The 115,343-nt window shown below is 39.8% G+C and carries 102 protein-coding genes, 4 pseudogenes and 1 riboswitch (2 of these 107 cut by a window edge); of the genes and pseudogenes, 49 read left to right on the forward strand and 57 right to left on the reverse strand.

Features of this window, described 5'->3' with window-relative positions:
- A protein-coding gene (locus tag VOI46_RS17180) for an ISNCY family transposase (protein ID WP_324738101.1) crosses the window boundary here: on the forward strand, window positions 1-1,366 show its 3' portion. It extends 143 nt beyond the left edge of the window; 1,366 of the gene's 1,509 nt are visible here — the last part of the coding sequence; its start codon lies beyond the left edge, outside the window; its stop codon occupies window positions 1,364-1,366.
- 209 nt (window positions 1,367-1,575) lie between these two features.
- Here the strand turns inward: VOI46_RS17180 and VOI46_RS17185 are convergent, their stop codons facing one another.
- The 8 genes from VOI46_RS17185 to VOI46_RS17220 form a co-directional block, all read right to left on the reverse strand.
- Entirely contained in the window at window positions 1,576-2,307 is a 732-nt protein-coding gene (locus VOI46_RS17185) for a glutaredoxin (protein ID WP_024032682.1), read from the reverse strand.
- Between the two features lie 33 nt (window positions 2,308-2,340).
- Window positions 2,341-2,850, reverse strand: a complete 510-nt coding sequence (locus VOI46_RS17190; RefSeq protein ID WP_024032683.1) for a DUF305 domain-containing protein — start codon at window positions 2,848-2,850, stop codon at window positions 2,341-2,343.
- Window positions 2,851-2,990: 140 nt separating this feature from the next.
- Window positions 2,991-3,509 (reverse strand): DUF411 domain-containing protein, encoded by a 519-nt coding sequence (locus VOI46_RS17195; protein WP_024032684.1) that lies wholly within the window; start codon window positions 3,507-3,509, stop codon window positions 2,991-2,993.
- Between the two features lie 10 nt (window positions 3,510-3,519).
- Entirely contained in the window at window positions 3,520-4,008 is a 489-nt protein-coding gene (locus VOI46_RS17200; RefSeq protein ID WP_008109928.1) for a nuclear transport factor 2 family protein, read from the reverse strand.
- A 22-nt stretch (window positions 4,009-4,030) separates the two neighbouring features.
- Window positions 4,031-4,939 carry a CopD family protein gene (locus tag VOI46_RS17205; RefSeq protein WP_024032685.1) on the reverse strand — a complete coding sequence of 303 codons (909 nt, stop codon included), beginning with the start codon at window positions 4,937-4,939 and terminating at the stop codon, window positions 4,031-4,033.
- 11 nt (window positions 4,940-4,950) lie between these two features.
- Entirely contained in the window at window positions 4,951-5,358 is a 408-nt protein-coding gene (locus VOI46_RS17210; RefSeq protein ID WP_324738303.1) for a copper resistance CopC family protein, read from the reverse strand.
- A gap of 22 nt (window positions 5,359-5,380) precedes the next feature.
- Entirely contained in the window at window positions 5,381-6,244 is an 864-nt protein-coding gene (locus VOI46_RS17215) for a copper resistance protein B (protein WP_055011431.1), read from the reverse strand.
- The gene (locus VOI46_RS17220; protein ID WP_324738304.1) at window positions 6,241-8,073 is read right to left on the reverse strand and encodes a copper resistance system multicopper oxidase; all 1,833 of its coding nucleotides are present in this window, start codon (window positions 8,071-8,073) and stop codon (window positions 6,241-6,243) included. The genes VOI46_RS17215 and VOI46_RS17220 overlap by 4 nt, the downstream gene beginning before the upstream one ends.
- Window positions 8,074-8,239: 166 nt before the next feature.
- Here VOI46_RS17220 and VOI46_RS17225 point away from each other — a divergent pair, with 166 nt between their 5' ends.
- The 3 genes from VOI46_RS17225 to VOI46_RS17235 all read left to right on the forward strand — a co-directional run bounded on the left by VOI46_RS17225 (window position 8,240) and on the right by VOI46_RS17235 (window position 11,398).
- Window positions 8,240-8,926 (forward strand): heavy metal response regulator transcription factor, encoded by a 687-nt coding sequence (locus VOI46_RS17225; protein WP_024032688.1) that lies wholly within the window; start codon window positions 8,240-8,242, stop codon window positions 8,924-8,926.
- Complete coding sequence (locus tag VOI46_RS17230) at window positions 8,916-10,313, forward strand: heavy metal sensor histidine kinase (protein ID WP_031289686.1); 1,398 nt, start codon at window positions 8,916-8,918, stop codon at window positions 10,311-10,313. The genes VOI46_RS17225 and VOI46_RS17230 overlap by 11 nt, the downstream gene beginning before the upstream one ends.
- 488 nt (window positions 10,314-10,801) lie before the next feature.
- Complete coding sequence (locus tag VOI46_RS17235; protein ID WP_138726294.1) at window positions 10,802-11,398, forward strand: HD-GYP domain-containing protein; 597 nt, start codon at window positions 10,802-10,804, stop codon at window positions 11,396-11,398.
- A gap of 269 nt (window positions 11,399-11,667) precedes the next feature.
- Here the strand turns inward: VOI46_RS17235 and VOI46_RS17240 are convergent, their stop codons facing one another.
- The 4 genes from VOI46_RS17240 to VOI46_RS17255 form a co-directional block, all read right to left on the reverse strand.
- Window positions 11,668-13,110 carry an IS1182 family transposase gene (locus VOI46_RS17240; protein ID WP_004589456.1) on the reverse strand — a complete coding sequence of 481 codons (1,443 nt, stop codon included), beginning with the start codon at window positions 13,108-13,110 and terminating at the stop codon, window positions 11,668-11,670.
- 1,086 nt (window positions 13,111-14,196) lie between these two features.
- Complete coding sequence (locus VOI46_RS17245) at window positions 14,197-15,216, reverse strand: carbohydrate kinase (RefSeq protein ID WP_282338595.1); 1,020 nt, start codon at window positions 15,214-15,216, stop codon at window positions 14,197-14,199.
- A gap of 32 nt (window positions 15,217-15,248) precedes the next feature.
- Window positions 15,249-17,846 (reverse strand): TonB-dependent receptor, encoded by a 2,598-nt coding sequence (locus VOI46_RS17250; protein ID WP_282338596.1) that lies wholly within the window; start codon window positions 17,844-17,846, stop codon window positions 15,249-15,251.
- 237 nt (window positions 17,847-18,083) lie between these two features.
- On the reverse strand, window positions 18,084-19,301 hold the full coding sequence (locus VOI46_RS17255) for an ROK family transcriptional regulator (RefSeq protein ID WP_086004339.1): 1,218 nt from the start codon (window positions 19,299-19,301) through the stop codon (window positions 18,084-18,086).
- A 230-nt stretch (window positions 19,302-19,531) separates the two neighbouring features.
- Between VOI46_RS17255 and fucP the strand changes: the two genes are divergently transcribed.
- On the forward strand, window positions 19,532-20,839 hold the full coding sequence (gene fucP, locus VOI46_RS17260; RefSeq protein WP_039972546.1) for an L-fucose:H+ symporter permease: 1,308 nt from the start codon (window positions 19,532-19,534) through the stop codon (window positions 20,837-20,839).
- A gap of 121 nt (window positions 20,840-20,960) precedes the next feature.
- Here the strand turns inward: fucP and VOI46_RS17265 are convergent, their stop codons facing one another.
- From VOI46_RS17265 to VOI46_RS17275, 3 genes are all read right to left on the reverse strand, one after another.
- Window positions 20,961-21,401, reverse strand: coding sequence for a hypothetical protein (locus VOI46_RS17265; RefSeq protein WP_004589565.1), 441 nt, complete (start codon window positions 21,399-21,401; stop codon window positions 20,961-20,963).
- Between the two features lie 338 nt (window positions 21,402-21,739).
- Window positions 21,740-22,354 carry a response regulator transcription factor gene (locus tag VOI46_RS17270; RefSeq protein WP_004589566.1) on the reverse strand — a complete coding sequence of 205 codons (615 nt, stop codon included), beginning with the start codon at window positions 22,352-22,354 and terminating at the stop codon, window positions 21,740-21,742.
- The gene (locus VOI46_RS17275) at window positions 22,332-23,477 is read right to left on the reverse strand and encodes a histidine kinase (RefSeq protein WP_039972548.1); all 1,146 of its coding nucleotides are present in this window, start codon (window positions 23,475-23,477) and stop codon (window positions 22,332-22,334) included. The genes VOI46_RS17270 and VOI46_RS17275 overlap by 23 nt, the downstream gene beginning before the upstream one ends.
- Window positions 23,478-23,654: 177 nt before the next feature.
- On the opposite strand from VOI46_RS17275, the gene VOI46_RS17280 reads away from it, so the two are divergent.
- From VOI46_RS17280 to VOI46_RS17290, 3 genes are all read left to right on the forward strand, one after another.
- The gene (locus VOI46_RS17280; RefSeq protein ID WP_269745367.1) at window positions 23,655-24,782 is read left to right on the forward strand and encodes an acyltransferase family protein; all 1,128 of its coding nucleotides are present in this window, start codon (window positions 23,655-23,657) and stop codon (window positions 24,780-24,782) included.
- A gap of 85 nt (window positions 24,783-24,867) precedes the next feature.
- Window positions 24,868-25,173, forward strand: coding sequence for a hypothetical protein (locus tag VOI46_RS17285; protein WP_004589569.1), 306 nt, complete (start codon window positions 24,868-24,870; stop codon window positions 25,171-25,173).
- 101 nt (window positions 25,174-25,274) lie between these two features.
- A complete protein-coding gene (locus tag VOI46_RS17290) occupies window positions 25,275-25,601 on the forward strand; it encodes a hypothetical protein (protein WP_004589570.1) in 327 nt (108 codons plus the stop codon).
- A 203-nt stretch (window positions 25,602-25,804) separates the two neighbouring features.
- On the opposite strand, the gene VOI46_RS17295 is transcribed toward VOI46_RS17290, so the two are convergent.
- Window positions 25,805-26,716, reverse strand: coding sequence for a LysR family transcriptional regulator (locus tag VOI46_RS17295; protein WP_004589571.1), 912 nt, complete (start codon window positions 26,714-26,716; stop codon window positions 25,805-25,807).
- A gap of 185 nt (window positions 26,717-26,901) precedes the next feature.
- Here VOI46_RS17295 and VOI46_RS17300 point away from each other — a divergent pair, with 185 nt between their 5' ends.
- From VOI46_RS17300 to VOI46_RS17320, 5 genes are all read left to right on the forward strand, one after another.
- Window positions 26,902-27,894 carry a zinc-dependent alcohol dehydrogenase family protein gene (locus tag VOI46_RS17300; protein WP_004589572.1) on the forward strand — a complete coding sequence of 331 codons (993 nt, stop codon included), beginning with the start codon at window positions 26,902-26,904 and terminating at the stop codon, window positions 27,892-27,894.
- Between the two features lie 51 nt (window positions 27,895-27,945).
- Complete coding sequence (locus VOI46_RS17305; protein ID WP_004589573.1) at window positions 27,946-28,932, forward strand: MBL fold metallo-hydrolase; 987 nt, start codon at window positions 27,946-27,948, stop codon at window positions 28,930-28,932.
- Between the two features lie 770 nt (window positions 28,933-29,702).
- The gene (locus tag VOI46_RS17310) at window positions 29,703-30,197 is read left to right on the forward strand and encodes a hypothetical protein (protein WP_004587100.1); all 495 of its coding nucleotides are present in this window, start codon (window positions 29,703-29,705) and stop codon (window positions 30,195-30,197) included.
- A gap of 35 nt (window positions 30,198-30,232) precedes the next feature.
- Window positions 30,233-30,718 (forward strand): hypothetical protein, encoded by a 486-nt coding sequence (locus VOI46_RS17315; RefSeq protein ID WP_004587099.1) that lies wholly within the window; start codon window positions 30,233-30,235, stop codon window positions 30,716-30,718.
- Window positions 30,719-30,852: 134 nt separating this feature from the next.
- Window positions 30,853-31,305, forward strand: a complete 453-nt coding sequence (locus VOI46_RS17320; protein ID WP_004587098.1) for a hypothetical protein — start codon at window positions 30,853-30,855, stop codon at window positions 31,303-31,305.
- 891 nt (window positions 31,306-32,196) lie between these two features.
- On the opposite strand, the gene VOI46_RS17325 is transcribed toward VOI46_RS17320, so the two are convergent.
- Window positions 32,197-32,757 (reverse strand): TMEM165/GDT1 family protein, encoded by a 561-nt coding sequence (locus tag VOI46_RS17325; RefSeq protein ID WP_004588795.1) that lies wholly within the window; start codon window positions 32,755-32,757, stop codon window positions 32,197-32,199.
- 86 nt (window positions 32,758-32,843) lie between these two features.
- Window positions 32,844-32,945, reverse strand: a riboswitch (yybP-ykoY riboswitch).
- A gap of 489 nt (window positions 32,946-33,434) precedes the next feature.
- Here VOI46_RS17325 and VOI46_RS17330 point away from each other — a divergent pair.
- Window positions 33,435-33,629 (forward strand): (2Fe-2S)-binding protein, encoded by a 195-nt coding sequence (locus tag VOI46_RS17330; RefSeq protein ID WP_004588794.1) that lies wholly within the window; start codon window positions 33,435-33,437, stop codon window positions 33,627-33,629.
- A gap of 71 nt (window positions 33,630-33,700) precedes the next feature.
- Here the strand turns inward: VOI46_RS17330 and bfr (VOI46_RS17335) are convergent, their stop codons facing one another.
- From bfr (VOI46_RS17335) to VOI46_RS17345, 3 genes and pseudogenes are all read right to left on the reverse strand, one after another.
- Window positions 33,701-34,165 carry a bacterioferritin gene (bfr, locus tag VOI46_RS17335; RefSeq protein WP_004588793.1) on the reverse strand — a complete coding sequence of 155 codons (465 nt, stop codon included), beginning with the start codon at window positions 34,163-34,165 and terminating at the stop codon, window positions 33,701-33,703.
- A 12-nt stretch (window positions 34,166-34,177) separates the two neighbouring features.
- The gene (gene bfr / locus VOI46_RS17340) at window positions 34,178-34,651 is read right to left on the reverse strand and encodes a bacterioferritin (RefSeq protein ID WP_004588792.1); all 474 of its coding nucleotides are present in this window, start codon (window positions 34,649-34,651) and stop codon (window positions 34,178-34,180) included.
- Between the two features lie 166 nt (window positions 34,652-34,817).
- Window positions 34,818-35,888, reverse strand: a pseudogene (locus VOI46_RS17345) (PepSY-associated TM helix domain-containing protein).
- Window positions 35,889-36,310: 422 nt separating this feature from the next.
- Here VOI46_RS17345 and VOI46_RS17350 point away from each other — a divergent pair.
- The 6 genes from VOI46_RS17350 (at window position 36,311) to VOI46_RS17375 (ending at window position 45,063) form a co-directional block, all read left to right on the forward strand.
- Window positions 36,311-41,068, forward strand: coding sequence for a PAS domain-containing protein (locus VOI46_RS17350; protein WP_282338003.1), 4,758 nt, complete (start codon window positions 36,311-36,313; stop codon window positions 41,066-41,068).
- Between the two features lie 10 nt (window positions 41,069-41,078).
- A complete protein-coding gene (locus tag VOI46_RS17355) occupies window positions 41,079-41,564 on the forward strand; it encodes a GNAT family N-acetyltransferase (protein ID WP_004588789.1) in 486 nt (161 codons plus the stop codon).
- A gap of 128 nt (window positions 41,565-41,692) precedes the next feature.
- The gene (locus VOI46_RS17360; protein ID WP_004588788.1) at window positions 41,693-43,048 is read left to right on the forward strand and encodes an AlkA N-terminal domain-containing protein; all 1,356 of its coding nucleotides are present in this window, start codon (window positions 41,693-41,695) and stop codon (window positions 43,046-43,048) included.
- Entirely contained in the window at window positions 43,045-43,515 is a 471-nt protein-coding gene (locus tag VOI46_RS17365; protein ID WP_004588787.1) for a methylated-DNA--[protein]-cysteine S-methyltransferase, read from the forward strand. The genes VOI46_RS17360 and VOI46_RS17365 overlap by 4 nt, the downstream gene beginning before the upstream one ends.
- Window positions 43,516-43,582: 67 nt before the next feature.
- The gene (locus VOI46_RS17370; RefSeq protein WP_004588786.1) at window positions 43,583-44,242 is read left to right on the forward strand and encodes a hypothetical protein; all 660 of its coding nucleotides are present in this window, start codon (window positions 43,583-43,585) and stop codon (window positions 44,240-44,242) included.
- Window positions 44,243-44,478: 236 nt separating this feature from the next.
- On the forward strand, window positions 44,479-45,063 hold the full coding sequence (locus VOI46_RS17375) for a thymidine kinase (protein ID WP_004588785.1): 585 nt from the start codon (window positions 44,479-44,481) through the stop codon (window positions 45,061-45,063).
- Here VOI46_RS17375 and ltaE read toward each other — a convergent pair.
- Together ltaE and rlmF are read right to left on the reverse strand one after the other, a co-directional pair.
- The gene (gene ltaE, locus VOI46_RS17380; protein ID WP_004588784.1) at window positions 45,046-46,050 is read right to left on the reverse strand and encodes a low-specificity L-threonine aldolase; all 1,005 of its coding nucleotides are present in this window, start codon (window positions 46,048-46,050) and stop codon (window positions 45,046-45,048) included. The genes VOI46_RS17375 and ltaE overlap by 18 nt on opposite strands.
- Before the next feature lie 49 nt (window positions 46,051-46,099).
- The gene (gene rlmF, locus VOI46_RS17385; protein ID WP_004588783.1) at window positions 46,100-47,032 is read right to left on the reverse strand and encodes a 23S rRNA (adenine(1618)-N(6))-methyltransferase RlmF; all 933 of its coding nucleotides are present in this window, start codon (window positions 47,030-47,032) and stop codon (window positions 46,100-46,102) included.
- A 128-nt stretch (window positions 47,033-47,160) separates the two neighbouring features.
- Here rlmF and VOI46_RS17390 point away from each other — a divergent pair, with 128 nt between their 5' ends.
- Window positions 47,161-48,063 carry an alpha/beta fold hydrolase gene (locus VOI46_RS17390; protein ID WP_039972393.1) on the forward strand — a complete coding sequence of 301 codons (903 nt, stop codon included), beginning with the start codon at window positions 47,161-47,163 and terminating at the stop codon, window positions 48,061-48,063.
- Between the two features lie 10 nt (window positions 48,064-48,073).
- On the opposite strand, the gene VOI46_RS17395 is transcribed toward VOI46_RS17390, so the two are convergent.
- The 3 genes from VOI46_RS17395 to VOI46_RS17405 form a co-directional block, all read right to left on the reverse strand.
- Entirely contained in the window at window positions 48,074-49,501 is a 1,428-nt protein-coding gene (locus tag VOI46_RS17395) for a tetratricopeptide repeat-containing sulfotransferase family protein (protein WP_282338004.1), read from the reverse strand.
- An 86-nt stretch (window positions 49,502-49,587) separates the two neighbouring features.
- Complete coding sequence (locus VOI46_RS17400; RefSeq protein WP_004588780.1) at window positions 49,588-52,167, reverse strand: TonB-dependent receptor; 2,580 nt, start codon at window positions 52,165-52,167, stop codon at window positions 49,588-49,590.
- Between the two features lie 325 nt (window positions 52,168-52,492).
- Window positions 52,493-52,660, reverse strand: coding sequence for an oxidoreductase-like domain-containing protein (locus VOI46_RS17405; protein WP_004588779.1), 168 nt, complete (start codon window positions 52,658-52,660; stop codon window positions 52,493-52,495).
- Between the two features lie 104 nt (window positions 52,661-52,764).
- Between VOI46_RS17405 and VOI46_RS17410 the strand changes: the two genes are divergently transcribed.
- Window positions 52,765-53,187, forward strand: coding sequence for a hypothetical protein (locus VOI46_RS17410; RefSeq protein WP_004588778.1), 423 nt, complete (start codon window positions 52,765-52,767; stop codon window positions 53,185-53,187).
- 82 nt (window positions 53,188-53,269) lie between these two features.
- Window positions 53,270-54,631, forward strand: coding sequence for a leucyl aminopeptidase family protein (locus tag VOI46_RS17415; protein ID WP_004588777.1), 1,362 nt, complete (start codon window positions 53,270-53,272; stop codon window positions 54,629-54,631).
- A 17-nt stretch (window positions 54,632-54,648) separates the two neighbouring features.
- Here VOI46_RS17415 and VOI46_RS17420 read toward each other — a convergent pair whose 3' ends face one another.
- Both VOI46_RS17420 and VOI46_RS17425 read right to left on the reverse strand, forming a co-directional pair.
- A complete protein-coding gene (locus VOI46_RS17420; RefSeq protein WP_004588776.1) occupies window positions 54,649-55,035 on the reverse strand; it encodes a VOC family protein in 387 nt (128 codons plus the stop codon).
- Window positions 55,036-55,132: 97 nt separating this feature from the next.
- Window positions 55,133-56,212, reverse strand: coding sequence for a ketoacyl-ACP synthase III (locus VOI46_RS17425; RefSeq protein ID WP_004588775.1), 1,080 nt, complete (start codon window positions 56,210-56,212; stop codon window positions 55,133-55,135).
- Between the two features lie 367 nt (window positions 56,213-56,579).
- Between VOI46_RS17425 and VOI46_RS17430 the strand changes: the two genes are divergently transcribed.
- From VOI46_RS17430 to VOI46_RS17450, 5 genes are all read left to right on the forward strand, one after another.
- On the forward strand, window positions 56,580-56,984 hold the full coding sequence (locus tag VOI46_RS17430; protein WP_004588774.1) for a nuclear transport factor 2 family protein: 405 nt from the start codon (window positions 56,580-56,582) through the stop codon (window positions 56,982-56,984).
- A gap of 44 nt (window positions 56,985-57,028) precedes the next feature.
- Complete coding sequence (locus VOI46_RS17435) at window positions 57,029-58,270, forward strand: ATP-binding protein (protein WP_282338006.1); 1,242 nt, start codon at window positions 57,029-57,031, stop codon at window positions 58,268-58,270.
- Window positions 58,267-58,794, forward strand: a complete 528-nt coding sequence (locus VOI46_RS17440; protein ID WP_004588772.1) for a response regulator — start codon at window positions 58,267-58,269, stop codon at window positions 58,792-58,794. Before VOI46_RS17435 ends, VOI46_RS17440 begins: the two co-directional genes overlap by 4 nt.
- A gap of 18 nt (window positions 58,795-58,812) precedes the next feature.
- The gene (locus tag VOI46_RS17445; RefSeq protein WP_004588771.1) at window positions 58,813-59,235 is read left to right on the forward strand and encodes a DCC1-like thiol-disulfide oxidoreductase family protein; all 423 of its coding nucleotides are present in this window, start codon (window positions 58,813-58,815) and stop codon (window positions 59,233-59,235) included.
- An 87-nt stretch (window positions 59,236-59,322) separates the two neighbouring features.
- The gene (locus tag VOI46_RS17450; RefSeq protein ID WP_004588770.1) at window positions 59,323-59,601 is read left to right on the forward strand and encodes a peptidylprolyl isomerase; all 279 of its coding nucleotides are present in this window, start codon (window positions 59,323-59,325) and stop codon (window positions 59,599-59,601) included.
- A 61-nt stretch (window positions 59,602-59,662) separates the two neighbouring features.
- On the opposite strand, the gene VOI46_RS17455 is transcribed toward VOI46_RS17450, so the two are convergent.
- Together VOI46_RS17455 and VOI46_RS17460 are read right to left on the reverse strand one after the other, a co-directional pair.
- Window positions 59,663-60,394 carry a MauE/DoxX family redox-associated membrane protein gene (locus tag VOI46_RS17455; RefSeq protein WP_138579141.1) on the reverse strand — a complete coding sequence of 244 codons (732 nt, stop codon included), beginning with the start codon at window positions 60,392-60,394 and terminating at the stop codon, window positions 59,663-59,665.
- A gap of 336 nt (window positions 60,395-60,730) precedes the next feature.
- Window positions 60,731-60,936, reverse strand: a pseudogene (locus VOI46_RS17460) (DsbA family protein); the annotation flags it as partial.
- Between the two features lie 197 nt (window positions 60,937-61,133).
- Between VOI46_RS17460 and VOI46_RS17465 the strand changes: the two are divergent.
- The 3 genes from VOI46_RS17465 to VOI46_RS17475 all read left to right on the forward strand — a co-directional run bounded on the left by VOI46_RS17465 (window position 61,134) and on the right by VOI46_RS17475 (window position 62,892).
- Window positions 61,134-61,373, forward strand: coding sequence for a hypothetical protein (locus VOI46_RS17465; protein WP_039972390.1), 240 nt, complete (start codon window positions 61,134-61,136; stop codon window positions 61,371-61,373).
- 57 nt (window positions 61,374-61,430) lie between these two features.
- Window positions 61,431-61,961, forward strand: a complete 531-nt coding sequence (locus tag VOI46_RS17470) for a hypothetical protein (protein ID WP_004588768.1) — start codon at window positions 61,431-61,433, stop codon at window positions 61,959-61,961.
- Between the two features lie 448 nt (window positions 61,962-62,409).
- Window positions 62,410-62,892 (forward strand): hypothetical protein, encoded by a 483-nt coding sequence (locus VOI46_RS17475; protein WP_138724996.1) that lies wholly within the window; start codon window positions 62,410-62,412, stop codon window positions 62,890-62,892.
- Window positions 62,893-63,081: 189 nt separating this feature from the next.
- Here VOI46_RS17475 and VOI46_RS17480 read toward each other — a convergent pair whose 3' ends face one another.
- From VOI46_RS17480 to VOI46_RS17505, 6 genes and pseudogenes are all read right to left on the reverse strand, one after another.
- Entirely contained in the window at window positions 63,082-63,741 is a 660-nt protein-coding gene (locus VOI46_RS17480) for a DsbA family oxidoreductase (protein WP_324738308.1), read from the reverse strand.
- Window positions 63,742-63,851: 110 nt separating this feature from the next.
- Window positions 63,852-65,070: pseudogene (locus VOI46_RS17485) on the reverse strand (Xaa-Pro peptidase family protein).
- Window positions 65,071-65,178: 108 nt separating this feature from the next.
- On the reverse strand, window positions 65,179-66,315 hold the full coding sequence (locus tag VOI46_RS17490) for an ISAs1 family transposase (protein WP_024602346.1): 1,137 nt from the start codon (window positions 66,313-66,315) through the stop codon (window positions 65,179-65,181).
- 148 nt (window positions 66,316-66,463) lie between these two features.
- Complete coding sequence (locus VOI46_RS17495) at window positions 66,464-67,075, reverse strand: flavin reductase (RefSeq protein WP_138579135.1); 612 nt, start codon at window positions 67,073-67,075, stop codon at window positions 66,464-66,466.
- 9 nt (window positions 67,076-67,084) lie between these two features.
- Window positions 67,085-67,807, reverse strand: coding sequence for an SDR family NAD(P)-dependent oxidoreductase (locus VOI46_RS17500; protein ID WP_004588762.1), 723 nt, complete (start codon window positions 67,805-67,807; stop codon window positions 67,085-67,087).
- Window positions 67,804-68,202, reverse strand: coding sequence for a DUF393 domain-containing protein (locus VOI46_RS17505; RefSeq protein ID WP_004588761.1), 399 nt, complete (start codon window positions 68,200-68,202; stop codon window positions 67,804-67,806). Before VOI46_RS17505 ends, VOI46_RS17500 begins: the two co-directional genes overlap by 4 nt.
- 120 nt (window positions 68,203-68,322) lie before the next feature.
- On the opposite strand from VOI46_RS17505, the gene ppc reads away from it, so the two are divergent.
- Both ppc and cdd read left to right on the forward strand, forming a co-directional pair.
- The gene (gene ppc, locus VOI46_RS17510) at window positions 68,323-70,968 is read left to right on the forward strand and encodes a phosphoenolpyruvate carboxylase (RefSeq protein WP_004588760.1); all 2,646 of its coding nucleotides are present in this window, start codon (window positions 68,323-68,325) and stop codon (window positions 70,966-70,968) included.
- Between the two features lie 107 nt (window positions 70,969-71,075).
- On the forward strand, window positions 71,076-72,002 hold the full coding sequence (gene cdd / locus VOI46_RS17515) for a cytidine deaminase (RefSeq protein WP_282338008.1): 927 nt from the start codon (window positions 71,076-71,078) through the stop codon (window positions 72,000-72,002).
- A gap of 81 nt (window positions 72,003-72,083) precedes the next feature.
- Here the strand turns inward: cdd and udp are convergent, their stop codons facing one another.
- Window positions 72,084-72,839 carry a uridine phosphorylase gene (udp, locus tag VOI46_RS17520; protein ID WP_004588758.1) on the reverse strand — a complete coding sequence of 252 codons (756 nt, stop codon included), beginning with the start codon at window positions 72,837-72,839 and terminating at the stop codon, window positions 72,084-72,086.
- 435 nt (window positions 72,840-73,274) lie between these two features.
- On the opposite strand from udp, the gene VOI46_RS17525 reads away from it, so the two are divergent.
- From VOI46_RS17525 to VOI46_RS17555, 7 genes are all read left to right on the forward strand, one after another.
- Window positions 73,275-74,384: an arginase family protein gene (locus tag VOI46_RS17525; protein ID WP_282338009.1), complete on the forward strand. Its 1,110-nt coding sequence runs from the start codon at window positions 73,275-73,277 to the stop codon at window positions 74,382-74,384.
- Window positions 74,385-74,504: 120 nt separating this feature from the next.
- Complete coding sequence (locus VOI46_RS17530; RefSeq protein ID WP_004588756.1) at window positions 74,505-75,215, forward strand: transporter substrate-binding domain-containing protein; 711 nt, start codon at window positions 74,505-74,507, stop codon at window positions 75,213-75,215.
- A gap of 115 nt (window positions 75,216-75,330) precedes the next feature.
- Window positions 75,331-76,611, forward strand: a complete 1,281-nt coding sequence (locus VOI46_RS17535; protein WP_282338010.1) for a hemolysin family protein — start codon at window positions 75,331-75,333, stop codon at window positions 76,609-76,611.
- A 258-nt stretch (window positions 76,612-76,869) separates the two neighbouring features.
- Entirely contained in the window at window positions 76,870-78,039 is a 1,170-nt protein-coding gene (locus VOI46_RS17540) for an efflux RND transporter periplasmic adaptor subunit (RefSeq protein WP_282338011.1), read from the forward strand.
- Between the two features lie 12 nt (window positions 78,040-78,051).
- Window positions 78,052-81,186 carry an efflux RND transporter permease subunit gene (locus tag VOI46_RS17545; protein WP_004588753.1) on the forward strand — a complete coding sequence of 1,045 codons (3,135 nt, stop codon included), beginning with the start codon at window positions 78,052-78,054 and terminating at the stop codon, window positions 81,184-81,186.
- Window positions 81,183-82,598, forward strand: coding sequence for an efflux transporter outer membrane subunit (locus VOI46_RS17550; RefSeq protein WP_004588752.1), 1,416 nt, complete (start codon window positions 81,183-81,185; stop codon window positions 82,596-82,598). Before VOI46_RS17545 ends, VOI46_RS17550 begins: the two co-directional genes overlap by 4 nt.
- Window positions 82,599-82,676: 78 nt before the next feature.
- Window positions 82,677-83,315, forward strand: a complete 639-nt coding sequence (locus tag VOI46_RS17555) for a TetR/AcrR family transcriptional regulator (protein WP_282338013.1) — start codon at window positions 82,677-82,679, stop codon at window positions 83,313-83,315.
- A gap of 15 nt (window positions 83,316-83,330) precedes the next feature.
- Here the strand turns inward: VOI46_RS17555 and VOI46_RS17560 are convergent.
- The 9 genes and pseudogenes from VOI46_RS17560 to VOI46_RS17600 all read right to left on the reverse strand — a co-directional run bounded on the left by VOI46_RS17560 (window position 83,331) and on the right by VOI46_RS17600 (window position 90,537).
- Window positions 83,331-84,565, reverse strand: a protein-coding gene (locus VOI46_RS17560; RefSeq protein WP_324738311.1) for an IS3 family transposase whose coding sequence is annotated in 2 segments (ribosomal slippage) — window positions 83,331-84,214 and window positions 84,214-84,565 — 1,236 coding nt in all. Because the reading frame shifts where the segments join, the coding sequence is not laid out codon by codon here.
- An 88-nt stretch (window positions 84,566-84,653) separates the two neighbouring features.
- Window positions 84,654-85,757, reverse strand: a complete 1,104-nt coding sequence (locus tag VOI46_RS17565; RefSeq protein ID WP_282337962.1) for a HupE/UreJ family protein — start codon at window positions 85,755-85,757, stop codon at window positions 84,654-84,656.
- Window positions 85,754-86,398, reverse strand: a complete 645-nt coding sequence (locus VOI46_RS17570; protein ID WP_282337961.1) for a hypothetical protein — start codon at window positions 86,396-86,398, stop codon at window positions 85,754-85,756. Before VOI46_RS17570 ends, VOI46_RS17565 begins: the two co-directional genes overlap by 4 nt.
- Before the next feature lie 24 nt (window positions 86,399-86,422).
- Window positions 86,423-86,473, reverse strand: a pseudogene (locus VOI46_RS17575) (hypothetical protein); the annotation flags it as partial.
- A gap of 96 nt (window positions 86,474-86,569) precedes the next feature.
- Window positions 86,570-86,782 (reverse strand): hypothetical protein, encoded by a 213-nt coding sequence (locus VOI46_RS17580; protein WP_282337960.1) that lies wholly within the window; start codon window positions 86,780-86,782, stop codon window positions 86,570-86,572.
- Window positions 86,783-86,838: 56 nt separating this feature from the next.
- On the reverse strand, window positions 86,839-87,351 hold the full coding sequence (locus VOI46_RS17585) for an Ig-like domain-containing protein (RefSeq protein ID WP_138579117.1): 513 nt from the start codon (window positions 87,349-87,351) through the stop codon (window positions 86,839-86,841).
- A 10-nt stretch (window positions 87,352-87,361) separates the two neighbouring features.
- The gene (locus VOI46_RS17590; RefSeq protein WP_282337959.1) at window positions 87,362-88,954 is read right to left on the reverse strand and encodes a DUF4331 domain-containing protein; all 1,593 of its coding nucleotides are present in this window, start codon (window positions 88,952-88,954) and stop codon (window positions 87,362-87,364) included.
- 378 nt (window positions 88,955-89,332) lie between these two features.
- Window positions 89,333-90,016 (reverse strand): anti-sigma factor, encoded by a 684-nt coding sequence (locus tag VOI46_RS17595; protein ID WP_282337958.1) that lies wholly within the window; start codon window positions 90,014-90,016, stop codon window positions 89,333-89,335.
- A complete protein-coding gene (locus VOI46_RS17600; RefSeq protein WP_282337957.1) occupies window positions 90,013-90,537 on the reverse strand; it encodes a sigma-70 family RNA polymerase sigma factor in 525 nt (174 codons plus the stop codon). Before VOI46_RS17600 ends, VOI46_RS17595 begins: the two co-directional genes overlap by 4 nt.
- A 456-nt stretch (window positions 90,538-90,993) precedes the next feature.
- Here VOI46_RS17600 and VOI46_RS17605 point away from each other — a divergent pair, with 456 nt between their 5' ends.
- Window positions 90,994-92,613, forward strand: a complete 1,620-nt coding sequence (locus tag VOI46_RS17605; RefSeq protein ID WP_282337956.1) for a diacylglycerol kinase family protein — start codon at window positions 90,994-90,996, stop codon at window positions 92,611-92,613.
- Window positions 92,614-92,651: 38 nt separating this feature from the next.
- On the opposite strand, the gene VOI46_RS17610 is transcribed toward VOI46_RS17605, so the two are convergent.
- Together VOI46_RS17610 and VOI46_RS17615 are read right to left on the reverse strand one after the other, a co-directional pair.
- The gene (locus tag VOI46_RS17610; protein WP_282337955.1) at window positions 92,652-92,960 is read right to left on the reverse strand and encodes a VF530 family protein; all 309 of its coding nucleotides are present in this window, start codon (window positions 92,958-92,960) and stop codon (window positions 92,652-92,654) included.
- 54 nt (window positions 92,961-93,014) lie between these two features.
- The gene (locus VOI46_RS17615; protein ID WP_324738316.1) at window positions 93,015-93,317 is read right to left on the reverse strand and encodes a DUF1496 domain-containing protein; all 303 of its coding nucleotides are present in this window, start codon (window positions 93,315-93,317) and stop codon (window positions 93,015-93,017) included.
- Window positions 93,318-93,434: 117 nt separating this feature from the next.
- On the opposite strand from VOI46_RS17615, the gene VOI46_RS17620 reads away from it, so the two are divergent.
- Window positions 93,435-93,668, forward strand: a complete 234-nt coding sequence (locus VOI46_RS17620) for a TIGR02647 family protein (protein ID WP_004588741.1) — start codon at window positions 93,435-93,437, stop codon at window positions 93,666-93,668.
- On the opposite strand, the gene maiA is transcribed toward VOI46_RS17620, so the two are convergent.
- Both maiA and hmgA read right to left on the reverse strand, forming a co-directional pair.
- The gene (gene maiA, locus VOI46_RS17625; protein ID WP_282337953.1) at window positions 93,665-94,294 is read right to left on the reverse strand and encodes a maleylacetoacetate isomerase; all 630 of its coding nucleotides are present in this window, start codon (window positions 94,292-94,294) and stop codon (window positions 93,665-93,667) included. The genes VOI46_RS17620 and maiA overlap by 4 nt on opposite strands.
- 5 nt (window positions 94,295-94,299) lie before the next feature.
- Window positions 94,300-95,598, reverse strand: coding sequence for a homogentisate 1,2-dioxygenase (gene hmgA / locus VOI46_RS17630; RefSeq protein ID WP_282337952.1), 1,299 nt, complete (start codon window positions 95,596-95,598; stop codon window positions 94,300-94,302).
- Window positions 95,599-96,013: 415 nt separating this feature from the next.
- Here hmgA and VOI46_RS17635 point away from each other — a divergent pair, with 415 nt between their 5' ends.
- On the forward strand, window positions 96,014-96,439 hold the full coding sequence (locus VOI46_RS17635; RefSeq protein WP_004588738.1) for a MarR family transcriptional regulator: 426 nt from the start codon (window positions 96,014-96,016) through the stop codon (window positions 96,437-96,439).
- Window positions 96,440-96,652: 213 nt separating this feature from the next.
- Here VOI46_RS17635 and VOI46_RS17640 read toward each other — a convergent pair whose 3' ends face one another.
- Together VOI46_RS17640 and VOI46_RS17645 are read right to left on the reverse strand one after the other, a co-directional pair.
- Window positions 96,653-99,796, reverse strand: a complete 3,144-nt coding sequence (locus VOI46_RS17640; RefSeq protein ID WP_282337951.1) for a TonB-dependent receptor — start codon at window positions 99,794-99,796, stop codon at window positions 96,653-96,655.
- A 330-nt stretch (window positions 99,797-100,126) separates the two neighbouring features.
- Complete coding sequence (locus tag VOI46_RS17645) at window positions 100,127-100,972, reverse strand: S1/P1 nuclease (protein ID WP_273603091.1); 846 nt, start codon at window positions 100,970-100,972, stop codon at window positions 100,127-100,129.
- A gap of 233 nt (window positions 100,973-101,205) precedes the next feature.
- Here VOI46_RS17645 and VOI46_RS17650 point away from each other — a divergent pair, with 233 nt between their 5' ends.
- On the forward strand, window positions 101,206-102,087 hold the full coding sequence (locus tag VOI46_RS17650) for a hypothetical protein (RefSeq protein ID WP_273611157.1): 882 nt from the start codon (window positions 101,206-101,208) through the stop codon (window positions 102,085-102,087).
- Complete coding sequence (locus VOI46_RS17655) at window positions 102,080-103,024, forward strand: hypothetical protein (protein ID WP_282337950.1); 945 nt, start codon at window positions 102,080-102,082, stop codon at window positions 103,022-103,024. The genes VOI46_RS17650 and VOI46_RS17655 overlap by 8 nt, the downstream gene beginning before the upstream one ends.
- 41 nt (window positions 103,025-103,065) lie before the next feature.
- On the opposite strand, the gene ushA is transcribed toward VOI46_RS17655, so the two are convergent.
- Window positions 103,066-104,688 (reverse strand): bifunctional UDP-sugar hydrolase/5'-nucleotidase UshA, encoded by a 1,623-nt coding sequence (gene ushA, locus VOI46_RS17660; RefSeq protein WP_282337949.1) that lies wholly within the window; start codon window positions 104,686-104,688, stop codon window positions 103,066-103,068.
- A 296-nt stretch (window positions 104,689-104,984) separates the two neighbouring features.
- On the opposite strand from ushA, the gene VOI46_RS17665 reads away from it, so the two are divergent.
- Window positions 104,985-105,743 carry a peptidylprolyl isomerase gene (locus VOI46_RS17665; RefSeq protein WP_004588732.1) on the forward strand — a complete coding sequence of 253 codons (759 nt, stop codon included), beginning with the start codon at window positions 104,985-104,987 and terminating at the stop codon, window positions 105,741-105,743.
- A gap of 48 nt (window positions 105,744-105,791) precedes the next feature.
- Here VOI46_RS17665 and VOI46_RS17670 read toward each other — a convergent pair whose 3' ends face one another.
- On the reverse strand, window positions 105,792-106,211 hold the full coding sequence (locus VOI46_RS17670; protein WP_004588731.1) for an MAPEG family protein: 420 nt from the start codon (window positions 106,209-106,211) through the stop codon (window positions 105,792-105,794).
- Window positions 106,212-106,379: 168 nt separating this feature from the next.
- On the opposite strand from VOI46_RS17670, the gene VOI46_RS17675 reads away from it, so the two are divergent.
- Window positions 106,380-109,271, forward strand: a complete 2,892-nt coding sequence (locus VOI46_RS17675; protein WP_282337948.1) for an insulinase family protein — start codon at window positions 106,380-106,382, stop codon at window positions 109,269-109,271.
- Between the two features lie 119 nt (window positions 109,272-109,390).
- Here the strand turns inward: VOI46_RS17675 and VOI46_RS17680 are convergent, their stop codons facing one another.
- Window positions 109,391-110,773, reverse strand: a complete 1,383-nt coding sequence (locus VOI46_RS17680) for a Na+/H+ antiporter NhaC family protein (RefSeq protein WP_154945593.1) — start codon at window positions 110,771-110,773, stop codon at window positions 109,391-109,393.
- 285 nt (window positions 110,774-111,058) lie between these two features.
- Here VOI46_RS17680 and VOI46_RS17685 point away from each other — a divergent pair, with 285 nt between their 5' ends.
- Window positions 111,059-111,559, forward strand: coding sequence for a GNAT family N-acetyltransferase (locus VOI46_RS17685; RefSeq protein ID WP_282337947.1), 501 nt, complete (start codon window positions 111,059-111,061; stop codon window positions 111,557-111,559).
- On the opposite strand, the gene VOI46_RS17690 is transcribed toward VOI46_RS17685, so the two are convergent.
- The 3 genes from VOI46_RS17690 to VOI46_RS17700 are packed head-to-tail and all read right to left on the reverse strand — an operon-like array spanning window position 111,556 to window position 114,982.
- Window positions 111,556-112,164, reverse strand: a complete 609-nt coding sequence (locus VOI46_RS17690; protein WP_004588727.1) for a PqiC family protein — start codon at window positions 112,162-112,164, stop codon at window positions 111,556-111,558. The two genes, VOI46_RS17685 and VOI46_RS17690, sit on opposite strands and share 4 nt — an antisense overlap.
- Window positions 112,164-113,819 carry an intermembrane transport protein PqiB gene (gene pqiB / locus VOI46_RS17695; protein ID WP_282337946.1) on the reverse strand — a complete coding sequence of 552 codons (1,656 nt, stop codon included), beginning with the start codon at window positions 113,817-113,819 and terminating at the stop codon, window positions 112,164-112,166. The genes VOI46_RS17690 and pqiB overlap by 1 nt, the downstream gene beginning before the upstream one ends.
- Complete coding sequence (locus VOI46_RS17700) at window positions 113,816-114,982, reverse strand: paraquat-inducible protein A (protein WP_282337963.1); 1,167 nt, start codon at window positions 114,980-114,982, stop codon at window positions 113,816-113,818. Before VOI46_RS17700 ends, pqiB begins: the two co-directional genes overlap by 4 nt.
- Window positions 114,983-115,149: 167 nt before the next feature.
- Here VOI46_RS17700 and VOI46_RS17705 point away from each other — a divergent pair, with 167 nt between their 5' ends.
- Window positions 115,150-115,343 carry the 5' end (the start) of a transporter substrate-binding domain-containing protein gene (locus VOI46_RS17705; RefSeq protein ID WP_004588724.1) on the forward strand. 532 nt of this gene lie beyond the right edge of the window, so only the first 194 of its 726 coding nucleotides appear in the window; the start codon lies at window positions 115,150-115,152; its stop codon lies off the right edge, out of view.

The raw sequence follows: 115,343 nt of genomic DNA on the forward strand, positions 1-115,343 counted from the left end.
AGTCGGTATTCAATTTGCTATTCATGGTAATCGTGGCAAAGCCCCGCCAAATAAAACACCAGTATCAATTAAAAAAGCCGTGCAAACTCTGATTAAAGAAAAGTATTTCGACTTGAATCTGCTTCACTTAGCTGAGCAGTTAGCAATCAATGAAAACATCGTAGTTAAGCGCGAGACCCTACGAAGTTGGGCGCATGATATCCACCATGTTAAACGCGCTAAACGAAGACGTAGTAATGTTCGCAAACGCAGAGAACGCATGGAAGCTCCGGGGTTAATGATGCAAATGGATGGTAGCCCTCATCGTTGGTTTGGTGATAAAAAGCACTGTTTAGTTATCATGATTGACGATGCTACTAGTGAAGTATACGCCGAGTTCTTTCCTTCAGAAACGACCGTAGGTTGCTTAAAGGTAATGCGAGACTGTATTGAAACCCAAGGTGTGTTTAAAACGCTTTATGTAGACAGAGCTGGTATATTCGGCGGGCCAAAGCGTTGCAACTTCTCACAAATGCAGCGTGCATGTGAAGAATTGGGTATTGAGATTATCTTCGCCAATTCGCCTCAAGGTAAAGGCCGTGTTGAACGTGCCTTTGATACATTTCAAGACCGCCTTGTACCTGAGCTAAGGCTTAACAATATTAAAGATATAGCCAGTGCTAATGCATACCTGAAACATGTATTCATCCCACAATTCTGGCAGTCTAGAATTCAAGTGAAATCAAAGCAAGCGCCTGAATTTACACCATTATCGAAACACACCAACCTTGATGATATCTGCGTCATTAAAGACCATCGTAAGATCCGCAATGACCACACCTTCAGCTACGGTAACAAGTTCTATTTGATTGATTCACCGCTAAAACATTCCATAGCTAATCAGAAAATTGAGATCCGAAACACCAGCAAGAAAGGCTTCACCGCACACTTCGCAGGGCGGCAACTCAAGGTATCTGAAGTAAATGAGCCAAGTAAGCTTGAATCAGAAGACTTAGCAGTACAAAAGAAACTAGAGGTGTTGGCATTAATCGAAAAGCTTGGAAGTATCAGTGCAGCTTCACGACAAAGTGGCGTCTCACGAGACACTATTCACCGACACTTAAGACTGGTTAAGCAAGGCGGTCCTGATGCCTTAAAACGCCAAGAAACTCCCGATATAAGACATAAAAACTGTGTAGATAAAGCCATCGAAGATGCAGTCGTAAAATTCTCCGTTGAGCATCCCCACCTTGGTCAACAGAAAGTGGCCATCAAGCTGACTGAAGCCCTCGGTATTGATATTAGCGCAGGCGGTGTGCGTAGCATGTGGTTAAGAAACAATTTGAATACCACTGCACTGAGAGTTGCAAGGTCGCAAGCGTTGTAAAAATAGGCATAAATCATAGCCAGTTTAACAACTGGCTGATATGCTATTTACGACAAAGTCGCTCGGTAATTAGACCGACACAATCCCTTGGTAATCACACTAGTACAGCTGATATGCTATTTACGACAAAGTCGCTCGGTAATTAGAGCGACATAATCCCTTGGTAATCACACTAGTACATCATCATGTTTTTAAATTAAAGCTGTTGTTTACTTAACAAACATCCAAATACCGGCAGCGATCATAAACAGGTTTTCTGTTAGGGAGATAAACCCTAGTGGTACGTTACTGTCACCGCCTACACACGCACATTTTAACTCTCGTTTATCTATATAGACTGCTTTTATCACTGAAACAGCACCAACCCCACCTATGAACAATGAAATAGGGGCAATAATATAGGCTGGTAATCCGGCTATCATTCCAATGCCAACAAATGCTTCTAAAAATGGGTAAACATAGGCGTACCTGACTACTTTCATAGCGACTAAGTCATAGGTTATAAATGAATTAGTAAAGCTAAATAAGTCTTGAAGCTTTTGTATTGCTAACACTGCCATTGTTAGGGCTACAAACAGTTCAGCGGTTTGCATTGATAATAAGCTATTATTCGCTGCAAAACTAAATGCCACACTAAGCAAAAAACTAACAGAAAAAATCGCAATCACGGGCGTGTAAGTTGTACCTTCTTGCCCAGCTTTTGGCTTATCAAAGTAATCGAGTAAGTCGTCATAGCCACCTATACGTTTATTATCAATAAATGTTTGAGGTGTAGTTTCTACACTGTGTTGTTTTTTAAATTCATCTGTTTGCTCTCGAGAAGTTAATAGCTGATCATCAACTGTATATCCCTCTCGCTCTAGTAGGTCTTTTGATTTTAAACCAAACGGACAAATATGCTCATCTGTGGCCATTCTAAAAAGTTGGGCTGATTTACTCATGTTTAGCTCCCTTTTATGTATTGGTATAAAATTTTACTTAGCATTAAAATCCGGTACGGTCCTAGATTGTGCTTGCTCCTGAGTTTCTGCTAGGCCATTTTTCTCTATATCCTTTAGTAACCACTGCATTTCTTTAATCTCACGACGCTGTGCCTCAATAATATTTGTTGCAAGCTCTTGGACTCGCTTATCTTTGATTTTTGCCCTTTCACTGGTGAGTATTGCAATTGAATGATGTGGGATCATCGCCGACATCCATGAGCTATCATCAACAGTCGCTTGTGATCGAACTAAAAATAAACTTCCCGCAAATACGGTAACACTAGCAATGAGTACTGTTATATTTTTCTTTTTATCTTTATACATATTGAGCATGAAAAGTAGCATTATCACTGCCATCATGGCTCCCATATAAAGCGCCATATAAGTGCGAGTTTCACTAAAAAAAACATGACTTAGCTGATAAGTATTCAAATACATCAGTACAAACATGACTAATGTTGATGTGGCTATCATTAAGAAAAACTTTAAATACTGCGACATTAGATGGCTCCTTTCTATCATTTACTTTGTATATCATTTATACCAATGGGTAATTCTTACAGGTTATTAGGCGTAAACCCACTATATATTTAATCATTGAATCAATGTTTAATATTACATCAAGAGTTGTGCCATAAGTGTTAAAACTGCTCAGCGTATTTGCTAATATGCTTATAAGTATTTTGCTGTAAATCGTGCGTAAGCATTTCAATATTATATTTATAAAAGCGATCGCCCATTTCCATACCTGGCGTACCAGCAGGCATAGCGGGAACAGAGAGCCCTATCGTCTTTTCAGGATGTTGTTCAGCTAAAAACTGTTTTATATGTTTGGCGGGAACATGACCTTCAAATACAAATCCATCGGCTGAAACGGCTGTATGGCATGACCGCATATTTGATTTTATTTGATACTGAGATTTAATCGTCCCCATGTCATTGACGTTAATTGCTTTTGTTTGAATATTGTTTTCGCTCAAATGAGCAATCCACTTATTACAACATCCACAATTTTTACTTTTATAAACGGTAAGCTCAATTTTAGGTTTTTCTGAATTCTCATAAGTTATTAATGCTTTATGTTGTTTTTCGATACTTATCGCCGAAAATGACATAGTTAATGATAAAAATAACGCTGAGGTAATGTAGATTACTCGCATTGTTAACTCCTTAATTTGACCAATGAATATGAGTGATTTTCCAACCTGTATCGGTGTTTTTTAATGTGATTGATTCCATTCCCATAGACTTAATATCTTTTCCTTTGTACTTTCCTTGAGTTTTACTTCTTGAAATTGAGTAAGCTATGTCTCCATTTGTGTAAACTTGATGCTCTAGTAGTTCACTATTAACAGCACTTAAGAATTTCATATCCGCTATCATATGATGTTTCGCGTATTCATCTGCAGAACGCTCAACACTTCCGCCTTCAAAAATGATGACATCGTCGGCCAGTAATTTACGTGCAGCTTCGCGATTACCTTGTTTTAGAGATGCATGAAATAGGCTGACTGTTTTTGCAGCCTCGCTATCAACATTGACAAAGGCCTTGCCTTTTTTTGAATATTTTTCATCGTCATGTGCACTAACAGTAAAAGAACTAACAGTGCTAAAAATTAGTAGCAATAAAATTTTTAAATTAAAGGATTTAATTAACATACGTTTCCCTTTTTATTAATCGTTAAATAGGCGGACCAACAAGTGTGGTAAATACACTTGTTGTAATAAGTACAAACAGGGCAATTACTATTTCAACAGTAATCGAGCGTTTTAATATACTTATATGGTGTTGTTGAGTGATTTGCGGGACTAAAAAAAGCTTATGCCATGCACCTAGGAGCAGCATCGCGCTGACGAGTAACAGCTTTAATAAAATTAGTTGCCCATAATCTGATGTAAACAATGCAGAAAATGACTCTAGGTACTGCAGGAGCAGAGTTAAGCCCGAAATAAGTAGTACAAATACAATAACAATAGCGAGTTGACCAAAGTAATGCATTAACCGCTTTACTTCACTGGTAGGTAGTAAAGTGCAGCTTTTGTAAAGCGGCCACAATGACCCTAACCAGCTCGCAATGGCAATAAGGTGAAAGGTTAAAATACTTTTCACTAACCCATTTTCGTTTGCACTGTGCCCAGTAAAAGTGAAGCTATAAGCGATAAACCCAAGCATGATTAGTATAACGGCACCGTTTTTATAACCTGCTACGTTATCATCTGATTCCACATTCCACATACATGCGCTAATTAGAGCAATAATAAGCGCTGGTATTCTAAACCTTGCTTGGTCACCTATGACTGATTGCCAAACAATTTCAAGCATAAAGGGGTCAAACATTCCCATAAAGCCTGATTCAGCCATTGCTCCAGCTTCTATAGGTACTTGTAAAAGTGCAGCAATACTACCTGTAACTACACACGTAATTTGCCAACGTTTTAAGAACTGATGAAAGCTAATTAAGTGATGCCCTGCAACATTGCTGTTGCCACACATAAAGCGCATTAATAAAGTGCCCGCAAGCCCTACAATTGCTATATAGCTTGCTAGTTTTAATAATAGTAAGAGCACTGACCATTCACTTAATTGCATGATGTTGCTACTTAATGATTATGTTTGCTGTGGGTATTAGATTGTTCTTGCATCATCTTATGCGATTCATTTTTATGTACCATAAATCTAAACGTGCCAGTCATTTTATGTCCATCACCACCCAGTGCTGTCCATTTAACCGTGTAAGTGCCTTGGGCTAGGCTCGGTATTGACCAATTAAAGTCTGTGCTTGGGGTGGCGCTGGGTTTGAAATCAAAGTTTATTGTTTTATTTTTTTCATCTTTGATGATGACTTTTGCTAGCCTTACTTCACCACTAAAAATTAACGAAAGTTCCTCTGGTCCTTGCATTAACATGGCTTCTTGTGCAGGTATTGATTGCTTGAGTGATATATGCGCTGATGCGGAAAATGTAAGCACTAAACCTAAAATGGCTACTGCAGAGTTAAAAAACTTCATAATTACCTCTTATTTAAAATGATTAAAACCAAAATTTAATACCCGCAACAAATGCGGTGTTGTTGCTACTTTGTCCACTTGATGTGGCATAGTCGGCGGTATTGCCAAATTTATTGCTCCATTCAACGCCAATATAGGGCGCAAACTGGCGTGTAAATTCATAACGAACCCTAAAGCCAATCGCGCTGCTTGATAGGCCACTTCCAAGCTCGTTTTGTTTATCGTTTTTGCCATAAAGTGTAATTTCGGCTCGCGGTTGTATAATTAGCTTTTGCGTGAGTAGTAGTTCGTACTCTGCCTCTAACGTAAATGCGGTATTGCCTCGCTCACCTACGTATGCTGTCATATCAAGTTCAAACCAATAAGGGGCTAAACCTTGTAAGCCAAAAGCCAACCATTGCCGATTTTCACCTTCTTTATTGTAATCAAGACGAACACCTGCTTGAGTATCCCAATATGCTGATACGGCGTGACCCCATAAAATATCGGTTTGGTTTTCTTCAATACTTCCTTCGCTGAAATCACCCTCGGTTTTAATTACCAATCGATCAAAGGTAGTGCCGTACCATGCTTGTAAGTCAAATACACCTGCGTTTGCTTGCTCGTTATATTCAAGACGATCGCCTAGTAATGCGTAAAATGGATGCTCATCAGCGAGTGTTAATCGCTCATTGCCCTCAAGCGCATATGGGCCTTCTGTTAAAGTTGTTCCCGCAGAGTAAGCATGGGGGTCTCTTGCATCTTTAGGTGCACTTCCTCCTTGTGGTTGCATCTTAGCGCTATTCATTTGTGCCATTTCACTTTGCGCTAATAAAGGGAAACTAATTAATGAAGCCCCAGTTAACATTAATAAACTAAATGATTTAGATAGTTTTAATTGTTTCATGATACGACTACCTCTCTAAACATGCCGGCATCCATATGGAATAATAAATGGCAATGCCAAGCCCAGCGCCCTACATCGTGAGGGGTGGTTAAAAAGCTGATTCTTTGTGCGGGTTGAACAGGTATTGTATGACGTCGCACTTGCACATCACCTTGCTCGTTTTCTAAATCACTCCACATACCATGCAGATGCATAGGGTGCGTCATCATGGTATCGTTTTGTAAAATAACTCTTAAACGTTGGTTATGCTTCATATGCACTGGCGTGCTTTTACCAAATTCTAAGCCATCAAATGACCAGCTATAACGTTCCATATTTCCGGTTAAATGCAACTCAATTTCAGCTTCTGGCTCTTGCTGGTTAGTGACCCCTTCAAGTGAGTGTAAATCTGCAAGTGTTAAAACACGGCGACCATTTTTACGTAAACCAATACCAGGATCATCAAGATTTGTTCTAGGCATATCAACGCGCATATCAACTGAAGCTCCATACTCCGTTTTGGCATGACGCACTTTAGGGCTGGCAACTGCCAATGGGTTTTCAGACATACCATGTTTGCTATGATCCATCGCCATTGCACCGTGCTCCATAGCGCTATGATCCATTTCTTTAGAGTTCATACCTGACATGCCAGCCATACCTGCCATACCTGCCATTGCAGAATGCTCACCGCCGTGGGTCATATTGCCCATCATATCGGTCATCGTTAACCATTCAACAGGGTCAAGTGCAGGTACTGGCGCATCAATATTAGGCGAGCTTGATAAAGTTCCTTTTGCGTAACCAGAGCGATCCATACTTTGAGCAAAAATCGTATAGGCATCATTTTTAGGCTCAACAATTACGTCGTAGGTCTCACCAGGGCCGAATCTAAATTCATCAACTGTCACTGGTTCAACGTTTTGCCCATCAGCTTGTACAACTGTTAGTTTTAGTTCTGGAATACGAACGTCAAAAAAAGTATTGCTTGAGCCATTAATAAACCTAAGTCTTACTTTTTCTCCAACTTTAAACATTCCTCGCCAATTTGACATTGGCGTACTACCGTTCATTAAAAAGGTCATTGCTGATGCAGATAAGTCAGCTAAATCTGTAGGATTCATTCTCATTTGATTCCACATTTTGCGGCGTTGCAAAGCATTCGAAACACCGCTATTTGAAACGTCATCAAAAAATTCTGGAACAGTGGGCTGATTGAAGTTAAATACATCACTCTGTATTTTTAATTTGCGGAACAGCGCCATTGGGTCATCATCAGTCCAATCAGATAATTGAATAACATGCTCGTTATCTGCACTAATAATATCTTTTTCTCGCGGTTCAATAATTAATGCACCGTACATGCCAGTCATTTCTTGAAAGCCACTATGTGAGTGATACCAATATGTACCGCTTTGTTGTAATTTAAATTTATAAACAAAGGTTTCGCCAGGCATAATGCCTTTAAAACTGATACCAGGTACGCCATCCATTTGATACGGTAAAATAATGCCATGCCAATGAATTGAACTCGGTACTGATAACTTATTTGTTACTCTAATAGTAACGTCATCGCCTTCTTTGAGGCGCAAGGTAGGGGCGGGTATAGAGCCATTGATAGTTGTCGCCATACGTACTACGCCAGTAAAGTTAACCGGCGATTCATCTATAACCAGTTCAATTACTTTGCCGCTAAGTTCGGGCACAGTGCCTGTTATTGTTCCTGCTACTAAAGATGATGCAGCATGTAATACACTCGGAAAAGCAGCAAGTACACCTCCTGCAATTAAGCCTTGAACAAATCGTCTTCGTGGTGTGCTAACCTGTTGTGATGACTTTTTAAACCCCATTTCCTTACTCCTTCATACCAGAATATGTATTGAGTATAGAAAATAGACCTGTCTTAAACATGACGCGAACATTACAAAGTTGTAATGTTGGTGTCATGTTGCTGTAGTGACAGATACTGCATAATATTTGCAGAGGTAGTTGTTAGGACTTTAATGAAGGAATTGTATGCGCTTATTAGTTGTTGAAGATGAATCAAAGACAGGAGATTATTTAAAACAGGGACTAAGTGAAGCTGGTTTTCAGGTTTCTTTGGCGCGCAATGGACTTGACGGTCATCACCTAGCAATGACCGACTTATTTGATGTAATAATACTTGATGTCATGTTACCTGACGTATCCGGTTGGAAAATTTTACAGTCGCTACGTGAAGCAGATAACAAAACCCCAGTACTATTTTTATCTGCTCGCGATAGTATAGACGATAGAGTAAAGGGGCTCGAACTTGGTGCTGATGACTATTTAATAAAGCCTTTTGCTTTTGCTGAAGTTTTAGCAAGAGTACGCACTCTTATTCGCCGTGGTGTAGTACAAACAGTTGACGATATACTGATAGTTGCTGATTTAGAAATGGATATTCCAAAGCGAAAAATACAACGTGCAGGCAAGCGTATTTTATTGAGTAATAAAGAGTTTAGCTTACTTGAACTATTGTTACGGCGCGAAGGTGAAGTACTGCCACGTTCGTTAATTGCTTCTCAAGTATGGGATATGAATTTTGATAGCGACACCAATGTGATTGATGTTGCCATTCGTAGGCTAAGAGCAAAAGTTGATGATGACTTTACTGTTAAATTAATTCATACGGTTCGTGGTATGGGCTATAAATTAGAGGTTGAAACTGATGACTATTAAGTCACGGCCTTTATCACTTACGATGCGTGTTGTGTTGTTTGTGGCTGTAACCGTTATTGCGTGCTTAACTTTAGTTGCCACCTTAATAAATAGTTCGATAAAACATCATTTTTTCCAGCAAGATAGTAGTGAACTGCATGTTATTAATCAATCTATTGAATTAGTTTTAAGACAACAGTATAAATCAAACCTGAAACTTAAAAATGAATTATCTAACGCTGTAGCGGGTCATCACGGTGTTTACTATCAGGTAAATACCGCAAAAGGAGAGCTCATTTTTCAAAGTTCTGAACGAGATTTTAGTGATTTTGTAATGAGTGCTAATGCTTCAGCTGGCTTTAACCGTAACAACATTACCTCATGGCAAAATGATACCCACACCTACCGAGCTCTGGTGAGTAATTTAAGTACTGGGCAACAGCAATACAAAATTACTACAGCGATAGACATGAGCTTTCATTTACACTTTCTCAATCAATTTCAACAAAGTCTTTGGGCTATTATGTTTGGCTCTGCGGTACTCATTTTATTGGTGGCTTGGTTTGCTATACATCAAGGATTGAACCCTTTACGAGGTTTGAGTCAGAAAATGCATGACATCCAAACTAATAAGATGGATGTAAGGCTTGATGAAAATAAAGTGCCTATTGAGCTTGTTAATATGGTGCAGTCGTTTAACTCGATGCTCGACAGGCTCCAAGGTGAATTTATTCGTTTATCAAATTTCTCTAGTGATATTGCGCATGAGTTACGTACTCCACTAACAAATATAATCACTCAAACACAGGTTGGTTTATCTAAAAAAAGACAGTTGTTAGAGTATCAAGAATTATTGTTTTCTAATCTAGAAGAGCTGGAACGACTAACTAAGATGGTTAGTGATATGCTTTGGCTTGCAAAAACTCAGAATGGACTGGTTAAACCCGTTCAAAATACTCTAAAAAGCCATGATGAAATTGAAGCATTATTTGAGTACTTTGATGCTTTGGCTGAAGACTCATTGATTACATTTAAGAAAAAAGGTCAAAACCTTTGTTTTTATTGTGACAAATTACACTTTCGCCAATTATTATCAAACCTCCTATCCAATGCAATAAGGTATGCCCCAAAAGGCTCATCAATCACAGTAAATAGTGAAATATTTACCGCTGAAAAAATATGTATTTCAGTGATTAATACTGGGGAGAGAATACCTTCTGAGCATTTACCTTATTTATTTGACCGCTTTTATCGACCCGATAAATCGCGCCAACGACACAGCGATGGGGCTGGTTTAGGGCTTGCAATAGTTAAAGCTCTAGCGCAAGCAAACGGTGGAAATATAGAGGTCAGTTCAAATAATCAAACTACCAGCTTTAAAGTTTTTCTAAATTTAGCTAAAAGCTAATTATTAAATTTAATAACCCAATGTTTGCTTGTACCTCTAGACTTCCCAGTCTTTCATTAAACACCGGTTTATAATCTTAAAGTACAAAACGGAAGTAAACTTCCGATTTGTAAGCCTATATCACTATATTTCGGAAGCAAACTTCCGTTTCTAGTGCTTCAAAGGTAGTTATAGGAAATTTACTTTTGTTTTTCGAAAGCGTTAACCTAGATAGCTATATGAGCCACTTTTCGGGGGCTTATTTGAGCGATAACCGGTCATTGAGGATGGCTAAATTTAGGGCTAATTAATAGATAAAGTTGTGTCGTTTATTCATATAGTCAAGCAAACGAGCAACGCGTATATCCTACATTTAAATTTATTTAAAATCTTGAAATACCCTCGGTTATTTGTTGGAATGTGGATAGATGAGCTTGAAGTCAGCAAAAATATGCGTGATGAGCGCACTATTAAATTGTTAGGCGTTGCTGAACAAGGAGAGATATTCAATGGCTTTTGCCCTCGCACCAGATCAAGAAAATGCTTACCCATCACTCATTACGGCATTGTGCGCGCGCGATGCGTATACTAGAGGCCATTGTGACCGCGTCTGTGCGCTTGCGATGGAAGTGGGGCGTGCGGCCGATTTGAGTGCCCCCTCATTAGATGACTTGCGTATTGCCAGTCAATTACACGACGTGGGTAAGATTGGAGTTCGTGATACTGTTCTCTCGAAGCCTGGAAAGCTCACACCTGATGAAAGGGAAGAGATAAAGGCTCACTCGGTTATCGGTGAGAGAATAATTAGTGAGACATTCCTGACAAACAGAGACGAGGTCGCGTCTATTGTCAGACATCATCATGAAGCATTTGATGGAAGCGGATACCCAGACGGACTGGCTGGTGCCGATATTCCCCTGAGTAGTCGAATACTTTCGATCATTGATGCGTATGATGCACTGACGACTAGCAGGCCATACCGCATGGCTAAATCGCACCTTGAAACTATGAATATCTTGAAGCATGAAGTGGACACGAAGTTTGATCCAAATATTTTTTTGTTGTTTACAAAAGTCATAAAGGCCAGTTCGGCACGTGCCTCGTAAACGCTCGTTCCTAGAATACGGTGAACGCTGCCTAAAAAGTCTCTGCAGATGACATTTGATCCGCCACCCACTTTTTTGCTAACGCAAAAGCAGGCGTTGTCTCAAATGCACCTGAGCTCAGGCGTTGCTAATGTCTGCAAATGGCACAGACTGTGTGAAAACTAATTTTTAATAAATTGTCTTGGGTATGTTCTTAGTTTGAAACCATTTAAGATGGTTGCGATCGATTTTTTCTCAGTATCGCAATTTTCTCCGCGCGAGCGAAACTGCTATGGCAACGCTACTCTAATTGCTTTACTTAGGCCGTTAACTCCCATAATTGTTATCATTCTTCTGAAGTTGTAAGCTAGGACATGAAGACTTATTTCTGTCCCCACGCTTTTTAAACCTCGTGTTAGTAAGTGGGTAGCTCCCATCCAGAGTTTAATTGTGCCAAAGGGGTGCTCAACAGTTTGCTTGCGATGAAGCATCAATTCAGGTTCATTCTTTAGCTTTTGAAGCATTTCTTCTGTCAGAATCTCATGCACCCACCGCCTTATTCGCCTAGGGTCTTTTTTAGAGTTAGTGCACTGACTTCTTATTTTACAATCTCGACAAGCAATGTGATTGAAGTAAACATCAAGGTATTTACCTTGCTCAAATACCTGCATTCGATTTTGAAGTTCATTACCAGCGGGGCATAAGTAAATATCTTTATTTGCATCGTATTTGAAGAGTGAGCGGTTAAATATCCCTTTCTTTTCAGAGGACGATGTATCCGTCTTGGGCATGATTGGCTCTGCACCCAAATCGATAGTATCTTTTATATCGGGCTGACTGAAGTAACCTTTATCTGCTAATACCCTTATATCTTCCTTGCGCAATGCTTTTTGTGCGAGTTTTGTCATTGACGCAAGCTGGCCTCTATCTGGCACGTTGGTCACCTCATGCGCCACTATAAGGTGGTGCTTGGTATCAACCGCACTTTGCACGTTATAACTCACAACTCTTGTAAAACCTTGAGTTTTCATTAAACGTGAATCAGGATCAGTAGTGGATATTTGCTTGTCAGGATGAGCTTCAACTTGTTCTTTAATCTCGTGTAGTTTTTTTAACTGGCTGCGAAAGTCAGCTAGCCTATCTTTTGTGGCTTTAATTTTTGTGACGTTAGCTTGCTCTTTATCGGCTTCATCAAGTAATTCAAGGTAACGTTCAATATTCTTTTCGACTCGGTCGATGTGGAATTTAACTTTGCTTGGCGTAAAATTATTGCCTTTGTTGTTGCTAGCTTTAAACTTACTACCATCGATGGCAACAACTGGTTTCTCAAACATATTCAGACGACGGCAGACTTCAACAAACGTTTTGCACACATTTTTTATACCATCTCCGTTGTCTTTTCTAAAATCAGCAATCGTTTTAAAGTCGGGTGCCAACTTACCAAGTAGCCACATCAGTTCAATATTGCGTTGGCATTCAGTTTCTAATCGGCGGGATGATTGAATACGGTTGAGGTAACCATAAAGATACAGTTTTAATAATGTGGCTGGATGATACTTAGGGCGGCCTGTGGACTTTAAAGTTAACCCTTTAAACTCCAATTCAGCTAGATTTAGTTCCTCAATGAAAACATCAATCACTCTGACCGTATTATCTTCACTGACGTAGTCTTCCAACGATTCTGGAAATAACGTTGATTGGTCACGACTTTCACCGCTTATAAACTTTGACATACTGCCTCAACCCTCAACTGAATCAATAGTCTAATTATATAAATATCAGTATATTAAGTGAACTAAATGTATAGATTAATAGATCATAAGCAGAACATACTTAGACCAAAAGGTGATCAGAGTTTTCACACAGTCTGGGCACAGAGCCGTCCTTCGGCTCAAACTTATTTTTGTCCAAAAGCGAGTTTACCCGACCGTCTGCTTCTCGCTCAAATAAGACCCCGAAAAGTGGCTCATAAAGCTATCTAAGTTAACGCTGGGAAGTCCAGTATATTTCCGATAACTAGCTACGAAGCCCTAGAAACGGAAGTTTGCTTCCGAAATATTGCAATACAGGCTTACAAACGGAAATTTACTTCCGTTTTGTACTTTAAGGTTTTAAGCAGGTGTCAAGTCAAAGCTGGGAAGTCCACTTGTTATTGCACTGTTTAATAGCGCTGTTACTTATTAACTTTTATAGGTATTAAAACGTACCTGGGTAATATTAAGGATATTAGGCTGTTAGAGCTGTGGGTCAAATACGATTAAGCACAACATATGCGGTTTTAGAATACGGTTATAAACAACAAAATTTCGATGAAGCCTACTGTTAGTACAATCACAGGAAGTGAATTTAAAAAGTACTCCATTTTAGTTAATTCTATAATAAAGCTTATTTAACTTTAGCCGTTTATTTTTTGCTTTCATGAAAGAGTGCAGCCTAATTATTTTTTACGTTTGGTTAAGCGGATTCACAAGAGCAAGCACGTTTTGGCTAAGAATATTAAGTGTCGCGTTAAAGCGCTTTAGTTGGCTTTTTATTTCAGGAGTTTTTAATAAACAAAGCGCTAGTGCCATTCGTAATAATGCGCATCCCTAAGTTTAAATGGCTCAAAGTTATAAATAAGCGGGGTCGATATAGCGCTACTAAAGACATATGTAAGTAGAAAGGGATTTAAATTTATTTTTTCACGCATACTTTTTTGCCAATAGTTTTTTATGTTTAAGAAAGCTTTATCTTTTAACAAATACGTACTAAAGGCAAAAAAGTCTAGTTGGTATGAAATTAGTAACCAAAATTTAGTTTACGGATTTTATTGTTATAAGCTATGCCACAGCTGCGGATTTAAGTTTTAGGTTAGCTATTTCACTTTGTGTTGGCAGTGCATCAAAGGCACCAAATTTAGAGACTGTTAATGCTCCACATTTAGTCGCAAAGTCAATAGCTTTTAAAACGTTTTCAAAATTATTAGTCCAAGTAGAAAATTCACTACGATTACAAATTTGCTTAGCTAGTTGATATAAAAAGCCGCCAATAAATGAGTCCCCTGCAGCAGTGGTATCTACAACATTTGCATAAGAGCAAGGGTAGGTTCCACTGAAAGATTGAGATGTAAATGAAATTGGCTTGGCGCCATCGCTCATAAGTACTAACGTTACACCACTATCAATCCACGCTTTTATAGTACTTTCTATATGCTCTATCCCATACAACATAGTTAGCTCTTCTTTACTCGCTTTGATGATATTAACTGTTTTTGCAACTTCAAATATTACTGATGCTGCAGTATGAGGTGCATCCCAAAATGCCGGGCGAAAATTAATATCCATACAGGATATAGAATCAATTTTATTAAACTGTTGCAGAGCATATACAGTGGTATTGTAAATGAGTGGCTTGGCTAGCGAGCCTGAACAAAATGAAACAATTTTAGGTTGCGTAAATAAGGTTGGATCTAGATCTGTTATATGAAGGTCGTAATGGGCTGCGGATTTGTCATAAAACTCAAACGTACGTTCACCGCTTTTATCTAAAGACACAAAAGCAATGGCAGTTTTACCCCTTAGAGATAAACCAAGGTGATCTGTATTTACGTTGTGGGATTTAAGGGCATTAATTAAAAAGTGGCCAAACTTGTCATCACCTACCTTTCCTAAAAGTGCACTTTTACCACCTAACTTAGCCACTGCTACAGCTACATTTGCTGGTGCACCGCCTGCAAATTGGTTAAAACTAAACGACTGATTTGAGGTGTTTTCGTTTATACATTCATTTGAAAGTAAATCGATTAACGCTTCGCCGATTGCAAGTACTTCCATCGTAAATATTCCTATAATAGTAAACATTATCGCCTGCTAAGCAGGCGATAAAAATAAAATTAAAAGCGCTTACCTATGCTAATACTAAATGTGCGTGGTAGCACAACCCGTGCATTGAACGTAGTTGTTTGACCCGCTACTGTTTCACCTGCACGTGGATCGCCCTCTGATAACCCTTCAGAATTATTTAGGTTTTTTACATCAGCGCGAAGGTAGTAGCCTTCTTCATTTTCAAGCGATAAACCAATATTTAGCATGCCATACATAGGAAGCTCCGCAGTGTTGGCATCATCAGCATAACGTTTACCACTCCATGAATAGCTACCATGTAGTGTTGCCATCCCCCAAGAAAAATCATCAAATTCATAGCTACTAGTAAGTTGTCCAAAATGCTCAGGAACACGTACAGGCATGTTGCCATTGATATCAATAGCCGCAGCATTACCATTCGCTTCAAGGTATTGAGCGGCAGGGGTGTTCACAAACTCTGGAGATTGATAAGTAGCAGAAACACCAACGCGCCAGCCTTCGGTAACTTGAAAGTTTAACTCAGCTTCAACGCCAAGAGTTTCCGTATTTCTAAATGCTTGGCGTTGAACAACTTGGCCGTTTTCAACAGTTGGAACATTAAAAAATAAATCATCAGCAGCCGCAAAGTAACCCGTTATAAATGCGGCTATGTCGCCTTCATTATATTTGATGCCTACCTCAGCCATTACCGTTGATGCCGGCTGTGTTTCTCGACGATTGGAATTATTAAACTCGTCAATTTCCTGCTGATTTGCTAAGCCTGTAATTGCCATGTACTTGTCAACATCAGGCATACGAAAGCCATCTGCGTAACGTGTAAATACAGCCAAATCATCATTAAATTTATAGTTTGCGGCCACTGTCCAAGCAAGTTCATTGTATTCGACATCAAAGTCTCGATAGGTGCCTGCGCCAAAAGGTAAGGAGATATTGCCGTTAATAGTATCTGTATCACTGGCAAAGCTATTTATTGTATATTCTGCTTGATTTTGCGCCTCACCATCTGCTTTTAATGTTTCGTATCTTAGGCCTAAATTGAAAGATACATCTTCAAGCTCGTACTCAAAATCGGCAAACGGCGCGAGAGTTTTTTCACTGTAAACAATATCTGCATAACCATGAGACCCTGACTGAATACCTTTGTATGTGCCGCTGCCAATATCGTTACCTTGTTCATCGGTAAAAACAATATCTAATCGTTGTGGTAGAGGCTCAATTGATTGTAATGTATTAATACGGTAGTCAGTTACGTGACCATTGATATTAGAGAAAAATAACCCAAAGTTTGCATAGAGAGTGCCATCCCCCATGTTATCGAATGTGTAGTTTAATTTAGTTTCATTTTGAAAGTTATCGCCTTCAAAGCGCCTGTGCCAAAAGCCGGCATTAATACCGTAGCCATTTGTGTTATATGAGTTTACATCACTTGAGTTTGCAACACTAAACCCTGTACCTGCATCACGAATATCAAAATTTAAACTGCCGTTTACGAGTGCATTACTTAATTGGTCTGCATTTGCATCGTAAATGGCTTGCGCTTTATCTGATAATAATTCGGCATTACCTACATTTATGATACCGGTAAATGTAGTTAACATATCCGTATAACGCATTTGGTTAGAAAAAATTAAATTCTCGTTTATTTCTATTTCGGTAGTGTTACCAAAATAAGTGACGTCAGCGTAGTTGCCATCTGCTACGTCTAAATCTATGTCTCCGCTTGGGGTGTTGTTTAGCGTTAAAAGGCGAGCACCTGCTGAATTACCTGTTGTTCCGTCTCTTATATCCATACCACCAGGTATTGTTTGCGCATCGGTAGTGCTTCCTGTTAGTGGTTGTGGGATAAAAAAGAATGAACTGTCATTTTGTTTGTTTATTTCAAAGCGCGTAAATCCATTACCATCATCAAAAAAATATTTAATATTAGCGTTTATTTCACCACCTTGGTTTGCTGTATACCCAGGATCGCGTGCTGAGTCATCCTCACGGTACCAAGCGCCTATCGCATAGGTTGTTTGATCATTAATAGAGCCGCTTACCCAACCTTGCACTCCTAAACGATTATTACTGTTGGTTTCAAAAAATACATCGCCTTGAGTATCATCGGCCCCTTCACGGGAGATAAAGTTAATAAACCCTGCAGGTGCACTACCAACAAATATAGAGGATGCACCGCCTCTTATTGCTTCCACATTACCTACATAATTTGAAAGTCGAGTAAACCTGTCATTTTGAGTGAATAAAATATCTTGATTATAAAATACAGTCATACCGTCACGTAGTAGTGCTGTAAATTCAGTTTGGGTTGAAAGTGGGAAACCTCTGGGGGCCACGTTATTACCCGTTTCGCCGCCGGTGTCTTCGGCGTGAAAACCAGGAATACTTCTAACGAGCTCTGCTACACTGTGGGGCGCTAACTGCTCTAACTTTGCTTCGTTGAACGTTGTCATTGCATTCGTTGACTCAATTTTTTCTTTGGGTCGAGATGTACCTGTTACGATTATTCTTTCAAAACCTAAATCACTCTTTGTTTCTAATGAATCTTGGGCTTGCGACTTAGCTTTGGGTGAAATGCAAATAGCAACTGCCGTAGCTATTAAGGTCATTTTAGCAGACATATTTTTCATGTTGTTCTCTCTTTATTGTGTGTGTTTACAATTTTGTGATTTATTAATCAAACGAGTCAGTGTTTTCAAAATTGTGAATAGAATGTAGAGAACTTGATTTAATAAATCAACTATTATTATTTATTAATTTTTACAAACATAATGGTGACTTATTAGTCTATGGGATTTATGAAAAGGTACTTTGTATATAGCAGCTTAAGCTAAGCGCAAGCTGCTAATAGTGAATTCAGAATTGCTTTAATGGTGTGAAAGGATAGTGTTGTCTTGTGAAAAGTTTATGAGTAACGGTAAGTTAGCGCAGCCTATTGATTGTGCTTTAGCGCCAATAGAACCACTTTTTACTTCACAGCGATTAATACCACGGTGATCTGCTTCGCTTAATTTTATCTGGGTAGCGAGTACTATTTTTTCTCGAACGTTTATGGGAATAGCGCCGTCAATAACGACAGCTTCAAAATCAAAAATCGCAAGGGAGCATAATGCTGCATAGGCGAGGCCGTCAGCAACTTGATCTATCCATTTTTCTAAAACAGGTCCTAAGTCGCCCCAATATTCATTAGAACTCCATAGTATATCGGTGTTGTAGCCATCATTTTTAAGCATTTTTTCTAAAATATATAAAGATGACTGCATAATAAGCTGCTGAGAACTAAGTTGACCTTTGCTATTAAGCATAGGCTTGGGAAGTGAGCCAATAGCGCCTGCATTGCCTTTTTTACCTGTAAATAATGATTCATTTATGACTACGCCACCCCCAATAAAGGTGCCTATAAAAACATATAAAAAATCTGTAAATCGGGTAGGGTTTCCAAAGCTTAACTCAGCTGAACAAGCAGCTGTGTCGTCATTACAAACATAAACAGGTAGGTCAATTATTTGATTTATTCTTAACTTAAAATCAAAAGATTTCCACTGTTCCATTATTTCAGTAGGGGCACCGGCTTCTTCTGTCCAATTCCAAATCTCGTAAGGAGTAGCAACGCCTATGCCTAAAATCCTATCTGCTAGGTCTTTATTAAGGCTCATTTTTAGTACGCTTATACCTTTTTTTAAAAAGGTTAGTAGGCTATCTACTGTTGGGTAAGCGCAATTTTCATGAAGCGTAGCACGAATATTTCCCATTAAATCAATAAGTGTTAAATCAAAACTACGGCGACCTACTTTGAGACCTATACCAAATGCGCCATCAGGGTTTAGTGCAAAGGGGATTGTGGGTTGCCCCACACGGCCTCGTTGTGGCTCTTTTCTTATTAACAGGGAGTCGGCTTCTAAGCTATTAATAATAACTGTAACCGCTTGCGCAGAAAGCCCTGTTTTCAGCGCAATTTCAGCTTTTGGAGCGCTACCTTGCTGACGGATCAGCGTCATAATTCGACGTTCATTATAAGCACGCAGGCCTGATTGGCTTCTGCCTTCTTGTGATGTAAGTCGAGGGTTTTTAGCTTTAATAATTATTCCTACCTAGTTGGTTATTGTCTTGAATAACTTAATTTATTGTACACCGCAAGATCCCGTTTGGCGATACAGCAACCTGTATAAATGGGAGCTGCTTTGCTACTTTGTTGAATAATATATTGAGATTATATAAAGCTAAAAGCGCAATAAATAACTATAGTTGATTTATTGACGTGCAGATATATACCTGTTTAAATGCTTTACTTAAAGTTAACAACTGAGACACTGAAATGACCACACACACACACACGAAAGCACCTCTGGTCTCAAAAGAGATGGTCGTGCCTTTTATTTTACTCGTATTATGTTTTGCAGCTTGGGGTGCAGCTGCAAATATGACCGATCCGTTAGTAAAAGTTTTTAGTAAAATTTTTACTATGTCTTCAGTGCAATCCGCATTGGTGCAGTTTAGTTATTATGGCGCATATTTTTGCTTAGCTATTCCTGCTGCCTATATTAACAAACGGTTTTCTTATAAAGTTGGCGTATTAACTGGGCTAGGCATGGCTGCAATGGGCGCATTTATGTTTTACCCTGCTAGTCAAGCAATGACCTATGGCTTTTTTTTAGCGGCTTTATTTATACTTGCAGGTGGCCTATCTATTTTAGAAACATCTGCAAACCCTTATGTTATGGGGATGGGGAATGAGCAAAGTGCAACTCGAAGGTTGAATTTAGCGCAATCATTTAATCCGGTAGGGACAAACATAGGGGTGTTTTTGGCTGCTACTCTTATTTTACCAAGCTTGAATACCGCTACTTCCGATGAGCGTTCGAGCATGACTACTTCGCAGCTCAAAAATATAATAAGCGCCGAATTGGATGCCGTAATGGTGCCATATGTGGGTATGGCATGTGTGCTTGTTTTTATTTGGCTTGCCATCGCGTTCACTAAAACGCCGGATTTTTGTAAAAAGAAGCAGGTCTCAAAACATGTTGATTTTAAGCCAGCCTTTAAACGCTTATTTAAAAATACCCATTATCGTTTTGGTGTAATAGCCCAATTTTTTAATGTTGCTGCACAGACATGTGTATGGACCTTTACGATTCAATATGTAATGGAAGCGTTGAATACAAATGAGGTCAGTGGCGGTACAATTTTACAGTACAGTATGATTACATTTTTAGTGTCTCGTTTTGTAATGACGTGGCTTATGGGATTTATCCGTCCTGCAAAGTTACTGATGGCTACATCTCTTATAGCAATGATGTTATGTATTTACATGGTGCAAATGCCTAATATAAGTGGTGTTTGGGCACTAGTATGTATTTCTGCTTGTTTGTCATTAATGTTTCCTACTATATATGCAATTGCGCTACACGGGTTAGGTGACGATGCTAAGCTAGGCGCAGCAGGTTTAGTTATGGCGATTCTTGGTGGGGCAATAGTACCTGTAATTCAAGCTGTATTTATTGATACTTACAGCGTTGCATTTTCATATATGGTGCCTGCAGGTTGCTTTATTGTTGTAGCCGCTTATGCTGCATTTGATTTAAAGGCCAAAGTAAGAACGTTTAACAAAACCTCTCCTTGTTAATAACTTGAGCCGAGTTAAGAGCTCGGCTTTTTTGTATTATTTTTTGACCAGCAACCTATTGGTACTCTATGTGTTATAGATCCTCAACCACGCACATTGAATCAAAGAGAGTTAAAAATACTCAGGGAATTTGCCGATGCAGTGGAGCTTGAAATTCAAGATAGGCTTCAAGAAGAAGCGCAAAAAGAACTTGCTGAGCGTGAATTACGTTATAGATGTGTTTTAGAAGGTATGCTACCCCAAAACGCTTGCATAGGCGGAAGACATAATGGTCTAATCTGTGGAGTAGCTTTTCATCATTAATCTCAGCGAAGAAAAATTGCGAACCCTTACATTTCTTCTCAAACACACAGCCAGTGATTCGTAGGTTCAATCGCCATTCCAAAATTTTTAAGCTCTTATTTTTAAAGTGCTTATAGCTTGTGAAAATCCCAGCAAGAGAAGCCTTTAGCTTTTCAATTGAACCTCCTCTTGCAGAGATATGCTCATTGGTGAATTGATACCCAAGATAATCAAAACCGTTAGCAAGTGAGTCAATTTTTGACTTCTCTGGTACTTTCAAAGGGCAGTGTATTTTTAAACCAATATTACGAAACTTCTTGATGATGATTTGTGCTAGATCGTGTGCTTGATCAGCAGAACAAAGAACTAATACAGTTATGAGTTAGAGTCGACGGGCGGTTCGGTGCCATGAGCAGACACTGAAGATCTTTAATGTCTGAAATCAAGATTTGGGTGATGCCAATCATACTCATTGCTAGGTCACAAAAAGTGGAACGCCAAGAAAAGCTCGCATGGATAGTCGCCTGTTTGTTTATTAGTTGGTTTTGTTTACTCTTATTTATGTTGATTGCGCCACTTAAGCCTAATCAAAAATAGTAATTTGGTGTTGTTCGCGTGTTAAATTAGGTTTTGATTAATGGCTTTTATAACGGCCTGAGTGCGGTCTTTTACGTCTAATTTGGCAAGAATTTGTGACACATGATTACGAATAGTCCCCTCAGAGTTATCTAATTTTTTGGCAATCACTTTGTTTGGCATACCTAAAGACAAACACTGCAATACGGTTTGTTCTTTGTCCGTTAAGCAGAGCTGAGGGCTTAGTTGCTTTTTAAGTAAAAAATCAGTCACCGCACTTTGCAATACTCGCTCTCCTGCAACGACCTGCTTTATAGCACTAATGAGTTCTTCAAGTTCAATGTTTTTAAGCACATACCCACGAGCACCTAGATTAAGGGCTTTGACTAATACATCACAATCTTCAAATGTGGTAATGATCAGCACGGGGGTTTTATCACCTTTCTCGCGCATTTTTTGCAGCACGCCGAGCCCATCTAAATTCGGCATTCTCATATCGAGTAAAGCAATGTCAAAACTATGCTCAGCTAATAGTGCAACCGCTTGCAAGCCATCTTCAGCTTGGGCTTCTATATCAATGGCGCTATCGAGGTTAAGTAAATTAGCGAGGCCTAAACGAACCAAAGTCTGATCTTCAACTAGTAGGCACTTTATCATGGCTTTTTTCTTCTAAATTTAGTGGTAATGTCATGGTATTGATCAGTGTTTCTTGCTCAAGATGTTGTGAAAATTCACCGCCAAATTGTGCCATTCGTTCATTTAATCCTGCTAATCCGTTCCCTTGTTTTGGTAAATGGGTCTCTGGTTGATTGTGATACGCTTTTGCAATTAACAGCGGGTGTTGGCCAACGTTAGAGACATTCACATGCAAAGTAAAATGGTTTGCTTGGGTATGTTTAAGGGTGTTGCTGATCATCTCTTGGGTAAAGCGCAATACACACAGGGCGTAGTCTTGAGGGAGCTGCTCTGCCTCCTTACTTAGTTGGAGATCACAGTGTAAATTAGGTGTTAGTTCGCAAATGGCCTCAATAGCTTGCTTAAGTATCGTTTTGTCATTGCGTTGAGTGGAAACGATTTCGCGTACTTCTGCCAATACTTCTTGGCTAAGTTGGTGGCAAAGAGACAGGGTTTCAACGGTGGCTTCATTTGCTGCTCTTTTAGCAAAATCTAAATTAATGCTGAGCGCGGTAAGCTTATGGCCGAGTGAGTCATGGAGCTCGCGTGATATATTTTGTCGTTCTTGCGCTGCATGCATCGCCCCCATCATGTGTTGGGTGGCTTTTAACTCTTTGTAGTTTTGGCGGGATTGGTAATGTGTATTTAAACTTTCGACAATACGCCGGCTAACAAACCAATTCATCAAACAAAAGAAGAACCAAACTGTAAACGTGATCCAAGGAATGCCATTTTCCCAGCGCGAATAATGCGTTAAACCATACACCAGCATGGCGGCCATAACACAAGCCAGTATTTTTGGAAGCGAAAAATGAGGACTAAAAACCGCTGTGAACATCACTAGGTGGATAAAAACTAAGGACGTTGAACTCAGTTGTATCATGGCCAAAATAAGCAAGAAATAGCCAAGCGCTGCGCCGTGAACAAATTTGTTGGGCTGTTTTAATACATACAGCAAAATGGCTAAAATGGAACCACTTACTATGATTTGCAAATATAGTGCTAATTCTGAGTTTGCATAATAGGCACACGCTGATGTCACCCCAAGCCACGATGCCAATGTTGAAAAATGCCAATCGGTTGTATGTCGTATAGTTGATTCCATTACTGCGGCCATATTTTTTTAGCAATTATTGCAGAACTCGCGTTGTAAAAACAGTGACATATGTCATAGCTCGGGCTATGAGCTTTGTGACTAGTGCCATTATGCCTCATTCATTTATGCTTTATTAATAAAAATTAGTTGGACACATTAATGAATAAAGACAGTTGATTACATTACATTGATAATTTACGCAGCTTCGCGCTATTGCTCGGCATCGTATTTCATGCCGCTTTAGCCTACAGCCCGTTCTTTAGCAATATTTGGTTTACGGCAGACCCAAGCAAACATGGTCTCTTTGATTATATTACGCATACGCTGCACTTATTTCGGATGCCGTTATTTTTTATTATTGCTGGGTTTTGCAGTGCGTTATTAATAGGTAAATCGAGCAACGCGCGATTTTTACGCCATCGCAGTCAACATATATTACTGCCTTTTATTGTATTTTTACCGTTAAGCTTTGTTATTTACTACCATGCCTTGAGTTTTGGGGCCGATATAGCAAATCCAATACCGCCAATTTTTGCTGTGTTTAAAGTTGTTAAAGAGCCTGTTGTTAGCACTATGCACTTATGGTTTTTGTGGAATTTATATCAGTTTTGCTTAATTCATTGGTTGTTGAAAACAACTAACTTATTAGGTAATAAATTCGATGGGCTTAGCGCTCACCCTTTATTTATGTGGGTTGTACTTCCCATCGTGTTAACGCTTTCTTTGATGGGGCAATCTATTCCATTTCCTGCTCCCGATAAACTCACGCCACAGTTGTGGTCGTATGGTTTTTACGGCAGTTTTTATTGCTTAGGAGTGGGGCTTAATAAAAAACAACAGCTCATTTCGTCATATCATAAGTACTTATGGCCTCTTATTTTAGGTGTTGCACTATCACTGACTGGTTATTTTTCTCTATTACCAGCCGCACCAAGCTTAGATGAAGTGATTGCTGCCGCAACTTCGGGTTATTTTGCCGCAGCGAGAGAGCTATATGTATTGCATGTTTTATCACAAGGACTGAGTATTATTTTGTTAACCGCCATAACGTTTTTACTTGGGCATCGCTTTTTAAATCACAAAAGTAAGCTCAGTCGCAGCATATCAAATGCATCATATTGGATTTATTTAATACATGCGCCAGTGCTGATTTATATTCAGATGCCATTGATTAATACTAATTTGCCAGTTTTAGTAAAGTTTGTAATTAGCGTGGTTGTTACATTACTTATAGGCCAAATAAGTTATTTATTATTAGTTAAAAATACGTGGTTGGGTGCATTACTTAACGGTAGGCGAACCAAGAAAAGGTAATACAGTCAGCTTAAATGTCGTCACTTGGTAATGACTTAAAAGCGACAAAACTGACACATTAATAGCCACATAAAGGAATATTATTATGCAAGCAATAACAATCAAATCGACAACCGCCACAATTCAAAAAGGGACGATTAAAGCCGACGGTAAATTTTGGCTAACCAACACTGATATTCATTTTGCACCGTTTAATGCACAATTTGGGTTAGGGCCTTATACGTTTTCACGGCGTGAAATTGTAAAGGTGAGTAAGTGCACTGGTAAAGTTGCAGGTATTTTGCCTTATACACATGATGCAATTGAAGTCGTATTAAAAGATGACAATAATTATCAATTCATTGTGTCAAACGCAGATGAATGGATTAAATTACTTACTCATAGTGCATAGCGCAATCGCTGGTAATTCATCAAAATAGATATTGTTTTAATGTACCTAATAATGCACGATAAAAATATGACGCTATTTTAATTTGGTATTCAGTGAAGTACATGGATTTAATAAATACGCTTTTGCTTAAGCTCGGATTGGATAAAAAAGCTCATCTACTCATCGTGTTAGGGAAAAAACTACCAAACAACAATAACGCGGTAGTTAAGCCGCTTGAGTTATATTGTTTTTCGCCTGATGCGTATTTCGACGATATAAGTGAGTTTGAGAAAGACAATTGTTTTATTGAGTCTTTGGACGATATAACCCCTGTTAACGCATTGGTGAGAGCACTGAGTAGTGCAAATGCCGTTGTTTGTGTTGATAATCGCTCTGAGCCTTTGCTTGTGTTGCCACTATTACAAAAAGCTCGTGCCCATTCGTTTTGAAAAAGCCAACGAGGATCAAATCTTTACTTCAGACATCAAAACTTTTGATTGACTGCTTCGCTCAAAGTCGACCTATAGAGTATTTACGTTAACTCGTCTTGGGGCAGTTTATAACCCGTCGATGGGCAAAGCGTGCCTGTGCTTTTGCTAAAATTAGTAAGTAAAGGACAACTATATGTATATTAATTGGTAGTAACTATTGTTCAACGAATCCAAAGCCCTTTTTGTGAGTCTGTAGTTTTAATCATCCAATCAATAAAAGTCCTTACTTGAGGTGCCAAATATTGGCGGTTTGGGTACATGATGGACAGAGGAAAATCAACATCGCTGATTTCTCCGAGCACTCTCACTAGCTTTCCTTGGCTTAATACTTCTGAAACTAAAATACCTGGTACTTGAATGAGCCCCATGTGATTGAGAGCACAAGCGACGACAGCCTCCGCGTCATTTGCCATTAATGCACCAGGTAGCATTACTTCCTCAACGTTACCATTATGCGAAAAGTGCCATGACAAAGGAGTATGTTTTTGTCCTGAAAAGTAATTAATCGTCATATGGTCTTTAAGATCTTCAAGCGAAGACGGGGTGCCTTGTCTATCCAGATATTCAGGGGAAGCACAAATGACCATTTTAACTGTCGCAATCTTTCTACCTATCATACTGCTGATAGGTAGTTCTCCTAGCCTCAATACACAATCTACAGAGTTTGCAATTAAATCAATAGGCTGATCATTCACTCCCAATATGACACTGATATCTGGGTACAATTGACGAAACTTAGGAAGTTCAGGGATTACCAGTGATTTAGCGAGAGCGACAGGGATATCAATTCTCAAACGTCCACTCGGTCGCTCTTTACTTCCTCCAAATAGATTTTGAGTCACTTCTACCTCACGTAATAATTCGGTTGCTTTTGTATAAAACGCTTCTCCTTCCCCTGTTAAGTTCGTCCGTCGAGTGGTTCGCTGGAGCAAGCGTACACCTACGCTTTTCTCTAGTTCACCAATGGCTTTAGTGATTCCGGGCCTTGCCATATGAAGCGTATCTGCTGCACGAGTAAAATTTCCCATTTCCGCCACAGTGACAAATATTTGGAGCTGTCTTATAAAACCCATAATACTATTGTTTCCATTTTTGATAACAATAATGTACCACTTTGTTATCTTAACAAGCAATACTGTGCTGAGTAATATTTATGTCAGGCAGAGAGTGAAGCTAAATCCAATTCACTTAAATTCCTTTAAAAACCATTACTGACTAATAAAGCTCCACTTGAGAGCTGTATAAAGAGGAAATCAATATGGCACGTCATGTACGATTCCATGAAACCGGTGGTCCGGAAGTTCTGAAAATTGAAGAAGTAGAAACCCCTAAACCAAGAGAGGGTGAAGTCCTAATTCGTGTACACGCACTGGGTTTAAACCGTGCAGATAGTATGTATCGTTCAGGCCGTTACGTTATCGAACCTCAGTTCCCAGCGACAATGGGTTATGAAGCATCAGGCTATATCGATGCAGTTGGGGCAAAAGTGAAAGGCTTGGCAGTGGGCGATGCTGTAAGTGTTATTCCTGCTTTTATGTTTGATGAATACGGTCTATATGGTGATCTCGTTGTCGCCCCAGCTCGTGCTGTGGTTAAAAACCCAGAGGGTGTAAGCTGGGAAACAGCCGCTGCTACATGGATGCCTTATACCACAGCTTGGGGTGCCTTAATCGACATAGCAAACCTTAGTGAAGAAGACTTTGTTGTGCTCGGTGCAGCATCTAGCAGTGTAGGCTTAGCGGCAATGGAAATTGCGCATAGTGTTGGCGCAACACCAATAGCTCTGACTCGTAAAGATGAGAAGGCTCAAGAGCTATTAAAAGCTGGGGCGAAACATGTCCTACAGGTTGGCGTGCATGATCTTGAGAAGGAGATCATGGCACTGACGCACGGTAAAGGTGCGCGTGTGGTTTTTGACCCAGTAACTGGTCCCGACTTTGAAAACATCATCAAAGCAACCAGTAAAGATGCGATTGTTTTCATCTACGGTGCATTAAGCCACGATGCAACGCCAATACCAGTGATGCATATTCTTGGTAAACACACAACGATCCGTGGTTATGAGTTTATTGAAGTCACTGCTGATGATGAGAAGCTAGCAAGAGCGAAAAAGTTCATTTCAGAAGGAATGGAATCTGGTCAATTTAAAGCAAAAGTTGCGAAAGTATTCCCATTTGACCAAATAGTGGAAGCGACTCAATTCCTAGAGTCTAATGCTCAATTTGGCAAAATCATTGTTACGGTTAATTAACGCAAGTTTCTTGAAGCTCAACTTAATTGGACATATTTAATAGGAAAAATCATGAATATATTTAAAAACCTATCTAAAGGCGTAAGCACCTTAAGTATGATAGGAATTCTGGCTCTTAGTTTTGGCGCTCAAGCTGAAACATCTGATAAATACCAACAAGCGGCTGGGTTTTATCGTCAAATGGTAGGGGATGTCGTTGTAACCGCGATTTATGATGGATACATCGATCTGAACCCTAAACATTTATCGGGTTTATCTCAACAACAAATCCAAAAATATATCTTTAATGAATATCAAAATGCGTCACCGCTGATACAAACAGCTGTAAATGCGTTTTTGGTTGATGATGGCCAGAGACTTGTATTAGTTGATTCGGGTTCATCTGATTGTTTTGGCCCGACGATGGGGCGGATGGTCGATAACATTCGCGCTGCGGGCTTTGTGCCCGAGGAAGTTTACGACGTACTATTAACTCATATGCATCCAGATCACGCCTGCGGAGTTACTCTACCAAATGGTGAGGCTGCATTTCCAAAAGCGACTATTTGGGCCGACGAAAAAGATGCCAAGTTTTGGTTAAACAGTCAGCTTGAAAACTCAGTACCAGAAGATCAGCGAGTGTTTTTTCGTTTGGCACAAAATGCAATCGCGCCTTACGCAAGTGTAGGTAAATTTAAGACGTTCAATGATGATGATACACTTTTCTCAGGTATACAGATCATACCGAGTAATGGCCACACGCCAGGTCACACCTCATATCTGTTAAGCTCTGGCTTAGATCAACTACTGTTGTGGGGGGACATCATCCATGTACACTCAGTACAACTGGAACATCCCGAAGTTAGTATTGAAGTCGATGTCAATCCGAAAGCAGCGATCGAGTCTCGTAAGCATTTATTGGCCTTAGCCTTGAAGGAACGATGGATGATTGCATCACCTCATTTACCTTTCCCTGGACTAGGCCACCTCCAGAGAAATAAAAAAGGTTATCGTTGGATTCCCGTAGAATATAGAAATCCAATTAATTCAGCATATTAATTGCAACCACCTTGATTTAATTTAATCAATCATCCCTAACAAACGGAAGGTAGGTTTTATACCTTCCGCACATAAAGCTGAGGTTACGAGCAAAATTATGTTCCCCCCACAAGACAATATGAGTAGTACATGGAAAATATTGGTAGAGTGCATTGAATTCAGTGTGGTTCAAAAGTGGTTTACCTGTAATTTATTTTATACTTCTTTGTCGCTAAGTTTGGTTGGCATAATCTATATAAAACGCATCAAAATCGAACAGATGAATATAACTATCCTTTAGAAATATTAGGGATAACTTACTTAAGCCTAAAAACCTGTCGAGATAACCTAGCTTGAAATGGGGCAGAAATGGGTTAAACCGTAAATGTAACTTATGACACTTTTAAGAGGTTCGGCTCAGAGCGTTCAAGAGACGCTCACTGTAATCATGTGCTATCAGCTCAATTCTATAAAGCGGGCATTCCCCCAACTCATTTATGCCCCAAGACGTGTTAACGTAATTACTCTATAGGTCGGCTTTGAGCGATAACCGGACACTGAAAAAGTTAAATTTATTCCTGTGTTTTAAGTAGAAATATAATTTTGTCCAATAACATTATTAAACGCCGTTTTGTGCAAAATAACATGCTTAATTTCTAGCTGTTTTAATTACTTGTTTACAAAGGTAATTATTGGTGAAATTATCATGGTATGTAATATAGGCCGTTTTGGTGTGTTATAAACCACCAAAATGGTGTTCAATAAGCTGTTAGTTTTAATCAGGAGTTCAATTGCAATATTTTTATCGCTTCTTAAGAACCAAGGATGATGGTTCTTACTTATCAGAGCTAAAAAATCCAATTCGCTTTTATATTGAAGAAGATTGCAAGATCAACAGAGATTTTACGGCAAACTCACCGATTGTAAAAATGAAAAGATTGGGTAAAGAGGCACAGGTAACGTTTGGAATGACAGATATAAGTGATGTTATATACGCTTATGATTTTTTTGGTCAGACTGATCGTCTTTTAGCGAGAATAAGCCTTGATTATCTAATTCATGAGTTCGGCGTTTCTCTAAATGTGGATGAGCAAATGAATACTGGTTTTAGTAAATATTTACTAGGAAAGTATCTAGGCAAACGAATTGTTATTCCAGATTCTAAAGTAGAGGTATTATCCTTAGATGGCTGGAAACCGAAAGGTAGTGATACTTTTGATATGTATGTTAAAGATTTTTACAATATTTCACCTGCTAAATTTTCATCACTACTTACTAGTATTTAAAACTAATAAGGCGTTATGCTGCTAGGAGTCTTAGTGTGAACAATGACATTTCAAATGTACAAGTTTATAAAGAAGAAATTGCAGATTTAGTTAATGCGCATGATAAAGGTGATTATTTAAGAGTTTTATTACTATCACCCCAATTACTTATTTTGATCTTAAATAAAATAGCAAACGAAGCTGATGAACTATTTAGTTCTATGTGGGAAAAAAATATCACAGATGACGACAAAGAAGTTTATAAGATTGTAGGTAGATTAGAGCGTGAACAAAATGATAAAACGTATATAGCTAATTGCCTAGTTAACTATTATGAAAATCACTATTGGGGCAAAGATAAGTCAAAAAAAGAATTCGTTAAATACTTTACAAAGCTTGAAGATTTAATTTCGTTACGTAATGAATTTGCTCATGAGTACTATGCTAATAAAGCTTCTAATAGACGAGTTAAAAACTGTTCTAAAGGAGCTCTAGATTTAGTTTTTTTGTTTGCTAATCATGAATACTTAAACGCAGCATAACAAACGCATCAAAAATGACGTCAAACGCTTGGCTGACGCTCATTCTTCGCTAATTTTAGCCAAGCATTATCCGCATTTTATGCGGGCGTTAGCTCATGTAGTTGATTCATCTAATATAAAATAGGTTTTTAAATATGAATGAAAATTTATCACGCTTGGTTAAATGCTATGAACAATGCTTAAATTTGATAAACAATGACTCTTTTTATGATAAAGATGCTGCATTAGCTATGACGTTTATCTTAATGGAAAGAATAATTTTCATCGAAGAAGATCGTGGTATCATTTCTCTAAAATTAACTGAGAGATGTTTAGGTCATAAAGATATGCTTGATAATGTTATTAATCAACTTTCAGATAATACCTCTTTCACATATGATTATTGTTATTATCCTAATACGATGAAATATTTAGCTAAATATGGAGTACTCGATATTTCAACCCTTCATTTTATAATTGAGAAGTTGAATCAGGAAATTTACGATTCAAGAGGCTCTAGCCCAATGAGCGAATGCATGAATAATATTCAAGGAAAAGCAGCAAGTGCAAAAGTAATTGAAGACTGCTTAAATATAATTGAGAGCTAGCAAGTTGCTCAAAAGGACAAAAAACAGTTTGCTGTTTTCGTTCTTTAACATTTTAGCAAACTATTTTTTTGTCTCTTAGCAAGGCGTTACCAGCGTCCGCTGTTGGCACAGAGCCGTCATTCGGCTCTGAAACGTTTTTGTCCAAAAACGCGCTAGAGTGGTCGTCTGCTTCTCGCTCAAATAAGACCCCTATAGTGGCTCATAAAGCTATCTAAGTTAACGCTTTTAAAAAACAGAAGTATATTTCTGAGAACTAGCTACGAAGCCCTAGAAACGGAAGTTTGCTTCCGTTTTGCACTTTAAGGTTCTAAGCAGGTGTCAAGTCAAAGCTGGGAAGTCCACTTGGCTAATTAGGGTGTCTATTGGGCTTAGATTAAATTTTCCAAACTCGGGTTCTGATGTTTTTAAGGCTTTTGTCAGAACCTCAATAAAGTACTTATTATTGGGGTGTGCCTTAGTGAGGATGCGTCGATGTAATGAATGGTATCGCTATAAACGGTTGCAGTGAAGGTCAATAAAAAATGGAGATATAATTTTTCACCTATGATAGCTTCATTTAATTCAAGATAAACCTAAGATAGTAGTCTGTAAATAACACATTAAAGAGGTACAGCTTAAATAAATCAGCGCAAACACTACAATCGGGTTTTTAATGTGTTGCATTCCATGTTACCAGGTGGCGATTTTAGCTGTTGCTTAGGCTCTAAATAACAAGTTTTGAACATTGGCTATTTTATTAAACGCCACTATGATCTGAAATTACGAAAATTTAATAGTAAATTTAAGGACTAATATAGTATTAAAGTTGTTTACAATTGACACTATTAAAACGCTTACAGTCACTTTTATAGTGTTATGTAAGCGTTTGCGCTTGATTTCAACGTTACTTTATCAATATATCGTCATTAAGCCATGAATACCCAATATCACAAAAACACTGGCCGCAATAGCTCTTATTGTTTTTAGTGGAATTCTTTGTAACAAAGCTTTACCAACGTATATAATAGGGACATTAGCAATTAACATTCCTAACGTTGTCCCTATGGTAACCCATAGTACTGATTGATATTGCGCACCAAGCAATACGGTTGCGATTTGTGTTTTGTCACCAATTTCAGCAATAAAAAATAAGATTAAAGCTACTACAAACGCGCCATAGCAGTCATATTTGTGGCTCACTTCTTCATCCTTATCTGGAATAAGTAGCCAAAGACCCACTACAATAAAGCTTGAATTCACTATCCAAGGTAAGTATTCCACGACAAAGTTCCCACTTAGCCAATCACCAAACCAAGCAGATAAACCATGATTAATAATTGTTGCAGCGAGAATACCTAGAATAAGCGCTATTTTATTATGAAAGCGGGCTGCTAAGAGTAAAGATAAAAGTTGGGTTTTATCGCCTATTTCAGCAAGAGCGACAGTAACGGTAGAGGTTAAGAAAATATCCATAAATTTTAGTCTTTTGGCGGGAAATATTAAACCGAGGCAAACAACTATCTCCCGCCATGAGGATAGTGTCTACCTAGGTCTTGCCGATAATGCTTGCTACAACATTACAAACTTACCATGCACATAAGGTGCAATTATGTTGATAAGTTTACTCACTAATGAGCAGGCTACTCCCCTAAGAGGGTGGCTATTTTCCCACAAAGTAAAATACCAGTAAATATTTAATTATAAGTTTTACCGATGAGCATCTATAAAGTTGGGCAAGTTAACGCTGCCACTACACAAGCATATTAAGTCAAAGCCGTTAATCTTCATCAGGGCATCTCATTTTCGACCATATGTTTAAAGCAAAAAGTATACGTTTTAATAACTAGGCTAATTACCGCTTCAAATCACTTACGGTAATAGATGTTTGTAAGCGATTTCTCGTTGTTTAAGAAATTTACCTAATAAAAAACATAATTATTTTTAGAGTGTAATTAAGTTAATAAATCTCAATTTAAGTGCCATATTTTATTATAAATCAATAAGTTCTCAACGCGCCGTGAATTCTCGATTTAAGTGGCACTGATCATTTTTTTGAAAAATAACTAATTTTTATCCCACAAACAATTGATAACCATTATTGTTTAGATTAATATGCACCTACTAAATGAAATTGAGAGTAGTTTGTATTCATGTATATTTGTCTTTGTCACGGGGTGACTGATAAAAAAATTGAGCAAACAATTGACGATGGTGCAACTACCATGCGTGAATTAACTAAAGAGCTTAAAGTAGGCAGCCAATGCGGTAAGTGTTGTTGTTGTACTAAAAAGATCCTAAATCGCAAACTTATTGAGATTGCAGATATTACCGATCAAGTCGCTTAATTCGTTATTACAAAATTCAGATACAAAAAAAGCAGCTTATAAAGCTGCTTTTTTTATGACCTAAATTTACCTTACAGTTGAGACTGTAAGTAATTTTCAAGCCCTGTATTTTGAATAAGTAGTTGCTGGGTTTCTAGCCAGTCAATTTGTTCTTCCTGCTCGTTCAAAATATTGTCGAGTGCTTCACGGCTAATATAATCTTTTTTGTTTTCAGCTAATTTAATTGCACTGCGCAAATCATCAATTGTATCAAGCTCAAAGCTCATATTTGCGGCAATCATTTCTTCGCTGTTTTCGCCAATGCGTAAACGGCCTAGGTCTTGTAAGTTAGGTAAGCCTTCTAAAAATAAAATACGTTCGATTAAACGATCGGCGTTTTTCATTTTTTGAATTGAAACTTTGTAGTCTGCTTTATCAAGCTGGCTAAAACCAAAATCTTTAAACATGCGGGCATGCAAAAAGTATTGGTTAATACCCACAAGCTCATTAGCGAGTACTTTATTTAAAGCTGCTATAACGTCTTTATCGCCTTTCATACTTTATGCTCCTTACACGCCCATTTGTGCTTGGTGGTAGTTTTGCGTACCAATTTTATCAATTAGGCCAAGTTGTTGCTCTAACCAATAAACGTGATCTTCCTCGGTATCAAATAATAGCTTTTCTAACACTTCGCGAGACTGATAATCTTGCTGCTCTTCACAAATAGCAATTACCTCTTTAACACATGCAACTACTTCAAGCTCTAGTGTTAAGTCGTTTTGCATCATGCTTTTTACATCGTTACCAATTAAAAGGTCACGGCGTTTAGTCATGTTAGGCACGCCTTCTAAAAACAAGATGCGTTTGATTAGCCAATCAGCATGATCTTTTTCTTCTTCCATTTCATGGTTAAGGCGTACATATAATTTATCTAAACCCCAGTCATCATACATGCGTGAATGAATAAAATACTGGTCAATTGCGGCTAACTCATTGGCTAGCAAAGTATTAAATGCATCGATTACTTTTTGATTACCTTTCATGATAAATCACCTTAACTATTTTAATTGTGCACAGTGTAGTTAAATTTGCGTATTTTGCAAGTTTTTCTATAAAAATCATCAATTTACAATTGGTTTTGATTCTTATTTAAGTTTGCGTTATTGCTTGGTTTATGTACAGTTTTGCATTTTCATTTAAAGGGTAATGCTATACCCACTTGTGCCGTTTGCACCATAAATAAACACCACTGAGTATAAAAAATGCTAACGACAGTGATACTAAAAGCCATACAAATTTTACAATCGGCCCTGCAAATGCGCCAGTATGAAACACATATTTAAAGTTCCATATATGGGTGACTGCATTTGCTTTATTGGCATCATACGCGCTAAGCACTTTAGCGTTGTATGGATTTACTCACACCCAGCTATAAGCATGGCTTTCTCCTGGGTTTTGTAGGCGTAAAGCGATTGGGTCATTGTGTTTTTTAGGTAAGTAAATACGATACAAAATCCCCTCAGGAAATACATCAAGGGCTTTATTTATTGCTTGGTCGTATTTAATACTTGCTGTTGATTTTGCTATCACTTTTGGCGCTTTAGGCCTATTTTGTACTTGAGAAAATGCCACGGTTTCTACTAATGTTTTGGTCGCGCTTTTCCAATTAAAGGTGATACCTGTAAAGGCTATAAGCAATAGCGGTAATAAAACATAAACACCAAGCACGGTGTGTAGCTGATACATAAGTACTTTAAATTTGGCTTTAGGTTTAATCGCCAGTCGTTTTAGGCGGTTTTTAGGCTTTACCCATAAATAAAAACCCACTAACACATTTATTATTAATAATAGGGCGCATACAGAGACCACGTTTTTTAGTGGCTTTTCACCAAAGGCTGTTTCAAATAATAGCCAGCGATGCAAAGCAAGGGTAAAACCATACAGCGTGTCATTTGTTTGGTATTGAAAAATTACTTTGCCTGTATACGGGTTCACACTGGCGTTACTGCCATCACCTAATCTAAATTGCCAGCTGGCATTAGGATTACTAAGGGGCATAAAGCGGGTGATTTTTTTATCTGTTTGCTGCTGTACTGCGCGGATTAACTCTGCGTGGCTAAGCGTTTTGGTTTGTGGTTCTACCTGCCATTTATCGGGCTGAATATAATATTGTATGTCATTTGCATAAAGTAAAATGGCGCCGCTAATACTGAGTATTAACAAAAAAAGGCCACTTAGTAAGGCAAGGTATAAGTGAATTCGACGTAACCAGATTTTCAAAAGTAATCTCTATAATAAGCAGTTACAGCGATTGTAAGTGATAGAACAGGTGTTTATCAATTTATAAAATGTGACCCTTTGTGTAAGCAAACTACTGTATATAAAATCGCGAACAACACGCTAAGCTTTAGTCCCTTAAATAAAGTTTAAAAATTTAGTGGCTTTAAGTCAGTAAAAGTTCGTATGAGTAATGCGCTTTAATTTTTATAATAATGAAATAAATACCAGCTAAAAATTAAAATATGCACGGTTTGCGTTCTTGCTTATTTTTACGTGTAAGTTTTAATTGCAACTTATTGATGTTTAAACTGTAATTATGTGATGTATTTTAAACGCTTTGCGGGCTAAAACTTGCGTCTTTTAGGTTTTAGTGCATTAATATAGGTAATAAATAATACAATTACAGTTATTGGATATATAGCATGGTTGAAGGAAAAAAGTATGGGCTGCTAAATGGCACAGCTCAGTCTGTGCGTAGTAAGCTGATCATTACTTTTTTAGTTATTGCTATTGTTCCACTTTGTTTGCTGACCTGGTTTAGCTTACAGCACGTTAATAATACCTTGCAAAAAAATGCAAATGCAGAGCTTCATGAATTAAGCTCTATCGCCTCAGAGTTTGCTAATTTATGGTTTGATGATCACCTTACTGATTTATATACCTTTAAAAATCAGCTTTCTAACTTCCCGCTTGAACAAAGCAAATTAATAAATCATTTTGTTAATCAATATGACTTTGTAAACAGTATAGAAATTATAGCTGCATCGGCACTTAAGCAGCCCATTATCTCGCCTTACGGGCAGATAAACAAAGGTGAGCTTAGTACGCTAATTAATTCGGTTAATACCTCAACGCCAGCCGCTTTTGGCTCTGTTATGTTAAATGGCAAACAGTTTAATATTGTGGCTATGCCTTTGCTTAATTCGGCGCAACAACTAGAGGGTGTAATTCTCACAGAAGTAAATATTAATGGCCTTTTAAAAAGCTTAAACACCATTCACAACATGCACAACGAAGTGAGTTTTTTTGTACTACATAATAATAAAATAGAGCGCTCTTCAGTAACAAATGCAGATGAGGCGCCTGTTTTTTCGCAAACGGCCCTCACCAGTAAGCAAGTGTTTGATTACGCCAGTGCCAACGGCACGACATACCATGCATATATTAGTGATTTAAATTTTTTAGGTGTGCAAGGGTGGCAACTTTTAGCAGCAAAACCTTTGCACATTATGCTCAAAGACTCTACTTATTATAAGCAGCTGGCTATTTTTACAAATGCAGTTTCTTTACTTCTCATTTTATGCGCAGCGTGGTGGTTTAGCCGGCGCTTATCTAAGCCTTTAATTCAGCTTACCTCAGTAATGGCCCGAATTACCGATGGCGAGAAAGTAAAGGTGCCTACTTTAACTGATAGTCTCGAGTTAAATAGGTTATCAGTAGATCTTCAAAAAATGGTGGCATTTAAAGAAGAGCAGCAGAGCATACTGCAAAAGCAGCGCTCTGCTTTGCAAACTGCGTTTAAACAATTGGATGAGCAAAAAAGTGCCCTTGATGAGCATGCCATTGTAGCGGTAACAGATTTAGCGGGCACCATCACCTTTGTAAATAAGAAGTTTTGTGAAATTAGCGGCTATGAAGAACATGAGCTTATAGGTCAAAATCACCGTTTACTTAATTCAGGAAGGCACGACAAAGGCTTTTTTAAAAGCATGTATAAAACCCTTAAACGGGGTGAAGTATGGAACGGCCAAATATGTAATAAAGCAAAACATGGTGGCTTTTATTGGGTAGACACCACCATAGCGCCATTTTTTGATGAGCACGGTAAACCGCAAAGCTATATAGCCATTCGTACTGATGTCACGCCATTAAAATTACAAGAGCTTGAACTTGAGCAGCACAAAACCCAGCTTCAGTTAGTCATAGATACCACCGCCGTAGGAATATGGGATTGGTTTATAGATACCAGCAAAGTGACTTTTAATAATCGCTGGGCAGAAATAATAGGCTATAAACTCAGCGAGTTAGAACCTACCACTATCAATACTTGGTATAAGTTTGCACACCCCGATGATTTGGTTATTTCAGAGCAAAAGCTAAAAGCGCACTTTAATGGTGACACTGATTACTATGTCAGCGAAGCGCGAATGAAACACAAAGATGGCCACTGGGTTTGGGTACTCGATACTGCAAAAGTAGTCGACTGGAACCTAGATGGGTCGCCTCGTCGTATGATTGGAACACATTTAGATATTACCGAGCGCAAGCAAATAGAGTCTGAGCTACAGTATAGCCGTGATCGCTTTGCTTCTTTGGTGGAAAATATTCCAGGGGTTATTTATCGATGTAAGTTCGATAAAGCCTGGACCATGTTGTACATGAGTGACCAAGTAAAAGACATAACAGGTTATACGCCTGATGACTTTATCAATAATAAAACACTAAGCTTTGCCGCTATTATTCACGATGGCGATCAAGATGTTGAGCTGCAGGTAAGTACCTGTATTGCACAAAAGCTGCCTTGGTCTATTGAATACAGAGTAAAAAGAAATGATGGCAGTATTCGTTGGGTACACGAAAAAGGCCAAGCAATTTATGGCGATGACAACGAAGTTCTTTATTTAGATGGCTTTATTTTAGACATTACTGAGCGCCATAATACTCAAGTAGAAATTACCCGCCAACAAAACCTGCTTGAAGCAATGAGTAAACAAGGCCAAATTGGCGCATGGGAAATAAACCTTGAAAACCAAACCATGTATTGGTCAGACGAAGTAAAAGTAATACACGAAGTTCCCGAGGGGTTTGAACCTAACATTGATACTGCCATTAACTTTTATAAGCCAGGAGAGCACCGCGATAAAATTAGCACGTTGTTTGAATGTGCGGTGACTTTAGGCGAAAGCTGGAGTGTTGAGCTGATAATTTTAACCTATACCGGTAAAGAGCGCTGGGTTAAGTCGATGGGGCAGGCGGAGTTTAAAGACGGCAAATGTGTGCGTGTCTTTGGCTCGTTCCAAAGTATTGATGCACATAAACGCCTAGAGTTAGAAAGCGAAAAAGCAAACGCCTATAACAAAAATTTAGCGTCATTAACGGTTTCGCCTGAAGTACAAAATAGCGACGTTGCGCAAGTTAAAAAGCTGACGATAAAGTCGATGGTAGAGGTATTAAATGTTGAGCGTGCCTCTATTTGGATATTTAACAAACAGTGCGACGAAATGGCGTGCCATGGTTTATATACTCGACAAGATGGATTTGTAGATTTTGACGGCGTTCTTAAAAAGGCTGATTTTCCAAGTTACTATGAGGCTATTTTTGAGCAAAACCTAGTGGCAATTGAAGATGTATATACGCATAAAGCAACCATTGAATTTACGCAAAGTTATACTCAACCATTAAATATTCAGTCGATGCTGGATGCGGTTATTTCATCAGGCGATGGAAATTTAGGTATTTTATGCGCAGAAACTGTAGGGGCTAAGCACATTTGGACGCAAAGCGAAGAAACCTACTTGCGCTCTTTGGCTACGTTAGTCGGTAGTACCTTGGTCTCGCAAAAGCGTAAAGAAACCGCTGAAAAGCTAAAGGTTGCTTTAGTGCAAGCACAAGATGCTGCTATAGCAAAAAGCCAGTTTTTAGCAACCATGAGCCACGAAATTCGTACACCGATGAATGGCGTATTAGGCATGTTAGAGCTGGTAGAGTTAGAGCCATTAAGTAAACCAATAGAAAAAAAGGTCGCTATTGCTAAAAGCAGTGCTCATTCTTTACTTGGCGTTATTAACGATATTTTAGATTTTTCTAAGGCGGAAGCAGGCAAAGTTGAGCTTGAGCATATACATTTTAATGCGCGCGACTTAATTGGCGAAATAGCTGAGGCACAGGCCTTTACCGCACAAGAAAAAGGCATTGAGATTATTTTAGATTTAGTCTCCTTGGAGCCTTCACATTTAATGGGCGACCCCGGGCGCATACGCCAAGTGGTAACCAACTTAATTAGTAATGCGGTTAAATTTACCAGTCAGGGTGAAGTGGTGGTGAGCGCATCTATAGAAAAAACCGACCAAGACCTACTGCTAAATATAAAAGTAAAAGACTCAGGAATAGGCATAACCGAAGCAAAACAACAGCAATTATTTACCCCTTTTTCGCAAGTGGATGCATCAACCACGCGAGAGTACGGAGGTACGGGGCTAGGGCTTGCTATATGTAAGCAGTTATGTGAGCTAATGAATGGTAAAATTTCACTGGCAAGCGAACCTGGCAAAGGCAGCGAATTTACTGCAACCATGCAAGTGGCTGAAGGCATCGAAAAAGAACGTACTATCCCTAATATAAATATGAGTTCGTTAAATGTACTAGTGGTTGATGATAACGAGACAAACCGCTTAGTTATCTCTCAGCAATTAGGGCATTGGGGGGCTAATGTTACGCTTGCTAGTAGTGCAAAACAGGCGCTTGAACTATGTGCACAGCGCATAGAAAATGATCAGCCTATGTTTGATATTGCTGTGCTAGACATGCAAATGCCAGAAATGGATGGAATGGAGCTGTGTAAAGTGCTTAAAGCACATGATGACTATACAGCCATGCCATTAGTAATGATGACCAGTATTGCAGGTATGGAAGGCGCTCAGCGCTACTCAAAAATTGGTTTTCAGGCTTATTTTCCTAAGCCGGTTACAACCGCCGATTTAATTTCTGCGTTATCGGTTATTACAAGTTCAGACAGCACCGAGCCCCTTCCTTTGGTGACCCCAGGGTATATTTCATCACTAAGAAAAGAAAAATCAGACACACCTGCAAAAATTTTATTAGTTGAGGATAACCCCGTTAATCAGCATGTTTCTACACTGATGCTTAAAAAGCTAAATTGCGAAGTGATACTGGCGCAAAATGGTCAAGAAGCCATAAATACCTTAAGTGAGCATAACGAAGGGTATTTTGATTTAGTGTTAATGGATTGCCAAATGCCGGTAATGGATGGCTTTGACGCCACGGCTAATATAAGAGACGGTATGGCAGGGGATGAGCACAAAGCAATAAAAATAATTGCCCTAACCGCCAATGCAATGGACTCAGATAAAGAACGTTGTATTAATGCCGGTATGGATGACTACTTAACTAAACCCATTCAGCTTGATATTTTAAAAGAAAAAATAGAGCAGTACTTTTAGGATTAATAACATGAGTAAGCAAATACAAATACGCGACGCTAAAAAAAGCGATGCGCCAACCATTTTACAGTTTATTACCGAACTGGCCATTTACGAAAAAGAACCCGATGCAGTAAAAACAGATGAGCAAGCAATTATAAAAACGCTGTTTAGTGAAGGGGCAACAGCACACAGTGTTATTTGCCTTGAAGGTGATGAGCCTATTGGCTTTGCGGTGTATTTTTATAATTACTCTACCTGGCTGGGTAAAAATGGCTTATATCTGGAAGATTTATACGTAAGCCCCGATAGCCGTGGCAATGGTGCGGGCAAACTAATAATGAAACACCTTGCTAATAAAGCCATAAAAAACGACTGTGGACGTTTTGAGTGGGTAGTACTGGATTGGAATAAACCCGCTATAGATTTTTATAATAGCATTGGGGCAAAAGCCCAAAACGAATGGATAATCTACCGCCTAGCAGGCCAAGACTTGCTCGATTTTGCAGAGCAATAGTGATACTAAAACGCTTAATTAAGTGGGTTGGTATAATACTTTTTTAAAAGCAGATGAGTGCCGAAAACGGCCAGTATCTGCTTTAAAAATTGTTATGCTGAGGTACGTTTTATTGATTAAGACCCTACATGAATAATCAGTATTGGCAAAAAGCACGGCAAAGCCGCGATGCACGATTTGATGGCTTATTTTACGTTGCGGTAAAAAGCACCGGTATTTATTGTCGGCCAATTTGCCCCGCGCCCACCGCTCAAGAAAAAAATGTGGTGTATTATCAATATGCGCACAACGCAGCGCAAGCAGGCTTTAGACCGTGCATACGCTGCAGGCCCGATAGCGCTCCGGGCAGCGCTGCTTGGCAGGGGGTAAAAACAACCGCGCTCAGAGCTAAGCAGTTAATTGATTTAGGTGATAGCTGTAATTGCGAAATACTAGCTACTCGTTTGGGTATTACCAGTCGATATTTGCGACGCATATTTAATCAGCACTTTGGTGTGTCTGTTACTCAGTATCGGTTATTTAACCAATGTCAGTTTGCTAAAAAGCTCATTCAAGAGACCACATTACCTATAACCGATATTGCATTTGCCGCTGGGTTTAAAAGTGTGCGACGTTTTAACGATGCTTTTTTACAACAATTAAATATAGCGCCATCAAAGCTCAGAAAATCAAAAAAAGAGGCAAGCCCTGTGATTGTATTAACTCTCCCTTTTAGACCTCCTTACAATTGGCAGGCTTTGCACAGCTTTTTGTCAAAGCGGTTAATAGAGCCTATGGAGTGGATAACTCCAACCAGTTACGGGCGAACATTTAAGCTAAAAGGGGCGGTAGGTTATTTTAATGCGCACTTTAAGGCGCAACATAACCATTTTAATGTTGAAATAGTAATAAATAATACCGAGCACTTACAAAAAGTCATTAACAATATACGCCGTGTACTTGATGTAGATGCCGACATAAACCCTATTGAAAGCCACTTAAAAAACAGTATTAATGGGGCATTTACATTAAGTGAAGGGCTACGCTTACCTGGGATATGGTCAAGCTTTGAAGCGGGGATCCGCGCTGTATTGGGCCAACAAGTTAGCGTGGGAGCAGCGCACACTTTAGTAACAAAGCTGGTCGCAGAACGAGGCGACAAACACGCAGATAAAGTGTATTTTCCACAGCCTGAGGAATTAGCGACATGCGACTTTGAATTTTTTAAAATGCCGCAATCGCGCAAAAATGCATTAAAAAATTTATCTAAGTACTGCGCTGATAACCCCGATAACAGGGTTTTGGATAATTGGCTCGATATAAAAGGCATAGGCCCGTGGACTGTTAACTATGCTAAACTGCGCGGGCAAAGTAACCCAGATATACTATTAGCCGGCGATCTCGGGGTAAAAAAGGCGCTGATCAATGCTAAGCAATTTAACCCAGAGCTGAGCGCTCCATTTCGCTCGTACTTAACGTTTCAACTATGGCAGCAACTTTCATGATTATACAGACCGCAATTTCGAGCCCGATTGACGATGTTATTATTCAAGCGACTGAAAACGGGTTGAGCTATGTTGGTTTTTACCCAAAAACACACTACACCCATACACCCGTTGAGCAAGTAACAAATGAAGCGGTTTTAATCTGCGTAAAGCAATTAAACGAATACTTTAATGGTCAGCGCAAAACCTTTAATGTGCCATTAGATACGCAAGGTACGCCTTTTCAAAATGGTGTGTGGCAAGCGTTGCTCAGCGTCCCTTTTGGCAAAACCATGACCTACGGCGATATAGCTAAACAATTAAATAACCCTAAGGCGGTAAGAGCAGTCGGGGCTGCAAATGGCAAAAACCCCATTAGTATTATTGTGCCATGCCATCGAATTATTGGTGCAAACTCAAAGCTTACTGGGTACGCTGGTGGCCTTGAGAGAAAAAGTTGGTTACTAAAGCATGAAGGGATAATTTAACAGTTACAGCACTGGCAGCTTTGTTATCACAAGCTACAATTTACATTATTTACTAATAAAAATTATTATGAGTATCAGCAGCTTAAATTATTTATTTATATTTGGTTTGATGTTTTCTTCAGCAGTGTTTGCTAACCCTCAAACACTTATATTTTGCTACGAAGATAAAGACGTTGCACCTATGTTTTTGGGCATTGGGCAAGAGGTACCTATAGATAACCCTGGCGCCTCAATTGAAATTTTAAAGCAACTGGATGCCGACATACCCAATGTGGCTATTTCTTTTGTTAGAAAACCATGGCGCAGATGCCTAAACGATTTAGAACTTAACCGTGTTAATGCCGTTATTGCCAGCTATCGTGATGGGCGTGAACGTTTTGCTGTGTACCCTACAAACGAAAAAGGGGTGTTGCTAGAAAAATTTGCAGTGAGTCGTTTTAGTAGCTGCTTAATAGGGCGGGCTCGTTTTCATAAACAATGGCAAACACGTGAAGTATTTCAAAATAAAGCGTTCACTATCGCCATTCCTAATGGCTATGGCTTAAACAGCGCGCTAAAAGAAGAGCCTTTTTATATTCATAATACTTTTTCAAAAGACAAAGCATTTGAATTACTTGATAAAGGAGTGGTACAGGCAAGTGTTGATTTATGCCAAGTAGATGACTTAAAAGTGTCGAGCTATCAACATAAAGGGAGCGATGTAAAACCCCTTTACCCACCTTATTAAACAACCGACGGTTATTTAATTTTTTCAAAGCAGTTTTACCAGCAAAATAGCCAGCTTAGTAAAGAGATATGGCAATGGTTAGCGCGCTTTGACAGTGCACAAATTTATATAAAATATTTGCAAGCTGTTGAGTAATAAGAAAATCAAAGCGCTTATTAACTAAAATAGCGATATGAAATTGGTATTAATCGCATATTAAGGTAGCATAAGCGCACTTTTTATCTTAAGGCACGGCAATGGCTCAATTATACTTTTACTACTCTGCGATGAATGCGGGTAAATCAACCACCTTATTACAATCTGCGTTTAACTATCGTGAGCGCGGTATGGAGCCAGTTATTTTAACGGCTGCAATTGATAACCGCTCAGGTGTAGGAAAAGTATCGTCTCGTATCGGGCTGCAAGCTGATGCGCATATATTTGATGCGTCAAAAAATGTTTTTGAGCTGATCCAAAATCTGCAAAACGAAAAAAAGCGTCACTGTGTATTGGTTGACGAATGCCAGTTTTTATCTAAAGAGCAAGTTATGCAGCTGACTGATGTAGTTGATGAACTTGGTATTCCGGTATTGTGTTATGGCCTGCGAAGCGACTTTAGAGGTGAGTTATTTATTGGCTCTCAGTACTTGCTAGCATGGGCCGATAAACTGGTTGAGCTTAAAACAGTGTGTCATTGCGGCCGTAAAGCCAATCATGTGTTGCGTACAGATGAAAACGGCAATGCTATTGCCGATGGTAACCAAGTAGAAATTGGCGGCAACGACCGTTATGTGTCGGTGTGCCGCAAGCATTATAAGGCTGAGTTAAATATGGGCCGCTAAGGCTCGTATAAAAGTATCTATATCATCTTTGTTTATATCAAGATGAGTGACTAGCCTAAGCTGTTTGCTTGGGCTAATTAATATGCCTTGTTGTGCTAATTGCTCGCTAATATGCGCTATATTTAACTCACTTGAATAGCGCGCATACACCATGTTGGTGGTGTTACTCATATCAACGCTAAACCCATTGAGTTCGTTAAGCTTACTTGCTAAATAACGCGCATTAGCGTGATCGTCTTTTAAGCGAGAGACGTTATTTTCAAGTGCGTATTGCCCCGCGGCTGCCAGCATTCCGGCTTGGCGCATGCCACCACCGAGTACTTTTCTCCAGCGCCGTGCTTTTGTGATAAGCGCCTTTGTGCCCAGTAATAGCGAGCCAACGGGAGCACCTAGCCCTTTTGATAAGCAAATTGAAACAGAGTCAAAATGCTGGGTAATATCTGTAATATCAACGTTTAATTCAACCGCTGCATTAAACGCACGTGCGCCATCTAAGTGCAGAGCTAACGAGTGCTCATTTACAAAATGACGTGCTTTGGCTAAGTAGCTAAGGGGGAGTACTTTTCCGCCTATGGTGTTTTCAAGGCTAAGTAAGCGGGTGTTGGCAAAATGGCTATCGTCTGGTTTTATTGCTGCGGCAATTTTATCAAAGCAGAGGCTGCCATCGGGTTCATTCTCAATCGGTTGTGGTTGAATCGAGCCTAATACTGCAGCGCCACCGCCTTCAAATTTATAGTTATGGGCATTTTGCCCGCAAATATATTCATCTCCGCGTTCGCAATGAGCCATAAGCGCAAGTAAATTAGCTTGCGTGCCAGAGCTACAATAAAGTGCGGCTTCAAAGCTAAAACGCTCACTTGCATAGGCTTCTAGCTGGTTTACGCTAGGATCATCCCCGTACACATCATCGCCTACTGGCGCGCTATACATTACATCGCGCATGGCTTTTGAAGGTTTAGTAACCGTGTCTGAGCGAAAATCTATCATGGTTGTTATTCCTTTATTAAGTACTACAGGCTTTATTGTTTTTATGGGTTTAAACAAGCTCTTCAAAAATTTGTTCACGCGTGGCTTTATCAAAATAACTCCAGGCAATAAAGCGACTTACTTTTTGTCCTTGTGCCATGTCTATAATTTTATATTCGGCAATAGGGAGGGAGCTTAATTTATTTTCTAACACTTTAAGCGTTTCTTTTTTTGAAACCAAGGAGGTAAACCATATTACTTGCTCTGCAAATTGCTCACTTTGAGCAATCATATTGCTAATAAACTGTGCTTCGCCGCCTTCGCACCATAGCTCATTATTTTGCCCGCCAAAATTGAGGGTGTTTTTAGGCGATTTCCCTAAGTTTTTCCATTTGCGCTGCGACCCTTTATTGGCGTCTTCTGCGCTTGCGTGAAACGGGGGGTTACACAGGGTTAAATGAAATAAATCTTTTTGATTTATAATGTTTTCAAAAATAGATGATGCGTTTTTTTGGTGTTTAAGGGTTATTTTTAAACCATTAAATTGGGCGATTTGTTTCGCTATTTTTATAGAATTTGCATCGATGTCGCTACCAGTAAAGTGCCAGTTGTATTCATGATTACCCGTTAACGGGTAGACCAAATTGGCCCCTGTGCCAATATCGAGCACCTTAATTTGCCTGCCAGTTGGAATATTTTGTTGGTTGTCGTCGCTTAATAAGTCTGCCAAGTAATGAATGTAATCAACGCGACCAGGAATAGGAGGGCAAAGATTATGCTCAGGAATATCCCAAAAATCTATTTTATAATGCGCTTTTAAAAGCGCTTGATTAAGCGTTTTTACTGCTGTGTTATTGGTAAAATCAATGCTTTTACTCCCCGCAGGGGTGACGATGATGAAAGGGGTTAACGCATCATGTTTATCGCATAGCATGTCTAAATCGTAGCCATGTAAATGTTGGTTGCGTGGGTGGAGCTTGTTAGAGACTTGTTTTGATTTCATAGCATTAATTTAGCAATTAAATAATGGCGCAATTGTATCAAATGCCCCACTAAAAAGTGCAACCATTTACTTTAGAATTAACAGTGGTACTGGTAGGATGAGTGGCTAAAAATAATAAAGGAAAATTTGTGGCAATTACACAGCACTCACATTTTGTTCAACTAGGCAATCAGCAAACGCTACATTTACGCCGTATAGCAAACGACAAGCAAGCGGGCCCCGTGGTGTTTTTTATGCACGGCGCAGTAGAAAACGGCAAAATTTTTTATACTCATAGCAATAAGGGGCTAGCTCCTTATTTGGCTGAGCAAGGCTACTGCTGTTATGTAGCAGACCTGCGCGGGCGTGGAGAGAGCAAGCCGCTTATTTCGCCGCAGGCTAAATATGGTCAAACAGAGGCAATAGTAGAAGATATCCCCGCCTTTATTAATTACATTGAACAATTTGAGGGTAAAAGGCCAGACTATTGGGTTGCTCACTCTTGGGGAGGCGTTTTAATGAATAGTGTTTTTGCACGATTTCCTGAGTATTTAAAAGAGGTTAAAGCGTGTGCTTATTTTGGCTCTAAACGCTCTTTGTTTAACAATCACCCTAAAAAGTTACTACAAGCAAATGTAATTTGGTATTTTATGGCGCCCATATTGGCTAAAAAACAGGGGTACTTAAACGCTAAAGGCTATAAGTGGGGCAGCGATAACGAATCGCAAAAGTCGCATTATCAAAGCATGCAGTGGGCTAAAAAAAGGCCATGGATAGATAGCGATGATGGTTTTGACTATGCAAAAGCATTAGCTAAAGTGCAGGTGCCTCCTACACTACATATTGGCGCTGTAAACGATAAGGCTCTTGCGCAGCCTGTTGATATTAAAAAGTTTATGGCAGAGTCCGGACCTGGAAAACAAACCCTTAAAATTTATGGCAAGCGCCATGGTCATAGTGTGGATTATGATCATATTAATATGCTTACTCACCCGCGGGCACGGGGTGAGCAATTTAAAGATGTTGTAAGCTGGTTTAACGAGCACAGTTAGGCAATTAGGCTCATTCAAATTGTTTTAAAAGCGGTGTTTTATAGCGCTCCCAATGCGCGAGTGCCTGTGTATTAATTGGCTGCCTAATGGCTTGTTTGCTTAATGTGCTAACAGCAGCCTTACGCTTATAAAATGCTAAGCATTGCGGTTGATACTTACACCCTAAAAACGAAAATAAAGCACTTAGCTTTGACTCAGGCTCGGCAACTATTTGCTCATAATGAATATCGTATAGCGGTAATGAGGGCAGGCTGCGCCAATGATCCATTAATTTTGCATACAACGCATGGTAAAGTTTAAATTCTTTTAAATCACAAAAGTACGGCTCATTTTCGGCAAAATAGTTACTGAACACCGAAAAAGCAGTGGCGTTAAAATCCCTACTTAAATTAATAAATTTAGCATTAGGGAACAGCAAGTAAATTAAGCCAATAGACTGATAGTTACTCGGTAGCTTATTAATAATGAAAGGGCGTATAGGCTGTGCTTTTTTTAACTCTTCAATATAAATATTGCGAGCTTTTGCGATTAAATCGTTACTAAGTGCGCTTAAGCATTGCGGGTAAGGGGTTTGCGTTTGCTGCTCTATAAATGCCACCACTTGGTTAGCAATACTGGTGTTTTCACCTAATGTGGCAAACTGTGAGTGGCTGGCCATCATTTGCTCAAGTAAGGTTGAGCCGCTGCGGGGCATACCAATAATAAACACGGGCGTAATAGTGCCGGTAAAAGTCTGATCGGCAGATGCAATTAGCTGTTGTGTATTATGCGTTATGATTGTTTCATAAAAAGGCACTAAGTCACTGGTTTTAAAGTGAGTAAGCTTTTTTTGAAGTTTGTTGGCAAGCACATAGTAGTTAAATGCTTGCTCTGTATCTTCTAGTTTGTCGTAGCTTTTACCCAACGCGTAGTAACACACCATTTTTAAACGCACGTTATTCGTTTGCGTTAAAAAGTGGTGCAGGTTGCTCACATAATTATGTTCTTTATTGAAACGGCCTAATTGTACTAGTTCAAATAAAATATAGGCAGTTACGGGGTATAGCCCCATGCTTAGTGCATGCGCAAATGTGGTGTGTGCTTTGTCTAATTCGCCGTAGCTTAAATAATGCTGAGCTAAATAATAATGAGGCTCTGGGTTATGGCTTGCGAGGCTTTTAGCATATTCGAGTACTTTAAGCGCATCATTAGGGGAATTAACACCGTTAAATGCATCGGCAAGGGCGTGCAGTGGCTCAAGCATATGGGGTAAACGTTCGCATGCTTTTTGTAATAAGTATACCGCCGCATCAAAGCGCTCTAACCTAAGTGCTATCCTGCCTAAACCAAATAATGCTTCGCCGCTTTGCGGGTTACTATTTAAAATTGCTTTAAAATGAAACTCGGCTTCTTTGAGTTTATTTTCTTGTAGTAATTGATTGGCTTTTTTAATTAGCATGATGAGGCATTATTGTTTTTTAATTAATATAAAATAAAAAAGGCGAAATGTCTTAACATTTCGCCTTGGTTTATCATGAAAAAATATTAGAAAGTATAGGTTGCTTTCGCGTAGTAGAAGCCACCGTTAATACCGTATGGAGACGTTTCGTAGTATTGGCCGCCCCAGTTATTGTTAGGGATACCCGTACGGTCTTCAAAATCAAGTTTTTCAGCGTCTTGGTCAAAGATGTTTTGTGCACCTACCGAGAAGCTAATAGACTCATTTAAGAAGTACGTTATTTCAGCGTCAATGGTCACGGCTGCATCAGCTGTTTTTGCTGTTGCATCGTAATCTACGTGAACACCTTGGTATTCGCCGTAGTAATTAGCACGGGTAAACATTGAAAAAGATTCCCACTGCTGTGCCCAAGTAAGCGTTGCACGGTGGTTAGGTAAATCTTCTTCTAAACGCTTAACTTTAAATTCACCGGTAATGTCGCTGAACTTAGTTACCTCAGTTTCATTCCAGTTGTAAGCAAGGCTAAATGTAGAGCTTCCGCCTAGCATGTCAGCTGTGTAGTTTGCTACTAAGTCAATACCTTGCGTTGTTGTATCAAAGTCATTTGTGAAAAAGCTTACTTGTGCATAGCTTTGCGCATTTGGTACGCCTGCTGCTTCTAACGTGTCTTTATCATCTTGGCTAAGTACAATTTTTTCAGATTGGCTGATACGGTCATCAACTTCAATGTTGTAGTAATCAAGTGTTACAAATAAATCGCCAATAGTGTAAACCGCACCTAGTGTGTAGCTTTGCGATTCTTCTGGCTCAAGCTCTGTACCACCTAATTGCACTGCAATTGGGTTTGTTGGTGGTAAAAGTGCTGAATCTTGTAATACACCGTCACTTAAGTTTGTTTGTACGTTACTTACGTTCGCTTGGCCAACTGTTGGAGCACGGAAACCTGTGCTTACTGAGCCACGAATATTTAGATCTTCAGTTACGTGGTACTGCGCCATTACTTTGTAGTTTGTTGTTGTACCAAAGCTGTCGTAATCTTCAAAACGTACCGCAAGGCCCATTAAGAATTCTTCTGTAAATGGTGCTTCAATATCTACATAAGCTGCGTAGTTACGGCGTGTATATTCGCCTGCATCAGAAGGTTTGAAACCAGGGAAACCATTAGAGCCAATACCAAAACCTTGCTCAGTTAAAGGACCTGCAGTGAATGATGCTTCATCACCTGAAATTACAGTAAATGTTTCTTCGTGCCATTCTAAACCACCGGCAATATTTACATCGTACGCTAGGTCAAAATCAAAGCCTTTAGAAAGGTCAAAGTTAAAGTTTTTCTCTAGTTGCTCATATTTACCTGGGCTAAAATCACGTGGGCTGTCTGCACCTAATGACGCATTAACCGTGTCGTAAATAAAGTAGCGAGATTCGTTTAAACCCACCGTACCACTTAAATCGTAAAATGCATCTTTAAGGAAACCACCCGTAAACATACCCTTTGTACCAATAGTTAAAGAGGTATCGGTAATGTTGCCACCAAAGTTAGGTGTAAAACCGCCAGGAATGGTTTCGTTAAATGCAAAACAATCAGGATTATTAGCAACACCGCTAATGTAGTCTGGGTTATCTAGTACGTTGTCATCAATTGCGATAGTTGGACAGTTACCGCTCATGTCTTCTGTTAAATCGGCAACAAGCAGTGTTTCACCGCCATCGTTTGAGTATACACCTGGGCGAGTGTGCGGGTTACGGTAGTAAAAACCACCACGTACATCACGCTCAGAGTAGTTACCAAACATATAAAATTCTGAGTCGTTTGTTAGTTCTAAACCAAAGTTACCAAAAATTGAAATGTCGTCATCAACCTCTGGAGCACCCCAAACTTGCGCAAGCGAAGACACTTCTGGTACACCTGCAGCAGAAAGTGCGGCTGCATCAGGGCGTTGCTCTGAGCGACTTGTTGCATCTGCTGTTTTATATTGAAAACTTAAGTTAGCAAAACCGTTGTCTGTAAATGGTAAGCCTACGTTACCCGATATCTGTGTTGTATCACCGTCGCCTTCGTAGTATTGACCATGGCGTACTTCAAATTTACCGCCTTCAGAGGCATCTTTAAGTTGGAAGTTCATTACACCTGCGATTGCATCAGAACCATATTGTGCTGCTGCGCCATCACGTAGTACTTCTACTTGCTTAAGTGCAATGCTAGGAATAACTGAAATATCAGCGCCTTGTGCACCATCGTTAATACCACCACCTAAAAATGCAATAACAGAAGCACGGTGACGGCGTTTACCGTTTAAAAGGATTAATGTGCTGTCTGAAGGTAAGCCACGTAAGTTAGCTGGGCGTACTAGTGATGCGGCATCACTGATTGGGTTTTGGTGAACATTAAAAGAAGGAACAGAGCCTTTAAGTAGCTCTAGCATGTCTGTGTTACCAGACTTTTCTAGCTCTTCACCGCCAATAATATCAATAGGAACCGGTGAATCACCAATAGAGCGCGGCGCTGAGCGAGTACCCACTACGGCAATTTTTTCAACGTTTTTATTAACTTTAGTTTCACTTTCTTCTGCTGCAACAGCAGAACCTGAAATAAACAAACCTGCGGTGGTTGTTGTTGCTAATGCAAATTTAATTGCTTGATTTAGCGCATTGCTTTTAAGTTTCATTCTAATTTTCCCCAGTTAGAATATATTTTGTACGTAATGCAGTAATTAACATTACTTATTTATAATTTTGGACGTGTTCACATGGGGATAAAGAGTCAACCTACTCGACTTCTTAAAGCTAAAAGCCCACCTCATGTGAAGTCCTGTGTACAGCCTATACATAAAAAACTTTCAGGGCAATTAATAATTAACTCTTTAATAACAAAAAATTCAAAATAAAATATATTTGCAATAATGGTGCAGTATGTAACTAATTTGAACTAATAAAGTGCGATTTTAACGCTTTTTCGAAGATTTAATGCGCGAAGTGGGTGGGTAGATGTTATCAGCTTGTTTCTTTTTGTGAGGCGGGTGGTGTGTTTTGCGCTTGCCAGTCACGATATTTTTGTCTGTATTCGTCCCACACGCAAGGGCTACAGCTACCTCCGCCGCAGCATTCATCAGGCTGTGGTTTTTGGGGTTTGAGGAGTACTATTATTTGTTTGTTTTGCATAAAAATGAGCTTGTGAGCACTGTTATGGTGCAAAAGAGTAAAGTATAGGGCGTATTAAGTAAATTATTCTTGTGTAAAACCCTTTATGTGTGAAAATAAAGAGTATGCGATTATATAAAGTTATTCACCGTGCGCCTTGGCGGGTAGTTAAAATTAGTAAAAAGCGCCAACAGCTTCGCTTTCGTCGTGCAATGGTGGCGCTAAAAATTGCTCTTGCGCAAGAAAGGCAAGAAACCATAGAAATGCTCACCATTTATAGGCGTTACACGCAAGGGCAAACCAGCAAAGAAGAGTTAAAGCGTGCTAATGAGCAGTTTGTAGATATTTTAAAAGGGCTTGGCTTAGGTGTATTTGCCGTACTGCCGTTTGCCCCTATTACTATTCCATTGGTTGTAAAGCTAGGCAGAATGGTAGGTGTAGATGTATTGCCTAGCTCGTTTAACATTAATAAACCAGTTAAAGAGCTAGACGCCGAAATAGTTAAAGAGGATTTAAAACAACACACTAAAGAGCCAAATAAAGAATAAATCTGGCTAAAATTAGCTATACCTTTTAGCCAGTCTTATTGGTATGCTTTGAGCTACCATTTTTTATTATATGAGCTTTTCAATGAGTGCATTACTTCGTCATACTTCTTCTGGTATTCCTTTATCTTTTATTCTTAAAAACGAGTTAACTGACTGGCAATCACAACAACCGGCTTTTATCCAAACATGGTTAACAAATAGCGGCTTTGAAAAGCAAGGTTTAGCGCTTGTGCCTGACGCCCAAACCGGTGAGCTAAGCCACGTTTATTGTTTATTACAAAACCAAAATGATTTTTGGGCCGCAGGCGAGCTTGCCAATAAATTACCCCTGGGCACGTATCAAATTCAAGGTGATGATGCCTTTATAGAGCAAGTCGCGCTTGGTTTTGTGTTAGGCGGCTATGAATTTAGTGAATATAAAGAAAAACCAACGGCCAAAGCACAATTAGCCATTGCCAATGAAGCGCTGTATCAGCGTATTAAACAACAAGCCGATGCCATTTATTTAGCGCGTGATTTAGTAAACACACCTGCGGTAGATATGATGCCGCAGCATTTATCGCAAGTAATGGAAGATTTAGCCAATAATTACAACGGCGAATTTACCCAGTGGATTGGCGATGAGCTACTTGAGCAAAATTACCCAACAATACACATGGTCGGGCGCGCCAGCGAAAACAAACCTCGATTACTTGATTTAAAATGGGGCGATGAAAACGCACCACTTATTACCTTAGTCGGTAAAGGGGTATGTTTTGACTCTGGCGGGCTTGATTTAAAACCAAGCTCGGGCATGCGTAACATGAAAAAAGACATGGGCGGGGCAGCGCACGTTATTGCTTTAGCGCAGCTAATTATGGCGGCTAATTTACCAATTAGACTGCGTGTTTTAGTGCCTGCGGTTGAAAACGCGGTATCGCGAAATGCATTTCGCCCAGGTGATGTAATTAAAACGCGTAAAGGCATTATGGTAGAAATAGACAATACCGATGCAGAAGGGCGTTTAGTATTGTGCGATGCGCTTAGCGAGGCACAAAACGATAACCCTGAGCTAATTATTGACTTTGCGACCCTTACCGGTGCTTGTCGTGTTGCTTTAGGTACTGAGTTACCAGGCTTTTTCTCAACAGAGCGCGATGTAGCAAATGGTATTATTGATGCCGGTATGGATGTAAGCGACCCTGTATGGCAATTGCCTTTATTTGATCAGTACAAAAGCTTTTTAAAGAGCGATGTAGCCGATATGGCAAACTGTGCCAGCACACCATTTGGTGGTGCAATTACCGCGGCGCTTTATTTAAAAGAGTTTGTAGAGCCAACCACACCCTGGGTACATTTTGATGTAATGGCGTGGAATTTACGTGCTTTACCTGGGCGCCCAACCGGCGGCGAAGCGTTAGGTATTCGTGCGGTATTTAATTACTTGCAAAGCCGCTTTAAATAAACCTTGTTATACGAGGGTTATACCTCGTATAACTCAAGCGGTAAGTTATCTGGATCGGCAAAAAAGGTGAATTTTTTGCCGGTTATTTCATCCACTCTTATCTCTTCCACAGTTATATTTTGTGACTCTAAATACTGCTTTGCTTGGGCAACGTTTTTAACTTTAAATGCTAAATGCCTTAAGCCTTGCGCTTCTGGGTAGCTTGGTCTTGCAGGTGCTCCATCAAACGAAAATAACTCTATTTGGCTGCCATCAGGCATCGCTAAATCTAATTTATACGAATTACGCGCGGCCCTAAAATGCTCGTTAATAACTTTAAGTTTAAGTACGTTACTATAAAAGTGCTTAGAGCGGGCGTAGTCACTGCAAATAATAGCAGCATGATGAATGCCTAATAGTTCCATGTAGTTAGCTCCATGTAGTTAGCTCCATGAGTTTGTTCTTCTAAAAAACAAAAACGCACTAAAAAGTGCGTTTAATTTTTATTTGCTTTAAAAACGTTTAGCTAGGCTCAGCGTCTTTGCAGGCTTTAACTGCGGGGGCTACAAGCTCAAGGCCGGTTTGCTCACACGGTGGCAAAGTTGCATCACTTACTTTAATCGGCGTTACACGCTCGCCCCATTTTATATAGCTTGCTGCCCACGTTAAACCTGCGCCAAACGCTGCCGACATAATATTTGAATGCGGCTTAATTAAGCCTTGCTCTACGGCTTCACATAACGCAATAGCAATCGTAGCGGCTGAGGTATTACCGTAGTCAGCAATGTTTACCATTACTTTTTCATCAGGCACTTTTAAACGATGCTGAATTGCTTGAATAATACGTAAATTAGCTTGGTGTGGCACTAATACGTTTATGTCATCAAGGCTTAGGTTGGCTTGCGTTAATACATCATCACACGCTTCGCTCATACCTTTAACGGCACGTTTGAAAATTTCACGGCCTTCAAATAGTAAGTCCGATGGGCCAATTGGCTCATATTTATTTAAATCACTACCAAAGTTGGTGATATGCAAAATGTCTCTGTCTTCGCTGTCGCAACCGGTTTTAGTACCAAGTAGGCCTGCTGGTGTGTCTGCGGCTTCTAGTACTACTGCGCCTGCGCCATCACCAAATAATACAGCGCTGTCACGGCGTGCCCAGTTTACATACCAAGTCATGCGCTCAGCAGCAATAACCACGGCTTTTTTAATCATACCCGCCTGAATTTGAGCGGTAGCTGCCTGAAGAGCATATAAAAAACCAGAACACGCAGCATTGGTATCCATAGCTGCAGCGCCGGTCGCACCAATGTTTTTTTGTACTAAAGAGGCGGTATTGGCCACCACAGTAGAAGGGGTACAAGTCGCTAAAATAACTAAATCGATATCTTTTGCGTCAATCCCTGCACAATCGATGGCGTGCTTTGCGGCAACGGTTGCAAGTTCTGCGGTGCTAACATGGCTAACCCTACGAGATTTAATACCAGTACGTGTGGTGATCCACTCATCGTTGGTATCAACTATTTCGCTAATTTCATCGTTGCTAATGCTTGCTGGTGGAATGCATTTACCCCAACCAGTAATATGTGCGTAGGCCATAGTGTGTTCTCTTAAAAAGGTGGTCTGACGTGTATTGCTAATGGGTGAGTTATATCAAAAATTGCCCTTTAAGAGAAGTTATTAACCTGTTTTGTCTCGTAAATAATAGTAATTGTGGGCAATTTAACGTAAAGCTTGTTTAAAGAGTAAGCAAGTATTAAAACTATACGTAGCGATGTGTTAAACAGCATATAATTGAATAGTGCATGATTTTGCGGCTTTACTTAAACGTAAGTGGCTTGCGTTTATGGCACTGCGTTAAAGTGTTAGCTTGAGTGAATTAAAGTAAGCCGATATTATTAATTACTGCCCGTTTAACGTATAAACACACAAACACGTGGCAATTGTATACATAATAAGGAAGCCCATGAGCAATAAAATAAAAGTGTCGTTGTTTAATCACTTGATTGAGGCCGAACGACAGTTGCTCGACCCTGATGTTCGTCAATCAAGCCATGCATTAAATGCCTTACTTGATGATGAGTTTATTGAAATTGCAGCTAATGGCACCGTATTTGATAAGCAGCACGTACTCACACGTTTACCTACCGAGGTTGTTCCGCAGTTTTATAATCAGCACTTTAAAGGGCGAATGCTTAGCGATGATGTCGCGCAAATTAGTTACCAAGCGGCTTATAGGCGCTCAGCCCGAAGTGAGTTTAATTACTCCTTACGTATGTCGCTTTGGCGTAAAAGTAATGAACAATGGAAAATGGTGTTTCATCAAGGGACCCCGTGCGCGCTATTTACTATATCAATGGATGAAGATTAACTTTTTTAACGTATTAAATTTTATAGGTACATCACACCTTGTTTATGCAAACCGACCCGACCATTAGCCGCCTTTTAATGCTGCGAAGTGGTGCTATTGCTGTGCAGTTAATTGCTGTACTAAGCGTGTATTTTTTATTAGAACACCAAATAGCGTTACTCCCTTTATTAGTGGTAATAGCTATAGAGGCGATATTTCAATTAGTAAGCGTATTCGCCTATCGAAATGTTAGCCAAGCGCGCCCTATAGGGATGTTAATGCAGCTCACTGCGGATGTGCTGTTTTTAACTATTTTGCTCTCATTAAGTGGTGGCGCAACCAATGCGTTTGTATCGCTATTATTACTACCTATCATGATTGCAGCGGTCACCCTTCGTGAAAAAGGACTCGCTTATATCGCCGTACTGGCAATTGCCGCTTATAGCTTTTTACTCATTAGGATGCCCGATCACAGTATGCATCAAATGAATATGAGCGGGCATTTTATAGGCATGTGGGTTAACTTTGTTTTAAGTGCAAGCGTTATCGCTTTGGTTATTGGTGCTATGAGTAGAGCATTAAAGGAGCGAGAGCGCACAATAGCTAAAGCTCGCGAGCAGCAATTGCGCAACGAGCAACTGGTAACCCTAGATGGCGCAGCTGCGCAAATAACCCATCAACTAGCCAGTCCTATCGCTAACTTACAATTACTATTTGAAGAGCTTTTAGAAGATCAGCCAAATAACCCTGTCGTGGTGCAAATGCAAACACCGCTCAAGCAATGTGCTAGGCAATTAAATGACTTTAGAAAGCTCTCTGCTCAGCTTCGTAATAAAAATACCACCGAGCACATTACAGTAAACCAGCTACAAACGCAGATCACCGATACATTATTACTGCAATACCCTGATCAGCACATTAATTGGTTAAGTGAGCCAATAGCAGTCACCTTAAAAAGTGATGCAATGCTATTGCCTGCTATTCTCAATTTGCTACAAAATGCATGCATTGCTAATCAAAAAAATAACCAAACCCAGTTAGAGCTAAGCTGGCAGCAAGATAATCAACACAGTGAAAGTATATATTTGCTAATTCGTGATTTTGGTAGCGGTTTTAGCCAATCACAATTAGCAGAGCTTGGCGGGCAACTTATGCCTAGCAGCCAAGGTATGGGGCTTGCGGTTTTACTTTCTAATGTGACGTTTGAGCGACTAAACGGCTCGTTAACTTTGTATAATCACGCTGGTGGCGGGGCAGTGGCTAAAGTAAAATTAGCCATAGCAAATAATGAGCAACCACTTACATGAAATTACTGATAATTGAAGACGATATAAATCTTGCCAGTACACTTGCTCGGCGTTTAACAAAACAAGGCTTTAGTTGTGAAGTTGCGCATAATCAAAGTGATGCATTACTCAGTGCACATAAACACTTACCAGATTTTATTTTGCTCGATATGAAACTAGGTGACGATAACGGCCTTGGCTTAATTAAGCCACTTCGCAGCTTATTACCGCAGGCGTATATTGTATTATTAACAGGGTTTGCAAGCATAGCCACCGCAGTAGAGGCCATGCGTTTAGGCGCTAACGACTACCTTACTAAACCCGTTGATATGGCCACGCTATTAAAGGCCCTAAACGCAGATTTAAATACACAAAATGTTAGTGATGTTGCCACACCAGTTATGTCACCAGAGCGTTTAGAGTGGGAGTATATTCAGCAAGTGCTACATAGTAATAACGGTAATGTGTCGGCCACTGCGCGGCAACTCAATATGCATAGGCGCACATTGCAGCGTAAGTTACAAAAAAAGCCGGTTCAGCAGTAACCGCTTAAGGGGTATAAAATGAGTGATGATGCGGCTACATTAATGCGTAATCAAAAAATTATATTATTCGATGCACAGTGCAAATTATGTAGTGCGTGGTGTAATTTTATAATTAGTAATGATGCCACTGCCATTTTTAAACTGTGCAGCGTGCAATCCCCAAAAGGTGCACTGCTATTAACTCATTTTGGTTTTTCAACCACACAATACGCCTCAATGGTTTACCTACAAAACGGCAAAGCGTACACGCAAAGTCATGCTTTTTTTGAAGTAGTTAAGCAGCTAGGTTACCCCTATAAACTAGCCACTGTATTTAGTGTTTTACCCAGCACCTTTAATAATTGGCTATACGATAAAATTGCTTTAAACCGGTATACCTTATTTGGCAAATATCTGTATTGCAGAATACCCAACCCAGAGGACGCAAAACATTATTTATAATTGGCTAAGTTAACTTAGCTATAAGTAGATGCTAGGTTTAGGTGGCTGTGCTAAAATCGCCGCGTTTTAAATTATCAGGGCTTTGAAATGGCAAGTACAGCGCACGCACTCCACATATTGGTTAAACACAAAGAAATAGCAGAAGACATTATTAAGCAATTAGGTAAAGGTGCCAAGTTTCAAACCTTAGCTAAAAAATACTCGTCGTGCCCATCGGGTAAAAAAGGCGGTGACTTAGGTGAGTTTAGACGTGGGCAAATGGTTCCACAGTTTGACAAAATAGCCTTTAATGGCGCTATTTTAGAGCCACATTTAGTTAAAACTAAATTTGGCTGGCATGTAATTAAAGTGCTTTATCGTACTTAATAAGCTCGCTGACAAATAGTAAAAAGGCTGCACACTGCAGCCTGTTTAGTATTCAGTTTTTTTATTTAATAAACATCCAGATACCCGCAGCAATCATAAACAGGTTTTCGGTCAGAGAGACAAACCCCAGCGGTACATTACTATCTCCGCCAACACAGGCACATTTAAGCTCTCGTTTGTCTATGTAAACAGCCTTAATCACCGACACGGCACCAACACCCCCAATAAATAAAGAAATTGGTGCAACAATATAAGCTGAAAGCCCTGCAATCATGCCAATACTTACAAATGCTTCTAAAAATGGATACACATAAGCATATCTCACTACTTTCATCGCAAATAAATCATAGGTTATAAAAGAATTACTAAAGCTGTATAAGTCGCGTAATTTTTGAATAGCCAGTACGCCCATTGTTAACGCGACAAACAGCATAACTGTATGTATAGAAAAAAGTGCAAAGCCAGTCGAGTAGCTAAATGCAAAGGCAAGCAATAAGGTAACCGCAAAAATGGCCGTTACGGGCGTATAAGTAGTACCTTGTTGGCCAGGCTCCGATTTATTAAAGTAAGCGCGCAGGTCGTCATACCCGCCAATGCGTTCGTTATCGATAAATGTTTGTGGTGTGGTATCAACATTGTGCTTTTGTTGAAATGCATCGGTTTCTTCGCGCGAAGTCAGCGGCTTATCATCTACCTTATAGCCCTTTCGCTTAAGTAAATCTTTTGATTTGAGTCCAAACGGACATATATGTTCATCGGTTGCCATTCTATATAATGTTGCTGACTTAGCCATGCTTGCTCCTTATGCGTAATTAGTTACTTGTTAGCCCTTAAGTAATAGTGAGAGTGAATGGCGGTATGAAAGAAGTTAATAGCACCTTGTAATATTTACGTGGCATTTGAAATAAAATAGCGCGCAGCACACTCATTAAGAACACAAAATAGACAATGCACGTATAGTGCCAGCACTTTTATAAAAGTGCAGAGCGTAAGGTTTGAGTTGCAGAGGGTTTTTGTTAAAAGCTTATAGAAATATCGGCTGACGTAGACAGTTAAGTCACGCTGCACCTTTAAAACCATATAAGACTGCATTGCGCAGCCTTATATATGTTAAACAGCAGCTTACTTGCTAAGCGTCTTGCTTGGCTTCTTCTTCACTAATTTGCTTAAGTGCTTGAATAAATGACTCACTCGGCGCCCACCGGTAAGCGCATACTTATCATTTAGCATGAAAGTAGGCACTGAAGTAATACCCATTTGCTTAAAGTTATTTTGCTCTTCGCGAACCGCTTGTACGTATTTATCTGAGTGTAAAATATCACGAGCTGTGTCTTTTCTACCACATCCAGTAATGCAAATAATACTTACATTACTCTAATTTAAATCAGTTTCATGTACCCTTTTCAAATCAATTTGTTAATTTATTGATTTACTTTTGTGCGAAGGGTTAACATAATAAGTGTAATAACAACATTTAATATATTGATATAATAAAAAAGGATTTTAAATATGAAAAATTATCAGCTTTATCATTGGCTACATTGCTCTCAGTAAATAGTTATGCTGCAATGGACTGCAATACCGAAAGTGAGAGTGAAAAGTGTACAAAAACAAAAGCTTACATTTCTAATGGTGGAACTGTTAATGTTGATTTTTCTATTTGGTATAACAGTTATCGAGCAAATATCTACTATATTTTAGATAACCCTTATCCCAATTATATGAAAATGGGAGATCTTCAAGATATTTTAGAAAGTCAGAATGATAAATAAATATGGGATAACGAACAGACCGCAGATTTTATTTAATCGATTTTGCAGGTAAAGGTTTTGGTTAACTACATTTTGTCTAGCTATGACCTTAATCCAGATATGGCAGCGAAGCTTACCAAATCGTTAGGACAAGCAAATGCTTTGATTTCTACAATTAATAGCAATGCGCAGATTTCAAACCACTTAGTCAATGAGGTGTGGGGTTACGCTGGAAGTGAATTAGCTACAACTTTAGTTGGTTTGGCAATGACCGCAGGCGGAAGTATTGCTATTGTTGCTGGTGCCCCCGTCGCATTGACAACTGGAGTGGTCATGGTGTCTGCTATGGTCGTACTTCCTGAAATTGAGGCGTGGGGCGATAAAAACTTAGAGCGATTTAATTATAAAGATTTTCTGAATGTTATTAACTTAAAGTTTGGCTTACCAAGTATTTTTAAATTAGCTGACGATGCTATCGATGATCTTATTTGTTCAATGATCCCTCCACATAAACGTAGAAACGCCGGTTGTAGTATTCGCCCTATAATATTGGACTTAGATGGTGATGGTCTTTCCTATACAAATTTAGACAATTCACCATATTTTTGATGTAAATAATGATGGGATTCTTGATAAGTTAAGTTGGCCCACTAAAGGAAATGCTGTTCTTATTGCTGATTGGAATGGTTCTGGCATTATAGACAAACGCACTGAAATTATGTTTTCTCTATTTTCTCCGAAGAAATCTGCTACTGATTTAGAGGGCTTAATGACGTTTGATTATGATAGTAATAAACAATTTGGATCCAATTTTTGAAAAGTTATTTATTTGGAATGACAAAAACGAAGATGGATTGCAGACATATGATGAGATTAATAGCTTAAATAGCCTTGGAATTAACTTGTATTTTACTGAAAAGGAACTAAAAAGTGCTAACAACTTTAAACTCGATAGCGAAATTGACCAAATATTTAAATTTAAGTCACTTACACATGTGGGGAACGCTTATAGCATACGAATGAAAGTGAGATTAAATTAATGCTAAAAAGAATGACATTGACGTTTGACTTTAAAAAGCTTTTTCGCCTACACCGTTGGACTTTAGCGCTAGCGGTTTATATCTTCATAATATGGTTCACCACGCCTGATACTTGGTCTCATAAAGAGACCTACTTTAGAGCTGTAACACTGCGCCAATTATCAATTATTCTCGTACCGGTATTTATTACCTATTTTCTTGTTGATTTTTTTAAAAATAAACCGATTATTGTCGATTTAAATGAGCAGACATTGATCCAAGGTGAAAAAGTTATAGATTTAAGTAAAGCAGACCAAATCACAATTGTTGAAAAGCCCGTGATTAAATCAATTGAGATACATTTTTCTAAATATGGTTATTCTTTAGTTAAGATACCTGGGTGGTTTATTGAAGATGTCACGCAGACTAGCTTGAATTTTTATCACTATGCTAAAAATACAGATAAAAAATTTAGCATATCCAGAAAAAGAACGAGTCCGTTAAAAGGCAGCATTATTTAATTTGCACCATAAGCAGATTTTATTTTGAAGTATCTAACTGTTGGGTATCTATAGAGAGGGCGTTCAAAGTTCAGGGCCAGATTAAATTCTTAAATATTGAGTACGTTGTTTAAACGCTTCTCAAAAAATGCTAACTAAGATAAATAAAGGCTGCGATGTGCAGCCTTTTTTAATTTTAAACTTTATTTTTTAAGCGTCTTGTTTGGCTTCTTCTTCACTAATTTGTTTTAGTGCTTGAATAAATGAGTCGCTTGGTTGTCCGCCACTGATTGCGTATTTATCGTTGATAATAAATGTAGGGACTGAAGTAATACCGAGTTGCTTAAAGCGGTCTTGCTCTTGGCGTACTGTTTGAACGTATTTATCTGAGTGTAAAATACTACGCGCCTGTTCTTTATCAAGGCCAACACTTTCTACTACATCAAGCAAAGCGTCTTCCTGATTTAAGTATTTTAAATCGGTGAAGTGTGCTTCAAACATGGCAAGCTTTAATTCGGTTTGCTTATCTTCTTCACGCGCCCAAGTAAGTAGGCGGTGTAAATCAAAGCTGTTGATCATGATGCGCTCACCATCAAAATTAAAGGTAAACCCGGCACGCTGACCTGCTTCGAACATGTTTTTGCGATTTTCATCGCCTTGCTCTTCAGTCAGGTTGTACTTTTGGATTAGGTGCTCGTTTAAATTTTGACCTTCAAGCGGCATGTCAGGGTTTAGCTCAAAAGGATGCCACGTAATATCTGCACTCATCTCGTCTTTAAGTTGGCCAAGCGCTGTTTCTAGGTTTTTATAACCTATTACGCACCATGGGCACATTACGTCTGACACGATATCAATTTTAAAGTTTTTCATATTCATCCTTTTGCGGATTGCTTTGGTATAACAGAGGATATTGGGATGAAGTATGCATTATCAATCCTCAAACTAAAAAGAGCAGCTAATTGCTGCTCTTTATAAAGGGTTTAAGCGTTAAGCCCAAACGGGTCGTCAATACTGTAACTTGGTTGTGTAAACCAATGTGGGCCGTTGTCGGTCATATAAAAGTGATCTTCTAAACGTACACCAAATTCATCAGGTATAACTAGCATTGGCTCGTTACTAAAACACATGCCAGGTGCAAGTGGGGTTTTGTCTCCACCGACTAAATAAGGCCATTCGTGAATGTCTAAGCCAATACCATGGCCCGTACGATGCGGGCAGCCCGGTGTTTGGTACTGTGGCCCCAATCCTTGAGCCGCTAAATAGTGACGAGCGCCGGCATCAACTGCTTCACACGTAGCGCCAATTTTTGCAGCACTAAAGGCGGCGAGTTGCGCTGCTTTTTCATGATCCCAAAACATGCGCTGGCGCACTGTTGGCTCACCAAATACATAGGTGCGGGTTATATCTGAAAGGTAATCATGCACTTTGCAACCGGTATCTATTAATACCATATCGCCTTTTTTAAGCACTTGCGCATCTTTAACGCCATGTGGAAATGAGGTCGCCACACCAAATAAAACAATACAAAAATAGTTACCGGGGGCGCCTACTTTTTGATGCGCTTTTTTAATGAAGGCTTCTACCTCTGTGGTGGTAATACCTTCGTAAAGCATGCTTGCAGTTGCTTGATGTACAGCTAAAGTCATATCCATTGCGCATTGCATGAGCGCTAATTCGTTTACCGACTTATGCATGCGGCAATGTGCAGTAACGCTCTGTGCATTAACTATATTTAGGCCTTTTTGCGCTTTGTTTATACCGTCGAATATAAAAAACTGTGCACTTTCATCAATGCCTATTGTGGCATTGTCATTAATGTTGAGCTGCTTGAGTACACTTACAAATAACGCATATGGACTTTCGTGTTCTTGCCATCCATGAATGGGGCCTTCAATCACTTTAAAGCCGTTTAGGGTGCCAATTTCAAAATAAGGGGCTATGTATTGTACATCGCCTATAGCGGGTAAAATGGCACCAACCATGCGCTCACTTGCATACCATTTCATACCTGTAAAATAAGTAAGGTTTGTACCTGCATTTAAATAAATTGCATCTATATTATTTGCTTGCATATAAGCTTGTGCTTTTGCAATGCGCTGTAAATATTCATCTGCTTGAATAGGGGTTACATTGGCGGTCATATTGCTTAATCCCGCTAATGCTTGCTCGCTTGTGTGTACCAACGCCTAGTGTGGCCATAAAAGTCTCCTTGGTTTCAATACCAAGCTGCATAAATTCTTGAGCAATTTAACATATTAAATTTCACTAAAATGTTAAAAAGGCCCAATAAGCAGATTGGTGTCACGGCTAGCGCATTTTAATCCCAGATTCTAACAGGGTTGAGCGATAATCATCGTCTAGCCCTGCCATTTTCTTTTTTCTCGCCATACTGGCTGTTTTAGTTGTATCTTGTTTAAATAACGCCATGGCTATTTTTCTCATTACGTTAAAAACAAGGGGTCCTTGCTTCTTACGGATTCTTGATTCATCTTCCCTAAAGTTCATATCCAACATCCAATGCATACTTTCAACCTGCCAGTGGCTTCGTACCGCATTAAGAGCTTGCTCCGCACCTAACGCTAACGAACTAATATACCAACGCGTTTCTATCGTGTCTGTACCTGATGATTTATCGTGAACCTCAGCGGTTACTTGAATAACACTCTTTAAGCCAGACCATTGGTAGATTTTATCTAACCAGCTTTTATCAATAAGCAATTGCTGACAAACCCTTGTTTCAATGCGCCCATGCCCTGAGCTTATTTCGGTATGTTTATCATAGTTGCTATTGGTCAATCCTTCGCGCTCACTCTTGTGCCACCAAGCTTCTAATTCACTCTGCATACCTGAATGGTTACCTTTGAGCGCTAGGATATAATCAGCTTTTTGTTTAATTATTTGTTTCGCTATTTCTTGCTGGCAGCCCATAGCATCAAGTGTAATGATGCTATTTTCAATATCTAGCATGGTGAGTAACTCAGGTATGGCTGTGATTTCATTTGTTTTGCTATCAACGGCTGTTTGCCCTAAAACTAACTGGTGTTGGCAGCTCCATGCACTGACGGTATGTAAAGCACTTTTTCTATCTTTGGTTGTAAATGAACGACGTGCAGTTTTTCCATCCATAGCAATAATATCAGCACCCGTGGTTTCAATAAGTGAAGATATCCAAGATTGAAATGCATGCTCTATTTCATCTGATTTTAACCGACAAATGACACGGGCTATGGTGTCGTGTCTTGGAATACCCGCGTTGAAAGCGCCATATCTTTTTAACCAATCAAGTTTTAGATGCCCAAAGTCTTCAATATCCTCCCATCCTTGTGCACCGGAGATTACTGCACTAATGGCTAAAAGGAGAATATCGATAAGCTCATGCTTTTTACAGCGTTCAATGCGAGGATCGGTAATTGAATTAAAGTGTTTCAGAAAAGTAGCGCTCATATTTTACGTGACCAAGGTGATTATTATGCCTTGATCTGATCACTACATATTCTATAAGTTCAATTTATAATGATCTTGCCGTGAGATTGGTGTTAGGCATTGTGTTTAATGTAAAAGCATAATTCAATATTATGCGACAACATTCATGCTAAGGTTTTTTAGCGTAAGGTAAACGCGATAATTTATTGCTAGTGTGGTAACTATCAAGCCCTGTTACAGCCACTGTTTCAATGGCTTGTAAATCTAAAAAGCCATCACTTTGCAGCGCAGCTTCATCTAAATACACATCGGTAATTTCACCTATAACCAGCTCGGTGCCATTAACGGCTAAGTGTTGGTGCTCAACGTATTTTACAGAGTATTTTAATCGCGACTCTTGCACAAACGGGGCTGTAAATTCATTTAGGTATTCTGGCGTTAAACCTGTCGCGTCAAACTCTGACTCGCCTTTATCGTAGCGAGCTGATGTTTGATGAGCTTGCTTATATATGGCCTTATTAACTTGGTTAATGGTGTAACAGCCGGTTTCTATGATGTTTTCAAACGTATGGCGAGGCACGCTATTAGGACGCATTATCATGCCAACCAATGGCGGGTGACCCCCTAAATGAATAACCGAGCTAACAATAGCTACATTTGTATTGCCTTGCTTGTCTTGCGTGCCAATTAAGTTGGCGCTTTTAAAACCCGAAAGTGAATTAATTAAATGAGTACGAGTGTGTTTTTCAAGTGCGTTTATGCGCTCTTTAGTAAAATGCATTAAAGGTCCTTACCAGGGTATGGCTTCGCCTTGCCAATCTAAATAGGCGGGCTCACCGTTAAGTTCTAAATGAGGGTTATTAAACGTAAGTGTAAAAAGCTGTTTAGCTACAAATTCAGCGCTAAAAAGCTTATCCGCAGGTACGTTTTTTTGAAATGGTTTTGAAAGTGCTGTATCGGTAGTGCCCGGATGAAATAACACCAGTTTAGTATTTTTAGCTCGGCGCGCCAGTTCTACCGCTGCGGTTTTAAATAGCATGTTTAAGGCCGCTTTAGATGCGCGGTATGTATACCAACCGCCTAATTTATTATCGTTAATACTGCCCACACGCGCACTGAGCGCCGTTATAGTGCACTGCGTTTTATGTGTTAACAGCGGTAAAATGCTCTGCAAGCACAGCAAGGGAGTGAGTGTGTTGGAATTAAATAATTCGTTAAAATAGTCTGCGTTTAGCTCTTCTAGCTTTTTTTCTGGCATGTGGGTTTTGTTGTGTAAAGTGCCATTAAACATAACGACTTGTTGAATATCGGCATTTTGCTCTTTTAAGTAAGTTGTAACCTTGGCTAAGCTTTGCGCTGTGTAATCGCTCTTTAGGTAAACAACATTACTATTTGTTTTTGCCTTTTTTGAGCTAACACATATAACTTGCACTGTGGGGGCATTTATTTGTAGGTGCTCAATATAAGCCTGTGCTATTGCGCTGCTGGCACCAAATAAAACAATTGTTTTCATTGTTTGTCCTTTGTATTAACAGTGCATTGGCCGTTTAAACAGGAGGCGTTTGGCATGAGCAAACGGCTTATTTTTTGTCTGTGTTTTGCAAAAAACATATAGGCGGCATCAGCGAAGTAGCGAATTATTGGCAAGCGAAAAATTTTCAACCAGCGGTATTTTCCTACTGTTCTCCACGCTTGATAAGTAACATCTAAGCCGTAAATCATCTCGCCAGTTGGTAACCTTGCATGCAATATAGCCATGGCCTTGTCTTTATTAACACTTGGATAACGTGCGCTAAAATCGTGGCTATTAAGGTCTTCTAAAACAATTTTATGTTTAGTATCAGCATCTTTAAGGTGCTGCATTTCGGTATTGCAAAGCGGGCAGCTGGCGTCGTAAAAAATGATCATAAAAGCCGTTTTCTAATAATTTACATATAGCTAATTACGATTCACCATTGCAAATGGATCTATTAAATCTGCGCTCATGATGATATTAATAGCATTCCATGAAACAAAGGAGACTGAGAAATGAGTGAACAATATGCCGCCTTGCGAGGTAATGTTAATTTACTTGGGCAGCTACTAGGACAAACTATTAAAGATGCCCAAGGCCAAGCGATTTTAGATAAAGTAGAGGAAATTCGTGCTTTATCAAAGTCATCTCGCAGTGGTAACGAAGACGACAGACAAGCGCTAATTGAGGTACTACATGCGCTTAGTGATGAAGAGCTTTTACCGGTTGCCCGTTCATTTAATCATTTTTTAAATTTAGCTAATGTAGCAGAGCAGTTCCACACTGTTTCGCGTTTTAATGATGTTGGTTTTTGCCAACTAAACCCTCTCACTCAAACATTAAAAACGTTAACTGCAAAAGCAAAAGAAGGCCAATTAGATAGTAATCATCTGGCCGAAACACTCTCAAAACTCCACATAAACTTAGTATTAACCGCTCACCCAACCGAGGTGACGCGCCGTACCATCATTAATAAACACGTAGAATTAAGTGATTGTCTAGCCTCGCTTGAGCGCAAAGACAATTTACCACAAGAGCGTGAAGCTATTTTAAACCGTATCGCTCAGCTTATCAGCCAAGCATGGCACACTGATGATATTCGTCGTTCTCGCCCAAGCCCAGTTGATGAAGCTAAATGGGGATACGCTGTTATTGAAAACAGCTTATGGCACGCTGTGCCACGCTTTTTACGTGAGTTTTCAGATCAAGTTAAAGAGCATTTAAGTTTAGAGCTCCCAATTGATTACAGCCCCATTGAGTTTACCTCTTGGATGGGCGGAGACCGTGACGGTAACCCATTTGTAACTGCACAGGTAACACAGCAAGTACTTGATCATGGTCGTTGGATGGCGCTTGATTTATACAGCCGTGATATTGACACGCTAAGCGCAGAGCTGAGCATGTCAGATGCAAGCGATGAGCTAATTGAGCTGGCAGGACAAGACTTTGAACCTTATCGCGCTGTACTTAAAAAGCTTAAAAACCAAGTCTCTGAAACAGTGGTGCATTTAGGTGCAAAAATTAAGAATAAGCGCAGCGATTCAGAAGACTTAATCACTGATATAAATCAAATCAAGCACCCAGTAGAGGTGTGCTATCGCTCTTTATTAAAGTGCAACATGAAAGTTGTCGCCGATGGTTTATTACTTGATTTACTGCACCGTATAAATAGCTTTGGCCTGCGTTTGGCAAAACTTGATGTGCGCCAAGATTCAGACCGCCACAGCGATGTGTTTTCTGAGCTTACACGCCACCTAGGCTTAGGTGATTACAACCAATGGCAAGAGCAAGATAAGCAAGCATTTTTGCTTACCGAGCTTAACTCACGCCGTCCGCTTATTCCTAAAAACTGGCAACCAAGTCCAGAGGTGCAAGAAGTACTCGACACCTTTGATGTAATAGCTAAGCAAGATGAAAAAACATTTGGCTTGTATATTATTTCAATGGCGCGTACCGCCTCTGACATTTTAGCTGTACAACTGCTTTTAAAAGAAAGTGGCTGTCAGTTTGATTTACCAGTAGCGCCTTTGTTTGAAACGCTTGACGATTTAAACGCCGGTAGCGATGTAATTACCACGTTGCTTGATAACGTATGGTACCGCGGGCATATTAAAAATACCCAAAATGTCATGATTGGTTATTCTGATTCAGCTAAAGATGCCGGCATGATGGCCGCAGGCTGGGCACAGTACGAAGCAATGGATAAACTAGTGCAGCTTGCCGATGAGCGCGGCATTGAACTTGTTTTATTCCATGGTCGTGGTGGTACGGTAGGGCGCGGTGGGGCGCCTGCTGCACAAGCACTGCATTCACAACCGCCTGGTTCATTAAAAGGTGGCTTGCGTGTAACTGAGCAAGGCGAAATGATCCGCTTTAAGTTTGGTTTACCCGATGTAGCACTGCAAAGTTTAAATATTTACGCGGGTGCTGTACTGCAAAGTAACTTATTACCACCGCCAGAGCCTAAGCAAGAATGGCGTGAAGTGATGAAGTTGATAAGCGAGCAGTCGTGCGATCACTACCGTAATGTGGTTCGCCATGATGAAAACTTTGTTCCTTACTTTAGAATGGCAACGCCTGAGCTAGAGCTGTCTAAATTACCATTGGGCTCGCGTCCTGCGAAACGTAACCCAAATGGTGGGGTTGAGAGCTTACGTGCTATTCCATGGATTTTTGCATGGAGCCAAAACCGTTTAATGTTACCTGCATGGCTTGGTGCATTAACAGGCTTAAAAGCGGCACTCGATAAATACGGCATAGAAACACTGCACGAAATGAGCCTGCAATGGCCATTTTTCAGAGCACGTCTTGAAATGCTAGAAATGGTATTTAGTAAAGCCGATAGCTGGTTAAGTGAGCATTACGATAACGCGCTGGTGGAAGATATGTACAAACCACTGGGTACCTCGTTACGTAAAGAGCTAGAAGAAGCAATTAGCTTAGTGCAATCGCTTAGCCCTCAAAATAGCTTATTGGCAGATCAACCATGGATAAAAGAGTCGATTGCGCTGCGTAATCCGTACACCGATCCGCTTAATGTACTGCAAGTTGAGCTGCTGCGCCGTTCGCGCTCAAGCGATAAAGTAAGTGAAGGTGATATTGATAATGCATTAATGATCACTATGACAGGTATTGCTGCAGGTATGCGCAATACTGGTTAGTCTACTTTAACTAAAAAACAGGGGAGCACAGTGTGCTCCCTTTTTTTGCTGGCATTTAGGCGTCTAACCTTTTAAACTACTTAGCCATTAAATAATTATAATATGTTATGGCATCAGCAACTTTTACTGTGCAACAAGACACAGCACTCACAAATTCACATATCTCATTAAGCGTTACGCAAACTCAAGCATTACGCAGCCAATTAAAAGCCCAGCGCGGTATTTTACATCCTAACGATATTAGCCAATTATGCGCGCAACTTAATGTATCTGATGACGCGTTATTACAAGGTTTAGTGCCTTTAGCGTCTGAATTTTCGGTGGCTCCTGTTTCTCATTTTCATGTGGGAGCTATTGTTAAAGCACTTGATGAGCAAGGTGATATAAATTTTTATTTTGGTGCTAATGTCGAGTTTGATCACCAAGCGCTTAGTTTAGTCGTGCATGCAGAGCAGTCGGCGATTAACAATGCGTGGTTAAATGGCGCAAAAAAAATACTAAAAATAGCAATTAGCGATGCCCCATGTGGTTATTGCAGGCAGTTTATGAACGAACTGGCTGATGCAAAAGAGTTTGATATTTTACTACCAGATCAGCACTTTAAATTAGCTGATTTATTACCGCATTCATTTGGCCCCACTGATTTAGGCAACGATTTTAGCCTGTTTAACCCAAAACAGCAGCAATACACATTTGCAGATACAGCTCTCGATGAAAAACTAGCAGCCATGGCGCTAATGGCCTACGTACCTTACAGTAACAACTTTAGCGCAGTTAAAATAAGCACCTTTGATAATGGTGACTTTTACGGCAGTTACGCAGAAAACGCGGCTTACAGCCCAAGCCTTTCGCCACTACAAAGTGCGCTTAGTCAATTGTTTTTAGCGGGTCTAAGCTTTAACGATAAAACGATTAAAGCAATTACACTGTTAGAAACCCAAGGTCATGAAAACCAAGGGGGAGTAGCACGTGCGGTACTTGCAAGCTTTAGCAATTTGCCAGAAATAGAAGTGATAAGCGCAGAGCTAAGGTAACCAGAATTTAGATTAAGCTAAAAACAATAAAGCACAGCAATTGCTGTGCTTTATGCGTTTTATTAAAGCGCTAAAAAGGCATTAGCCTAATAGTACTTTTGCAGCTTCTAATACCACAGCCACTGATTTTTTCTCAATTTCACCGTGATCAACGTTTGGAATTTCTTGGCGAGTACGGTTAACCAATACACCGGCAACACACGCCGCTTTAAGGCCTAGCGCTGCACACATGGTAAATAAGGTAGCAGACTCCATTTCATAGTTCATCACGCCTAGGTTTTGCCATTCTTCACAGCTACCTTGTAATGACTTAGGTACATAACCCGAATGCGTATCGTAACGCTCTTGCCCTGGGTAGAATGTATCGCTTGAGGCAGTAATACCAATGTGGAAGTCGATATCTAGGTTTTTACACGCTTGCACCATAGCTTGAGTTGCAAAAAAGTCAGATACCGCAGGGTAGCTAAGTGGTGCAAAGTGTTGGCTTGCGCCATCTAAACGCACAGACGCTTGGCTTACTAAAATATCACCTTCATTAATATGTGGCTGAATTGCCCCAGTAGTACCAATGCGTAAGAAAGTACGTACGCCAAGCTGTGCCAGCTCTTCTACAGCAATAGAGGTTGAAGGGCCGCCAATACCGGTTGAACAAATCACCACAGAGTGACCATTTAACTGGCCTAAATAAACATGAAACTCACGTGTTTGAGCAAGGCAGGTTGGGTTGTCTAGGAATTGAGAAATGCGTGCAGCACGATCTGGGTCACCAGGGACAATAGCAAGCTCAGCCCCTTTTAAATCGTCAATACATAATCCTAAGTGAAATACCTTTTCCATAACTAAGCCTTTTTATAAAAATTTGTTGTCAATCTAGCATCATTACGGCAAATGTAAACTAAGTACAGGACGTATGTCCGATGTTGAAAAATACTTATAAATGATGGCTTTATTCATTCACATTGAATATTAAATCAAAGGCTTAAAGTTCGTTAAAAGGTGGGTGGTTGACTTGTTTATTGAGAGTCTATATGTATTGATTATGGTGATAATTTAAATTTATCAATACGTGGTTTAAAGCATTTTTAGTTATTTAATAACAAATAGTTACGGTTTTATTTTGACTTTATTTTAACGGCTTTTATATAAGCGCGTAAATAATGCTTGAGCAATAAGTGAGCGCATTACGCGATATTTGCAAATAGGTCGATAATTTTAGTTTTTGCATAACTAATCAAAACCACATGAATAAAACACACAAGTATAGGATTTATTATGAGCACACAATTTGACGCGTTTAAACGTAAAGTAGAGCACTGTTTATGTGCACCTGGCGATGGTGTATTTACAGTTAATACCGCGAAAGAGCGTAAAGCGGCATTACGTAATAAATTGTATGGGCAAAGCGAAAATGTTGATGTTTTGTGGCGCGATTCTTTAACACAATTACCCGAATCTTCTCACAAAGCGGTTATGTTAGGTATTAGCTCAGATTGTGGCGGCGGTATTTTACGTGGCGCAAACTGGGGGCCATTATTTTTACGCTCAGCCTTGATTGATCAGCAAACCCAGTGCCGCTCTTTTGATTTAGGTGATGTACGCGTTATCCCGCATTTATTACATGATAAATACTTAAACGACGCCACAATTTCAAACTGCCAAAAAGCCCTATACGGCGATAAAAACGATGATTACTACGTAAGCCCGCTTTCTATTACCGAAGATGTGTGTGACAGTTTTTACGCCACATTTAAAGATAAAGGCATATTTGGTATTGGGGGCGATCACTCAATCAGCTACCCACTAACTAAAGCGTATTTAAAAGCTAAGCGTGAGCAAGGCAAACGTACTGCTATTATTCATTTTGATGCGCATACCGATTTATTAGTAGAGCGCTTAGGGATAGATTTATGCTTTGGCTCGTGGTGTACGCATATATTAGAGTTTTTACCTGCACCGCATCATTTAATCCAGTTTGGTATTCGCTCAAGCGGTAAACCTAAATCGCACTGGGAAAGCACCTTTGGTGTAAAACAACATTGGGCTAATGAAATTATAGAGCGTGGTGCAAAAGCGGTTGCTGATGAAACCATTGCGCAGCTTAAAGCCGATAAAGTAGATGAAGTTTACGTAAGCTTTGACATAGATGCACTCGATGCCGAATTTGCCTCAGCCACGGGCACACCAGAAGATAACGGCTTAACCCCGCAACATGCACTGGATATTTTACAAGCTATTGCCGATGAGTTTCCAATTACTGGCGCCGACATGATGGAAATAGCGCCATTTACCGACAGCTCATTAGTAGGCCAAGCAAGTTCAGAAACAACATTACGTGAAGGCGCTAAAATTTCAGCGTTCTTAATTAGTGCAATGAATAGATAGCAGGTTAGTCTTTAAAAAAATCTAGTCCTATCAGCGTATAGGGCTAGGTTAAAAACTAGCGGTTCGGTTACCCTCGGCTATAGTTGGTGTATATCTGTTTTAGTTTTGAGGCGAAGCTAAATGAAGCTGTACTTATTTTTGTTGTGTTTTGCATGCATAAGGCTCAATGCAGCTGAAATTACAATAGTGACCGAAGTATTCCCCGACTTTCAATACATTGACGAAAACAACCAACTTGCAGGGCGCTCTGTAGATAAAGTGAGAAACGCGCTCGCCAATACAGATATTAAATACACTATGTTAGCGCATAGTTGGGCTGTGTCTTATAACGCAGTATTAAGAGATACGAATACCTGTATATTTTCTATTGTAAGGTTACCTAAGCGAGAAGATAAGTTTAGCTGGGTGGCTGAGCTTGAAAGTTTTGACTCTGCTATTTATGCCCTTAAATCACGTAACATTCGCTTAAAAACGCTTAACGACGCTAAAAAATATAAAACAGCGGTGCTTAGGGATAATTTTAGCCACCATTATCTGCTAGAGCGTGGCTTTAGTGAGGCTAAAAACTTATTGATAATTGATAACTTAGACAAAATAGATAAATTAATAAGCACACGGCACGATATTCTCGACTTTGTTATTTTAAGTAAAAAACAATTTAACTACCGCGCACAGTTTGAGCCAAAGCTTAAATTATTAGAGCCTATATTTACGCTCAATACACAACACTCCCCCCTTTACTTTGCCTGTAATAAAAACATGCCGCAAAGCCTACAAGATAGACTTTCGCTGGCATTCGATGAAGCAAAAAAGAAAAATAAACAACGCTAATTCAATGGCTTATTAATTTAGCCTGTAAAAGCATAAATATAAATTGCCGCGTTTAAAAAAGCGTCTATAATCAGCTGCTTTTTATTGAAAAAGCGCTAACTTTTTGGAGCGTTAAATGGGTGATTTAATCGGGATTAGCTTATTGATCTTGATCAGTGCGTTGTTTGCCATGTCGGAAATTGCTATTGCAGCGTCGCGTAAAATTAAACTGCGGGTAATGGCCGATGAAGGCAGTGATAACGCGGCCGCGGTATTAAAACTGCAAGAAAACCCTGGGGCGTTTTTTGCGATGATCCAAATTGCCCTAAACGCGATTGCTATTTTAGGCGGAATAGTGGGCGAACAAGCGCTATCGCCTTATGTACAAAGTATCTTGGTGCTTTTTTATCAAGGTGTACACCTTGAAAAAATTAGTTTTTTATTTTCGTTTTTTACCATTACCTCGCTGTTTATATTATTTGCTGATTTAATGCCAAAGCGTTTAGCGATGATCATGCCCGAAGCGGTGGCTGTGCGTGTGGTAACATTAATGCGATGGGTTACTTTTGCACTTACGCCATTAGTGATGTTTTTTAATGGTTTAACTAATTTTGTACTGCGTTTATTTAAAGTACCCGCAGAGCGAGAAGACATTGTTACCACCGAAGACATTGTGGCGATGATGGACGCGGGCGCAGAATACGGCAGCTTACAACAACAAGAGTATGAGCTAATTGGCAATGTGTTTGAACTAGAAGCACGCTTTTTATCAAGTGTAATGACCCCACGCGACCAAATAGTTTATTTTGACTTAAATGAAAGCAGCCACGATATAGCCACCAAAATTATTGAAAACCCCCATAATCATTTTTTAGTGGTCTCGGGTAATTTAGATAAATTACGCGGCTCTGTTGAGTCAAAAGATATACTACGACAAGTACTAAAGGGTGAGCCAGCTAATATTAAGCAAGAGCTGATTGAAACAGACGTGTTTTATTTACCTGAAACCCTAAGCCTGTCTGAAGCGCTAAATGCGTTTAAAAGTGCTGCAAAACCGTTTGCTGTGGTAGTAAATGAATATGCCTTGTTAGTCGGTATTGTTACCGTAAAAGATTTAATGAAAGGGTTTATGGGAGATTTAATTACCCATCAAGGTGATGAACTTATTATTGCCCGCGATGAGGACTCGTGGTTAGTGGATGGCTTAACCCCGATTTCTGATTTAGCAAAAGTATTAGACATTGAAGAATTTCCTGATCAAATGCACTTTGAAACCGTGGCTGGCTTTTTAATATACACAATGAAGCGTATACCTAAACGTGCTGAGTACTTTACCTTTAATGGCTTTAAATTTGAGGTGGTTGATGTTGAGGGCACAAGGGTTGAGCAATTATTGGTGTCTCGTATAAATAAATAGTGATAAATTTGCATTAAAGCCAAGCTTAGCTTGGCTTTTTTGTTGCAGGTTAATAAATAACGCACCGCATCAAAGTTTATTTTTCATACTTGTCCGTTTTATTTTTCATCAAATTAACACCTTCTACAACCTATGGCGTAGTTTAATTTTGCAACTGTAAGTTAGTGTAAATTTGCACCCATTTTAATTTATTCTCGTTTAGATTTACTTTAGAATGATCGTTCACTCTAGACATAAATAGACTAAAAGGTATTTAACATGCAGCGTTCTCGCATCGCTTTATTTGTATTAACAGCCCTCGTTGGATCTGTTGCTTTAACAGGTTGCGACCAAGCAGCTGACTCGCAACAAGCTTCAGCTCCACAAGCAGTACCTGTTGGTGTAATTACATTAAAAAGCCAAGAGCTTACACTAAAAAAGGAGCTTCCCGGTCGCATTAGTGCTTTTCAAATTGCGGAAATCCGCCCGCAAGTAAGTGGCATTGTGCAATCGCGTTTATTTAAAGAAGGTGCTCAAGTTAAGCAAGGCCAAGCGCTTTATCAAATTGACCCCGCTACGTTTGAAGCTGACCTAGCAGCAAGCGAAGCAGCTGTGGCCCGCGCTGAGGCAAGTATTGCCAGCACTAAATCAAAAGCGTCGCGTTATAGCGAGCTTTTAAAAATTAAAGCCGTAAGTCAGCAAGACTTTGATGAAGCAGATGCCGCATACAAGCAAGCTAATGCTGAATTATTAACAGCTAAAGCGCAGTTAAAATCAGCGCAAATTAATCTCGATTACAGCCACGTCTCTTCTCCTATTAGTGGTCAAATTAGTAAATCAAGCGTAACAGTGGGTGCACTTGTAAGTGCCAATCAAAGTACAGCACTTGCTACAGTAACTCAGTTAGATCCAATTTATATCGATTTAACACAATCAAGTAATGAGCTTACCCAACTTAAAAAAGCAATATCATCAGGTGCTCTAACTGTCGATTCGGCTAATCAAACTGACGTTGAACTTATTATGGAAGATGGCTCTATTTATCCTCATAAAGGCACATTACAGTTTTCTGAAGTGACCGTTGATCCAAGTACTGGCTCAGTAACACTGCGTGCTAAATTTTCAAACCCAGAAAAATTATTACTGCCTGGCATGTATGCTCGAGCTTCTATTGTGGAAGGTGTTAAAGCGGGTGCTATTTTAGCTCCGCAACGTGGCGTTAGCCGTAATTCAAAAGGCGAACCAACAGCAATGGTTGTCAGTAAAGACAACACAGTAGAAAGCCGCGTATTAAAAGTAGATAGAACTATTGGTTCTGATTGGCTTGTTACTGATGGCCTAAGTGATGGCGATAAGTTAATAGTTGAAGGTTTACAAAAAATCCGCCCTGGTGCACCTGTGAACCCATCTGAAATTCAATCGTCTGCTAAAGCCGATCAAGCGCAATAACGGAGAGTTTTAATGTCACGATTTTTTATCGATAGACCGATATTTGCTTGGGTACTCGCTATTGTAGTGATGCTTGCAGGTATTTTGGCGATTAGGAGTTTACCTATTTCGCAGTATCCTTCAATTGCACCACCTGCAGTGAGTATTACTGCAACGTACCCTGGTGCATCTGCACGAACACTTGAAGATACGGTAACGCAAGTTATTGAGCAAAAAATGAAAGGGCTTGATGGCTTGCTTTATATGTCATCTACGTCTGAGTCGAGTGGTTCAGCAACCCTTACACTTTCGTTTAGCGCTGAAACTGACCCTGATATTGCACAAGTTCAAGTGCAAAATAAACTAGCTACAGCAACTCCACTATTACCAGAAGCCGTACAAAGGCAAGGTGTGGTAGTTGCAAAATCAGCGCGTAACTTTTTAATGGTTTATGCTTTTGTGTCTAAAGATGGCAGCATGACCAATATTGATATTGGCGATTATGTTTCATCAAACGTGCAAGACGTTGTCTCGCGTGTTGAAGGCGTAGGTGAAGTACAGCTGTTTGGTTCTCAGTACGCGATGCGTATTTGGTTAGACCCTGCAAAACTACAAAACTATCAGCTTACACCTGCCGACATCAGCGCCTCTATTTCTGCACAGAATGCACAAGTATCTGCTGGTCAACTTGGTGGTATGCCAGCGGTTGATGGTCAGCAGCTTAATGCTACAGTAACGGCGCAAAGCCGATTACAAACGCCAGAGCAATTTGAACAAATCTTAGTTAAAACCAATCCAGATGGCTCTTTTGTGCGTCTAGAGGACGTTGCTAGAGTAGAGCTTGGCGGTGAAAGCTACCGTGTTGTTGCACGTTACGATGGACAACCAGCATCAGGCTTAGGTATCAAATTAGCCAGTGGCGCGAACGCACTTGATACAGCTGAAGGTGTTAAAAAAGCAATTGAAGAGTTAAAGCCATTTTTTCCTGAAGGGTTAGATGCGGTTGTACCTTACGACACAACGCCATTTGTATCGCTCTCTATCGAAAAAGTTATTCACACTTTAATTGAAGCCGTTGTTTTAGTATTTGTAGTTATGTATTTGTTCCTACAAAACTTTAGGGCAACACTTATTCCAACTATTGCCGTGCCTGTAGTTTTACTTGGTACGTTTGGTATTTTATACACCTTTGGTTATTCAATAAATACATTAACCATGTTTGCGATGGTACTTGCCATAGGATTATTGGTAGATGATGCAATCGTTGTTGTAGAAAACGTAGAGCGCTTAATGACCGAGGAAAAACTCTCAGCGCTTGAAGCAACACGAAAATCTATGGATGAAATTAAAGGCGCGCTGGTAGGTATAGCTATGGTGCTTTCGGCTGTATTTATTCCAATGGCATTTTTTAGTGGTTCTACCGGTATTATTTATCGTCAGTTCTCTATTACACTGGTATCGGCGATGGGTCTTTCGGTATTGGTGGCACTTATTTTAACACCTGCATTGTGTGCAACGCTTTTAAAACCAAGCCACGTTCACGATAACACCTCATTTATTGGCAAATTTTTCTCTGGCTTTAACCGTGGGTTTGATAAAACTAATAGCGGTGCGCAAGGCTTTGTTAGCCGAATGATCAACCACTCTAAGCGTTATTTACTTATTTACGCGGTGATAGTGGGTGGCATGGTGTATGTATTTTCGCATTTACCAACGGCGTTTTTACCAGACGAAGACCAAGGTATTTTATTTAACCAAGTTTCATTACCAGCGGGTTCTACAACACAGCAAACGCTTGAGGTTGTTAAAAAGGTAGAAAATCACTTTTTAAACGATCAATCTGAAGCAGTAAACGGTATTTTAACCGTGACTGGTTTTAGTTTTGCAGGTTCTGGTCAAAACTCAGCAATTGCCTTTATAAATCTTAAACATTGGGATGAGCGTCAGCGTGACGAGTTATCTGTTCAAGGTGTTGCAGGTAAAGCGATGGGCTACTTTTCAACGATAAAAGAAGCATTTGTTTTTGCCTTTCCGCCACCTGCAATTGTTGAGCTGGGAACTGCTAATGGCTTTAATATTTTCTTACAAGACCGTGTAGGCCTTGGCCATGAGGCACTTTTAGCTGCACGAAATCAGTTATTAGGTTTAGCAAGCCAAAGTCCAATTTTAGCGGGCGTGCGTCCAAATGGACAAGAAGATATGCCCGAGCTGCAACTTGATGTTGACCTTGCTAAAGCACAAGCACTCGGTGTGTCTCAGGCTGATATTAACAGCACGCTATCAACTGCGTGGGGTAGTAGTTACGTTAATGACTTTATTGACCGTGGCCGCGTTAAAAAGGTCTACCTACAAGGTGAAGCGCAAGGACGTATGGTGCCAGAGGATTTAAATAAGTGGTATGTACGTAATGACAGCGGCGATATGGTGCCATTTTCAGCCTTTGCAAGTTCGTATTGGACCTATGGTTCACCACGTCTTGAGCGTTATAACGGCTTTTCAGCAATGGAAATTCAAGGTACTGCTGCACCAGGTTACAGTACTGGCCAAGCAATGGATGAAATGGAGCGCTTAGTTAAACAACTTCCTAATGGAATTGCCTCTGAGTGGACGGGTATCTCGTTTCAAGAGCGCTCTAGCAGTGGCCAAGCACCGTTACTTTACGGCATATCGCTATTGTTTGTATTTTTATGTTTAGCAGCGCTTTATGAAAGCTGGGCTGTACCGTTTGCGGTTATGCTTATTGTGCCATTAGGTATATTTGGTGCGACGGTTGCCGCGGTAATGGCAGGTTTATCTAATGATATTTACCTTCAGGTAGGTTTATTAACCACCATAGGATTAGCCTCTAAAAATGCAATATTAATCGTAGAATTTGCGATTCATAAAATGCAAGAAGGCCTAGGGTTAGTCGATGCGGCTATTGCAGCAGTACACTTACGCTTACGTCCAATATTAATGACCTCAATGGCCTTTATTTGTGGTGTTATACCGCTTGCTATTGCCTCAAGTGCTGGTTCAGGTGCGCAAAATGCACTGGGTATTTCGATTATAGGTGGTACGCTTGCCTCTTCTATTTTAGTGGTGGTATTTGTGCCGTTATTCTTTGTTTTAGTTCGTCGTGTATTTCCAATGAAAAACACCGACGATATAAAGGAGAGCGCACAATGAGCATTAAACGCTTCACTTTAAGCGCAATTACATTAGTTGTTTTAAGTGGCTGCCAACTAGCCCCTGAGCAAAAAGACCTTGCTTTACCAGTGCCAGATACTTATGTATCTGACACTGAACAAGCAGCAGCGCAGCAGTTACATTGGCAGCAATTTTTTAATGATGAAAAATTGCAAACCTTGATTAGCTTGAGCCTTGAGCATAATAAAGATATGCAAATAGCGGTATTAAATGTGCAGCGTGTACGCGGTTTGTACCAAATTGAAGATTCGGGTTTATACCCTTCATTAGATTTTAATGGTGGGGCTACGCGCCAACGTTTACCGGCTGATTTAACCAGTACGGGTGAAGCAGGTATTAGCTCACAGTACAGCGCAACGGTCGGTATTACCTCTTATGAATTAGATATTTGGGGTAAGGTACGTAACCAGTCTGAGCAAGCCCTGCAAAACCTCTATAACACTGAGCTTACGCAATACAGCACGCAAATTTCACTCATTGCTGAGCTTGCCAATGCTTGGTTAAACTACGCAACTGACTTACAGCTATTAGAGCTTGCTAAAGAAACATTAAGCTCGCAGCAGGAGTCGCTCTCGCTTACGCAAAAAAGCTTTGATTTAGGCGCTACATCGGCAATTACGCTTGAGCAGCTTAAAAGTACGGTTGCCACTGCAAAAGTAGATATAGCAACATATAAACGCTTGTTAAAACGTGATAAAAGCGCGTTAGATTTACTGGTAGGGCGCCCTGTATCGAGTGATTTATTACCGACAAACTCGTTAACTAATTTACTGGATTTACCAGAAGTACCGGTTGGTTTACCCTCTGATTTATTAACACAGCGCCCTGATATTAAAGCCGCTGAGCATGCTTTATTAGCCGCTAACGCGAATATAGGTATAGCGCGTGCGGCGTTTTACCCAAGCATTAGCTTAACCGCGACTGCGGGCAGTACGTCTAGTGATTTAAGTGGCTTGTTTGATTCAGGCTCAGGGACGTGGAGCTTTGTACCGTCAATCAACTTACCAATTTTTACTATGGGACGTAATCAGGCAAATCTTGATGTGGCAAAGGCCGATCAAGAAATTGCGGTGGCGACGTACCAGCAAAAAATTCAAAATGCGTTTCGTGAAACTGCCGATGCATTAGCAGATAGAGAAGGCTACAAAGAGCAACTTGATGCCCTTGATATGCTAATTAGTTCGCGTCAGCTAACGTACGATTTATCAAAAATGCGTTACGAAAAAGGCGCTGATAGCTACCTACAGGTACTTGATGCACAGCGTACGTGGTACTCGGCTCAACAGCAGTTAATAACAGGTCAGCAGGCTTACCTTGCCAGCCAAATTAATTTGTATAAAGCTTTAGGTGGCGGCTGGAATATAGCTAAAACACCTGTGCAAGAGCAGTAAAATGAAAGGTGTTGTTAAGTTAAGCTATGCAATGAGCTTACGCTGTATTAAGTATGCGCTTAATACCGGAGTAGGGTTATGAGCACGAAAGCTAAAAGGCATATAGACCCAGCATTAGCACAAGCTAGGCGAGAGCAGGTGCTGAGTGCTGCCTCAGAGTGTTTTAAACGCAAGGGATACCATGGCGCAGGCATGGCCGAAATATCCCGTACGGCAGGCATGAGCGCTGGGCATATATATAACTACTTTGAAAGCAAAGAGGCAATAATTGAAAGTATTATTGCTAAAGACATGGAAGAAATGTTTTCTATCTTTCAAGAGTTTGAAGATCACCCAGGTGATGTTCTGCAAGCGCTTATAGATGGCTTAAACATTGGTGTACAAAGGCATATGGATACCGGTGCCTGTGTGGTTGATTTAGACATGATGGCGGAAGCGGGTCGCAATAGTAAAGTGGCCTCGCTTTTACGAGATATGGATATTCAAGCACGGGGGCGCATGCGCCAACTACTCACCAGTGAACGTAGTGCACTTAAAGACACTGATGAACACGAACTTGAAAGCCGCATTAACGTTATTTTTTCGATGATGGCGGGGTTACTGCTTCGTAAGATGCTCTACCCTGAACTCACCGAAGAAACGGTGTTAATCGCGCTAAGGCCTGCGATGAAAACCTTGCTAATGCCGTTTGATAAAACCGAGTATGTCCCGTCCTGAAATAGGTTGACGGTTTTAATGAAAGACTTGGTGCGAAAGCGCCAGGTCTTTTTTATGCACTTGATTTGGTGTTTTCATATCCAAACTTAAGTGCGGTCGCATTTCATTGTATATAAATATCGATTCTTCAACGAGCTGTTTTAACTCTGCCATATTGCGACATTTATACAGTAAAAGCTCTTGCTCTAATATCCCGTTAATACGCTCTGCTAATGCGTTTTGATAACAGTCATACCCATCGGTCATCGATGGTCTAATGCCCTCTTTTAATAGCGCATTTTGATATACTTCAGAGCAATATTGTAAACCTCTATCTGAATGATGAATGGCCTCACGTTTATATACGCGTTGCTTAATTGTCATTTCTAATGCTTTGGCTACATCGGTTGCTTTCATTTCATCACTCAGCTCATAACCCATTATTTTTCGACTGTAAGCATCAGTGACTAACGATAGGTAATGCACGCCTTGCGCTGATTTTACGTATGTAATGTCACTAACGAAGACTTCCTCGGCCGCAGTAGGCATGTATTCCTTTAGTAAATTGGGATGCTTGCGCATCCAATGGTTACTGTTTGTTGTTTTAGTGTAATTTTTCTTTGGTTTTACAAGAAAGTCATGCTCTCTCAAATAATCAAAAAAACAATCACGACCTAGTTTAATGCCACGCTCTTGCAGGTCTGGCTTTATCATCAGATAAAGTTTCTTCCCACCAATACGAGGCATGAATTGCCGCCAGTACATCACTAATTCTTTGACTGGCTCCAATTCTTTATTCCGAGCATCTATTCTGCGCATAGCTTGATAGTAACCTTGTCGCGTTACGCCATATGCACGGCATAACGGAGTAAGCTTTATTTGATGGTTTTCTTTTGCGCGCGTGATAGCTCGGATATGTACTTTTTTCGCAAGCCCGCTCCATATTCTTCATCCATAATATTAATCATTTCATCTTTGATTAAATCCTTTAGGCGTAACTCTTCTATCTCGCGCTCTAAACGTTTAATTTTTTGTGCTGGGGTTTCTTTCGATTTAGGCATGTTGGCTATATAAGTTGGTTTAGACCAATCTAATTTACCATGTTTTCGCAGCCATACCAGAACGGTACTGCGGCCTTGAATGCCGTAATGACTTTGCGCTTGTTTATAGGTGAAGTCGCCTTTTTCTACTTGCTCAACAATAGATAATTTAAAGCCTAATGTATAATCTCGCTGAGTACGCTTAACGTCTTTAGTTTTAGTGGTTTTCATAAAATAAGTCCTAAATGTGTAAACACATTTCAGGACAAGACAGTAATAGAAAACTAAAAAGCGAGTCAAAAGACTCGCTTTTTTAATGCTAAATGCGCTCTACGCACCACAATAGTGCCATTGCAGCGATAGCAAGGGAGCCAATTGGCATCACCCATTTTATGTGAATAGGTTTATTGCGCATGGTTAGTAACACCGGCAGTGCAATACACAATATACTCAGCTGCCCAAGCTCTACACCTAAGTTAAACGCTAAAATGCTGAGCAATTGATAATCGCTCGAGAGCCCAAGCTCACCCAGTACACTGGCAAAGCCCATTCCATGTAACAAACCAAACGCAAAAGTAAGCCAGCCAAGGCGTAATATAACCGGCCATACATTGTTTAAAGCCGCAAATAATACCGAGATTGCAATACCTAGCTCTACCCAGCGGCTACTTGGCGAAACAAGATTAAGAGCCGTTGCAGTAAGGGTAAGTGAATGCGCAAGGGTAAACGCAGTCACAATCCACGCAGTGTGCTTAATAATATGCTTTTTACTTGCTATTGCCTGCCAGTGACTATCATTGCGTGTTAAAACGCAGGTTAAAAGTAGTGCAATTAAAAATAAAATATGGTCAATGCCAATCCAAATATGCAACACGCCTTGATAAACATATTGGTTAAAAGTCGTTAAATAACTCGATTGCTCAGTGGTAAAAGTGTGCTGTTGCTCATCTATAGTGAAAACCCGCGAAACCTGATTTACATTTACAATAACTTTGTGGTTTGCGTCTTGGTTAAAAAAAGCGCGGTACGTTAACGTTACATCTGCATCAGTGTTACAGCTAAAAACTAGCGGTAACACTAAATATGCTTCATTAAAATGATTATCTAATTGGTAGTTATCGGTGATTGTTAATGGGCAAGTTTGCTCATTTTGTAAAACCGATAGAGTATTTTTGGCATAGCGATTGATAGCTGATTTTTGTGATTTTAATTCGCCCCAGCTTATTTGTGTGTCTTGGTTAACATCAAGCGCAACTTGTTGTTCTAAATCGCTAATATTTATTTGCCAGGTGCCTGTGTATTGCTTTTCGTTATCGGTATTATCCAGCGAAATGTAGCTTGTGCTCAACTGATGTGCTTGCACGCTAAAGCTGGCAAATAGTGCAATTATAAATAAAACAAATAACGCGTTTATTTTACTCATAAAGAATCCCTAACCATCGTATTTGCTTGGCTTAGTAAGTGTTTATCTGTACTCATTTTTGCTTGCTGCCAATTTATATTTGCCCAGTATTGTGCCTTGGCTTGGTTTGCTTGTACATGAATATAGTAGTTAGCTAAGTCGTTGGCATGGAAGGTATCTTGGCGTTGTTCACGTAATTTTACGCGCTGTTGCATGAGCGGTTGCCACACCGTATTAGTGTGCTTATTACTGCGTTTTTCAGCTATGGCTAACTTGAGCAAAATAGCGTCTTCAAGCGATGAGTGGCTATTGGCAAGTTTACCGAGTGTATTAAGCACTCTTTCAGGGTTGTTTTGCTGCAGTTGAATATCGGCCCACAGCACAATAAGGCTCACCGGGGCTGTGTTTAAATCAATATTATTTATATGCTGCTGCGCACGGGTGAATTTATTGAGTCTAAACGCCATTTCGCTGAGCACATGTTTTGTCGCTAAGCTGCTGTTTTTGTTTTGCGTAAGCTTAACTAACGCGTGATAACTTTCACTAAGTTTGCCCTGTTGGCTTTGTACATCTAGCACACACGTGCTGGCCGTTAATAGGCTGGTGTTACCAATTAATGCCACGCAATGGCGCTTAGCTTGTTCAAATTTGCCTTGTGTCATCAACATATTAGCGAGTAATAAATGGGTGTTTACATGATCTGGCTGGGTTTTTAATACGTTATTAGCAACGTCTATGGCACGCGAAAACGCATGCTCCTTTTGAAGTACCCGTGCATATAAATAACCGCTTTGTGCAGTTGCAGAAGCGGTATATAGGTTTTTTAAGCGTTTTTATAATACACCTTGATAGCGCACTGTTTGGCCTATGTATTGGCTATTTAGCACCAGCGCAGTGAGTTGCTCAAGGGTTAAATTAGCACTTAATGTTGCATTGCTTGAGGCAATAATTGCGTTATCTTTTGGGGTAATTGGTTTTGCAAGCACGTTATTTACACACAGTGCAGCGCAAAAAACAAAGAGCATTTTTTTATAATGACTGCGCATTGTTTTATCCTCTTAAAAAAGCCATCCATGGCCATCAGCTTAATTTACTTACTGAGTTAGTTACCAGAAGCGCCCGATGAAATACCGCTTACGTCTGTGTCTGTATTGATAAAGACACGTCCGTTGGTAGATAGCGGTTGCGCAGTGGGGCTTTGATTAAACGCATCGCTTGCAAATTGTGCAAAGTCCACTTGCAGTGCTTCAATGGTTATATTTACCGCTGCAGTCACTTGCTGGTTAACACCGTCTGATACACCAAACATAAAGCTGTCGCTACCGGTTGCTTCTTTGTTTGGGGTATAGGTAAAGCTGCCATCGCTATTTACTACAGCGTTACCTAATGTCGGCTGCGAAGTTAATGTGTATGTTAATGTATCGCCATCAGCATCGGTGGCCACTAACATGTCGTTAATTTCAACTTCTGTTTGTGTGGTTAACATTGCATCACTAGCATTGGGCGCAGAATTTACAACCGGTGTGGGTTGTTTGTTATCATCATCACTGCTACACGCGCCTAGTGCCAAAGCGCATAACAATATACTGCTATGGGTAAGGTTTAAATTACGCATACGTTACTCCTTATTTAGAGCCTGCAAGTGGGGTGGCTAAGTATGGGAAAGTGGCATCCATCATGCTTGCATCAACTGGAGCACCATCAGTGAATGGCACTGTACCTACATCAGCATCCTCTGGTGTACATAGACCTAAGTCGGTGTCTTCACCATTTACAGGAATAGGATGACATAAACGCCCCATTACCACGCGAAGTGCAATATCAACGACATCGTCACCTGGACGGCGCCCGTTTGGAAAACCTGCTAAATCATCACCGGCTACACCAAATGCAGACTGATCAGTTTGTGCTGTGGCTGCAATTGCAGTATTTAAACGTAGCATTTCTGATGGCGTTACGGTGGCTTGTTGGTTTACCCCAGCAAAACCAGTTAAAAATGCGGTGATTAAATCAGTACGTGGAAAGTTAGTTGGAGCAAGAGTTTCTAAATTAGCGCCAAGTGTGGTATTTACTGCATCTTTAAATAAAATATTTAACAGCTCTGGTAAAGACGGGTGCGAAACGTAATCTAAAAACTGTGCATCGTCTTTAGGGTGAGCCGTTGAGAAGGTATCTTTGTCTTTAATACCAATAACTAGCTCATTCACTAATGGATTACCTAAGCGTGAAACCTGCGTTAATGCACCGCCATTTACCGCGTTATCTGCAAATTTAGCGTTAGGGTTTAAAATGCGTGCTTGAGGTAGGCTCGCTGTTGTCCATGAACCAATTACGCCGTTGCCTTCACCTACAATACAGCTTTTAGGCATTTCAACTGCAATTGAGGTAACGTTTTTATCTACGAGGTCGTCATTCTCACTGCTTTGTGTAATCCCTCCAGGGAAACCACCGCCATCCCCAGCACCTGGCGCACTATCACCTTCAACGGGAACGTAATTTACTAAATCGAATGTTTTACCTAAGTTAACGACAAATGGGTCTTTGCGCTGACCAACAAATACTTTGGCCATACTGTCACAGCCTGGTACCGAAACTTGATAAACAAACTGATCTGCATAGGTTTGGTAATCAGCTATTGAACCAAATGTTTTGTCACCAATATAATCAAGCGGTTTATTAAACGTGGTTGAACTGGTGGTGGTATTACTTAATGCTGTACTGGTACCCGTGCGTTGTGGACCGCTTATCATGCTGAGTGTGTATGACTCGCTAAAATTAGCGGCGCTATCATCACCTGCTGCTACACCACCAACGTTTTTAAGAGGTACAGATACAGTACGTTGATTATCTTCTGGGCCAACGGTTAATTGCACGCCTTGATTATCGTTTGGCAGCATACTGGTAAAATTAAAGGCAAAGGTAATATCCTCAACTGCATCACCGTCGTTATCAATATGAATACTGTAGGTTGCATCTGGGTCCATAGCAAAGTAGTTAGGGCCGCCGTAGGCATCTTGTAGAGGAATGTAGTTGGCAATAAACGTAACGTAGTCGTCTCTGCCTGCTTCATAACTATTAAATACGTAAAAGTCGGTAGAGTCTAAGGTTGGAAAGCGGCTAATGTTCGGCGCTTCACGATGACTTGATGCCTCGCTAGAGGTGCTTACTAAGGTACTGCATACTACTACTGCGAGTATAGATGGAGTTAAAGCTTTCATGACTTTTTCCTTTAGTTTTGATTGGAGTCATAACTAATAACGAAGCAAAAAGCACAATGGATGCAAAAAAGTTAAATATTTTTTTATTTTGTTAATAAAGGGGTGTTTAACGTTCAAGATTAAATTTTCAGCAGGCTGTTTTATATTTAGATAAGGAAGTGATAAAGAGGCTGAAGCGGCTTGGTTTTATACTTATTACAGTAGGTGTATGCAATTAAAATAACGCAGCAGGTATTGAGCACACAATATGATAAGCATCGCAGTGCGATTAAGCCTACTTTAGTTTAATCAAATATTAATAGGTAAAGGGCGCTAGACCCCAAGATAAATATAAAGGTTGGCCAAACAAAGTTTGACCAACCAGTCGCGTTTATTTAGTTATAAAATAACTAAATCTGTCGTGTACAGTACTTGTGTTGGTAGGCCGTTTGGCGAGCCACCTAAAGGCTCTAAGCTAACAGCGAGTAGGGCAATGTTTTGTGCCTTAAAGCGCGTGCCTTTGAGTAACTGTTTTTCACCGTTTTTAGGCAGTAGACCCAACGAAATTGGCGTGTCTTGCCCTTTTAAAATCATCCACAGCTCGTAGTCTTTATCGGTTTGCGCAACGAGTTTATCACTGGCTTTAACCGATAATGTTTGCTCATCTACGTTAATAAACCACAGTGATTGCTTATCTTGATTTTGTACTAAAGCAATTTGTTGGCTGTATTGGGGCTGAGTTGTGGGCTGAATAACCAAAAATGCTAAGATAATACAGGCAGCTGTGGCTATAAATGACCAATTGCGCCACAGCGATGTAGCTGGTTTGATCACCGTTTTAACGGGTTGATTGGTGTGTTCTAATGTATTAAAAATATTCTGCCACACTTGCGCGCGGGGTGTTTGAGGCGTAATTGCACTGGCTAAATCATTTAAATTTTGCTCCCACATTATAGTGGCTTCTCGGGCTTGCGGTAAGCTGAGCATTAAGCGTTGAAAACGTTTTCGTGCCAGGCCTTTTAAAGTACCTAATACATACTGCCCTGCTAAAGCATCAAGTAATTCTGGTTTATTATAATTCATAATGTTAAACACCTCTGCAACTGCTGCAAACCACGCCTGATCCAGCTTTTAACTGTGCCTAAGGGCGTTTCTATGTGATTGACTAACTCACCATGGCTTAGCCCTTTGTAATAGGCTAAATGAATGGCTTGTTTTTGTTGGGGATCAAGTTGCTCAATACAATTAACAAGTTTGGTTTGTTCGTCGTAACTAACATCGACTGCTTGTTCGTCGTATTCATCGTCACCCATTGCCTGCTCTTTTCTGACCTTGTGATAACGCAATGCATCTAAGCTGCGGTATCTCACAATGCTTATCATCCAGCTAATAACTGTGCCTTTAGATGAATTGTACTCTGACGCGTTATGCCTAATTTTTATAAATGCCTCTTGCATTACTTCTTCTGCGTGCGCGCGGTTTGACAGCATATTTAAACTAATCGCAAAAAGCTTTGCGCTTGTTTGCTGATACAAATCAGCAAACGCGGCTTTGTTACCCTGTGCTGTTTTACACAAAAGGGGAAGTAAATTGTCGTTTTCCATAAGGTTCCTGTTGTTTTTATTATTACCGAGGTGTGTTGGGCTTTGTGAATTAAAAATTGTTTTATTTAAGCACAACCTAATCGCTTTGAAATAGAGATTAAACAGGCTGTTATAAATTTAACTAATAAAGATAAACACACTCTCAATAAACGTGTGAAAAGAGTGATTGGATGCAAAAACTTTTAAGCTGACATTTATATTAGCTGCTGTACACATTGAAACAAGTTTTAAATATAAACAGTTACCTTTGAGTAGTGAGAAAAAATGACCGATTACTGTGTAAAAAGCGCCTAATATGCGAATACAGCTAAAGCTAGCTACTTTTATTTATTTTATATCAGTTACTTAGTGTTGTTTGTGTTCCTAAAAAACAACTTTTGTTGGCGTGTAAATTGCTACTACACTTATACACAACTGTAAAAAATGTGCCAAAACAGTAAAAATAAAGGAGAAAATATGTGGGCTGCAACGAGTTATTTAATTTTAGCGTTAATTTTTATATTTATAGGGTGGGAGGTTAACTCGGTATATTTTGCAGTGGTATTTTACTGGAGTGCATTGTCGTTAATTCTTGTCAGTGGTGCTTACATTTTTAATTTGGCGAAAATTTTTAGAAAGCGTGAAAATGGTGTTATTCCATTTTATATTCGCTGGGCATTTGTGCCTTTTTTACTGGGTGCTCAAATTTACAATGCGTATTCTCGCAAGCACGATAAAGTCCCTCCCATTCAAAAAATTAACGACCATTTATTTTTAGCATGCCGATTGTTCCCCTCTGATATTGATACGTTAAAAGAAAACGGCATTACGGCAATATTAGATGTAACGTGTGAGTTTGATGGCTTAGAATGGAGCTCTACACAAGAAAATATTAGCTATTTAAATATTCCGGTGCTTGATCATAGTGTGCCTACCCATTCGCAATTAAACCAAGCCATTAACTGGATACATCATCATATTAAAGAAGACCGCCGCGTGGTAGTTCACTGTGCACTGGGCAGAGGGCGTTCGGTATTTGTTATGGCAGCGTATTTACTGAGCCAAGATAAAAACGCCGATGTTCACCAAGTGCTCGCGCAAATAAAAGAAACCCGCGAAACCGCAAATCTTAATAAGCATCAGCTTCGTCATTTAGCAAAGCGACATAAAAAGGGCGAGCTAGTTATTAAAAACAAAGCCGTTATTATTGCAAACCCTGTGTCGGGTACCAAAATGTGGCAAGACAAAGAGCATTTAATAGTGGCTAGGTTGTCGGCATATTATGATTTAGAAGTATTAACCACCACCAAAGAAATAGACGGTATTGAGCTTGCGAAACAAGCCATTAAAAATAAGCCAGATATAATAATTGCCTGTGGCGGCGATGGGACCGTGACAGAAGTAGCAAGTGTGTTGGTAAACACTCAGTGCAAGCTGGGTATTATCCCAATGGGCACAGCCAATGCCTTAGCGCATGTGCTTATGGGGATTAGCTCTAAAATCATTCCTGTTGAGCAGGCCTGCGATCTTATTATTGATGGGCAAACCCAAACAATTGATACGGCCTATTGTAATGACGAGTTAATGCTGTTGTTAGCAGGGATTGGTTATGAGCAATCAATGGTAGAAAAAGCAGATAGAGACTCAAAAAACGAATCGGGTCAGCTTGCCTATTTAAGTGGTTTTTTTCAGGCATTTAGTGAGCAAAAAGCGCAAACCCTTTATGTTACCCTTGATGATAATCAAACGCAGGAAGTAAATACAAATAGCTTTATTGTGGCTAATGCTGCGCCATTTACTACGTTATTAGCCCAAGGAGGTGGTCAGCCCGATCACGAAGATGGCCTATTAGACATTAATTGGCTGCTACCTAGTGATGAAAACACCACCCGCGTGTTAAGCATTGCTGAACTTATGTTTAGTAGTATTACACAAACGCATTTAGCAATTAGCTCGCATCATACTAACGCTAAAAAAGTAACGATAACCGCAGACGAAGAAATTAAATATGTACTGGATGGTGAAATAAAAATAGCGGATACGCTTACTATTACAGTTGACCCTGCCTCGTTAAATGTAATTAGTAAGGAGTTATAAAATACAAAATGCACGTGTTTAACGTGCATTTTTGTGTATTACTTTTTAATGCTTGGCCAAACAAAACCACCGCTATCGCTTTGGCTGGCAGGCTTAGGGCGCTGAGCGCTTTTGGGTTTACGCAGCGGCTTGTTACTTAGCGTATGTAAGTAGAGAGCTTCAACTTTATCGCGAGCCCAAGGGGTTTTACGTAAAAATTTTAAGCTTGATTTAATACTCGGTGAGTCGGTAAAACATTTAATGTTTACTTGCTCGCCCATGGCTTTAAACCCTAAGCGCTGCTCAAGCTCTACTAAAATTTGTTCTAACGTTACCCCATGAAGAGGATTTTTTGGTTGATTATCCATAGCCATACTACTTATTTAAACTGTGCGCATTGTAGCGTAAATCCGCTTTTAGCGCTAATTGACCGTAATGGTTTTAGGCTTTGTGGGATAAACAATATTGCCTTTTTTATCTAATTTTAGCCAAATTAGCTCACTGTTATTATGTTGCGGGTTATTAGCAGCGCACACTAAGGTAAAAGAATGTACTTGCACCAGCGCGCCTTCACTATAACGTTTGTTGTCGTACCAACAAATATCACCATTATTAATAATCTCATTAGCGTCAATAATAGAATGCGTTTTGACTGTTTTTGCATAACTGCTAGGGACTAAAGTGAACGCAATTAAAAAAATAAATAAAACCATAATATGGCGCATGAGCGACCTCGAATTTTGATAGTTTAAAAATAGTACACACGATTAAAAAACATGCTAGGGTAAGTAATAGCGTTAAACAACACTGACTTAAACACACAATTATAAAAAGGTGAACACATGCAATTTAATCAAACAATGATAGATGAATTTACGTTATTAGCTAAATTTCCACGTGAGAGCAAAATGCAAGGGATTAAGTTACATTCGGATGCTGAACCAAATTTATTAAGCGCGGCACAAAGGTTGTTTGATAAAGGCGTGATAGACAGCCCGGATGGCGGCTATTTAACCGAACTGGGCCTAGATTTAATAGAGCACGTGAGTGTTATTCACTGCGCATTAAAAAGTTAAACTGCATCGCGCTGATTTTGCGGCGCGGCGTCACTAAAAGCGGGCAATACATTGCAACGTGCATAAATGGCTGCAATTTTTGGATACGCAGCCATATCTACATTAAAACGCAACGCATTAAATACCTGTGGCACTAAACATATATCAGCGAGAGTGGGTGTATTGCCTACGCAAAACTCATTGTTTTCACTTAGCATCAATTCAATTTTTTTAAATCCAAGCTCTACCCAATGCCTATACCATGCGGCTTTAGCTTGCTCGTCTACACCCAATTCGTTGCTTAAATACTTGAGCACTCGTAAATTATTTACTGGGTGAATATCACATGCCACTGCATAGCTTATATTACGAATTTGCGCTTTTTGCCATGCAGTGCCATAAATTAACGGCGTTTGCGGATAGCTTTCATCTAACCACTCTAAAATAGCCAGTGATTGCGCTAATACGCCTTCGTTCGTTTCAAGAGCAGGAAGTAAACCTTGCACATTTTTATCTAAGTAAGGCTGCGCTAGCTGTTCAGATTTAAGTAAATTAACGAATTGCATATCATGCTCAATACCTTTTAAATTAAGTGCTATGCGTACACGGTATGCGGCAGATGAGCGAAAGTAGCTGTATAGTTTCATTGTTATTATTCCTCGCCTGTAAAATGTTTTGTGATACTTCGCCAGCACTGAGTGTAATTAGTTTGACGCTCTTTTCCTTCAAGAGCATATTTAGTGGGCGATATTATGTAACGAGACTCGAACATAAAGGCCAACGTGTTCTCGTATTTTTGCGGTGCCAGCTCAGCGTTAGATGCTTTTTCGAATACCTCGGCTTCAGGCCCATGTGGCGACATGCAATTATGCAAACTAGCGCCTCCTGGTACAAACCCGTGCTCTTTTGCATCGTAAACCCCTTCTATTAAGCCCATAAACTCACTCATAATATTGCGATGATAGTAAGGAGGTCTAAATGTATTCTCTGCCACCATCCAACGCGGTGGAAAAATTACAAAATCTACATTTGCCATGCCTTCAGTGGCTGAAGGGGAGGTAAGTACAGTAAATATAGAAGGATCTGGGTGGTCAAAACTCACGGTATTAATAACATTAAAACGTGCTAAGTCGTATTTGTACGGTGCGCTGTTACCGGTCCAAGCAACTACATCAAAAGGCGAGTGTGTAATAGGGCAACTAAATAAATGACCGTTAAATTTAGTGACTAATTCAAAGCTACCTTCTTTATCTTCAAATGCAGCGACAGGGTATTTAAAGTCTCTGTCGTTGGCATAGCCATTTGCCCCGACGGGGCCGCGCTCGGCAAGTTCAAATGCGTGACCATAGTTTTCACAAATGTAGCCACGTGCGGTTTCATCAATTAAATCAACCGAGAATTTAATCCCGCGAGGAATGACGGCAATTTCCCCCGGCTTTACTGTGAGCTTTCCGCATTCAGTGTGTAATAACAGTTCGCCATGCTGAGGCACAAACAACAGCTCACCATCGGCATTACAAAAATAACGCTCTTGCATAGAACTGTTAGCAACATAAACATGAATACCAATACCGGTTTGTCCATTGGCACTGCCATTTGCAGCCATGGTAATTAAGCCATCAATAAAATCAGTGGGCTGTGTGGGAATATCAATAGGGCTCCAGCGCATCATTGTAGGGGGCGTAATTGCTTCAGTTATAGGCGCTGTTCTTATTAGTGCGTTATCTATAGCGGTGTATTCACCTTGTACTACTGATGGACGAAGGCGGTACAGCCACGTACGACGATTAGCGGCTCGCGGTGCCGTAAAGGCCGTGCTGCTAAATTGCTCGGTGTATAAATTGTACTTCACCTTTTGTGGGGTAAATTGCCCAACCGGCAATGCACCGGGTAGCGCTTCGGTTTCAAACTCATTGCCAAAACCGCTCATGTAGTTTATTTCGCTGGCCATATTTAGATCCTGTGAGAGTGACATTGTTTTATTTTTCTAGGGCCTGTTTATCTTTCGAGGTTGAATTTGCAGCAGTCTGTTTGGGAATTAGGCAAGGCAGAGCCTATGCAGTGTGGTTGTTCCCCATAAATAGGCAATAACGTAGCATAAATGCCAAACAGGCGCTGCCCGAAGGGTTCTGCCTAGGGGCCATTTACTCTTTGTTGCTCGGTTTTTACTTAGCCCACTAGGTTACAAACCTCGCGCCGCGATTAAATGGCCCCTAGATTGAACAAATTTCAATCCTGAAAGGTCAACAGGCCCTAATTAGTTTAAAGTACTCTCAAGTGAGAGTAATTTCAAATGGGCGCATGTTTTAGCCTGTAAATAAAAATGCACAGTTTTCACAGTGTGTAAATGCGATGAGAAAGGAATAATGGAAATAGATCTAGAGCAGTTTTTGCCCTATCAGTTAAACCAAATGGCAAATCTTATAAGCGATGATTTTGCGCGTGTTTATCAGCAAAAATACAACTTAACCATCCCTCAATGGCGGGTGTTGGCAAACTTAGCACAATATGGCAAAAGCAATGCAAAAGATTTATGTACACAGGCCAATATGGATAAGTCAACGGTTTCGCGAGCTATAAAATCATTGCTGCAAAGAGGGTATGTAGAAGCACAACTAAATCAGCAAGATAAGCGAGTAACGCAGGTTATGTTAAATGAGCCGGGCAATGCAATTTACAAGCTCATAGCACGTGATGCACAAAACTGGGAAGGGCAATTAGCTGAAAAATTTAGTAAGCAGCAACAAGTCCAATTGCTAAATTTACTAAAAGAGCTTAAAGAGGCCTTATAAAACCAATCCGCAATAATACTTAATCATTTTGAGGGGCTAAATGTGTCGCTATCTGCGTTATAAAATTTTCATTTAGAAAACTAAATAGAAATTTTTTGCCTAGCTCTCAACACATATATCCATCATTAAAATAGATCATTTAATTAAGCTGGTTGGTAAAAAAAAGCCCATCAAAAGATGGGCATTAATTAGTCGTTTTTTACGCTAATGCGATTAGAAAGTGTAATGAACACCTACACGCATTTGCCATAATGACGCATCAGATTGTACTGATGTATTTGCGTTGTTTTCATTAAAGCCTGAGTAAACGTAACGGCCTTGCTCATCAATCGTTGTAGAAATCATGCTAGCGCCAACGAAAGGACCTTTTTTAAGTACGCCCCAATCATCGTTTAATAGGTTCGTTAAGTTATCAATTACGAAGAACGCTTCACCTTTATGGCCATCCATAAAGCCTGGTAATTCTTGAGTAACTTTAAAGTTAAATTTAACAAACCAATCTGAGTTTTCAGCATTACGGCCTGTGATTTCACCACGCTCTAAACCGTTAGACGCGATAAAATCGTTAAACGCGTTAATTTCATCAGCGCTCATGTCGTAAACAACGTTAGGATCGTTTTCAAGTGGTACGTAAAGTAACTGACGGTCACCATTCCAGTTAGCATCGCCCCATACATTTTCGTCGCTACCATCAAATGTGTAGCTGTATGGTAAGCCTTTGTATGCTTCACCGTATAGGTTAAAGCGAGTAGCAAAACCATCAACAAACTCATGCGTGTAGCCAAGCGTCATAGTAAAACGATGTGGGATTTCGTAATCTGATGATGCAACACCAGGGTTACCAGGATCCGTTAGCGCAATATTACCGTAGTTTGAGCCCGCAACAGAGCTTGTCATTGGGTTAACATCGTCTGAATCTGTGTATGCGTAACCAAAGTTAACGCTTACGCCATTGTCAAACATTTTGCTTACAGCTAATGAAATAACCGATGAATCACCGCTATCACCACTTACATTTGTAAGAAGGTATTCACCATCACGGCCTTCGATTGACTCGTAAATAGGACGACCATCAAATGTAGTTTCGCCCGAATCCTGAAGTGCGATGTCGCGCATTAAGGCAGCATCTTTCTTCTTAGAGTATAAGTAATCAAGTGAAATTACATACTCGTTTTCAGTTGTGTATGTTGCACCGATTGAGTATTTCCACTCTGAAGGAATTTCAAAGTCTGGGTCAACTGCATTTACTGTAGCATCACCTGAGCCAATTACAGTGTTAGCAACTTCATCAAACATCTCTTGCGGTACTTCAAAACCAGGCGCGCCGCCATTTACGTTTGGCGTGTTGAATAAATCAACCGAGCTGCGGAATGTACCGATGTTTGTAATACCATCGTTAGAGTAAGAGTTAGATAACCAAACATTTGGGTTACCACCAGAGAATAAGCCAACACCAGCACGAACTTCTAACTCGTCTGTTGCATACCACTGGAAGCCAACACGTGGTTGAAGTAAATCAATACCATCAAACGTGCTTTGGTTACTAAAACCATAGCGGTCAGTATAGTTTTGGTTAAAGTTTGGTACGTCATCACTTGTGTATTTATCGTAGCGTAAACCAAATGTGATGTTTGCATCTAAGTCTGTAAATGCATATTCGTCTTGAACATAAAACGTATGCTGAGCGTATGAGAAACTTGCAGCCGCATCGTTAGGATCATTAGTACCGGCAGCATTGTTGTAGTAAACAGCGTTTGCGATACCTTGCTCAAATAAATCAATACCCGTTACGTCTGAATCTCTTTCGTTATAAAAACGGTACTCGCCTTCAGTTTGTTGTACGAATAAGTTAAATACGTCTAACTCTTCAAACTCATAGCCAGCTGTAATGGTATGTTGGTCAAGGTAGTAAGTACCCGCTACTTTAAATGTAGTGGTATCGTAATCTAAATCATTTGATTGACGAGAATCATCTGGACCAATGTAAACTGTACCACCGTTACCTGTGCTTATTTGCATTTCACCAAAGCTGCTTGCAGCATCAAGCGATTGTACCGTTGCGTCTAATTCTGATTTACCAATACGAACTTCAGTTGAAAAATCATCTGACCAATCTGAATACACAGACGCGATAATTGAAGTAAATTCTGCACTTTGGTCGTAAAAGTGGTTTGATAGTGAAACACGGCTAGAACCAGTGTCTGACTGTGAAACCGTATTACCGTCGTTGTAGTTGTAGATTAAGTTTGCACGGTGATCTTCGTTGATGTTCCAATCTAATTTAACTAAGATTTTTTCATCTTCAACAGGCATACTTGAAGGCATACCGCCTACGTCATAGCCATATACAGTTTGAGCAATGTTTGTAATACGAGCAATATCATCTGCAGTTACACTGCCGCTGCTTAAACCGTCGTAGTTAAACTGTTGCACACCTTCAAGCTTTTCGTATGAAGTGAATAAAAACAGTTTATCTTCGATTAACGGTAAGCCAACGTTAAAGCCGTAACGTTTTTCGGTGTAGTTACCGTTATCAACGTCTTCGCCTTCGATTTTATCGCCTTTTAATGAATCGCTTGTGTAATCATAGAAGATGCCACCGTGAACTTCATTTCCACCAGATTTTGTTACCGCATTAATGTTACATGAGGTAAAGCCACCGTACTGTACGTCAAATGGTGCTAGCTCAGCTGAAACCTGTTCAATTGAATCAAAAGAGAAAGGGGCACGAATAGTTGGGTAACCGTTAGAGCTTAAACCAAAGTTATCGTTCATACGAACGCCATCTAGCGTTAAGCTGTTGTAACGAGGGTTACCACCACCACAGTTAATTGAACCGCGGCTATCATCAATTGTGATACGCGGGTCAATACGAATGATATCTTTTAAATCACGGTTAATAGCAGGCGTGTTTTCAAGATCAGTTAAAGTAAATGTAGACGCTGGGCCAGTACCACCAGACATAGAGCTGATAGGTGCACCCGTTACTACAATTTGCTCCATGCTTGATTGTGGCTCAAGTGCAGCATTTACTGGGTAATCGTTACCAATGTTTAGGATAATATTATTAAATTCTTGATCAGCATAAACATCAGAATCAACGATTACCTTGTAAGGACCACCAACACGAAGGCCTTTAGCAGTAAAGTAACCTGCATCATTTGCTTCTGTTGTTTTAACTGAGCCAGACGGTACGTGTAAAATTGTTATTTTGGTACCTGGAGCTGGGTTACCGTTTGGACCGGTAATTTGACCCTTAATCGCAGAGGTTGTTTCGTTGGCGAATGCAGCGCCACTTACACTTACACACGCAGCGATAGCAAGTGAGAGTGCTGTTTTTTGAAGTTTAGTCTTCATTTTCATTTCCCGTGAAAGTTATAATTAAATTGTTATTTTAAGTAGTATAAAGTCAGCAGTGTTGTTGAATTTATACTCTTGTAATATGCAAAATTAATTTGCACAATTTATACTTGTATACTTAACTAAATTTGGATTAATTACTTATTGTTATGTTACCGCCGTTATGTGACAGTATTATGAAATGCAAACTTTATAATTCCTTTTACAATTAATTATTTACATTTTGTAATTAATACATTTTTAGCTGTATTATTTTAGCTATACTCCAGAGAGTGTATAAACATAAATTAATTCCCGTGTGTAGGTTTTTTATTTATAGGTTGATTGTTATTTTGTCGTTATTTTTAATTTTTTAATGTCATCTGACGAATCAAATAAATAGTTCAATACACCCGCAAGCCTAACGCCTGCTTTTTGCAAACGCTGCTTAACAAGCGGATTGTATTTGAAAACATAACTATAGCTCACTTCATCACTGGTTGAGGTATAAATATCTTCGGCCAGTTTGTGAGATTCCATCAGCCAAGTAGTAGGGCTGCTGTTTAAGTATGTTTTAATTAATGCTGCATCGTCGGTATCTATAAACTTAGCGTATTCAGTGTAAGCTAAGTTTTCATTTTCTATTAATCCAGTGTCCCAAAGGCTATGTAAATTGGTTTCGTTGTCAAAAAAATCAACTTTAATTAAATTGCCGCCTCTATCTTCACTTCGCCCAGCATGAAATGGTTGATGGCTGTCGCCAACCAAGTGAACTAAAAACTTTAAAGCAAACTGTTTTTCATTAAGGGAAGAGGTAGATGACTGAAGTGTATTAATAGAGAAGTAAATACCTTCTAGAATATTTGTTACATCGTCTTTGCTGTGTGTATGTGCGTGATTTAGAGAAAGTGTTTTATTTTTAGGAAGGTTTATGTAGTGCCAGCGCGAAGATTTTTTACGCCAAAATAGTTCAGGACTAGATCGCATTTCATCTGCCCAAGTAGAAATTTGAGCTAGGGATTGTCCTTCTAATAGTGGCAACAGGTTATGAACTGTTTCGTCACTCAAATGTTGCTCAGCAATATGCCCAACAATTCGATGACCATTTTGACCCCACGCATACGCTTTAGAAGTTGTAAAAACAGCACCAATTATTAACGTTGTTGCTACGAGAGTAGCAATTTTAATGCGCATCAATGTTTCCTGCATTTATTTTTATTCACCTATTAGCTGGTGTAAACATTGTGATTGTTTTTGCTAAATATAGAAAGGAGTCAAGAGTATTCATTATTTCTTATTCATAATTGCATTAAATCAATAGCTTACCTTTGATGGGTAAAATTACCTGTTGTAATAAGTAAATAATATTGTTCAAATAAAGCCTTAGCGTTGTTAGGTACATCTTATTGATGGGGTTTGGAAAGGTCATGTTACATAAACTGTCGTTTGTTACACTTTTGTTTCTGGTTATGGTTGCTGCATGGTCTGTTGGAAAGGTGAGCGTTAAAAGTGATGAAATAAATTTCCCAGAACTAATAAAAACGTCAACACAATGTTATACAACAGCCAGTGAAAACAAAAATCAGCTTATTGTATTTACGCCATCGCAAAGCGTGGCAGAGAAGCTTACAGAGTCTCTATGCCTTGATACCGTGGTAACGAAACAATACGGTTCAGTTAAAGGTTACTGGGGTGACAGTACAACGGAAAGCTTCGATTTTGTCGGCAAAGGGATTGCAGACCTCGTACTTGCAAAAAATAATATAATGGATGCCTTTAATGCAGAGCTAACTTATAACTATCAATCTGTGGTGGGCTTTTCTGATTACACCGCATTTTTTATCTCCTCAAAAGAAAAGCCACGCTTAACAAAACAATACTTTTTAGATAAGCGTATAGGCTTATTAGATTACCCTACAAGCCGCTCTGGCCATATACTTCCAAAGAAAATGTTTAAAGATTTAAATATCAACTTAGCCAATCTAGATATTACTTACGCCAGTTCGCACAGCGAGCTTCGTGACTTATTAGCTAATGGGCAGGTCGATATTATTGCGTCTTTTTGGAAAGAAAGTGATGCTGCTCGTTTTTCAAAAAATTATATAACCCCTTTAAGTAATAAAATTTCAGGTTCGCGCTGGTATCTAAAAATGCAGCAAAACAATACAGACCTTTTATGTGCTGTACAGCGTCATATTCTTGATATGTCAAAGGAGCAAAAACTGAGTTACTACAAAGAGGCGCAATCATACTGGGATTGCAGTTCAGAGCAGGTAACAGCTAAAGATGAGAGCGTTAAAAATGGATAAGTATAAATATGTTTTTTTTGGCTGCGCTGTTTTTATTATTAACTGTTTAGTGTTTTATGTGTCTGTAATTAATGAGCAGAGTGACGCTATTAAACGCCAGGTTATTGAAACCGAAAAACAAGTTGCACTGGATTTACCGTTAATTGCGCTCTCTAATGAGCTTTTAAAGCACTCGGGTAACCAACATGCAGTGCAAGACTACTTATTAAAGCTCAACGGCTATTTAGACAATAATCTTCGCTTAGTTAAAATTGTGCCAAAATCTGCTAAACCTTTAACTTTAAAGCCAAACCAGTTTGTAAGAACACTCAAGTCGAGCACTACCCATGCCTCTTTAGTGTTTGAGAAAAACGCACAGTTTTGGTCAGAAAACAGGTTTTTAATTTGCTTGTTATTTTTGGTTTTGAGTATTTTATTTAGCAAATGGCTGAAGTCTATTATAGGTATGCCTGTAGATGCTAAAGGCCCATCACTGAACGCTGGTACCGACTTAGGAAAACCAAAAGAGCTGGCATTGATCATTGATTTAAACACTAAAACACTCAGTAATAGTTATATGCCTGAGGCTACAGTGTGTTTAGCTAACAAACCGCTATGCTTTTATTTAGCATTAATAGAGTTTTGTCGTGATAATAAAGATGTTGTGCTAAATCAAAATAAATACGTGCCAGATGAGCTTATAGAGCTTGCTAATAAGTACTTTTATAGGTTGATTGAGCTTGGGCATACTATACGTAAGCGGCCAAATTTTAATAGCAGCTTAGAAAAAACACTCAGTGAGATTCGTGCAGCCCTAGACGAAGTTTTAAATGAACACCCTGATATGAAAGACATTTATTATCCGCCTAAAGCATATGGCGAGGGCTCTCGCTCACGTTTACACAGTTACGGTTTAATAAATATTGCAAAGGGAAACATAGAAATAAAAGGAAAGTAGTCAGCTACTTTCCTTAAACATTATCTTTTAATAACGTGTTGTTATTTAGGTGCAAACTGCGCAGCTTTAAGTGGACTATTTTGCGATACAAAGGTTTTAAGTGCCTGGGCATCGGTTTCATCTGTGCTCACAAACCCTTTAAGCTTAGTAATAGCAGGGTAACCGTCACCACCTGATGCGTTATAGCTATTTAAACTCATACGGTAAGTTTTATTTTCATCAAGTGGCTTACCATCAATGAGTACACTGACTAATTTGCCATTTTTACGGGTAAACGCTAATTTGTGATATTGCAAATAAGCACCTGCATCAACTGGGAAGCTGGTCACTGTTTCTAAGTAGTTCCATAAATCACGCCCTTGCCAGTCCATGTAAGTAATGCGGTTTTTAAACGGATGTACTTTTAAAATATCTTTATAGCTAATATCGCCAGCCTCAATAGAGCTTCTTATTCCGCCACCACTAATCAGGCCAAAGTCGGCGCCAACCACATTCATTTGTGCCTGTATAATCACACGCGCTAAATTAGTTTGTTGGTAACGTACCTTGTTTCTATCGCCCTCTAAACGCGCATCAACACTGCCAATTTTACCTGCAATTTGTTTTGCGCCTTTTGCTTGGTAACTTGCTAAAAATGCTTCTAGGGTCGGATCGGGTTTAATGTATTCGTTGGCTAATACTTGTTTACTAGACCCATCGGCTTGAATTTCATCAACATATAAATTAACTGGCAACAATTTATAATCAAGTAGGGTGAGCTTTTCGTTTTCTAGCTTAAACTCTGCCTTACCCACATACTTGCCCCACTCATGTGCTTGCATAATCCATGTGCCGTTTTGCTGATCAGGCTTACACGCAAGACCGGGTTTAAAGTTATCATCATTTTTATTTTTAGCTGCCATACAAACCGGCTCTTGCGAGTGACCACCAATAATCATATCTAAGGTATTAGCGGGTAAAGAGCGGGCAAGTGTGACATCGCCCGGGGCATTAATCCCAAAGTTTGCATCTACATAATGGCCCATGTGAGTAAGTGCAATAGTGATATCGGGGTTGTATTGCTCATTAATTTTTTTAGCGAGAGCTGCCGTCACATCAACAGGGTCTTTAAATTCTAAATGGCCAATATATTGTGGGTTAGCTATTTTAGCGGTGTCTGTAGTGGTAAGTCCTATAACCGCAATTTTTAAGCCCCCCTTTTCAAAAATTTTATAGCCTTGAAATGCGCTTTCCCCAGTTGCTTTGTCAAAAATATTTGCAGACAGTAAAGGAAAGGTAGCCCATTGCTGCTGCTTAGTTAAAACGCTCAGTGGGTTATCAAATTCATGGTTACCAATTGCCATAGCATCGTAACCGAGTAACGACATCCCCTTAAAATCAGGCTCTGCGTGTTGTAAGTCTGATTCAGGTATACCGGTGTTAATATCACCGCCAGAAAGCAGCAATACTGCATGGCCTTGCCGTTGAGCTTTGTTACGTAAAGCGTCAATTAACGTTTTACGCGCTGCCATACCATATTCACCTTTTTCGTTATGCCAAAAGCGCCCGTGATTATCGTTAGTATGTAATACAGTAATATACTGTGGGGCAGTGGAGGTGTTTAAAGGTGAGTTTGTACAACCTATAACAGATAAAATAACTGAAAATAAAATAATTATACGCATGAAATACCCATTTATTATGGTGTGCTTAATTTATTAGGCGGTTAGTTTAAACTAATTTAGCGATAAATAACGTACTTATTTTATACTTTTTTATATTCGATTTTTAAAAGTAATATAAAATTATTAAATGCTTTTACACAAAGCGAATGCAGCGAGTGTTATTTAAAAGAATATGTAATGAAGTGTAACTAAAAGGGTGTTAATTGTAGTTGTGCCTTCTAAATGCTTTTCCTTGGCGTATAGTGTGGATTAGAATTAACACTTAATTTAAATAACAATAACAAAAAGAACTCATAATGAAAAAGTGCCTGATTGGCTCACTACTTGCGTTTTCGTGCTTTACTAGCCAAGCCACTATTGTTGAAATGCAAACTTCGCACGGGGTGATAGAGCTTAACTTGTTTGATCAACAAGCCCCCAATACGGTTGCTAACTTTTTAAGTTATATTGAAGATGACGCATACAACCAAACCGTAATACATCGCTCAGTCAGCGACTTTATAATACAAGGCGGTGGCTTTACATTTACCGACGAATTAGTGCCAATAACCACCAAGCCTACTGTTGTTAATGAGCCTGTTTTATCTAATGTGAAGGGCACAATCGCGATGGCTAAATTAGCCAACGATGAAAACAGCGCAACGAGCCAGTGGTTTTTTAATATGGTTGATAATAGCGAAGCGCTTGATACCCAAAATGGCGGTTTTACAGTATTTGGGCAAATTACAGCGCAAAGCCAAGCTACGCTCGATAATATTGCTGGATTGGTACACTGCGGCGATATCCCATTGGTTGATATAACCAGTGAACAATGCTCAAGTAGCGATGTCGCTCTGAGCAGCGCTAACTTTGTAACTATTAATAGTGTGGTGGTATTAGATGACGACCCGCTTTCATCTGCCAACTTAAACCCAACAGCCAATACATTAATAAGCCAGGACGATTCATCAGCAGAGGCTGGCTCATCAAGCAGTTCGGGTGGGAGTATGGGGGTTGGTTTTTGCTTAATTGCACTGCTTGGTGTGGGTAAACGCTTAAAACGCGCTAAATACTAATTATGTGTTAAACAGTAAATAAAAAAGCGGCTAATTAAGCCGCTTTTACTAAAATGCTAAAATTCGCCAAACAATCGCGAGCCATAAAGCAAACACACTGGCGCAGCCTAGTAAAAAAACATTAAAGCGCATTCTTACATTATTACTGCCAATATGAACAACCGTATGCACAATACGCGAAATAACAAATAAGCACGCAAGCGCAGTAATTAAGTAGCTAGCGCTGTTAAGTTGCAATGCAACAATACAACCGATATAAAAAAGCACTGGTATTTCAAACTGATTTGTAAAGTTTCTATCTGCTACGCGTACGGTATCGCCTGCGTTATCAAGGCGCATGGTTTTAAAATCGCTCAACTGTAATTGTTTGTTTTTTGCAGCAGCAAAGCGTCGCTTGCCCATAATTAACATTACAACGAGCGATAACGTTACTTGTGCAAACATGGCGAGTATTATTATTTTTTCCATTCTATTTCCTTCGTTATTATTTTACTGACTTTAAGTATGCAGGTGTTTTTCACAATGTGTTACATAAATTAGTATTATTTTGTGGTAAACCCTTAATTGTTAGTGTTAATTTAGCTCTATTACGTTGTTTTGAGCGCATCCTAAGCGCAATTTTAATGGAAAAACAAAATGAAAAAAATTCTTGGTTTTAGCGTCATCGCTTTAGCAGTTTTAAGTGGCTGTACTAATACATCATCTACGTCATCGGTTGCTAGTTCTTCGCAAAGCTCCTTACTCTCAGACACTTTAGTTGTAAGCCCAAATGATACGCGCGAATATAAAACCCTTACCCTCGAAAACGAAATAGAAGTCATTTTAGTCTCTGATCCAAGCGCTGAAAAATCAGCAGCATCGCTAAGTGTAGGCGTAGGCTTACTACACGACCCTATGATGCAGCAGGGTATGGCACATTACTTAGAGCATATGCTTTTTTTAGGCACAGAGCGCTACCCCGATACAAAAGGCTACTCTGACTTTATGACCAAAAATGGCGGGGTAAATAATGCGTATACCTGGCTCGATATTACAAACTACATGTTTAAAATTAATAACGATGCCTTTGATGAAGCGCTAGACCGTTTTGCTGATTTTTTTAAAGCCCCCAAGCTGTACCCTGAATATGCAGATAAAGAAAAAAACGCTGTAAATGCCGAGTGGTCAATGCGCCGCGAAATGGACTTTTTTGGCCAGTTTAAACTTGCCCGTAAAATGATGGGTGATCACCCTGCTAATCGCTTTTTAATTGGTAACCTAGAAACGCTAGGAGACAAAGAAGGCAGTCAATTACACAAAGAAACGGTCGACTTTTACAATAAATACTATTCATCTAACATCATGAAAGTGGCGCTTATTTCAAATTTGCCAATTGAGCAAATGGAGCAAAAAGCAAAAACTTATTTTGCCGATATCGAAAATAAACACATTGAAAAGCCAACCGTTACTGCAGAGCTTGATTTTGATAAAGCCGGTGGCAAAAAAGTATATTACTCACCTAATGAAGACGTAAAACAGCTGCAACTTGAGTTTACTATTAATAACAACAGCAGCGACTTTGCGGTTAAACCTAACCGTTATGTCAGTTATTTATTAAGTAATGAAATGCCAGGTAGCCCGGCACAATTACTACGCGACAAAGGCTGGGTATCGCAATTAACAGCGTCTCCTTCTCCTAGTCAGTACGGCAATTACGGCGCGCTTACTATTTCGCTAGAATTAACCGATGAAGGCATGAAAAACCGCGAAACAATTGTCGCAACTATTATGCAATACATTGAACTGATTAAAAAAGAAGGTGTAGATGCTAAGTACTTTAATGAAATTCGTACATCACTTAGCAATCAATTTAAGTTTTTAGAAAAAGGCGATGAGTTTAGCTATGTCAGCGCGCTTACTGGTAGCATGCAAGATTACCCATTAAATCATGCCATTGATGCGCCTTACTATTATGCCAAATTTGACGCAGAGGCGATAAACGAGGTACTTAAGCAATTAAATGCTGATACGCTGCGCGTTTGGTATATTTCGCAACAAGAAGAAACCGACTCGCAACTGCATTTTTATGATGGTAAATACCGCATAGAAGATATTAGCGATGCCGAAATTGCCAGTTGGAAAACATCAAGCGAGTTTAAGCTTGCTTTACCAAGTGTAAATAACTTACTACCTGAAAGCTTCGCGATTAAAACAGCTGAGTTTAAAGAGCAAAAACACCCTGAACTGGCTTACGATAAAAACGGCGTAAAAGTATGGCGCCAAGCAAGCCAAAAATTTGCTGCCCAGCCAAAGGGGTTGGTTGAGGTATATATTAATACCCAGCCAGGCTTAAATGATATTAATGCTGAAGTACTTTACTCAGTATGGGCCGACTTATATAACATTCAACAAAGCCAACTAAGCACCGAAGCCGCCATTGCCGGCATGAGCGTTAACCTAGCGCCAAGTAATGGTTTAGTTTTATCAATGAGTGGCTTTACCGATAAGCAAGATGTACTTTTAAAACAAGCGCTAAGCGGGTTAAAAGCCGACGTAACTGCACAAGCATTTACCCAAGCCATTGATCGCTACAAACGTGGCTTGTTAAATCAGCAAAAGCAATTTCCGTATGCACAAGCATTTGGCGCCTACTCAAAACTTATCCGCACAGGCAGCTTTGATACAGAGGCACTGATAAAAGCGGCAGAATCGTTAAGCGTTGCCGATTTAAACAAGCTAAAAACGGCCACATTTGCCACCAACGATTTACGTGTATTTAGCTACGGTAATTACAACCAACAAGATATAGAATCGATAGCTAATGAGTTAAGTGCCACTTTACCAAGCAATCATACATCGAGTGAGTTTGCGCGCAGTAAAGCATGGTTACCGCAGCCAGGCGAAACGCGAGTATTGCAAAAAGATATTGATGTTGCCGATGTGGCAGTAGTTGATATGACTGTTCACCCAGTGCCAGGGTATAAACAAAAAGCGCAAGCTGCGGTGTTACAAAGCCACTTTAGAACCATTGCATTTGATAAAATGCGTACCGAAGAGCAACTTGCATACGCCGTAGGCGCGCTGGCTCGCCCAATAGAGGATTACTCGGCAATTGGCTTGTTTATTCAAACACCTGTTAAAGGCCCAAAAGAAATACAGGCACGTTTTGATCAATTCAAAAAAGAGTACGCTGTAGAGCTTGATAATATGAGCTTAGATACTTTTGCTCAACTTAAAAATGCCACGCTTGTATCACTAAAAGAGCAGCCTAAAAACTTAAGCGATGAAATGGGGCCACTTATTACTGATTGGTATCGTGAAAACTTTAACTTTGACTCTAAGCAAAAGCTAATTGATGAAGTTGAAAAAGTAACGCTTGAGGATATTAAGCAGTACTACAAACAAACTATGTTAAACCCACAAGCCGCACGTTTAAATGTGCAGTTACGTGGTACTAAGTTTGTAGAAAGCGACTTTGCTGATTTACCAAATCAAACCAAAATTCAATCGCTTGAAACCTATTACAATGGTATTAAATTACAAAAATAAGCTATATATATTTATACAGCTAAAAGAATACCAATCCGCTTAATTAAGTATTATTGTGGATTGGTAAAACACCCCAGTGTAGTACTACATTGGGGTTTTTTTATTTGTATTAACTTAATTTATGCCATAACAATAAAGCCGACAACGGCAAGTGCCGCGGCAACTAATGTATAAGGCAGTTGCGTTACTGCATGGCTCATTAAATTACAGCCAGAGCCTTGTGCTGCAAGTACGGTAGAGTCTGAGTAAAAACAGGCTTGGCTACCAAATGATGAGGCCGATAACAACGCGCCAATAACCAGTGGAATATTTGCATCAACGGCAGTTGCCAGTGGCATAACTATTGGGATCGACACAGCAAAAATACCCCAACTAGAGCCTGTAGCAAACGCTAACACTGCCATAGCAATAAATACCACCGCCGGTAAGTATTGGGCAGTCATGTACGGGCTCAAACTACCGATCACAAACTGCGCTAAGCCAATTAAGTCGCACACATCTTTAAATATAAATGCCGCTATTACAGTGCCAATAGCCGGTATCATGCTTTTAAAGCCATCAAGCATGCGCTCTATCATTTCGCTAAAGCTCATTAATTTTTGTAGTGCATAAAAAGGAAGCGTTACCGCCATAGTTGCCAATAAGCCTTTATATACATCTATTTCAAAGTAAACTGTAAAGGCTACTAGTAAAATTATAGGTAATAAAAAGTTGTGTAATTTTCCTTTAGGGTCTGCATCTTCAAAGCTTTCTTCTACTGCTTTTACAGCGTATTCGTCGGCTGTTTGAATATCACTAAATTGCGCAGGGTCTACAGTGGCTTGCTCAACGTGCGCTAACCTTTCGGCTTTTTTCATAGGCCCAATAGCAGGTATTACACCCAGTACCACTAACAAAACCACCAATACTGCAAACCAGGCGTAAAACATATAAGGAATGGCTTGAATATAAACCGCAATGCCTTTGCCTTCCTCGGCAATGCCGTTATCGACTAACAAGCCGCCAAAAAATACAGCCCAAGTCGATAAAGGGACAAGTACGCAAATAGGTGCCGCTGTTGAATCTACAACGTAGGCGAGCATTTCTCGGCTAACTTTAAATTTATCGGTAATGCGTTTCATCGTTTCACCAACGGTAAGCGCATTTAAATAGTCATCAATAAAAATAACCACACCTAAACAAAAGGTCATAAACAAAGAAGATCGTTTACCTTTAGTGTATTTTAGCGCTAATTTGCCAAACGCCGACGCACCGCCAGTGCGCACTAATAAAGCTATTAAAGCGCCAAAGCCTCCGCACACGAGTATTAACCAACCTATGGTTTCGTCGGTCATTACTTTAAGTGATGTGCTGGCAAAGTTAGCAAGCACCTGAGCTGGGTCGGCTATTACTAAGCCAACTAAAGCGCCAATAAGTAAAGATAAAATAGGGCGGCGTAAAACAACAGCCAATACCACAACCACCGCTGGTGGCAGTAAACTTAATGCAGAAGGTTCAAGCATTTAAAGATTCACAAAATTAAAAGCATATTTAAATAATAAATTGCTTAACAAAAACAAAGCAGGTAATAGTTATTACGTGCCAAGTCACTGCTTTTGCCGCGTAGGGTGCTTTGCTGTTATGTTAAATTAATAGCGAAAGGGAAACGCGTTGGCTTTGCGCCAGACGGTGCAAGAGAAGCATGCCGCTATTGTTGTGCCTGTAAAAACATCGGCGCAAAAATAATCCGGTTTTGTATTTCAGTCAATAAAAATTTACGTACAAAATAACTTTTTATAGGAGATAACATGGATGCCGTATTTAAAACCCAACGTTTATTATTACGCTATGCAAATGAGCACGATGCAGCCATGTTACTTACTTTGGTGAATCAGCCAAATTTTATAAAATATATTGGCGATAAAGCCATTTATACGCACAGCGATGCCACGCGCTACATTGAGCAATCGTTTAGGGCAGCCCATAAACACCAAGGGTTTGGCCCTTATATTATTGCTTTACACAATGGTGAAGAAGTAGGAGTTGTGGGTTTTTATAAACGCGACGTACTGCAACTGCCAGATTTAGGTTTTGCCTTGTTAACCCGTTATGAGAAAAACGGTTATATTTTTGAAGCGGCCAAAGCGCTATTACAAAATAGGCACGCACTTGGGATAAAACAGGTCAGTGCTATCTGCGCAGCTAATAATACCGCTTCTCAGTGTGTATTATTAAAGTTAGGTTTTAATAGGGTAGGCAAGGCGGTTATTAATAATGATAAAACCGCCGTAACTATATATGGTTATTAAAGTCGCGCTTGCTCTATGGCTTTTGCTACGCTTAGGTTTATGTTTTGCCAAGTTTGCTCAAGAGTAGCCACTAAGCCATCGTAACCGTCATCTTCTATTGGAACTACATGCGAAAAATTATGCACACTAATCAGGCTGCGGCCGGTTTCTGGGTGGGTGTAATATAAGCGCCACAGGCCAGAAATATCAGCGTTGCCTTGCATGTCACCATTAAAGTGGTGCACTTCATACTCAAGCTCGTAAAATGTTTGCTGATCAAGCTCGGTAATTACCGGTAAGCCCTTAATAACCATCCAATTAGGCATTGCATTAAAAAGGGTTTGTTGCGCTGTAGCGGTGAGCATCACATCGGGCGATTCACCCCATAGGTTGTAATTTGCCGCATGAATTTGGTTGCTATCAATTTTCATTGCTATGCCCAAATTATTTAATGCGCCTCTAAGGGCTACAGTTTGCACTCTTAATTGGGCATCAGTTTCTTTTACATGGCGTGATGATGAAGCAATGGGTTGTTCAAACTGATAATACTGCGTTGCGGTTTGAATTGACGCACTGCACCCTGCAAGGGTAATTAACACGGTTATGGCTAAAAATAAGTGTTTCATTATTGCTTCCTTGGTTGTGGATCAGCAGGGAGTGCTTTATCAAAAATAAACATATTAGGTTGTTCGTTTAAACCCCGTGTAAGCGGCTGAATTTCTTCACTTAAGCGTTTAAATTCAAGCAAGGTTTGCTGTAATAGATGATGAAACTCAGAGCCGGCCTGATAACTTGCCATGGTTTTATCAAATTGACGCATGGTCACTTCAAACTGCTCCATACTTTTGGTCATTTTATCAAAGTTACGGTTAAAGTCGCCGGGTAAGTTTTGGGTATCTTTTTGGCTTAATAACGCACGCATTTCGTTAGCAAGCGCTTGGTAGTCGCTAAATGTAGCCTGCATTTGCGCTAGGCTGTCTTCAATTTTTAAATCGTTTACCTTGTTAAGCACATCCGAGACCTGATCGGCAAGCACCGTAATGCCGCTAGAAATACTCGGAAATACATCATATTGGGCAAGTTTTGCTAAATGCGCTTTAGGTGCGTCGGGGTATATATCAAAATCTACATACACTGCGCCAGTTAAAAGGTTGCCGGGTTTTAAAGAAGCACGCATACCATTTTTTATCCAGCCGGTTAGGCTACTTTGCCAAAACTCTTTGGCCGCTGCGCTATCGTGATATAAACGGCCATACTCAATTTTAATTAGTACCGGCACCGCCGTATTAAGGTTTTTAAAATGTGCAGGTTTGCCATTAACAATAACGTTAGCGGGGGCTTCTACCACGGTACCAATTCGGGTGCCGCGATATTCCACAGGCGCGCCGGGTCTTAGGCCACGTATAGATTGTTCAAAATCAATAATGTAGTAATCAAAGTCGTAAAAGCGCTCTTCTAGTGCTTCTTTGTAGCTTTGGCTTAGCGAAAAGTTGTGGCCGTCTTGGGCTAAGTCGCCTGGGGCTTGTTGCTCTGGCAAGCCAACCGAAATACCGCCTTTGAGAAGTTTACTTAATGAGCCGGTACTTATATTAATACCATCGGCCGACAAATCTATTTCAATGCCGGCATTAACCCAAAATATAGAGTTTAATGTTATGAGGTTTTGATACGGTTCGTTAATAAAAATACCGTACTTCATTGCTTGGTTTTTCCAGTCAAAAGTAGCGGTTTCTATTTGGCCTATTTTATAGTTTTTAAAAAATATCCCAGTGCTTACCTCTAGCACTTCAGCGTTGTAGCTGAGTAACTGAAAACGCCCACCTTTTACATCTTTACCAATAAGGGCTGGCTCGTCTTGTAATACAAAACGCTCTTTTAGTTTTTTACTCTCCCCCGGTGATAACTCTAAATAAACACCCGACAAAAGCGTACTCATACCACTAATGCCCGTTTCGTCTATACGGGGTTTAACAACCCAAATTTTAGCATCGTCGGTGAGGAGCTCATTATAGTTTTTGTCTATTTGTGCGCGGGCAATAACGCTATCTTGCGAGTCAGAAAGGCGTATAGCATCAATTTGACCAATTTTAACACTGCGCACTTTTATTTCTGTTTTACCTGCAATAATGCCTTCTGCGTGGGGCATTTTTATATAAATAGTAGGGCCTACATTTGCTTGGTATTGATACAACATCCATATACCAACTAATAAGGCTATCAGTGGAATAATCCAAATAGCAGAAATTTTTGGTTTTGTTGTTACATTAGCCGTTTCGGTCATGCTTTATTCTCTGAATGTTTGTTTTTTGGTGTATCCCACAACAAGCGCGGATCAAACGCATGTGCAGCCATCATTTGGCATATTACCATAACAGTAAAAAATACAATGCCTAGCCCTGGGGTAATTGACATTAAGTTGCCTAGTTGCACTAAGGCAACGAGTATAGCAACAACAAATACATCGATCATTGACCATTTGCCAATAAATTCAGTAAGTTGATAAATTTTAGTATAGCCTTTTGTGTGCTTGTTAGCAGGTTTTGCCACCATAATGCATAAAAAGCTAAGCACAAAGGCTTTGGCCAGTGGCACCACTACGCTGGCCAAAAATATAATGGCAGCAATGGGGTAGGAACCACTTTTCCAAAGTGTTAGTACGCCGCCAATTAAGGTTGACGGTGACACATCACCCAGGCTGGTGGTGTGCATTATTGGTAATAGATTTGCAGGTATGTAACACAGCACAGAGGTCACTAACCAAGCCGTTGCTTTTTGAACACTGTTGGGGTTTCTTACATGGGTTTTAGTGTGACAACGCGGGCAAACATTACTTTTACACAGCTGATGGCATACGTGGCAAGCTTTAATGTTTTGATCAATAGCGCGTTTGGCATGTGCTGCGTCTTCAAGTGTTGTTGCTGGTTTAATATGTGCCCATAAGCGCGGCTTATTTAAATGGGCAAGCGCCGCAATATACATAATAACAAAGCCAATATATGCCCAAAAGCTGGTGCCAAAACTAATGTCGGCAAGCGACATAATTTTAACCATGCTTACTAACACGCCAATTAAAAATATCTCAGACATGATCCACGGCTCAAGGGCCAAGGTAAACTTGAGCAATCGCCTAGCGATGGCCTCTGGCAAGGATTGCAAAAGCCCAAGATGCATAGGAATAAGAATGATTAGTAAGCTCATTGGCAGCGCAATAATGCTTAAATCAATAAATAAGCCAAGTAACTCACTGTCGTAATTAAATAAAATTCGGGCAGCATCGGGCAGGGTGATGGTTTGCGTTATGCCGCTGCTACTAAATGAAATAAACGGGTAAAACATGCTGCTTAATAGCATTAGTAATGAGCCAATACTTAACGCAACTACTTTACTGTCGTTGTTTACATCGCCTTCGCACAACTTATGGTGACAATGCGGGCACACGGCCATTTGCTTATCGGCTATTGTGGGTATATCAATTATTAGGTCGCAGCACGGGCAAATTGTTTGCAAGTTATAACCATCAAAGAAGAATGTTTACGCAATTTTGCTATATTTAAGTTATTAATACAACGCGATTCATCATTAAGCGCAATAACAATACGTTAAGGATAGATGTGAGGCTGTTATTACTTTGCTTTATTAGCTGTTTCTTTATAAGCCCGCCAGTATCTGCCGCTTGGCAAAAACAGCCAATTGTGATTGCTGCCAGTGCGACTATTCCTCCCTATGTAATAGAAAAAACAGATACGGGTATACAACTTAATATAATTAAAGCGGCACTTATTGAGCAGGGCTTAGATAATATTGT

This window comes from Pseudoalteromonas sp. CuT4-3 (assembly GCF_035666335.1).
Lineage (GTDB): Bacteria > Pseudomonadota > Gammaproteobacteria > Enterobacterales > Alteromonadaceae > Pseudoalteromonas > Pseudoalteromonas atlantica.

Coding starts and splice junctions, on each gene's coding strand:
- VOI46_RS17230 (WP_031289686.1), top strand. CDS start 8,916: ATGACTATTAAGTCACGGCCTTTATCACTTACGATGCGTGTTGTGTTG.
- VOI46_RS17680 (WP_154945593.1), bottom strand. CDS start 110,773: ATGCTTGAACCTTCTGCATTAAGTTTACTGCCACCAGCGGTGGTTGTG.
- pqiB (WP_282337946.1), bottom strand. CDS start 113,819: ATGACCGAAACGGCTAATGTAACAACAAAACCAAAAATTTCTGCTATT.
- VOI46_RS17200 (WP_008109928.1), bottom strand. CDS start 4,008: ATGTTAATTAAATCCTTTAATTTAAAAATTTTATTGCTACTAATTTTT.
- VOI46_RS17555 (WP_282338013.1), top strand. CDS start 82,677: ATGAGCACGAAAGCTAAAAGGCATATAGACCCAGCATTAGCACAAGCT.
- VOI46_RS17445 (WP_004588771.1), top strand. CDS start 58,813: ATGAGTGATGATGCGGCTACATTAATGCGTAATCAAAAAATTATATTA.
- udp (WP_004588758.1), bottom strand. CDS start 72,839: ATGGAAAAGGTATTTCACTTAGGATTATGTATTGACGATTTAAAAGGG.
- VOI46_RS17570 (WP_282337961.1), bottom strand. CDS start 86,398: ATGACACAAGGCAAATTTGAACAAGCTAAGCGCCATTGCGTGGCATTA.
- hmgA (WP_282337952.1), bottom strand. CDS start 95,598: ATGGCCAGCGAAATAAACTACATGAGCGGTTTTGGCAATGAGTTTGAA.
- VOI46_RS17410 (WP_004588778.1), top strand. CDS start 52,765: ATGCGATTATATAAAGTTATTCACCGTGCGCCTTGGCGGGTAGTTAAA.
- VOI46_RS17530 (WP_004588756.1), top strand. CDS start 74,505: ATGAAGCTGTACTTATTTTTGTTGTGTTTTGCATGCATAAGGCTCAAT.
- VOI46_RS17425 (WP_004588775.1), bottom strand. CDS start 56,212: ATGGCCTACGCACATATTACTGGTTGGGGTAAATGCATTCCACCAGCA.
- VOI46_RS17665 (WP_004588732.1), top strand. CDS start 104,985: ATGAAAAAGTGCCTGATTGGCTCACTACTTGCGTTTTCGTGCTTTACT.
- VOI46_RS17565 (WP_282337962.1), bottom strand. CDS start 85,757: ATGAGTAAAATAAACGCGTTATTTGTTTTATTTATAATTGCACTATTT.
- VOI46_RS17540 (WP_282338011.1), top strand. CDS start 76,870: ATGCAGCGTTCTCGCATCGCTTTATTTGTATTAACAGCCCTCGTTGGA.
- VOI46_RS17360 (WP_004588788.1), top strand. CDS start 41,693: ATGAATAATCAGTATTGGCAAAAAGCACGGCAAAGCCGCGATGCACGA.
- VOI46_RS17490 (WP_024602346.1), bottom strand. CDS start 66,315: ATGAGCGCTACTTTTCTGAAACACTTTAATTCAATTACCGATCCTCGC.
- VOI46_RS17245 (WP_282338595.1), bottom strand. CDS start 15,216: ATGTTTACTATTATAGGAATATTTACGATGGAAGTACTTGCAATCGGC.
- VOI46_RS17190 (WP_024032683.1), bottom strand. CDS start 2,850: ATGTCGCAGTATTTAAAGTTTTTCTTAATGATAGCCACATCAACATTA.
- VOI46_RS17195 (WP_024032684.1), bottom strand. CDS start 3,509: ATGCGAGTAATCTACATTACCTCAGCGTTATTTTTATCATTAACTATG.
- VOI46_RS17525 (WP_282338009.1), top strand. CDS start 73,275: ATGAGCACACAATTTGACGCGTTTAAACGTAAAGTAGAGCACTGTTTA.
- VOI46_RS17500 (WP_004588762.1), bottom strand. CDS start 67,807: ATGAAAACAATTGTTTTATTTGGTGCCAGCAGCGCAATAGCACAGGCT.
- VOI46_RS17480 (WP_324738308.1), bottom strand. CDS start 63,741: ATGAAAAACTTTAAAATTGATATCGTGTCAGACGTAATGTGCCCATGG.
- VOI46_RS17505 (WP_004588761.1), bottom strand. CDS start 68,202: ATGATCATTTTTTACGACGCCAGCTGCCCGCTTTGCAATACCGAAATG.
- VOI46_RS17290 (WP_004589570.1), top strand. CDS start 25,275: ATGGATTTAATAAATACGCTTTTGCTTAAGCTCGGATTGGATAAAAAA.
- VOI46_RS17495 (WP_138579135.1), bottom strand. CDS start 67,075: ATGCATTTTACTAAAGAGCGCATAAACGCACTTGAAAAACACACTCGT.
- maiA (WP_282337953.1), bottom strand. CDS start 94,294: ATGAAACTATACAGCTACTTTCGCTCATCTGCCGCATACCGTGTACGC.
- VOI46_RS17350 (WP_282338003.1), top strand. CDS start 36,311: ATGGTTGAAGGAAAAAAGTATGGGCTGCTAAATGGCACAGCTCAGTCT.
- VOI46_RS17600 (WP_282337957.1), bottom strand. CDS start 90,537: ATGGAAAACGACAATTTACTTCCCCTTTTGTGTAAAACAGCACAGGGT.
- VOI46_RS17185 (WP_024032682.1), bottom strand. CDS start 2,307: ATGAGTAAATCAGCCCAACTTTTTAGAATGGCCACAGATGAGCATATT.
- VOI46_RS17605 (WP_282337956.1), top strand. CDS start 90,994: ATGTGGGCTGCAACGAGTTATTTAATTTTAGCGTTAATTTTTATATTT.
- VOI46_RS17440 (WP_004588772.1), top strand. CDS start 58,267: ATGAAATTACTGATAATTGAAGACGATATAAATCTTGCCAGTACACTT.
- VOI46_RS17275 (WP_039972548.1), bottom strand. CDS start 23,477: ATGGAATCAACTATACGACATACAACCGATTGGCATTTTTCAACATTG.
- VOI46_RS17365 (WP_004588787.1), top strand. CDS start 43,045: ATGATTATACAGACCGCAATTTCGAGCCCGATTGACGATGTTATTATT.
- VOI46_RS17455 (WP_138579141.1), bottom strand. CDS start 60,394: ATGGCTAAGTCAGCAACATTATATAGAATGGCAACCGATGAACATATA.
- VOI46_RS17250 (WP_282338596.1), bottom strand. CDS start 17,846: ATGAAAAATATGTCTGCTAAAATGACCTTAATAGCTACGGCAGTTGCT.
- rlmF (WP_004588783.1), bottom strand. CDS start 47,032: ATGAAATCAAAACAAGTCTCTAACAAGCTCCACCCACGCAACCAACAT.
- VOI46_RS17400 (WP_004588780.1), bottom strand. CDS start 52,167: ATGAAACTTAAAAGCAATGCGCTAAATCAAGCAATTAAATTTGCATTA.
- VOI46_RS17670 (WP_004588731.1), bottom strand. CDS start 106,211: ATGGAAAAAATAATAATACTCGCCATGTTTGCACAAGTAACGTTATCG.
- VOI46_RS17585 (WP_138579117.1), bottom strand. CDS start 87,351: ATGCGTAATTTAAACCTTACCCATAGCAGTATATTGTTATGCGCTTTG.
- cdd (WP_282338008.1), top strand. CDS start 71,076: ATGGCATCAGCAACTTTTACTGTGCAACAAGACACAGCACTCACAAAT.
- VOI46_RS17205 (WP_024032685.1), bottom strand. CDS start 4,939: ATGCAATTAAGTGAATGGTCAGTGCTCTTACTATTATTAAAACTAGCA.
- VOI46_RS17640 (WP_282337951.1), bottom strand. CDS start 99,796: ATGAAGACTAAACTTCAAAAAACAGCACTCTCACTTGCTATCGCTGCG.
- VOI46_RS17545 (WP_004588753.1), top strand. CDS start 78,052: ATGTCACGATTTTTTATCGATAGACCGATATTTGCTTGGGTACTCGCT.
- VOI46_RS17450 (WP_004588770.1), top strand. CDS start 59,323: ATGGCAAGTACAGCGCACGCACTCCACATATTGGTTAAACACAAAGAA.
- VOI46_RS17295 (WP_004589571.1), bottom strand. CDS start 26,716: ATGGGTTTTATAAGACAGCTCCAAATATTTGTCACTGTGGCGGAAATG.
- VOI46_RS17370 (WP_004588786.1), top strand. CDS start 43,583: ATGAGTATCAGCAGCTTAAATTATTTATTTATATTTGGTTTGATGTTT.
- VOI46_RS17285 (WP_004589569.1), top strand. CDS start 24,868: ATGCAAGCAATAACAATCAAATCGACAACCGCCACAATTCAAAAAGGG.
- VOI46_RS17655 (WP_282337950.1), top strand. CDS start 102,080: ATGGATAAGTATAAATATGTTTTTTTTGGCTGCGCTGTTTTTATTATT.
- VOI46_RS17355 (WP_004588789.1), top strand. CDS start 41,079: ATGAGTAAGCAAATACAAATACGCGACGCTAAAAAAAGCGATGCGCCA.
- VOI46_RS17415 (WP_004588777.1), top strand. CDS start 53,270: ATGAGTGCATTACTTCGTCATACTTCTTCTGGTATTCCTTTATCTTTT.
- VOI46_RS17635 (WP_004588738.1), top strand. CDS start 96,014: ATGGAAATAGATCTAGAGCAGTTTTTGCCCTATCAGTTAAACCAAATG.
- VOI46_RS17225 (WP_024032688.1), top strand. CDS start 8,240: ATGCGCTTATTAGTTGTTGAAGATGAATCAAAGACAGGAGATTATTTA.
- VOI46_RS17645 (WP_273603091.1), bottom strand. CDS start 100,972: ATGCGCATTAAAATTGCTACTCTCGTAGCAACAACGTTAATAATTGGT.
- VOI46_RS17700 (WP_282337963.1), bottom strand. CDS start 114,982: ATGGCCGTGTGCCCGCATTGTCACCATAAGTTGTGCGAAGGCGATGTA.
- VOI46_RS17235 (WP_138726294.1), top strand. CDS start 10,802: ATGGCTTTTGCCCTCGCACCAGATCAAGAAAATGCTTACCCATCACTC.
- VOI46_RS17300 (WP_004589572.1), top strand. CDS start 26,902: ATGGCACGTCATGTACGATTCCATGAAACCGGTGGTCCGGAAGTTCTG.
- VOI46_RS17430 (WP_004588774.1), top strand. CDS start 56,580: ATGAGCAATAAAATAAAAGTGTCGTTGTTTAATCACTTGATTGAGGCC.
- VOI46_RS17395 (WP_282338004.1), bottom strand. CDS start 49,501: ATGCTAATTAAAAAAGCCAATCAATTACTACAAGAAAATAAACTCAAA.
- fucP (WP_039972546.1), top strand. CDS start 19,532: ATGACCACACACACACACACGAAAGCACCTCTGGTCTCAAAAGAGATG.
- VOI46_RS17270 (WP_004589566.1), bottom strand. CDS start 22,354: ATGATAAAGTGCCTACTAGTTGAAGATCAGACTTTGGTTCGTTTAGGC.
- VOI46_RS17375 (WP_004588785.1), top strand. CDS start 44,479: ATGGCTCAATTATACTTTTACTACTCTGCGATGAATGCGGGTAAATCA.
- VOI46_RS17685 (WP_282337947.1), top strand. CDS start 111,059: ATGGATGCCGTATTTAAAACCCAACGTTTATTATTACGCTATGCAAAT.
- VOI46_RS17690 (WP_004588727.1), bottom strand. CDS start 112,164: ATGAAACACTTATTTTTAGCCATAACCGTGTTAATTACCCTTGCAGGG.
- VOI46_RS17435 (WP_282338006.1), top strand. CDS start 57,029: ATGCAAACCGACCCGACCATTAGCCGCCTTTTAATGCTGCGAAGTGGT.
- VOI46_RS17305 (WP_004589573.1), top strand. CDS start 27,946: ATGAATATATTTAAAAACCTATCTAAAGGCGTAAGCACCTTAAGTATG.
- VOI46_RS17615 (WP_324738316.1), bottom strand. CDS start 93,317: ATGCGCCATATTATGGTTTTATTTATTTTTTTAATTGCGTTCACTTTA.
- VOI46_RS17535 (WP_282338010.1), top strand. CDS start 75,331: ATGGGTGATTTAATCGGGATTAGCTTATTGATCTTGATCAGTGCGTTG.
- VOI46_RS17675 (WP_282337948.1), top strand. CDS start 106,380: ATGAAAAAAATTCTTGGTTTTAGCGTCATCGCTTTAGCAGTTTTAAGT.
- ppc (WP_004588760.1), top strand. CDS start 68,323: ATGAGTGAACAATATGCCGCCTTGCGAGGTAATGTTAATTTACTTGGG.
- bfr (WP_004588792.1), bottom strand. CDS start 34,651: ATGAAAGGTAATCAAAAAGTAATCGATGCATTTAATACTTTGCTAGCC.
- VOI46_RS17620 (WP_004588741.1), top strand. CDS start 93,435: ATGCAATTTAATCAAACAATGATAGATGAATTTACGTTATTAGCTAAA.
- VOI46_RS17590 (WP_282337959.1), bottom strand. CDS start 88,954: ATGAAAGCTTTAACTCCATCTATACTCGCAGTAGTAGTATGCAGTACC.
- VOI46_RS17325 (WP_004588795.1), bottom strand. CDS start 32,757: ATGGATATTTTCTTAACCTCTACCGTTACTGTCGCTCTTGCTGAAATA.
- VOI46_RS17220 (WP_324738304.1), bottom strand. CDS start 8,073: ATGGGGTTTAAAAAGTCATCACAACAGGTTAGCACACCACGAAGACGA.
- VOI46_RS17405 (WP_004588779.1), bottom strand. CDS start 52,660: ATGCAAAACAAACAAATAATAGTACTCCTCAAACCCCAAAAACCACAG.
- VOI46_RS17240 (WP_004589456.1), bottom strand. CDS start 13,110: ATGTCAAAGTTTATAAGCGGTGAAAGTCGTGACCAATCAACGTTATTT.
- VOI46_RS17215 (WP_055011431.1), bottom strand. CDS start 6,244: ATGAAACAATTAAAACTATCTAAATCATTTAGTTTATTAATGTTAACT.
- ushA (WP_282337949.1), bottom strand. CDS start 104,688: ATGCGTATAATTATTTTATTTTCAGTTATTTTATCTGTTATAGGTTGT.
- VOI46_RS17330 (WP_004588794.1), top strand. CDS start 33,435: ATGTATATTTGTCTTTGTCACGGGGTGACTGATAAAAAAATTGAGCAA.
- VOI46_RS17320 (WP_004587098.1), top strand. CDS start 30,853: ATGAATGAAAATTTATCACGCTTGGTTAAATGCTATGAACAATGCTTA.
- ltaE (WP_004588784.1), bottom strand. CDS start 46,050: ATGATAGATTTTCGCTCAGACACGGTTACTAAACCTTCAAAAGCCATG.
- VOI46_RS17610 (WP_282337955.1), bottom strand. CDS start 92,960: ATGGATAATCAACCAAAAAATCCTCTTCATGGGGTAACGTTAGAACAA.
- VOI46_RS17650 (WP_273611157.1), top strand. CDS start 101,206: ATGTTACATAAACTGTCGTTTGTTACACTTTTGTTTCTGGTTATGGTT.
- VOI46_RS17420 (WP_004588776.1), bottom strand. CDS start 55,035: ATGGAACTATTAGGCATTCATCATGCTGCTATTATTTGCAGTGACTAC.
- VOI46_RS17580 (WP_282337960.1), bottom strand. CDS start 86,782: ATGCGCAGTCATTATAAAAAAATGCTCTTTGTTTTTTGCGCTGCACTG.
- VOI46_RS17210 (WP_324738303.1), bottom strand. CDS start 5,358: ATGAAGTTTTTTAACTCTGCAGTAGCCATTTTAGGTTTAGTGCTTACA.
- VOI46_RS17595 (WP_282337958.1), bottom strand. CDS start 90,016: ATGAATTATAATAAACCAGAATTACTTGATGCTTTAGCAGGGCAGTAT.
- VOI46_RS17550 (WP_004588752.1), top strand. CDS start 81,183: ATGAGCATTAAACGCTTCACTTTAAGCGCAATTACATTAGTTGTTTTA.
- bfr (WP_004588793.1), bottom strand. CDS start 34,165: ATGAAAGGCGATAAAGACGTTATAGCAGCTTTAAATAAAGTACTCGCT.